At 46.9% G+C, this 115,343-nt stretch carries 112 protein-coding genes, 3 tRNA genes, 1 rRNA gene and 1 pseudogene (1 of these 117 running past the window's edge); 60 read left to right on the top strand and 57 right to left on the bottom strand.

Annotated features, from left to right (window positions below; translation table 11 throughout):
* The 6 genes from MJO46_RS07925 to cobO form a co-directional block, all read left to right on the top strand.
* A protein-coding gene (locus MJO46_RS07925) for an iron ABC transporter permease (protein WP_253988855.1) crosses the window boundary here: on the top strand, positions 1-165 show its final stretch. 984 nt of this gene lie to the left of the window's left edge; only the last 165 of its 1,149 coding nucleotides appear in the window; its start codon lies off the left edge, out of view; it ends in the stop codon at positions 163-165.
* 78 nt (positions 166-243) lie between these two features.
* The gene (gene cobT, locus MJO46_RS07920) at positions 244-1,296 is read left to right on the top strand and encodes a nicotinate-nucleotide--dimethylbenzimidazole phosphoribosyltransferase (RefSeq protein WP_253988854.1); all 1,053 of its coding nucleotides are present in this window, start codon (positions 244-246) and stop codon (positions 1,294-1,296) included.
* 121 nt (positions 1,297-1,417) lie between these two features.
* Complete coding sequence (locus MJO46_RS07915; RefSeq protein ID WP_253988853.1) at positions 1,418-2,206, top strand: adenosylcobinamide-GDP ribazoletransferase; 789 nt, start codon at positions 1,418-1,420, stop codon at positions 2,204-2,206.
* Positions 2,203-2,811 carry a bifunctional adenosylcobinamide kinase/adenosylcobinamide-phosphate guanylyltransferase gene (cobU, locus tag MJO46_RS07910; RefSeq protein ID WP_253988852.1) on the top strand — a complete coding sequence of 203 codons (609 nt, stop codon included), beginning with the start codon at positions 2,203-2,205 and terminating at the stop codon, positions 2,809-2,811. The genes MJO46_RS07915 and cobU overlap by 4 nt, the downstream gene beginning before the upstream one ends.
* Positions 2,812-2,902: 91 nt before the next feature.
* The gene (locus MJO46_RS07905) at positions 2,903-4,531 is read left to right on the top strand and encodes a cobyric acid synthase (protein ID WP_253988851.1); all 1,629 of its coding nucleotides are present in this window, start codon (positions 2,903-2,905) and stop codon (positions 4,529-4,531) included.
* 15 nt (positions 4,532-4,546) lie between these two features.
* Positions 4,547-5,170 carry a cob(I)yrinic acid a,c-diamide adenosyltransferase gene (cobO, locus tag MJO46_RS07900; protein ID WP_253988850.1) on the top strand — a complete coding sequence of 208 codons (624 nt, stop codon included), beginning with the start codon at positions 4,547-4,549 and terminating at the stop codon, positions 5,168-5,170.
* Positions 5,171-5,341: 171 nt separating this feature from the next.
* Here the strand turns inward: cobO and MJO46_RS19880 are convergent, their stop codons facing one another.
* Positions 5,342-5,467 carry a hypothetical protein gene (locus MJO46_RS19880; protein ID WP_301541918.1) on the bottom strand — a complete coding sequence of 42 codons (126 nt, stop codon included), beginning with the start codon at positions 5,465-5,467 and terminating at the stop codon, positions 5,342-5,344.
* A 183-nt stretch (positions 5,468-5,650) separates the two neighbouring features.
* Between MJO46_RS19880 and MJO46_RS07895 the strand changes: the two genes are divergently transcribed.
* The 6 genes from MJO46_RS07895 (at position 5,651) to MJO46_RS07870 (ending at position 11,270) form a co-directional block, all read left to right on the top strand.
* Entirely contained in the window at positions 5,651-6,655 is a 1,005-nt protein-coding gene (locus MJO46_RS07895; protein ID WP_253988849.1) for a hypothetical protein, read from the top strand.
* Positions 6,656-7,130: 475 nt separating this feature from the next.
* On the top strand, positions 7,131-8,168 hold the full coding sequence (locus tag MJO46_RS07890) for a DUF2235 domain-containing protein (RefSeq protein WP_253988848.1): 1,038 nt from the start codon (positions 7,131-7,133) through the stop codon (positions 8,166-8,168).
* A 16-nt stretch (positions 8,169-8,184) separates the two neighbouring features.
* A complete protein-coding gene (locus MJO46_RS07885) occupies positions 8,185-9,012 on the top strand; it encodes a cobalamin-binding protein (protein WP_253988847.1) in 828 nt (275 codons plus the stop codon).
* Between the two features lie 70 nt (positions 9,013-9,082).
* Positions 9,083-9,466: an MAPEG family protein gene (locus tag MJO46_RS07880; RefSeq protein WP_253988846.1), complete on the top strand. Its 384-nt coding sequence runs from the start codon at positions 9,083-9,085 to the stop codon at positions 9,464-9,466.
* 222 nt (positions 9,467-9,688) lie between these two features.
* Positions 9,689-10,648, top strand: coding sequence for a glucosaminidase domain-containing protein (locus tag MJO46_RS07875; protein ID WP_253988845.1), 960 nt, complete (start codon positions 9,689-9,691; stop codon positions 10,646-10,648).
* Between the two features lie 400 nt (positions 10,649-11,048).
* Positions 11,049-11,270, top strand: a complete 222-nt coding sequence (locus MJO46_RS07870; protein ID WP_007645213.1) for a hypothetical protein — start codon at positions 11,049-11,051, stop codon at positions 11,268-11,270.
* 232 nt (positions 11,271-11,502) lie between these two features.
* Here the strand turns inward: MJO46_RS07870 and MJO46_RS07865 are convergent, their stop codons facing one another.
* The 6 genes from MJO46_RS07865 to pyrC form a co-directional block, all read right to left on the bottom strand.
* Positions 11,503-12,012: a hypothetical protein gene (locus MJO46_RS07865; protein WP_253988844.1), complete on the bottom strand. Its 510-nt coding sequence runs from the start codon at positions 12,010-12,012 to the stop codon at positions 11,503-11,505.
* 332 nt (positions 12,013-12,344) lie between these two features.
* A complete protein-coding gene (locus MJO46_RS19875) occupies positions 12,345-12,476 on the bottom strand; it encodes a hypothetical protein (protein WP_301541917.1) in 132 nt (43 codons plus the stop codon).
* Between the two features lie 244 nt (positions 12,477-12,720).
* Entirely contained in the window at positions 12,721-13,533 is an 813-nt protein-coding gene (murI, locus tag MJO46_RS07860; protein WP_253988843.1) for a glutamate racemase, read from the bottom strand.
* A gap of 525 nt (positions 13,534-14,058) precedes the next feature.
* Positions 14,059-14,352, bottom strand: a complete 294-nt coding sequence (locus tag MJO46_RS07855; RefSeq protein WP_253988842.1) for a DUF3144 domain-containing protein — start codon at positions 14,350-14,352, stop codon at positions 14,059-14,061.
* Between the two features lie 451 nt (positions 14,353-14,803).
* On the bottom strand, positions 14,804-15,850 hold the full coding sequence (locus MJO46_RS07850) for a hypothetical protein (protein WP_253988841.1): 1,047 nt from the start codon (positions 15,848-15,850) through the stop codon (positions 14,804-14,806).
* 137 nt (positions 15,851-15,987) lie between these two features.
* The gene (gene pyrC, locus MJO46_RS07845; RefSeq protein WP_253988840.1) at positions 15,988-17,019 is read right to left on the bottom strand and encodes a dihydroorotase; all 1,032 of its coding nucleotides are present in this window, start codon (positions 17,017-17,019) and stop codon (positions 15,988-15,990) included.
* 334 nt (positions 17,020-17,353) lie between these two features.
* On the opposite strand from pyrC, the gene MJO46_RS07840 reads away from it, so the two are divergent.
* From MJO46_RS07840 to MJO46_RS07795, 10 genes are all read left to right on the top strand, one after another.
* A complete protein-coding gene (locus MJO46_RS07840; RefSeq protein WP_253988839.1) occupies positions 17,354-18,616 on the top strand; it encodes an efflux RND transporter periplasmic adaptor subunit in 1,263 nt (420 codons plus the stop codon).
* Between the two features lie 69 nt (positions 18,617-18,685).
* A complete protein-coding gene (locus MJO46_RS07835; RefSeq protein ID WP_198782480.1) occupies positions 18,686-18,949 on the top strand; it encodes a hypothetical protein in 264 nt (87 codons plus the stop codon).
* A 76-nt stretch (positions 18,950-19,025) separates the two neighbouring features.
* Complete coding sequence (locus MJO46_RS07830) at positions 19,026-19,766, top strand: ABC transporter ATP-binding protein (protein WP_253988838.1); 741 nt, start codon at positions 19,026-19,028, stop codon at positions 19,764-19,766.
* An 11-nt stretch (positions 19,767-19,777) separates the two neighbouring features.
* Positions 19,778-21,088: an ABC transporter permease gene (locus MJO46_RS07825; RefSeq protein ID WP_253988837.1), complete on the top strand. Its 1,311-nt coding sequence runs from the start codon at positions 19,778-19,780 to the stop codon at positions 21,086-21,088.
* Positions 21,089-21,098: 10 nt separating this feature from the next.
* Complete coding sequence (locus MJO46_RS07820; RefSeq protein WP_253988836.1) at positions 21,099-22,298, top strand: FtsX-like permease family protein; 1,200 nt, start codon at positions 21,099-21,101, stop codon at positions 22,296-22,298.
* Positions 22,299-22,422: 124 nt separating this feature from the next.
* On the top strand, positions 22,423-23,904 hold the full coding sequence (locus MJO46_RS07815; RefSeq protein ID WP_253988835.1) for a sigma-54 dependent transcriptional regulator: 1,482 nt from the start codon (positions 22,423-22,425) through the stop codon (positions 23,902-23,904).
* A gap of 51 nt (positions 23,905-23,955) precedes the next feature.
* Entirely contained in the window at positions 23,956-25,644 is a 1,689-nt protein-coding gene (locus tag MJO46_RS07810) for an ATP-binding protein (RefSeq protein ID WP_253988834.1), read from the top strand.
* Positions 25,645-25,903: 259 nt separating this feature from the next.
* Positions 25,904-26,314 carry a curli production assembly/transport protein CsgE gene (locus MJO46_RS07805; protein WP_253988833.1) on the top strand — a complete coding sequence of 137 codons (411 nt, stop codon included), beginning with the start codon at positions 25,904-25,906 and terminating at the stop codon, positions 26,312-26,314.
* Between the two features lie 10 nt (positions 26,315-26,324).
* Positions 26,325-26,720, top strand: a complete 396-nt coding sequence (locus tag MJO46_RS07800; RefSeq protein ID WP_253988832.1) for a curli assembly protein CsgF — start codon at positions 26,325-26,327, stop codon at positions 26,718-26,720.
* Positions 26,720-27,526, top strand: coding sequence for a CsgG/HfaB family protein (locus tag MJO46_RS07795; RefSeq protein WP_253988831.1), 807 nt, complete (start codon positions 26,720-26,722; stop codon positions 27,524-27,526). Before MJO46_RS07800 ends, MJO46_RS07795 begins: the two co-directional genes overlap by 1 nt.
* Before the next feature lie 152 nt (positions 27,527-27,678).
* Here MJO46_RS07795 and MJO46_RS07790 read toward each other — a convergent pair whose 3' ends face one another.
* Together MJO46_RS07790 and MJO46_RS07785 are read right to left on the bottom strand one after the other, a co-directional pair.
* Positions 27,679-28,287, bottom strand: a complete 609-nt coding sequence (locus tag MJO46_RS07790; RefSeq protein ID WP_253988830.1) for a TetR/AcrR family transcriptional regulator — start codon at positions 28,285-28,287, stop codon at positions 27,679-27,681.
* Between the two features lie 200 nt (positions 28,288-28,487).
* Positions 28,488-29,912 (bottom strand): coniferyl aldehyde dehydrogenase, encoded by a 1,425-nt coding sequence (locus MJO46_RS07785; RefSeq protein ID WP_253988829.1) that lies wholly within the window; start codon positions 29,910-29,912, stop codon positions 28,488-28,490.
* Between the two features lie 212 nt (positions 29,913-30,124).
* On the opposite strand from MJO46_RS07785, the gene MJO46_RS07780 reads away from it, so the two are divergent.
* The 3 genes from MJO46_RS07780 (at position 30,125) to MJO46_RS07770 (ending at position 31,690) form a co-directional block, all read left to right on the top strand.
* A complete protein-coding gene (locus MJO46_RS07780) occupies positions 30,125-30,508 on the top strand; it encodes an STAS/SEC14 domain-containing protein (protein WP_198782492.1) in 384 nt (127 codons plus the stop codon).
* Positions 30,509-30,608: 100 nt separating this feature from the next.
* On the top strand, positions 30,609-31,040 hold the full coding sequence (locus MJO46_RS07775) for a universal stress protein (protein ID WP_198782493.1): 432 nt from the start codon (positions 30,609-30,611) through the stop codon (positions 31,038-31,040).
* Between the two features lie 212 nt (positions 31,041-31,252).
* On the top strand, positions 31,253-31,690 hold the full coding sequence (locus MJO46_RS07770; RefSeq protein ID WP_198782494.1) for a universal stress protein: 438 nt from the start codon (positions 31,253-31,255) through the stop codon (positions 31,688-31,690).
* 15 nt (positions 31,691-31,705) lie between these two features.
* Here the strand turns inward: MJO46_RS07770 and MJO46_RS07765 are convergent, their stop codons facing one another.
* Both MJO46_RS07765 and MJO46_RS07760 read right to left on the bottom strand, forming a co-directional pair.
* Positions 31,706-32,557 (bottom strand): ABC transporter substrate-binding protein, encoded by an 852-nt coding sequence (locus tag MJO46_RS07765; RefSeq protein ID WP_253988828.1) that lies wholly within the window; start codon positions 32,555-32,557, stop codon positions 31,706-31,708.
* Positions 32,558-32,685: 128 nt separating this feature from the next.
* Positions 32,686-33,237 carry a DUF924 family protein gene (locus tag MJO46_RS07760; protein ID WP_253988827.1) on the bottom strand — a complete coding sequence of 184 codons (552 nt, stop codon included), beginning with the start codon at positions 33,235-33,237 and terminating at the stop codon, positions 32,686-32,688.
* 311 nt (positions 33,238-33,548) lie between these two features.
* Here MJO46_RS07760 and MJO46_RS07755 point away from each other — a divergent pair, with 311 nt between their 5' ends.
* The gene (locus tag MJO46_RS07755; protein ID WP_253988826.1) at positions 33,549-33,872 is read left to right on the top strand and encodes a winged helix-turn-helix domain-containing protein; all 324 of its coding nucleotides are present in this window, start codon (positions 33,549-33,551) and stop codon (positions 33,870-33,872) included.
* A gap of 80 nt (positions 33,873-33,952) precedes the next feature.
* Here MJO46_RS07755 and MJO46_RS07750 read toward each other — a convergent pair whose 3' ends face one another.
* The 7 genes from MJO46_RS07750 to MJO46_RS07720 all read right to left on the bottom strand — a co-directional run bounded on the left by MJO46_RS07750 (position 33,953) and on the right by MJO46_RS07720 (position 39,405).
* Positions 33,953-34,315, bottom strand: coding sequence for a DUF2956 domain-containing protein (locus MJO46_RS07750; RefSeq protein ID WP_253988825.1), 363 nt, complete (start codon positions 34,313-34,315; stop codon positions 33,953-33,955).
* A gap of 94 nt (positions 34,316-34,409) precedes the next feature.
* Entirely contained in the window at positions 34,410-35,231 is an 822-nt protein-coding gene (locus MJO46_RS07745) for a heme ABC transporter ATP-binding protein (RefSeq protein WP_253988824.1), read from the bottom strand.
* A gap of 10 nt (positions 35,232-35,241) precedes the next feature.
* Positions 35,242-36,258: an iron ABC transporter permease gene (locus MJO46_RS07740; RefSeq protein WP_253988823.1), complete on the bottom strand. Its 1,017-nt coding sequence runs from the start codon at positions 36,256-36,258 to the stop codon at positions 35,242-35,244.
* Positions 36,259-36,314: 56 nt separating this feature from the next.
* Positions 36,315-37,274, bottom strand: a complete 960-nt coding sequence (locus MJO46_RS07735) for an ABC transporter substrate-binding protein (protein WP_253988822.1) — start codon at positions 37,272-37,274, stop codon at positions 36,315-36,317.
* A gap of 10 nt (positions 37,275-37,284) precedes the next feature.
* Complete coding sequence (locus MJO46_RS07730) at positions 37,285-37,722, bottom strand: biopolymer transporter ExbD (protein ID WP_253988821.1); 438 nt, start codon at positions 37,720-37,722, stop codon at positions 37,285-37,287.
* Positions 37,719-38,468, bottom strand: coding sequence for a MotA/TolQ/ExbB proton channel family protein (locus MJO46_RS07725; RefSeq protein ID WP_253988820.1), 750 nt, complete (start codon positions 38,466-38,468; stop codon positions 37,719-37,721). The genes MJO46_RS07730 and MJO46_RS07725 overlap by 4 nt, the downstream gene beginning before the upstream one ends.
* A 73-nt stretch (positions 38,469-38,541) precedes the next feature.
* Positions 38,542-39,405 carry an energy transducer TonB gene (locus tag MJO46_RS07720; RefSeq protein ID WP_253988819.1) on the bottom strand — a complete coding sequence of 288 codons (864 nt, stop codon included), beginning with the start codon at positions 39,403-39,405 and terminating at the stop codon, positions 38,542-38,544.
* A gap of 269 nt (positions 39,406-39,674) precedes the next feature.
* Here MJO46_RS07720 and MJO46_RS07715 point away from each other — a divergent pair, with 269 nt between their 5' ends.
* The 4 genes from MJO46_RS07715 (at position 39,675) to MJO46_RS07700 (ending at position 45,034) form a co-directional block, all read left to right on the top strand.
* Complete coding sequence (locus MJO46_RS07715) at positions 39,675-41,774, top strand: TonB-dependent hemoglobin/transferrin/lactoferrin family receptor (protein WP_253988818.1); 2,100 nt, start codon at positions 39,675-39,677, stop codon at positions 41,772-41,774.
* A gap of 23 nt (positions 41,775-41,797) precedes the next feature.
* The gene (hutX, locus tag MJO46_RS07710) at positions 41,798-42,376 is read left to right on the top strand and encodes a heme utilization cystosolic carrier protein HutX (RefSeq protein ID WP_253988817.1); all 579 of its coding nucleotides are present in this window, start codon (positions 41,798-41,800) and stop codon (positions 42,374-42,376) included.
* A gap of 51 nt (positions 42,377-42,427) precedes the next feature.
* Entirely contained in the window at positions 42,428-42,985 is a 558-nt protein-coding gene (gene hutZ, locus MJO46_RS07705; RefSeq protein ID WP_253988816.1) for a heme utilization protein HutZ, read from the top strand.
* Positions 42,986-43,165: 180 nt separating this feature from the next.
* Positions 43,166-45,034 carry an ABC transporter transmembrane domain-containing protein gene (locus MJO46_RS07700; RefSeq protein WP_253988815.1) on the top strand — a complete coding sequence of 623 codons (1,869 nt, stop codon included), beginning with the start codon at positions 43,166-43,168 and terminating at the stop codon, positions 45,032-45,034.
* A gap of 71 nt (positions 45,035-45,105) precedes the next feature.
* Here the strand turns inward: MJO46_RS07700 and MJO46_RS07695 are convergent, their stop codons facing one another.
* The 4 genes and pseudogenes from MJO46_RS07695 to MJO46_RS07680 all read right to left on the bottom strand — a co-directional run bounded on the left by MJO46_RS07695 (position 45,106) and on the right by MJO46_RS07680 (position 51,162).
* The gene (locus MJO46_RS07695; RefSeq protein WP_253988814.1) at positions 45,106-46,701 is read right to left on the bottom strand and encodes an AMP-binding protein; all 1,596 of its coding nucleotides are present in this window, start codon (positions 46,699-46,701) and stop codon (positions 45,106-45,108) included.
* Between the two features lie 392 nt (positions 46,702-47,093).
* Positions 47,094-48,542: a cytochrome c oxidase accessory protein CcoG gene (gene ccoG, locus MJO46_RS07690; RefSeq protein WP_253988813.1), complete on the bottom strand. Its 1,449-nt coding sequence runs from the start codon at positions 48,540-48,542 to the stop codon at positions 47,094-47,096.
* 159 nt (positions 48,543-48,701) lie between these two features.
* On the bottom strand, positions 48,702-50,168 hold the full coding sequence (locus tag MJO46_RS07685; protein WP_253988812.1) for a sigma-54-dependent Fis family transcriptional regulator: 1,467 nt from the start codon (positions 50,166-50,168) through the stop codon (positions 48,702-48,704).
* 448 nt (positions 50,169-50,616) lie between these two features.
* A pseudogene (locus MJO46_RS07680) lies at positions 50,617-51,162 on the bottom strand (thioredoxin family protein).
* Positions 51,163-51,510: 348 nt separating this feature from the next.
* Here MJO46_RS07680 and MJO46_RS07675 point away from each other — a divergent pair.
* Positions 51,511-52,125, top strand: a complete 615-nt coding sequence (locus MJO46_RS07675) for a LysE family translocator (protein ID WP_253988811.1) — start codon at positions 51,511-51,513, stop codon at positions 52,123-52,125.
* 117 nt (positions 52,126-52,242) lie between these two features.
* Here the strand turns inward: MJO46_RS07675 and MJO46_RS07670 are convergent, their stop codons facing one another.
* Both MJO46_RS07670 and MJO46_RS07665 read right to left on the bottom strand, forming a co-directional pair.
* Positions 52,243-52,566 carry a DUF3144 domain-containing protein gene (locus MJO46_RS07670; protein ID WP_253988810.1) on the bottom strand — a complete coding sequence of 108 codons (324 nt, stop codon included), beginning with the start codon at positions 52,564-52,566 and terminating at the stop codon, positions 52,243-52,245.
* Between the two features lie 75 nt (positions 52,567-52,641).
* Entirely contained in the window at positions 52,642-53,196 is a 555-nt protein-coding gene (locus MJO46_RS07665) for a type II secretion system protein (RefSeq protein WP_253988809.1), read from the bottom strand.
* A gap of 170 nt (positions 53,197-53,366) precedes the next feature.
* Here MJO46_RS07665 and ung point away from each other — a divergent pair, with 170 nt between their 5' ends.
* Complete coding sequence (gene ung, locus MJO46_RS07660; protein ID WP_253988808.1) at positions 53,367-54,032, top strand: uracil-DNA glycosylase; 666 nt, start codon at positions 53,367-53,369, stop codon at positions 54,030-54,032.
* A 74-nt stretch (positions 54,033-54,106) separates the two neighbouring features.
* Here the strand turns inward: ung and ispB are convergent, their stop codons facing one another.
* Complete coding sequence (ispB, locus tag MJO46_RS07655) at positions 54,107-55,078, bottom strand: octaprenyl diphosphate synthase (protein WP_253988893.1); 972 nt, start codon at positions 55,076-55,078, stop codon at positions 54,107-54,109.
* Positions 55,079-55,352: 274 nt separating this feature from the next.
* Here ispB and rplU point away from each other — a divergent pair, with 274 nt between their 5' ends.
* From rplU to MJO46_RS07620, 7 genes are all read left to right on the top strand, one after another.
* Complete coding sequence (gene rplU / locus MJO46_RS07650; protein ID WP_007650348.1) at positions 55,353-55,664, top strand: 50S ribosomal protein L21; 312 nt, start codon at positions 55,353-55,355, stop codon at positions 55,662-55,664.
* 14 nt (positions 55,665-55,678) lie between these two features.
* Positions 55,679-55,933 carry a 50S ribosomal protein L27 gene (gene rpmA / locus MJO46_RS07645; RefSeq protein WP_007650346.1) on the top strand — a complete coding sequence of 85 codons (255 nt, stop codon included), beginning with the start codon at positions 55,679-55,681 and terminating at the stop codon, positions 55,931-55,933.
* Between the two features lie 215 nt (positions 55,934-56,148).
* Positions 56,149-57,315: an Obg family GTPase CgtA gene (gene cgtA / locus MJO46_RS07640; protein WP_198782518.1), complete on the top strand. Its 1,167-nt coding sequence runs from the start codon at positions 56,149-56,151 to the stop codon at positions 57,313-57,315.
* Positions 57,316-57,342: 27 nt separating this feature from the next.
* Positions 57,343-58,104 carry a threonine/serine exporter family protein gene (locus MJO46_RS07635; RefSeq protein WP_253988807.1) on the top strand — a complete coding sequence of 254 codons (762 nt, stop codon included), beginning with the start codon at positions 57,343-57,345 and terminating at the stop codon, positions 58,102-58,104.
* Positions 58,101-58,574, top strand: a complete 474-nt coding sequence (locus tag MJO46_RS07630; RefSeq protein ID WP_007650333.1) for a threonine/serine exporter family protein — start codon at positions 58,101-58,103, stop codon at positions 58,572-58,574. The genes MJO46_RS07635 and MJO46_RS07630 overlap by 4 nt, the downstream gene beginning before the upstream one ends.
* Positions 58,575-58,604: 30 nt before the next feature.
* Positions 58,605-59,087 carry a type 3 dihydrofolate reductase gene (gene folA / locus MJO46_RS07625; RefSeq protein WP_253988806.1) on the top strand — a complete coding sequence of 161 codons (483 nt, stop codon included), beginning with the start codon at positions 58,605-58,607 and terminating at the stop codon, positions 59,085-59,087.
* Between the two features lie 222 nt (positions 59,088-59,309).
* Positions 59,310-59,726: a DUF3718 domain-containing protein gene (locus tag MJO46_RS07620; protein WP_253988805.1), complete on the top strand. Its 417-nt coding sequence runs from the start codon at positions 59,310-59,312 to the stop codon at positions 59,724-59,726.
* Between the two features lie 217 nt (positions 59,727-59,943).
* Here MJO46_RS07620 and MJO46_RS07615 read toward each other — a convergent pair whose 3' ends face one another.
* The 7 genes from MJO46_RS07615 to lptD form a co-directional block, all read right to left on the bottom strand.
* Positions 59,944-61,965: a methyl-accepting chemotaxis protein gene (locus MJO46_RS07615; RefSeq protein ID WP_253988804.1), complete on the bottom strand. Its 2,022-nt coding sequence runs from the start codon at positions 61,963-61,965 to the stop codon at positions 59,944-59,946.
* 97 nt (positions 61,966-62,062) lie between these two features.
* Positions 62,063-62,887, bottom strand: coding sequence for a symmetrical bis(5'-nucleosyl)-tetraphosphatase (locus MJO46_RS07610; RefSeq protein WP_253988803.1), 825 nt, complete (start codon positions 62,885-62,887; stop codon positions 62,063-62,065).
* Positions 62,888-62,908: 21 nt separating this feature from the next.
* Positions 62,909-63,289 (bottom strand): Co2+/Mg2+ efflux protein ApaG, encoded by a 381-nt coding sequence (apaG, locus tag MJO46_RS07605; RefSeq protein ID WP_253988802.1) that lies wholly within the window; start codon positions 63,287-63,289, stop codon positions 62,909-62,911.
* A 55-nt stretch (positions 63,290-63,344) separates the two neighbouring features.
* Entirely contained in the window at positions 63,345-64,151 is an 807-nt protein-coding gene (rsmA, locus tag MJO46_RS07600; protein WP_007650321.1) for a 16S rRNA (adenine(1518)-N(6)/adenine(1519)-N(6))-dimethyltransferase RsmA, read from the bottom strand.
* Between the two features lie 15 nt (positions 64,152-64,166).
* Entirely contained in the window at positions 64,167-65,153 is a 987-nt protein-coding gene (gene pdxA / locus MJO46_RS07595; RefSeq protein ID WP_253988801.1) for a 4-hydroxythreonine-4-phosphate dehydrogenase PdxA, read from the bottom strand.
* 6 nt (positions 65,154-65,159) lie between these two features.
* Entirely contained in the window at positions 65,160-66,464 is a 1,305-nt protein-coding gene (gene surA / locus MJO46_RS07590; protein WP_253988800.1) for a peptidylprolyl isomerase SurA, read from the bottom strand.
* 242 nt (positions 66,465-66,706) lie between these two features.
* Entirely contained in the window at positions 66,707-69,001 is a 2,295-nt protein-coding gene (lptD, locus tag MJO46_RS07585; protein ID WP_253988799.1) for an LPS assembly protein LptD, read from the bottom strand.
* 116 nt (positions 69,002-69,117) lie between these two features.
* On the opposite strand from lptD, the gene MJO46_RS07580 reads away from it, so the two are divergent.
* From MJO46_RS07580 to MJO46_RS07560, 5 genes are all read left to right on the top strand, one after another.
* Positions 69,118-70,200: an aminoglycoside phosphotransferase family protein gene (locus tag MJO46_RS07580; RefSeq protein WP_253988798.1), complete on the top strand. Its 1,083-nt coding sequence runs from the start codon at positions 69,118-69,120 to the stop codon at positions 70,198-70,200.
* On the top strand, positions 70,197-70,874 hold the full coding sequence (murU, locus tag MJO46_RS07575) for an N-acetylmuramate alpha-1-phosphate uridylyltransferase MurU (RefSeq protein ID WP_253988797.1): 678 nt from the start codon (positions 70,197-70,199) through the stop codon (positions 70,872-70,874). The genes MJO46_RS07580 and murU overlap by 4 nt, the downstream gene beginning before the upstream one ends.
* Before the next feature lie 70 nt (positions 70,875-70,944).
* Entirely contained in the window at positions 70,945-71,733 is a 789-nt protein-coding gene (gene djlA, locus MJO46_RS07570; RefSeq protein WP_253988796.1) for a co-chaperone DjlA, read from the top strand.
* Between the two features lie 56 nt (positions 71,734-71,789).
* The gene (locus tag MJO46_RS07565) at positions 71,790-72,443 is read left to right on the top strand and encodes an outer membrane beta-barrel protein (protein ID WP_253988795.1); all 654 of its coding nucleotides are present in this window, start codon (positions 71,790-71,792) and stop codon (positions 72,441-72,443) included.
* Between the two features lie 45 nt (positions 72,444-72,488).
* Positions 72,489-73,442: a D-2-hydroxyacid dehydrogenase gene (locus MJO46_RS07560; RefSeq protein WP_253988794.1), complete on the top strand. Its 954-nt coding sequence runs from the start codon at positions 72,489-72,491 to the stop codon at positions 73,440-73,442.
* Between the two features lie 474 nt (positions 73,443-73,916).
* Here the strand turns inward: MJO46_RS07560 and MJO46_RS07555 are convergent, their stop codons facing one another.
* Entirely contained in the window at positions 73,917-74,891 is a 975-nt protein-coding gene (locus MJO46_RS07555; protein ID WP_088212992.1) for a YiiX/YebB-like N1pC/P60 family cysteine hydrolase, read from the bottom strand.
* A 368-nt stretch (positions 74,892-75,259) separates the two neighbouring features.
* On the opposite strand from MJO46_RS07555, the gene MJO46_RS07550 reads away from it, so the two are divergent.
* A complete protein-coding gene (locus MJO46_RS07550) occupies positions 75,260-75,454 on the top strand; it encodes a hypothetical protein (RefSeq protein ID WP_253988793.1) in 195 nt (64 codons plus the stop codon).
* 110 nt (positions 75,455-75,564) lie between these two features.
* Complete coding sequence (locus MJO46_RS07545; protein WP_253988792.1) at positions 75,565-75,873, top strand: hypothetical protein; 309 nt, start codon at positions 75,565-75,567, stop codon at positions 75,871-75,873.
* 182 nt (positions 75,874-76,055) lie between these two features.
* On the opposite strand, the gene MJO46_RS07540 is transcribed toward MJO46_RS07545, so the two are convergent.
* The 4 genes from MJO46_RS07540 to purT all read right to left on the bottom strand — a co-directional run bounded on the left by MJO46_RS07540 (position 76,056) and on the right by purT (position 83,068).
* Positions 76,056-78,335, bottom strand: a complete 2,280-nt coding sequence (locus tag MJO46_RS07540; RefSeq protein ID WP_253988791.1) for a hypothetical protein — start codon at positions 78,333-78,335, stop codon at positions 76,056-76,058.
* Positions 78,325-79,758 (bottom strand): DUF3142 domain-containing protein, encoded by a 1,434-nt coding sequence (locus tag MJO46_RS07535; RefSeq protein ID WP_253988790.1) that lies wholly within the window; start codon positions 79,756-79,758, stop codon positions 78,325-78,327. Before MJO46_RS07535 ends, MJO46_RS07540 begins: the two co-directional genes overlap by 11 nt.
* A 143-nt stretch (positions 79,759-79,901) precedes the next feature.
* Entirely contained in the window at positions 79,902-81,626 is a 1,725-nt protein-coding gene (locus MJO46_RS07530) for a pseudouridine synthase (RefSeq protein ID WP_253988789.1), read from the bottom strand.
* Between the two features lie 266 nt (positions 81,627-81,892).
* Positions 81,893-83,068 carry a formate-dependent phosphoribosylglycinamide formyltransferase gene (gene purT / locus MJO46_RS07525; protein ID WP_253988788.1) on the bottom strand — a complete coding sequence of 392 codons (1,176 nt, stop codon included), beginning with the start codon at positions 83,066-83,068 and terminating at the stop codon, positions 81,893-81,895.
* 272 nt (positions 83,069-83,340) lie between these two features.
* Between purT and MJO46_RS07520 the strand changes: the two genes are divergently transcribed.
* From MJO46_RS07520 to MJO46_RS07505, 4 genes are all read left to right on the top strand, one after another.
* Positions 83,341-83,721, top strand: a complete 381-nt coding sequence (locus MJO46_RS07520; protein WP_253988787.1) for a DUF3302 domain-containing protein — start codon at positions 83,341-83,343, stop codon at positions 83,719-83,721.
* A gap of 1 nt (position 83,722) precedes the next feature.
* Positions 83,723-84,868, top strand: coding sequence for an HlyD family secretion protein (locus tag MJO46_RS07515; protein ID WP_253988786.1), 1,146 nt, complete (start codon positions 83,723-83,725; stop codon positions 84,866-84,868).
* Between the two features lie 107 nt (positions 84,869-84,975).
* Entirely contained in the window at positions 84,976-86,481 is a 1,506-nt protein-coding gene (locus tag MJO46_RS07510; protein ID WP_253988785.1) for an AAA family ATPase, read from the top strand.
* Between the two features lie 135 nt (positions 86,482-86,616).
* Positions 86,617-87,252 carry a DUF2625 family protein gene (locus MJO46_RS07505; RefSeq protein ID WP_253988784.1) on the top strand — a complete coding sequence of 212 codons (636 nt, stop codon included), beginning with the start codon at positions 86,617-86,619 and terminating at the stop codon, positions 87,250-87,252.
* A 350-nt stretch (positions 87,253-87,602) separates the two neighbouring features.
* Here the strand turns inward: MJO46_RS07505 and MJO46_RS07500 are convergent, their stop codons facing one another.
* The 4 genes from MJO46_RS07500 to cysP form a co-directional block, all read right to left on the bottom strand.
* On the bottom strand, positions 87,603-88,733 hold the full coding sequence (locus tag MJO46_RS07500) for a sulfate/molybdate ABC transporter ATP-binding protein (protein ID WP_131523841.1): 1,131 nt from the start codon (positions 88,731-88,733) through the stop codon (positions 87,603-87,605).
* A complete protein-coding gene (gene cysW, locus MJO46_RS07495) occupies positions 88,730-89,596 on the bottom strand; it encodes a sulfate ABC transporter permease subunit CysW (protein ID WP_253988783.1) in 867 nt (288 codons plus the stop codon). Before cysW ends, MJO46_RS07500 begins: the two co-directional genes overlap by 4 nt.
* A 9-nt stretch (positions 89,597-89,605) precedes the next feature.
* Positions 89,606-90,451: a sulfate/thiosulfate ABC transporter permease CysT gene (gene cysT / locus MJO46_RS07490; protein WP_253988782.1), complete on the bottom strand. Its 846-nt coding sequence runs from the start codon at positions 90,449-90,451 to the stop codon at positions 89,606-89,608.
* Between the two features lie 187 nt (positions 90,452-90,638).
* Complete coding sequence (gene cysP / locus MJO46_RS07485; protein ID WP_253988781.1) at positions 90,639-91,646, bottom strand: thiosulfate ABC transporter substrate-binding protein CysP; 1,008 nt, start codon at positions 91,644-91,646, stop codon at positions 90,639-90,641.
* A gap of 212 nt (positions 91,647-91,858) precedes the next feature.
* Here cysP and cysM point away from each other — a divergent pair, with 212 nt between their 5' ends.
* Entirely contained in the window at positions 91,859-92,737 is an 879-nt protein-coding gene (cysM, locus tag MJO46_RS07480; protein WP_253988780.1) for a cysteine synthase CysM, read from the top strand.
* Positions 92,738-92,834: 97 nt separating this feature from the next.
* On the opposite strand, the gene MJO46_RS07475 is transcribed toward cysM, so the two are convergent.
* Positions 92,835-93,371 (bottom strand): DUF4136 domain-containing protein, encoded by a 537-nt coding sequence (locus MJO46_RS07475; RefSeq protein ID WP_253988779.1) that lies wholly within the window; start codon positions 93,369-93,371, stop codon positions 92,835-92,837.
* Between the two features lie 164 nt (positions 93,372-93,535).
* Between MJO46_RS07475 and MJO46_RS07470 the strand changes: the two genes are divergently transcribed.
* Positions 93,536-93,841: a DUF1289 domain-containing protein gene (locus tag MJO46_RS07470; protein ID WP_253988778.1), complete on the top strand. Its 306-nt coding sequence runs from the start codon at positions 93,536-93,538 to the stop codon at positions 93,839-93,841.
* Between the two features lie 100 nt (positions 93,842-93,941).
* On the opposite strand, the gene MJO46_RS07465 is transcribed toward MJO46_RS07470, so the two are convergent.
* From MJO46_RS07465 to MJO46_RS07445, 5 genes are all read right to left on the bottom strand, one after another.
* Entirely contained in the window at positions 93,942-95,210 is a 1,269-nt protein-coding gene (locus MJO46_RS07465; protein ID WP_253988777.1) for an ATP-binding protein, read from the bottom strand.
* Positions 95,211-95,219: 9 nt separating this feature from the next.
* Complete coding sequence (locus tag MJO46_RS07460) at positions 95,220-95,933, bottom strand: response regulator (protein WP_198782553.1); 714 nt, start codon at positions 95,931-95,933, stop codon at positions 95,220-95,222.
* Complete coding sequence (locus MJO46_RS07455; protein WP_253988776.1) at positions 95,933-96,346, bottom strand: DUF3019 domain-containing protein; 414 nt, start codon at positions 96,344-96,346, stop codon at positions 95,933-95,935. The genes MJO46_RS07460 and MJO46_RS07455 overlap by 1 nt, the downstream gene beginning before the upstream one ends.
* Positions 96,347-96,351: 5 nt before the next feature.
* On the bottom strand, positions 96,352-97,212 hold the full coding sequence (locus tag MJO46_RS07450) for a MipA/OmpV family protein (RefSeq protein WP_253988775.1): 861 nt from the start codon (positions 97,210-97,212) through the stop codon (positions 96,352-96,354).
* A 377-nt stretch (positions 97,213-97,589) separates the two neighbouring features.
* Positions 97,590-97,826 carry a hypothetical protein gene (locus tag MJO46_RS07445; protein WP_253988774.1) on the bottom strand — a complete coding sequence of 79 codons (237 nt, stop codon included), beginning with the start codon at positions 97,824-97,826 and terminating at the stop codon, positions 97,590-97,592.
* 722 nt (positions 97,827-98,548) lie between these two features.
* On the opposite strand from MJO46_RS07445, the gene MJO46_RS07440 reads away from it, so the two are divergent.
* Positions 98,549-99,112 carry an acetate uptake transporter gene (locus MJO46_RS07440; protein WP_253988773.1) on the top strand — a complete coding sequence of 188 codons (564 nt, stop codon included), beginning with the start codon at positions 98,549-98,551 and terminating at the stop codon, positions 99,110-99,112.
* A 127-nt stretch (positions 99,113-99,239) separates the two neighbouring features.
* Here the strand turns inward: MJO46_RS07440 and MJO46_RS07435 are convergent, their stop codons facing one another.
* From MJO46_RS07435 to MJO46_RS07425, 3 genes are all read right to left on the bottom strand, one after another.
* The gene (locus MJO46_RS07435; RefSeq protein ID WP_253988772.1) at positions 99,240-99,734 is read right to left on the bottom strand and encodes a YcxB family protein; all 495 of its coding nucleotides are present in this window, start codon (positions 99,732-99,734) and stop codon (positions 99,240-99,242) included.
* Between the two features lie 68 nt (positions 99,735-99,802).
* Positions 99,803-100,219 (bottom strand): VOC family protein, encoded by a 417-nt coding sequence (locus MJO46_RS07430; RefSeq protein WP_253988771.1) that lies wholly within the window; start codon positions 100,217-100,219, stop codon positions 99,803-99,805.
* A 52-nt stretch (positions 100,220-100,271) separates the two neighbouring features.
* Positions 100,272-100,886, bottom strand: coding sequence for an NADPH-dependent FMN reductase (locus MJO46_RS07425; protein WP_253988770.1), 615 nt, complete (start codon positions 100,884-100,886; stop codon positions 100,272-100,274).
* 146 nt (positions 100,887-101,032) lie between these two features.
* Here MJO46_RS07425 and MJO46_RS07420 point away from each other — a divergent pair, with 146 nt between their 5' ends.
* The gene (locus MJO46_RS07420) at positions 101,033-101,656 is read left to right on the top strand and encodes a metalloregulator ArsR/SmtB family transcription factor (protein ID WP_253988769.1); all 624 of its coding nucleotides are present in this window, start codon (positions 101,033-101,035) and stop codon (positions 101,654-101,656) included.
* A 61-nt stretch (positions 101,657-101,717) separates the two neighbouring features.
* Positions 101,718-102,434 carry a pseudouridine synthase gene (locus MJO46_RS07415; RefSeq protein ID WP_253988768.1) on the top strand — a complete coding sequence of 239 codons (717 nt, stop codon included), beginning with the start codon at positions 101,718-101,720 and terminating at the stop codon, positions 102,432-102,434.
* Between the two features lie 108 nt (positions 102,435-102,542).
* Here the strand turns inward: MJO46_RS07415 and hmpA are convergent, their stop codons facing one another.
* The 6 genes from hmpA to MJO46_RS07385 form a co-directional block, all read right to left on the bottom strand.
* Positions 102,543-103,736: an NO-inducible flavohemoprotein gene (gene hmpA, locus MJO46_RS07410; RefSeq protein ID WP_253988767.1), complete on the bottom strand. Its 1,194-nt coding sequence runs from the start codon at positions 103,734-103,736 to the stop codon at positions 102,543-102,545.
* Positions 103,737-103,948: 212 nt separating this feature from the next.
* The gene (locus MJO46_RS07405; RefSeq protein ID WP_253988766.1) at positions 103,949-105,574 is read right to left on the bottom strand and encodes a methyl-accepting chemotaxis protein; all 1,626 of its coding nucleotides are present in this window, start codon (positions 105,572-105,574) and stop codon (positions 103,949-103,951) included.
* 163 nt (positions 105,575-105,737) lie between these two features.
* Positions 105,738-105,824: transfer RNA gene (locus MJO46_RS07400), tRNA-Leu, on the bottom strand.
* A 44-nt stretch (positions 105,825-105,868) separates the two neighbouring features.
* A tRNA-Leu gene (locus MJO46_RS07395) sits at positions 105,869-105,955 on the bottom strand.
* A gap of 54 nt (positions 105,956-106,009) precedes the next feature.
* A tRNA-Phe gene (locus MJO46_RS07390) sits at positions 106,010-106,085 on the bottom strand.
* A gap of 229 nt (positions 106,086-106,314) precedes the next feature.
* A complete protein-coding gene (locus MJO46_RS07385) occupies positions 106,315-107,076 on the bottom strand; it encodes an outer membrane protein assembly factor BamD (protein ID WP_198782565.1) in 762 nt (253 codons plus the stop codon).
* A 122-nt stretch (positions 107,077-107,198) separates the two neighbouring features.
* On the opposite strand from MJO46_RS07385, the gene rluD reads away from it, so the two are divergent.
* From rluD to clpB, 3 genes are all read left to right on the top strand, one after another.
* Positions 107,199-108,173 (top strand): 23S rRNA pseudouridine(1911/1915/1917) synthase RluD, encoded by a 975-nt coding sequence (rluD, locus tag MJO46_RS07380; RefSeq protein ID WP_253988765.1) that lies wholly within the window; start codon positions 107,199-107,201, stop codon positions 108,171-108,173.
* Positions 108,174-108,908 carry a peptidoglycan editing factor PgeF gene (gene pgeF, locus MJO46_RS07375; RefSeq protein ID WP_253988764.1) on the top strand — a complete coding sequence of 245 codons (735 nt, stop codon included), beginning with the start codon at positions 108,174-108,176 and terminating at the stop codon, positions 108,906-108,908.
* A 198-nt stretch (positions 108,909-109,106) separates the two neighbouring features.
* On the top strand, positions 109,107-111,680 hold the full coding sequence (clpB, locus tag MJO46_RS07370) for an ATP-dependent chaperone ClpB (RefSeq protein WP_253988763.1): 2,574 nt from the start codon (positions 109,107-109,109) through the stop codon (positions 111,678-111,680).
* A 119-nt stretch (positions 111,681-111,799) separates the two neighbouring features.
* On the opposite strand, the gene MJO46_RS07365 is transcribed toward clpB, so the two are convergent.
* Entirely contained in the window at positions 111,800-112,258 is a 459-nt protein-coding gene (locus MJO46_RS07365; protein WP_253988892.1) for a DUF4124 domain-containing protein, read from the bottom strand.
* A 101-nt stretch (positions 112,259-112,359) separates the two neighbouring features.
* On the opposite strand from MJO46_RS07365, the gene pssA reads away from it, so the two are divergent.
* Both pssA and MJO46_RS07355 read left to right on the top strand, forming a co-directional pair.
* Positions 112,360-113,196, top strand: a complete 837-nt coding sequence (gene pssA, locus MJO46_RS07360; RefSeq protein ID WP_253988762.1) for a CDP-diacylglycerol--serine O-phosphatidyltransferase — start codon at positions 112,360-112,362, stop codon at positions 113,194-113,196.
* A gap of 617 nt (positions 113,197-113,813) precedes the next feature.
* Positions 113,814-115,039: ribosomal RNA gene (locus tag MJO46_RS07355) — 16S ribosomal RNA — on the top strand.
* Positions 115,040-115,343: the final 304 nt, after the last annotated feature.

Raw genomic sequence — 115,343 nt, 5'->3', positions numbered from 1 at the left:
CCCATAGTGTTAACCGCCTTGGTGGGGGGATTATTTATGGTGTGGATAGATGTACTCGCCCGTTGTGTGCTCGGTAATCAAGAGTTACCCGTGGGCATTATCACCGCCGCGATAGGCAGTTTTTTCTTTTTGCTTATTCTGCGTCGGCGAAAAGTGACCAGCTAATTTAATGCTTAAGACGTATGGAAAATCGGCGTGGGATGCGTCGTAGTGATTCAATTTGGATTGGCAAGTGGAGTGTGAATGTCTCAATCAGCCGTTTCGTTTCAAATAAGCCCTGTGAGCAAAGTACAAGATCAGATAATTCAACAGAAAATAGACCTTAAGACTAAGCCGCCCGGCGCCCTCGGCCAGCTCGAATCCTTAGCATTGCAAATTGCCCGCATACAAGGGCCGCAGCAATTGCAGATAGTAAAACCGACCATGTTGGTATTTGCGGGCGATCATGGTATTGCCGCAGAAGGGGTGTCGATTGCGCCTAGCGAAGTGACCCGCCAAATGGTGCAAAACTTTGCCCACGGCGGCGCGGCGATCAATGTGTTCTGCCGTCAGCTGGGGTTTAAGCTCGAAGTGATTGACTGCGGTATTTTAACGCCGCTTGAAGGGGTTGAAGGCATTATCGATCAACGGCTTGGCGCTGGTACTGGCGCTATTCATTTAGAACCTGCTATGGCGCTTGAAACCGTCGATAAAGGGTTTGCCATGGCGCGGGATCTTATTGAACGCCACCATCAAGGGGGCTGTAATTTGGTCGCCTTTGGTGAAATGGGTATAGGTAACACTTCTGCCGCCTCTGCCATTATGGCGGCGATGATGCAACTCGATGTGGCGGAATGCGTTGGCCGTGGCACGGGCATTAACAGCGAAACCCTAGAACGTAAGCTGATGTTAATTGAGTTAGCCCTGTTACTGCATCAAAGCGCTTTAACGGGTCCAAGGGCGGTGTTAGCCTGCCTCGGCGGATTTGAAATAGTGCAGATGACCGGGGCCATGCTGGCTGCAGCCGAGCGTAATATGCTGGTGGTCGTGGACGGTTTTATCGCCACAGCCGCAGCATTAGTCGCAGTGCAAATCGCCCCTAATGTGCGTGATTATTTGATATTTGCCCATCAGTCCGAGGAGCAAGGGCACCAGCGTATGTTGGCCCATCTACAGGCTAAGCCCTTGTTGTCCCTTGGCTTGAGATTAGGTGAGGGGACTGGGGCCGCCTTGGCATTGCCGTTAATTCAAGCCGCAGTAAATTTTTACAATCAAATGGCGAGTTTTAGTGATGCAGGTATTGAGGCTGTTGTATGATGTGTGCCAGCTAAGTCGCTTATTTAATCTATTTAACTTGTTTAAAATAATAACAATAACTTTTAGCTAACTGTTTTAACCTTAAACCTTGCAGCAAGTGTTAACTCACTAAGGATGCTTTATGTCAGAACGCGAAAGCTGGCACAAAGAGATAGATTTATTTTTAGTTGCCATGGGCTATTTTACCCGCATTCCTATGCCCAAATGGGTGGAGGTCGATGCGGATAAATTAAACAAGGCGAGCCGTTATTTTGGTCTAGTCGGTTTGTTGGTCGGCCTGTTAAGCGCCATTGTATTTTGGCTGACGCAGAACTGGCTGCCTGCAGGGGTGTCTGTGCTCCTGGCTATGGTGACCGGCGTCTTGCTCACCGGCGGATTCCACGAGGATGGCTTAGCCGATACCTTCGATGGTTTCGGTGGCGGCTGGACGGCCGAAGACAAGCTACGCATTATGAAAGACTCGCGCCTTGGTAGCTATGGCGCTCTGGCCTTGATGTTGGTGTTGCTGCTGAAATGGCAGTTATTGGTCGAGTTGGCGCTGTATGATCCTGTGGTTGCGGGATCGGCATTGATAGTGGCGCATACCGTGAGCCGCGTGGTCGCCGCCAGTATTATCTTTACCGAAAAGTATGTGCGTGACGATGAGACCAGCAAGTCTAAGCCATTATCGCAGCACCAAGGCGTTAATGAGCTATTTATCCTAATTGCCAGTGGTGTGTTAGTGCTGCTTTTCCTCAAGGGCCTAGCCGCACTGTCCCTGTTATTAGTGATGATAGGGTTACGGCGATTATTTGTGGTTATTTTTAGGCGTCAGATTGGCGGTTATACCGGTGACACCCTAGGCGCCGCGCAGCAAATATCTGAAATAGTGTGTTATTTCGTGCTGCTGGTCGTAGGTAGCATACTGTGATCCATTTAGTGCTAGGCGGTGCCCGTAGCGGTAAGAGCCGCTACGGCGAAGCCTTAGTACGCCAATATACGGCCTTAGGATTCGATGCCTGCTATGTGGCGACCGCGCAGGCGCTCGATGCCGAAATGACCAGCCGCATTCGTTTACATCAGGATGGGCGTGCCAAGGATGATATCGACTGGCAGTTGATTGAAGAGCCCTTGGCATTAACCGCCCAGCTAACAGGTTTAGCTAAACCGGGGCGCGTGATTCTGGTGGATTGCTTAACACTTTGGTTAACCAATCAATTACTTGCAGCGAGTCCCGAGGATGAACCAGCTTCGACCGAATCGGATTTTGCCGTCGATTTTGCGGCATCAGCCTCAAAACGCGATGCCTTAGCCCATTGGCGCCAGGAAAAAAACGCCTTTGTCGATGGATTAAATACCCTTGAAGGTGTGGTGATTTTAATCAGCAATGAAGTTGGTTCTGGCATTGTGCCCTTAGGGGAACTCAGTCGCCAATTTGTGGATGAAGCGGGTTGGTTAAATCAAGCCGTTGCGGCGGTCGCGGACAATGTGACCTTAGTGGTGGCGGGTTTACCGCTGGTGCTTAAATCGAGTTAGTGGATTTTATCCTGTGCCGCTTTAGCGTTTAGTTCGTATTAAAAGATGATCCGTTTATCGTATTTTCCTCTATTGAGCGATGTTCTTGCCCATGCATTCAAATAAAGCGCCCGCTCCCACGGCAACCGATAAAGCGTCAACGTCGACCTTGCCTCAAAGGCAGCCCCAAGGCGCCAAGGTCTTAATGGTGCAGGGGACAACCTCGGATGCGGGTAAAAGCACGCTGGTGGCGGGGATTTGTCGTCTGCTCGCCCGTCAGGGTGTCAAGGTCGCGCCTTTTAAACCGCAGAATATGGCACTCAATAGCGCAGTCACAATCGATGGTGGTGAGATTGGCCGTGCACAGGCATTGCAAGCCGCGGCTTGCTATCTTGAGCCCCATACGGATTTTAACCCTATTCTGCTTAAGCCCAGCTCAGATACGGGCGCACAAATTATTGTGCAGGGTAAAGCGTTAACAACGCTCGAAGCCTCGGCGTTTTTTGGCCCTAAATCTAAAGATTACAAAGCCATGGCACTCGGCGCTGTACTGGACTCCTTCGAGCGATTGACGGCCGAGTATCAAACTATAGTGGTCGAAGGGGCGGGCAGCCCGGCTGAAATTAATCTGCGTGAGGGGGATATCGCTAATATGGGCTTTGCCGAAGCGGTGGATTGCCCTGTGATCATCATTGCCGATATCGATAAAGGCGGCGTATTTGCCCATTTGGTGGGCACCTTAGCGCTGTTATCTGAGTCGGAACAGGCGCGGGTAAAGGGCTTTGTGATCAATCGTTTTCGGGGCGATATTAGTCTGTTGCAATCTGGGCTCGATTGGCTCGAAGCCTATACCCAAAAGCCCGTGTTAGGCGTGCTGCCCTACCTGCATGATCTGCATTTAGACGCCGAAGATGCGCTGATAGATTCGCCCACAAAGCAGGCTAAGAATCGTTTTAAAGTACGGGTATTAGTATATCCGCGCACCAGTAATCACACGGATTTTGATCCGCTTAGGCTGCATCCCGATATCGATTTTGACTATGTGTCACTGCAAACCCAAGCCGCGGAGCAGGTTACTCATTTGCCTGCCGCCGATTTATTGATCCTGCCCGGCAGTAAAAATGTACGAGCCGATCTCGCCTTTTTGCGCGAACAGGGCTGGGATCAGCAGCTTGCCAAGCATTTGCGCTATGGCGGTAAAGTGCTGGGGATTTGCGGTGGTTATCAAATGCTGGGTGAAAGCATTGCCGATCCTATGGGGATTGAAGACGCCTTAGGCACTAGCCAAGGGCTGGGTTATTTACCCATAAACACCGAATTTAAGGTTGAAAAACAGCTACGTAGGGTCACAGGCCATTTAACACTGCAAGGGCAGAATGTTGAGGTAAAAGGCTATGAGATCCACTGCGGTGAGTCCCAATATCTAGGCTCAAGTATTGCCGATAAACCAGCCCCATTATGGCTGAAAAATGAGAACGGCCTTGACCAACAGCTGGATAACTCCTTTGCCGATGGCTGTTTAAGTGACGATGGACAAATTTTGGGGACCTATTTGCATGGACTATTCGATAGCCCTGATGCCTGTCAGTTGCTTCTGCGCTGGGCGGGATTAGAAGATGCCCAAGCAATTGATATCAATCAGATACGAGAACAACAACTGGATCGTTTGGCCGATGTATTAGCCGAACACTTAGACTTACCACAATTACAAACAATCTTAACCGCATCAGTTAAGCCGTAGGATGAACATCAGACCATGACAACAGCAAACGATAATGACCAAGCGCAATTAAAGGCCGAACGCCACAGGGCGCGTCAACAAAAACTCAAAGCGGGAGTCGATGCCAAAGTTGCTGCTGCCCAGGATGAAAAAGGCATTCTGTTAGTCTTAACGGGCAATGGCAAAGGTAAGTCGACCTCTGGTTTTGGTACTGTCGCCCGCGCGGTAGGGCACGGTAAAAAAGCCGCGGTGGTGCAATTTATTAAGGGCACTTGGGAATGTGGTGAGCGTAATTTGCTTGAAGGTGCAGGGGTTGAATTTCATGTGATGGGCACCGGATTTACTTGGGAAACCCAAGATAAAGAAAAAGATACCGCCGCCGCCGAGCTCGCATGGGAAGCCGCGGAAGCGCTGCTTCAAGACGAGAGCATCGATTGCCTTATGCTCGATGAGCTGACCTATATGGTGAGTTATCACTATCTTGATGTGGAACGGGTACTTAGTGCACTTAAAAATCGCCCGCCCATGCAACATGTGATTATCACGGGCCGTGCTTGCCATCGCGCCATTATCGAATTGGCCGATACCGTCAGTGAAGTGCAACCGATAAAACATGCCTTTGAGGCTGGCATAAAAGCACAGCAAGGATTTGATTATTAAGGTAAGTGTTTTTGTCGTTATAACCATAAGTGACATGATTACCCATATCCATATGAGGCTGATATAAAAGGGCGGCTATGCCGCCCTGTTGCAACAATGCCAATCTTAACTACTCCTCTAGCTGCTCGTTCAGCTAAAAATTTATTGCCCCAAAGCAAGATAACTTTATCGTCAGTTTGCAGCATTAATTGTCATTGTTTCCCCTGTGACTCGCCATAAACTCGTCCCTGAGGGCTCGACGACGGCATCCATGCCGCCAACGGTCACAGTTGTAACAATGCCAATCTTAACTAACACTTCTGCTGTTCGTTTAGCTAAAAAGCTATTTGCCCCAAAGAGATTTTAAGTCTTTCATGTTTAGGTCGGGTAATTCGTCCCTGTTGACCAAACTTTAGTAATGATACAAAGTGCTTACGGCATCGGTGGCGATTCACTAACATAATGTTAAGAGGCAAGAAATAGGTGCGACAATCGCAGATCATGGAAGATAAAGTTATATCAGCAGTGAGGGAGTTTGCTAACTCGATAAATTCGGGAAGTAAAGTCATAGCTGATATGTCAGTACTTATTGATGTGACTTCTCAGTTATCTCTCACTAGTTTTGACCATTGGGAGAGTTTAATTCGGTCAGAATTTTCCTTGGCGCTAAGGGAGTCAACTCCACCCAGGTGGAAAATTTGGTCTAAACCTACCGAATTGCTGACTTGGCTAGATGTAATAAGTTGGGATGGCTATAAGCGTGAAAAGACTTTGCGTACACTATCTGGTGCAGCACCAAACATTTTCTTCTTTTCACTTATCGTTCGAAGGCTCAATGATTGGGTACCTCAAGTTCGAGAGGCCGCAAGGGAAAAGCTACTAGAGATTGCAAAAGCGACAAACCCTGAAGTTGTTGTTGAAGCTCTTTGCATCGCACTTTCCAACTGGAATTCTTGGGGGAGGATTGAGGAAGCAGATAAAAAGGTTCTTTTGCAGATCATATGCGAAGAGCAGATAGCAGATTTACTTAGGTCTAAGTTAATTTTATCGACATCAGGGCCTATGCCATCTCTCTTTTCTCAGCTTGGACGCACACCGATTCTTGATGGAAAGATTAAAGAGATTGCAGGCCTCTCCATCCAGCCCACCGTTCGAGCCAAGGCTTTCCGAAGCTTATTCGAAGGTCGAATAGCATGGATAGAAGGTCGGAAGTGGGAATGGACTGACGTCCGATATTGTAAGGGAAGGATAAAGCCGATCATTTCCGAGCGAAAAGTAAATGTTCAAACTCCATTGCTCGACTTGTTAAAAATGTCTGCTGATGATCGTTCGCCTATCGTTCGGCGAGTTTCAGTAGAATTTCTAATTCAGGAGTTAGAAAATCTTGGAGTTGTTGCAAGGGAATTCGCTGAAAAATTTGCATCGGATAGGTCTGAAGCAGTAGCCGAACGTGGTCGTTTTGCAGTAAAAAAACTGGAGGAAGTGGAGCGTGTCAATGCGCCTTAAACAATGTGGCTTAGGACTGCAGGGCTCGCAACTAGTTGCTCGAAGTTTAGGCGGGAGTTACCCATAGAAGTTTTAATCCGAAACTGACAAGTTAGAGCAAAGGAGCTATCACGCTTTTGTCCAAAAGCGTGATAGCTCCTTTAAACCGACAGGCTACACTAGTGCCAAAAAGGTGAACCATGGGGATTGGCGAGACGACCGTCCGCCCCATGGTCGCTCTTTGGCGTCCATGTCATCGCGGCATTTGTGAATCCTTTCACATCAGATGGGGCGGTCGAGCATCTAGGGAGGGACTTGCTGCGTGTCGGTGAGCGAACACCATGGCACGCCGATAAGTCGGTGCTTGGTAGTGTTCAAATTTTTGTGTCATTTCTTTAAGCTATACCAAAAAGAGATTATTTATAAAATCCGTTAGCGTCTATATTGGCAGCTTTTTACCATCGAGATTGGGCATAGGTGCCTCAAGGATGATGCGATGAATAAACGTATTGTGATCTGTGCCGATGGCACTTGGAATCGGCCCGAGAAAGACCTTAAGGTCGATTTCCCTACCAATGTGCTGCGCCTTGCGAGGGCCATTAGTCCGATTGCGGCCGATGGTAAACCACAGCAAGTGTTTTACGACTGGGGTGTCGGCTCCTATTACGATGAAGTGATTGGCGGCGCGACGGGGCGGGGGCTGCATAAAAACATTATGGATGGTTACCGCTACTTAGTGCAAAACTACTCTCCGGGAGATGAGATTTATCTGTTTGGTTTTAGCCGCGGCGCCTACACTGTGCGCTGTCTGTGTGGCCTTATCAATAACTGCGGTATACTTAAACGCCCCGATGCTCGGCTTATCCAGCAAGCCTTTGACCATTATAAAAAAAGCAGCGCGCCATTTGCTCCAAGCGGCGATAAATCCCTTGAATTTAGGCAAAAGCATAGCCATGAATCGCGGGAGATAAAGTTTGTTGGCGTGTGGGACACGGTTGGTGCCATGGGGATCCCGATTTCCTTCCTCGGGTTATTCGAAGATAAAGATGAGTTTTACGACACCAAAATCGGCCGCAATGTGCGCGTTGCCCGCCATGCCTTAGCGATAGACGAGCATCGCAGCGACTTTGAACCGACCATCTGGCAAGTGCGCGACAATATGGATATGCAACAGGTGTGGTTTGCGGGCGCCCATAGCAATATTGGCGGTAGCTATAAGCCGGATAAGGATGACTCTTTATTGTCGGATAACGCGCTTATGTGGATGATCAATGAGGCGCAGCAATTCAACTTAAGTCTTGAGCCCCATTTACAGGAGAGTTTGCGACCCAATCCTTTGGCGACCTTACATGATTCACGGCGTAATTTTTATCGAATAAAGCAGGCCTATTTACGCCCACTCGACCCCAGTAAAGCGCCAATATTATTGCATCGCTCGGTCAAAGAACGTTGGGAGCGGGACCCTCAATATCGGCCCAAAAATCTGCAAGCTTACCTAGAAAGCTATGGCTGGCCGACTGAGCTAATCAATTAACTACTTAAGGAATAATATGTACAAACAAGGTGTTATAGGGCTGTTTTTCGGGCTGTGTTTTTTGTGTTCGACTACTGTGTTGGCCCAGCCTGCTAAACGCATTATCGCCCTTTCGCCCCATGCGGTTGAAATGCTCTACGCTATAGGCGCAGGGGAGGCGATAGTCGCTACGACCGATTTTGCCGATTATCCCGAGGCTGCTAAGAACATTCCCCGCATTGGTGGTTATTACGGCATTCAAATGGAGCGCGTGTTAGAGCTTAATCCCGATCTGATCGTCGTGTGGGACTCTGGAAATAAGGCCGAAGATATTCAGCAGTTGAAGACGCTGGGCTTTACGCTTTATGGGAGCGATCCTAAAACCTTAGAAGGAGTTGCGAAAGAGCTTGAGGAGTTAGGCCAATTAACGGGACATATGGAAGAGGCGCGTAAAGCCGCTGCAGCATATCGCGCACAGCTTATGGAATTACGCCTTGAAAACGCTAAAAAAACCGAGCCTAAAGTGTTTTACCAACTCTGGTCGACGCCTTTGATGACAGTCTCTAAAAACAGTTGGATCCAGCAGATTATCGATGTGTGCCATGGGCAAAATGTGTTTTATGCTGCCGATAGTGATTACCCACAGGTGAGCCTAGAAAATGTGTTACTGACAATGCCCGAGGTGATTTTGCAAAGCCAAGAGGAAGGCAATGTGAAGGGAATTGATTGGAGCCAATGGCCCGAGATCCCTGCGGTTAAAAAACAACAGATCTTTCAAATTAATGCCGATCTATTGCACCGCGCGACCCCCAGAGCCTTACTCGGTGTTCAAGCCCTATGTGATGCTTTGGATAAGGCGCGTTAATCTATCTTTACTTTTGACATAACCGCCGAGAGGATAGATAACTCACAATGCATAAAAACAAGGAAGCCTAATGAATACCCTATTAATCTGTTTGTTTATCGCCATGTTATTACCCTATCTTGCCAAAGGCCCCGTCGCTTGGGCAATGGCGAAGGCGGGCGGTTATGACAATAACCACCCTCGCACTCAACAGGCGCAGTTAACCGGGTTTGGTGCTCGCGCCTTAGCGGGACATCAAAATGCCTTCGAGTCGCTGTTGGTGTTCGGCATTGCGGTATTGGTGGTTATCGCGACGGGCAAAGTGGATCCCACCGCCGAGTGGCTTGCGATCACCCATGTAGTGGCTCGTTTTGTGTATCACATTTTGTACCTTGCCAATAAAGGCACCTTAAGATCCCTTTCATGGTTTGTCGCCATCTTCAGCGCCTTTGGGATTTTCTTCCGGGCATTTTAATGCCATTCCCTACGCATAGAGGCTGCCAACTAGAATGGTTGCTTTGCGTTATCAATCCTAACCTTATCGACCTTAACCTCATCCAGCCAATACAAAATGACCTTAGTTTAGGTCATTTTATATATCGATTAAGCAAACCGTCAGCTTGTTATTGTTACCTTACGCACCCTATGTATTGGCTAATCCCACTATTTACCGTTTTGCCTCAGTTAGAGATATACCATGTTCATAAAGCTTAAGCCTTTTTTAGCGCTGCCCGTATTCCTTACTTTGTCTACTCTATTCCCTGTGGCATATGCGCAAGAGGTTCAGGTTAACGAGCTGATTTCAAATGACATATTATGCGATATGGCCGAGTCTAAGCCCTTGAGTCTGAATATCAGTTCTCTTGATGAACTCATGCTTCTATTTGAATCACTCGATTACACGCCTGAAAATTTCCATCGAGGCAATAAATCGATACCTAGATTGACCTTTGATGCCGTGGGAGAAAGCTGGAGTTCAGTGTCTAGGCAGATCCCTGTGAAGCAAAAGAAAATGGTGTTTTTTAGATTGATGACGCCCTTAGTGCTGTTGGCGAATGAGAAAATTCTGCAAGAAAGGCAAGTCATTATGTCGGCCTCCCTTGATAATATTGAATTAGTCGCCTTGGGGATAAAGTACAAGGTCTTAAGCCGTACCGATAAGTCGCTGTCAGAATCCCAAAGACAAATGCTGCTTGAAAGAGTGGATATACTACCGCCATCGTTAGTGCTAGCCCAGGCGGCAAAGGAGAGTGGTTGGGGTACATCTCGTTTTACCCTTGAAGGTAATGCATTATTTGGCCAATGGGATTTTAACGGAAATGGCATGGAACCTAAGCAAAAACGACCCGGTTTAGGTCGTTATGGTCTAGCGCGATTCGAGACACCTTTGGCATCCGTTGAAGGATATTTGTTTAATTTAAATACCCATAATGCTTATCAAAAGTTGCGCACACTGCGTGCCCAATCAAGGCAAGCCAAGCAAGCAGTGACAGGTGCAGCGCTCGCTGGCACGTTAGACCGCTATTCGGAGCGAGGATATGCCTATGTTGAGGCGATTCGGCAGATGATCCGTACCAATAAGCTGTATTTGGCGGATGAAGTTTATTTAAATGATGGCGCACCATTGCATTTATTAACACGCCCTAGTCAAATCTAAAGAGGAGGGCTTTAGCGTAAAAGCCGTTATGTAGCACTTTTCAGTTATGACTTAATCACTATTAGTACAAGTGTTGACTGGAGTGTTAATTGTGTTTGATGCTGAGGCGATTTTTTCGCCAGTATTCTGGCGTTACTTAAGCTATGCATGATTTATTGGCGCCCATTAAACTCCGTCAAATAAGGTTGCTTTTAACGTCTTTAGTATTGATTTTTGGCGTCTTGAATACGGATTCGTTTTGAAATAGCTAAAGTGATGATGCATAAGGATTTTACTTTCTTATATCCTATTGAAATTAGTTAGTTATTTGACGATTTCAAGCCAGTAAATTGACAGTTTTCTTTACTAAAAACCTCGGCTATAGTCACGTGGTTGATACACTTGTTGAGGTTTAGAAATCATGTTACGTCCGCTGATCTTCGGTTTAGTTGCTTCTGCATCTTGGTTTATTTACCAAGATGTTTCTGCTTACTTTGGCGTTGAAACCATTGATAAGTCATTTATTGCAACCGTGCAGCATAAGGTTGAAGAGCGAAAAGCTAAGGCTGCCCGTGAGCAGTATGCCCAGCAAGCAAAGATAAATGTGGTTGATTGCAGTATCACAAAGACATGTACTAACTGAGTTGTATCGCTCGCCCATCTTTAAGAGACTGAGTTATTTAAATAAACTAAGTGATTTTAAGAAACTAAGTGATTTCGTGGTCGCTTTTTAGGTGCATTAGGAGGAGCCGGAGCTTTAGAACGGTGGCACACTTAGGTTGCTTTTGTTTAAAAAGCACAGCGTTTAAAAAGGCATAGGTCAGTCGACCTTAAGGAAACCTATGCCCAATTCCATGGGAACAATAATGGCCGTATTATTGAACCGTATAGCCTTTGCCAGTTAAGCAGGCGGCGTTGGCTTTTTCAAATTCGGCGGCTGATGCCGTTGGGGCGGCGGCAGGCGCTGGTGCAGTTTGTGGTTGTTGTGCTTCGGTCTCTGCCGCATTTCTCTCGGCGCGACGATTGCTCGATCTTTGTCCTACCAGTCCAACAACGGCCCCCGCAGCGGCGGCATCACTTTTATCATTATCCGTAATTGCCGCGACACCAGATGCGATGGCGGCTCCCTTAAGCGCGCCCCCCCTTTGTTTTTCTGTTCCTGCTGTTGATTCTGCGGCTACGGGTGCTGGGGTTGCTTGCACCGCCGCTGTCGCCGCAGTTGGATTGTACCCTGTTTGTGCGGTTGCCCATGCAATACAAGCTTCTTCATCTGCTTTTTGTGTTTCTGGCGTTTGCCCTTGTGCGGGAAAAACGTACTGAGCACTGTAGCAGATTGGGCTGAGAGTGACTGCAGCGATAACAGCGAAGGATAAAATGTGTTTCATTGTGCGCTCCTGAGTATTAAAGGCTGACTATAAAAGCGAAATTAAGCCATTCGACGGATCTAAATATCAAACTCGTGCAATCAGTTTAGTCGTTTCGAGCAAGGTCGGTGGAAATTTGGTGAGCCAAGAAGTAAAGCGTTTAAGACCAGCCACGTCACGGGCGATCGCTTCCATGATTGTGCTTCATTGGGTTAATCCCTGTGTACATCTGATAGCCATTCTTACTAAAATTTATGGCTGTCCGCTCTTTTGGCTCTTTTGCTTTTTGCGCCGAGCGCATCGCCGTCGGACATTTCACTCCACACTCGATTGTCTTTTTAGTGGAAATTAAGTCATTGGTCATTCGGTAAATCGACAGTGGGATGGGCGGGTTTGACCACAGCGTTTGCCGCAGGAATAACCGTTAAAGAGGATAACAACACTATGCCCGCTGCAGTGAATAAACTGTGAATCGAAAGTTCCATTTAACTACACCTTTTACACCGATAACTTGCGCCTCATGCGCACCAGTAAACGGGCCGAATTTTATGCCAAGACAAGCACTTCAGGACGGGACAGTTGATACAAAAAAGGCCGCAATAGCAGCCTATTAAGATCCAACAGTTAACAATCAGAGATGGTATGTAGCATATATTTTGCGGGTGTCTTTTAGGGTAATCATTTAGATTTCTTTGAAAATGGGTTTTAAAAGAAAATGAGCTAAAAATATTACAATAACAACTGCTTAAATCTAATGGAACACTGAAGCAGTGCTTCAATTTTGCTTTGTTTCGCTTGTTCTGAATCTACATTCCCAGTGGTATAAAACGTTATTTCTGGATCGAGTATCGGGCTACACGTTTGGTGTTCGATTTTCAACAATGAGTGCGTTCGATTAGCAATGGCTAATCCAGAATCGATGACGGTAACGTGGTGGGGAAGGGCATTTTTGATTTCTGCATTAATAAGTGGAAAGTGAGTACAAGCCAGCACTAACACATCGGTATTAAACGCATCGGGTTTGTTAAAAATACGCTGAATTTCCTGGGTTACAGTGTCGGGATCAAACCCATTGCCGAGAAGTTTTTGCTCTGAGGCGAGAACAAGCACTTCAGAGTCTTCTACTAAAACCTTACATTCTGTAGCGAAATTCGTGATCAGCATCTTCACATAAGCTGAGTTCACCGTGGTGTGAGTGCCAAGTACCATCACGACCTTTGATTTTGATAACGAAGCGGCAGGTTTTATCGCAGGGACAACGCCGACAATAGGTAGATTGAGTTCAGTACGAAGTAAGTCTAGCGCAATGGTACTCGCTGTATTGCAGGCGATAACGATGATATCGGGTTGAGTCAGTGAGCTTGCTTTGGATATAACGTCTAAAATTCGCTTTTTTAGTATATCGTGCGGCTTTTTTCCGTAAGGGAAAAAGCCAGCGTCAGAGACGTAACTCAGCCGTATGTTGGGGATTCTCTTTTTTATTTCGGCCGCGACGGTAAGTCCACCTGAACCTGAATCAAAAACTAATATTGAGCTATCCATTGCACCTACCTTCACATAATCAACACATTTAACTTTGCCATAGACACTGGAGCGTTAGTCGAATTGGCATACGGCTTCAAAAGGCGCATTTTGCTCTTTCAGCTTATTTTGATCAATGAGGATATGTTTGGTTAAGACTTTTTCGTAAACAAAAAATATTTTGGTGAGTTAATGCAATCTACCGCAGGGTGAGATCATGAATACTCAGTTTTGTCCGCAGTTTAGTTTGGATGCCAACTTAATCCTTCGTGCGTTTGTAAATATTGGTGGAGCTTTAATTCCGCATATCCATTAAGCACTAATTACTCTTAAAGAGGGGGATTGCTGTTAATTGCCTCTTGGTCGATTCTTGATTAACAAATCAGGGATGAAGTTCCACGACGTTGGTCTGCTAGGCTTAATAGTTATAAGTCTATTACCTAGGCAGCCAATACCAAAGCTAACCTAATACAGTTTGGATAATGAAGGCTTAGATTTGAAATCAAACACTCCGAGAATCAAAGATTCTCGGAGTGGGGGAAGTCATTACTTCTGCGTTGCGCGGTAGTGGTCGAAGTTCTCGATATAATCTTCCAGATTGGCGTCGAGCATCTCTTTATAGCGCTCCATATAATAGTCCATCATTTCTTGCTTTTTGGCCTGCATTTGCTCTTTGCTTTCAAAGCTGGTGGAGCCAAACCAAGCGTTGTAGCGGGCGACGGCCCACATAAAGGAGGCGCTGACCTCACCGGTTTGGATCTCAGTGTTCTGATTCTGCTGGTTCGCGAGCTTAATCAACTCAGAGGCGCGGGCGTAAAAGGCTTGTTCGTTATCAGACATTAGCAATTCCTGTTGTTGGGCAAAGTGGCTAAAGAAAGGGCGTGTGGTGTGTTTTCACCCTTTTGGTTATTGCTACTTACCCTAAGATATTTTACGGTTAAGGGACAGTCGCAGATCTCACAGAATGCGTTGATATCACACTAACATAATGTGCCTAAACTCAATTTGAGATAGGCGTAACACTTTTCAGTTGGTTGCAAAATTCCACATGGCTTGAATAGGCCAACATTAACCTTAAACACCAGGATCACTTCAAGCCGTTTATCCTTACTGAAATAAATTAGCTCAAAATGCATTGGGCGGGAGGGGAAAGAGTGCTTGCCGCTGCGTAACTCTCATCACGCTAACTATCATCGGTCATTGCGCTACTCTCATCTCGCTAACTCTCATCGCACTCACTATCATCGCCATGACAGCTTGCTTGCCCTCTGGTATTTTTCAGTTAAGTACGCTATTCCAATAGCTTAAGCTGTGTTTGTCCCCATTGGGTGGCATAGGGCATGGCCTCCTGCGGACTGAGGATAAACTCATTTTCACAGCCATCACCACGGGGTGTTTCCCAGAATTTGATGCCCTTTGGTTCAAGGGTAAGTTGGTAATATCCCGAGCCGTCTGATGTGGGGCATTCTGCGTCCGGTGCTTTGCCAGCAAACAATTTGTCCCTTAATGCTGGGGGTAAAGGATGACTCATATCCTCGAGCATGTTTTGTGGTTGAGTCTCGGCGAGAAACCATTGCCACGGATGGAAAGGTTTACCGTCGGTAAGGGAGAAGCTCACAAACTCTTGGCTGATCCCATTGGCGCCATAACCCGCCGCCCAGCGATATAGGTGCACACTGAGCCAATGCTGATTAATAAAAATCGGCTCGGCAAAGGTTTCGTCAGTCACAAAACTGCCCATTTGTGCCAGCATTCTGCGGCGAGTATCAAAGGTTTGTGCTAATTGGACTTCATCGGTGAGCTTCTTTTCAAGCCATTGATTAATTGCCAAAATACCCGTTTGTGGGCCTTTAAATTCGATACCCACATCTGTACCAAACGTCAGCGGGCGATACTCAATATTTTCGTAGCTTTGCCATTTACCTCGGCTGAGTTTTGGCGTGGTTTCTAGCGGTAGATTGTACGCATCGGCGCCACAATCCTCGACCTTATCTGGGCTGATTTCTCGCTCAAGTTGCACGGGTAACGATTTACTCGCGGTATCTTTAAACCAATGGCCGCTCAGTTTTTGTGGCGTGACACTATCAAACTGCCAGTTGCCCGTATTGCCTTCTTCTTTCCACAGTTCATCTTGCAGCTCGAGTCTTATCGGCGTTAAGTAGCGTTGATAGTAATAACTGCCTGTTCCATATTGATTAAAGCAGACTCTGACCTTGCTTTTACCTAACTGTCCTTGCCAGATCCCTGTGAGTTCATTGGCCGCAAAGGTCGGCAAAGAGAGCGTGGCGCTCAGCAACAGGCTTGAAGATAAAACGGAGAATAACATCCTTGTGGGCATACTGGTTTTCTCTTAAAAGGTGGTAAGTGAGGGCTGTATTCTAAAGGCAAAGACACTAGCCGATTATGGATTGAAAATCAAAATGAACGAAGGGGGAAAAGTCGCCCGCAGGCGACTTGACTTTAAAGACTTAAGGCTTATTTAACTTGCCAATCAATGGTTTCGCCAGCACGAATCGGCACTACGCTCGTGTCGCCCAGCGGGTAAGTCGCGGGGACATTCCATGGGGTTTTCACTAGCGTGATGGTATCGGTATTGCGTGGCAGATTGTAAAAATCTGGGCCGTTAAAGCTTGCGAATGCTTCGAGTTTATCCAGCGCATTCACCGACTCAAACGCTTCGGCATAAAGCTCAATGGCGGCGTGGGCCGTGTAGGAACCCGCGCAGCCACAGGCGGCTTCTTTTTTATCTTTAGCGTGGGGCGCCGAATCTGTACCGAGGAAAAACTTCTTGCTACCGCTTGCTGCGGCGGCTAATAACGCTTGCTGATGGGTGTTGCGTTTTAAAATCGGCAGGCAGTAAAAATGTGGCCGAATGCCGCCAGCCAACATATGGTTGCGGTTATACAGCAAATGGTGGGCTGTAATAGTTGCTGCCACATTATCAGAGGCTTGCGTGACAAAATCGACCGCATCTTTAGTGGTGATATGTTCAAGCACGATTTTAAGCTTTGGGAAATCGGCGACGATTTTGCTTAAGATATTTTCGATAAAGACGCGCTCGCGGTCAAAAATATCAATCGCTGAATCAGTGACTTCACCGTGCACTAAAAACAGCATGCCGACTTCTTGCATAGCTTCGAGGGCAGGGTAGATGTTTTTCAAATCGGTTACGCCGGAATCCGAGTTGGTCGTCGCCCCCGCAGGGTAGAGTTTAGCGGCGACAATTTTACCCGAGGCTTTGGCCTTGCGGATTTCATCAGGGCTCGTTTTGTCGGTTAAATACAACACCATCAAAGGTTCGAACTGTGAGCCCGCTGGCACCTGCGCTTTAATGCGGTCGTAATAGGCCAGTGCGGTTTCGGTATCGATAGCGGGTGGCACTAAGTTTGGCATCACGATAGCGCGGCCCATATAGCGGCTGATATCGCGCACTGTATCTTTAAGCTGGGCGACATCCCTTAAATGAATATGCCAGTCGTCTGGGCGAGTGATTGTGATTGTAGTCATAGGGCTTTTCTTTTGATCGTTTTGGCTGCGAGGGTGGCGGGATCTTATGTGGCAGGGATTTTACTGTAAAGGGAAACTCGACGGTTTGGCGAATAAATCTAGATCTAAGAACCGCTTTCCTCCATCGGACACTTTTTAGTAAACAGCAGCGGACACTTTTGAGGTTAAGTCTCTGTGTCCGCGGACACTTTGTCGTTTTAAATCTATTAATTTAATTAAAAACAAATAGTTAATTGGTTTGGCATAGGCTTTGCTATTTCATCCCATAGATTTCCAATAGTGTCCGCTTAATCTTGCTGGCACTGATGATCCAGACAGGGAAGCGAGTAACAGTATGATTAAAGATACCAGCGGCCAAGATACCCTCCTTGTGCCATCGACCACTAAACGTCTCAAAACACCCATGATTATTGCGGGCTGCACTTTATTGGTGAGTGCCTTAGTGTGGGCAAGTTTTGGTACAGATAACGTGAGTAAATCCTTAAATCGTCGAGATATCACTACCGCCACTCTCTATGTGGGGACCCTCACCCGTGATGTGGCGACCACAGGTAAAATTGTGGCCGCCAATGCGCCGATTTTGTATAGCACAGAGGAAGGCACTGTGACGCTACTGAGTAATCCTGGCGACACAGTCAATAAAGGCGATGTGGTGGCCAAACTCGATAGTCCAAGACTTTCGAACCAGTTAGAGCAGGCTAAATCAGTATTAGCCAGCATGGAAAGTGCATTAGAGCGCGCTAAGTTGGATGCCAGACGTGACCAGTTGCAGGCATATCAAACCTTAGATATGGCAACGGTCGACCTTGAGGCTGCCGATAGGGAGAGTCGCCGCGGTGAGTTGCTTATTCAAAGCCAGCTAATTGGTCAGATTGATTATGAGAAGGGCAAAGATGATTTACACAAGGCAAAGCTTAAGTTTGCCCATGCCCAGCAGGAAGTCGCACTCACCAAAGACACGCTCACCTTTGAAATCAAAAACAAAGCGTTAGAAGTCGAACGTCAAAGTCTTGCGGTGCAAGAACTCGAGCGTCAGGTCGACGCCTTGAATATCAAGGCCCCCGTTGCTGGCATTATCGGCAACTGGCTTACCGAACAAAAAACGCGTTTGAGCGCTAACCAACCAATTTTAACCGTCGTCGATTTAAGCGCCTATGAGGCCGAGCTTGCCGTGCCAGAGTCCTACGCCGACGATTTGGGTTTAGGCATGGAAGTCGAGCTGAGTTTCGGCAGCGTGAAGCTAATGGGTAAGTTATCGTCCATTTCCCCCGAAGTGCGTAATCGTGAAGTGACCGCCAGAGTGCAGTTTGATCAAAGCGACAGCTTAAAATTGCGTCAGAACCAACGTATCTCGGCCCGGGTATTGTTAGAGCACAGACCCAATGTGTTAATGGTCAAACGTGGTGACTTTATGACCAGCGGCGGTGGCAATGAGGTTTACCAAATAGTGGGTGACTTAGCCAGTCGCCGCACTATCAAACTTGGCAGCACTAGCCTGAGCCAAGTCGAAGTGCTCGATGGCGGCAAAGCCGGCGATGAGTGGGTCATTTCAAGCACTAACCCCTTTAATAATGCCGAACAGGTCAGAATCCATTGATCACTGGCCCAGCCAACACCCAATTAAAGGATTTAACAGCAATACTGCGATAGGAAATAGGAGCTAAATATGCGCAATCAAGACTTTGATATTCGTGAGTTGATGTCATCAAAAATGTGCGGCGTGTTGGCCTTAGTGTTACTCGTGATAGCGGTTGAACTCGGTATCGGTGAGGCCAATAGCTGGTTTTTCCTTGGACTCAATTTGTTGGAATGGACCAATCCTTTAGATGAGGTTCACCAAGTGGGTGAGGTTTCACTCGAGAGCGCCGACCTGATATTGGGAGCTTTTGTATGGCTTTTAGAGTCTGTTGTTGAGCCATTTTTTGGCTGATCCTGCGGCTAGGTATCGCGCCTTTAGTGGCAGAGTCAGGGCGTAAAATTGATTTGATTATTTTAAGGAAATTAGCATGTTATCTATGAAGAGTGTGAACAAGGTTTTTAAAACGGATTTAGTCGAAACCCACGCCCTGCGCGATTTTAACCTCGAAGTGAATGAAGGCGAGTTTGTCGCGGTAACGGGTCCTTCTGGCTCTGGTAAAACGACGTTTTTAAATATCGCCGGTTTGCTCGAAGGCTTTACCCACGGCGAGTATTTTCTCGATGGCATCAATGTCTCTAACCTAAGCGATAACAAGAGCGCCGCTATCCGTAACGAGAAAATTGGCTTTATCTTCCAAGGTTTTAATTTAATTCCCGATCTTAACTTAGCGGAAAATATTGAAGTGCCGCTGCGCTACCGTGGTTTTAATGCCAAGGAACGCCAACGCCGCGTACAGCAGGCATTAGAACAAGTGGGCTTGGCCTCACGCCTCAAGCATTTTCCGACTCAGCTTTCGGGTGGACAGCAGCAAAGGGTGGCGATTGCCCGTGCATTGGCGGGTGAGCCACGCTTCCTGCTCGCCGACGAACCGACCGGGAACCTCGACAGCTTAATGGCGCGTCAAGTGATGGAATTACTTGAAAATATCAACCAAGCGGGCACGACCATCATCATGGTGACCCATGATCCGGAACTCGCTCGCCGCGCCCAGCGCAATATTCAAATTGTCGACGGCCAAGTGTGTGACTTTACTATGTATCAGCCCCGTGGCAGCGCGCAAATTGCGACGACAGAACCACTAGACAAACTTGTCGCGAACGCTGACTAAGGATACGCATTATGTTTTTTTATTATGTTGATTTAGCCTGGCGCAGCATTAAGAAAACCCCAGTGCTGTCGCTGTTGATGGTGTTGGCGATTTCGATTGGTATTGGTATCACTATCACTACGTTAAACGTGTACAAGATGATGGCGTTTAACCCTGCGGGTGAGCGTTCTGACGAGCTCAATGCGGTGCAGCTTTGGAGCCAAGGGCCCGATTCTTGGGATGAGTTTCACTCGTTAGTGACTTACCAAGACGCGATGAATTTACGCAAAAATACCTTACCTAAACGCCAAGCTGTAATGTTTCGTTCTGGAATGGCGGTACAAACGGATGATGTTAATTTCGCCCCTATTTTAGAAAGCATTCGGGTGACGGACAGCGACTTTTTCAAGATGTTTGATGTGCCATTTTTATACGGCAACGTCTGGGATAAATCCGTCGATACTGAGCCTGCTTATCAAGTGGTGATTAACGATAATCTCAATCAAAAGCTGTTTGCGGGGCAAAACAGTGTCGGCAAGGTTATCTATCTTAATCGTAAGCCTTATCAAGTGGTTGGGGTGATAAAAAACTGGGATCCTAAACCTAAATACTACGATCCCACCAATGGTGCCTTTAACGATACTGAACAAATTTTTGTACCATTTTCGCTAACGCCTATCGAAGAGTTTGATGTGTGGGGTAACACCTCGGGTTGGAAGTTTGAATCGGCCAATAGTTACAGCGAGCGGCTTAACTCTGAAAAAGTGTGGTTGTTGTATTGGGTTGATTTGCAAAATAAAGAGGCTGTAGCCAGCTACCGTACTTGGCTGAGCAATTATGTGGCTGAACAAAAAGCCCTGGGGCGTTTTACCGATAATAAATCCGCCGCCGACTCAGTCAAAGTCTCCGATGTGGCGACCTGGCTTGAATACAATCATGTGGTGCCCGAAGACAATAAAATCTTGGTTGGTTTGAGTGTGCTGTTTTTAAGTGTTTGTTTAGTCAATATTTTAGGTTTGATGCTGACTAAGTTTCTCAAGCGCGCACCCGAAGTGGGAGTACGCCGCGCCATTGGTGCTAGCCGCGGCCAAATCTTCGCTCAATATATGGTAGAAGTGGGCATGATTGGCTTATTAGGTGGCTTGCTGGGACTGGTTTGGGCCTACGCCTCTCTTTACGGCTTATCGGCTCAGTTTAATGTTGCCAAGGGCTTAACCCATTTAGCGCCAAGTATGTGGATTATCACCCCGAGTATTGCGGTTGGCACAGCGTTGTTGGCTGGACTATATCCAGCATGGGTAGTGTGTCGTACTAAACCTAGCGTTTATCTAAAAAGCCAGTAAGGGACTCATTATGTTGCATATTAAACCTATTTTTAGCAGTTTATTGCGTAGTAAAAGCGGCCCAATCCTACTGCTTATTCAGATTATTTTATCCGTGGCGATAGTGGCGAATGCGAGTTTTATTATCCAAGAGCGTTTAGCCCTGATGCAGCGTGATTCGGGGATTAAAGAGTCAGAAGTCTTAACCCTTAGCTTATACAATTTCGATTCTTCGATTGATAAAACCGCGCAAAATAAAATTGATCAGCAAATTTTACGGGGTTTACCCAATGTGATTGCTGCGACCTCAACCAATATGTTGCCCTTGAGTGGTGGTGGCTGGTCGAGCACTTTAAACCTAGGCCCCGATCCGGATAGCGCAAAATCGACACCGCAATTTGCCATGTATTTAGGGACAGATCACACCCTTGAGACCTTAGGCCTTAAGTTGATTGAGGGACGTAACTTTTATCCCCATGAACTTAAAGATAATCTCGATAGTCCGAGTCGATTAGCGATTATCTCCAGCGCGTTAGCTAAGGCCGTTTGGCCCGATGAATCGGCACTGGGCAAAGTGTTGTACGAGGGTAAGGATGCGCAGATCACTGTGATTGGTGTAGTCGATAAACTGCAAGGCGCGTGGATTGACAGTGCTGAGCTTGAAAACAGCATGATCCAAAATGTGGATTATGGTGGTAGTTCGTATATGGTGCGCGCTAAACCTGAGCACCATGCGGAGCTGAAAACGGCGATAACGGCGGCGTTACTGGCTGAAAATCCTAATCGAGTGCTCGACCGATTTAAGACAATTGAGGACTTAAAGGAGAGTTCCTACCGCGACCATCAACTGATGATCACAGTATTGACTATGATGGTGGTGTTGCTGCTGCTTATCACCTCCCTCGGCTTAACGGGTATGGTGATGTTTAATATTCAGCGCCGTACTAAGCAAATAGGCACCCGCCGGGCACTCGGTGCCAAAAAGCGCGATATTATCAGTTACTTCCTCGTTGAGAATTATCTGATTTGCTTAGCGGGAGGCGTGCTTGGCGGCTTGTTAGCTATACAGTTAGGCCAGCAGTTAATGAAAATTTATAGCTTACCTATGTTGGACTTAAGTTATCCAATATTGACTGTGGCAGGCTTATTTGTGGTGACCACGCTGGCGGTTTACTTACCGGCGCGTAAGGCAGCAAATATTTCGCCTGCGACCGCAACTCGCAGCGTATAGCGGCAGATTGGGTGTTACTCAAACTAGGATGAAAGTAGGATAAAAGTGCGATAACAATAGGATGTTATTGCACTTTTTGTTACTTTACGGTTAACGGATTTTACTTAGGATAGAACGCATACTTATGGATACCATCCTTATCGTCGATGACAATCATGCCATCTGCCAAGCCTTAGCTTTGATGCTAGAGCTTAATGATTATCGGGTGTTGACTTGCCATAGTCCAGAAGATGCCCTTGGATTATTGGCGACTCAAGATGTGGATTTAGTGATCCAAGATATGAACTTTACTCGGGATACCACTTCGGGTGAGGAAGGTCGGCAGCTGTTTTACGCCCTGCGTGAACGCCAAGGGAATTTACCGATCATTTTGATGACGGCTTGGACCCAACTCGAAACGGCGGTTGAATTAGTCAAAGCGGGCGCCGCCGATTATATGGGTAAACCTTGGGATGACGCTAAGCTGCTCAATAGCATCAAAAATCTAATTTCACTCTATAAACTCTCCCGTGCTAACCACCGTTTAGAGCGGGTTAATCATCAACGCCAAGTGGCGATCGCCGATGCGGATCTCTGCGGGATTGTCTTTGGTAGCGGCGCTATGCAGCGTTGTATTGATTTAGCCTTGCAACTGGCGCGCTCCGATGTGTCGGTGTTGATCACCGGCCCCAATGGTGCGGGCAAAGATAAACTTGCCGATATTCTTCACGCCAATTCGCCCTTAAAAAACAAACCCTTTATCAAGGTCAATGTCGGTGCCTTGCCGATGGATTTGTTAGAGGCCGAGTTGTTTGGGGCCGAGGCGGGGGCTTTTACCGGCGCGACTAAGGCGCGTATTGGCCGCTTCGAAGCGGCCGACGGTGGCACACTGTTTTTGGATGAAATCGGCAATTTACCCCTATCTGGCCAAGTGAAATTATTGCGAGTGCTACAAACCGGCGAATTTGAGCGCTTAGGTAGCCATAAAACTCAGAAAGTGAAAGTGCGGGTGATCAGTGCGACCAATGCGGACTTAGCCCAAGATATTGCCGAAGGGCGTTTTCGTGAGGATTTATTCTACCGCTTAAATGTGATTGAGCTGGCATTGCCGCCGCTCAATCAACGCACCGATGATATCTTGCCCTTAGTGCAACATTTTGTTGGGGCTAAGTTTAGCCTGAGTAAACCCGCACAGCAGGCGCTGTTGCAGCACCGTTGGCCGGGCAATGTGCGCGAGCTTGAAAACGCCTGTAAGCGAGCCGTATTGTTGGCGCAAAGCCATGTGTTGACTGAAACTGACTTTGGTTTGGCAGCGGTTGTGAACGGGGCTAGAGCGGCAACGTCCCATATTGCGGCCGCATCTGAGCCGCGACGTTTCGAACAAGAACAGTTTGCTCCTCAGCCCGTTTATGCATCGGCTTCGACTCCCGCTAATGCCGTATTTTCTGGTGACGCTGCCCGTGACCAAGGGCTATCCACCCATGAGGCACTAGAGGTGAGCCGCGAAGATATCGAAGCTGCGCTCAAACAGCACCATGGCGTGATTGCCAGAGTCGCAAAAGCGCTGGGACTTAGCCGTCAGGCCTTATATCGACGCATGGATAAGTTTGGGTTAGATAAGTCATAGGCTAAGCGCTGGTGCTAGGTATAAGTAAGGGCTATCGATTAAGGAATGAGAGTGTTAATTCGAACTAAACTTATCGTTTATTCAATGGCTTGCTGCGCCTGTGGTGTATTGCTTAGCTTTGCCTTGGTGAAATATTTCTCACCCGAGGCATCGGTTGCCTCTACGCCTCGCGTGATTGAAATCCCTGATGTTCAAGTGCAGCTTGATTTTGCTGAGCTGGAAAATACCGCAGCTTCCATTGAGCTTGCCCTTAAAAATACCGAACAACTGCAGTTAGCGGCGGCGATGCAAGCGCGCCAGAGGGCCGAGCAAATTAAGGCTGAACTGCAAAAGCTTGAACAACTTAAACAAGAGCAATTGCAGATAAAACTCTTCAAGTTAGAACAGCTTAAAGAAGGGCAGTTTAATTCTATCCCTCATATTATTGAGCCTTTACGTGTCGAGCCGCTATCCATTTTACCGCCTAAAGCCCCCGTATCTGCTGTGGCGCCCGCCGAGATCCCACAGGACAAGCGTGTCTCGAGTTTGACCTTAGGGGAAGGTGTGATTGTGTTACTGCTCGCCTGCGGTGTTTGTGGTCTCAGTATCGCTTGGTTAACGCGACATATTGGTCGCAGTTTGGATTCTCTCGAAATAGGTCTGCTGAACTTTAGCGATAATGATTTTAGCGTGAGTATTCCAGAGCATGGTGAAGGTCAGCTCCACACCTTAGCTCAGTTATTTAATCGTTCTGCGGCAAAATTGCGCCAGGAAAGGCAATACATTTACCAGCGGGAGTTATTGCTCGATAAAGTTATCCAAAGCTCCCCCAATGTGATGTTATTACTCAACGATCATCAAAAACTGATTTACGCTAACGATGCCGCGCGTCATCTATTTCATATTAAAGGAAAAATGGAGGGGCTAAGTTTAGACGAGTTGCTGGTGGGGTTACCCGAGGAACTTGCCCTAGCCCTTAAGCATGAAAAGAGTGGCCTCTTTGCCATGGGTGAGGATGAAGTCGATACTTGGTATCTGAGTCGTGGTCAATTTTTATTGAATAACCAACAGCATAACTTGATTTTACTCAAACAGATGACTCGAGAACTCAATCGCCAAGAGGTGGCCGTGTGGAAGAAAGTGATCCGCATTATTAGCCATGAACTCAATAATTCGGTGGCGCCCATCGCTTCTATGGTCAACTCGGGGCGCCTGCTCACCAAAGAGATGGACAATCCTAAGCTAAAGTTGATTTTCGATACGATTGAGAATCGCACCAATCATTTAAGTCAGTTTATTTTCAACTATGCGCGCTTCGCTAAGCTGCCATTACCCCAACGCAGCCGTGTGAATTGGGCGCAATTTACCAGCCAATTAACCCAGCATTATCCCTTTAAACTCACCCATGACTTACCCGAAGAGGATGGTTATTTCGACCGGGGACAGTTGGAGCAAGTGCTGTTAAATCTGCTGAAAAATGCCCATGAATCGGGTTCAAACCCCGAAGACGTCAGCCTGTCGATTCGGCTGCAAACCTTAACCGATGCTGCAGGCTTTAGCATTAAGATTGAGGATCGTGGTGCTGGTATGTCCGGTGAAGTGTTAGAGCAAGCACTATTGCCATTTTACTCGACAAAACAATCGGGTACTGGATTAGGCTTACCCTTGTGCCGGGAGATTATCGAGGCCCACGATGGCAGTATTAGCATGCATAATCGCAGTGGCGGCGGGCTGTCAGTGCAGTTATGGCTACCGCAATAATCCGGCCGCAATATCCGAGTGTCTATTTATCCATTCGTTAAGGCATAACAGCCTAGCGAACGTCCCCTAGCGTATTACCCAAATGGGCTATTTTGGCCTTTTTATCTTAGCTCTTTGGGCTAATTTGCCCCTAGGCATAATGACTAAGGATCTTTAACCCTGTTAACCTGCGTTATCGAAAATGTGTGTAGGGATTGAGCCGTTTCACCTCGCCTTCATTTTCAAATCAGGATGACCCAGAGGTTAAAGGGAGGGGCAAGTGAAATCCTTAAAACAGTGTTTACTGATCTGCATTTTATGCCCATTCCTGCTGTTGGCCTCTCCTAGCTCTTTTGCCGATAACGACATTGAAATTAGTGGTTTAGTAATAGATCGAACCTTGACTCGATTCGGTAAAGACTTTGGTTTTTATTACTCGAGTTATTGGCGTGATTTACCTTTTACCCAGGGCTTTAACGTGACCTTGTATGAGACTGTGTTTCCACAGGCGGGGACGGTTTTAACCTTGGAAGTGAATGGGACTCGGATTTACAGCACTCATTTTGGCCGCCGTGCAAACCCGATAAAAGAGAGTGCGGAGCAGGCGATTCTGCTGACGATTGATTATTTAGCTCAAGTGCGAGCCAATGCAATAACAGGTGATTTTTCAGGAACATCGGACGAATTTTAGGATAATAATAATGACTTACAGGACGTTACTTACCCTTGCCACACTCTGTGTGGTAGGCAGTGGCCAAGCCACTGAGTTGATTTACACCCCAGTGAATCCCAGCTTTGGCGGTAATCCATTGAATGGCGCCTTCCAACTGAATAAAGCTCAAGCACAGAATGACAATCAAGCCAGCTCGACCGAGAAGGACTTTGTGACTCGTTTTAAAGAATCCCTAGAGCGTAACATTATCAACTCAATCACCCGCGGGGTTGCCGATGGTGAAATTACCGATGGGGTTTATGACACAGGTGATTTTCGCATCGAAGTTGCCTCGACGGGTAATGGTGTGATGCTGACGATCACGAACATCGAAACTGGGGAAGTCACAGTGATAGAAATGCCGACATTTGGGGGGGGGAACTAATGGCGCGCTTAGTGTTGATTGCCTCGCTGCTGTTAAGCATGTCGGCATGTAGCTTGATCCCCAAGCCCGATCTCAATATCACCACCGCCGAGGTCAATCCGGTGAGCGAGGTCATGCGTGGGCTGCAAACCCAGCCTGGCCCTAAGTTCCCTATTCCCGTGGCCGTGTATTCCTTTCGCGATCAAACTGGTCAATATAAGCCACAGGCGAATGTGAGCTCATTCTCCACCGCAGTGACTCAGGGGGCGACGTCTATGCTGATCCAGACGTTGCTCGATTCAAAATGGTTTACCCCAGTCGAGCGTGAAGGGTTACAGAATCTACTCACAGAGCGCAAGATAAGTAACAAGCAGAACGGGAGTAAGGTAGATGAAGTGCCCGTGTTATCTACCGCGAGATTATTGCTTGAAGGTGGGATTATCAGTTATGAGACTAACACGAGTACGGGCGGCGCAGGCGTTGAATACTACGGTATTAGCGCATCGGAAATGTACCGCGAGGATCTAGTGACTATTTACCTGCGGGCCGTGGATGTGCACACAGGGAAAGTGATGATGTCAGTTTCAACCAGTAAGCGGGTCCTATCCCAGGAAATGCGTGCAGGATTATTCCGTTTCACCAGTTTAAACCGACTCGCCGAGGCCGAAGTGGGCTTCACGACAAATGAACCTGTGCAGTTTTGTGTATTGCAAGCCATTGAATTAGCAGTTGCTGAGCTGATTGATAAGGGCATTAAGCAAGGCTACTGGAGCCCAACCCAAATGGCGCAGCCAGCCGAAAAAGCGCTGGAATTAAGCCAGAGCTAGCGTGCAAGGGTTTAGTCGGTTTTAGCGTTAAGATTAATGATAAATATCAATAGTATAAAACCGAGCCAGTTAATTGGCTCGGTTTTTTTATGGGACAATTTTGGTCGCAGGGCTATCTATTGCAGTGCTATCGATTGCAGGATATGGCGGTTTTAATCCGCTCCCATCGCTTTCCAGAAGAGTTCAAAACTGGCATCGCGGTAGGTTTTATTCGTGCCTAGGTGCGGATTATCGATAAAAAAGCGCGTTGCCGCTAGGTATTGACCATGGCAATTTTCCAGCATTAATTCAATGGGATAATAGGCGATTAAGCCCATCAATTGCCCCTGCTTTATCAGTTCGCGAATAAAGCCAAGGATGCTATTCATCGCCTGATCGCGCACCTTAGCGGCAATCATGGGCGACATAGAATATTGTTGAAAAAACAGCTGTTTGACAGGGTTCTCCAGCGACCAATCAATGGCGCTTTGCCATAGCTGATGGGCATTGTGTTTTAGATCTTTGCTTGTGGGTGTGTTTAACAGCAAAGCATCGGCAAACTCTTGTTTGATCGCCAGGAATAGACATTCCATTAGGGCTTCTTTGGTGGGGAAGTGATGGAACAGGGTTCCCGTTGCCACTCCCGCCAGTTTAGCGATGGATGCGGTCGATGTACCATGAAACCCTTGGCTGACAAAGAGTGTTAAGGCGGTATCGAGTATCGCCTGTCGCTTGTCCGTTATGGGTTTATTTATTTTTACTTTTAATGGGTTATCCTGCATTGGCTTTCTCTATATCGGCGGGTATTTATTCTTAAATAGCCGTTTCGAATTGTGGGTAACTTTATAGGTCGAGCAAGGTATCGCTAAGCTGGCCCTCTGCGCCATGGATGGCGCGGTGGAACCCTCTGGGAAGAGTTCATGGCGTGCCTGCGTGCGATACCCTGCGATATAGCATACTTAGGATCTGTTATTTAGGTGGACTAACGCAGGAACATTTTCATCAGCATACGTTGGATAACAGTGCCATAGGGTGGATGCACAAATTTACCCGTGTTGAAGCGCCCACGGCTGAGCACAGTTTTAGCGTGGCTAAAGGTTAAGAAACCTTCCTTACCGTGGTAATGCCCCATGCCCGATGGGCCAATGCCGCCAAAGGGCGCGTCATCCGCCGCCACATGGAACACAGTTTCGTTAATGCAAACGCCGCCAGAATGGGTTTGCTGGAGGATTTTTTGCTGGCTTGGCACATCGAAACTCATCACATAGAGTGCTAAGGGTCTTGCCCTTTGGTTGATATATTCAATCGCCTCATCTAGCGAGTCATAACCGATAATGGGCAATAATGGGCCGAATATTTCCTCTCGCATCAATAGCATATCTTCGCTGGTGTTGATGATTAACTGGGTAGCGAGCTTGCGATTAGTACTGTCTATGGTTTCATCCGTCGCCGAGATAATACTGGCTCCCTTGGCCTTTGCATCCTCTAGCACTGTCATAAGGCGGTCAAACTGACGTGCATTAATAATGCTGCCGTAGTCCTTGTTGTGGTTAATTGCACCGTACATGGCATTAAATTTAGCTTTGTAGGCGGCGATAAACTCATGCACTTTGGCTTTAGGGCATAGAACATAATCTGGGGCTACACAGATTTGTCCTGCATTCAAACACTTGCCATAAATCATTCGTTCAACTGCTATCTCAAGCGGCATATCGGGGGCGATAATGACTGGGGATTTTCCACCGAGTTCGAGTGTCACTGGGGTGAGATTATTGGCTGCGGCGCGCATCACATGGCGGCCGACAGTGGTGGAGCCAGTAAAGAGTAAATGATCGAAGGGCAGGGCTGAAAATTGCGCGGCGACATCGGCTTCACCTTCGACCACAGCCACATGGGATGTTTCAAACACTTCGGCCAGTAATTGCGTTATCACTTTATTGGTTGCCGGGGTAAATTCGGACAATTTAAGCATGGCACGGTTGCCCGCAGCGATGGCGGTGACGAGCGGGCCAATTGACAGCATAACGGGAAAGTTCCACGGCACAATAATACCGATAACCCCCAGTGGCTGATAGTGCACTGTTACTCTCGCTGGGGCGAGCAAGATCCCCGCATGGCGCGCACTAGGTTTGAGCCATTTTTTGAGGTTTTTCAAATTGTAATTGATGTTGTTGATCACAGGCATAATATCTGAGATCAGGCTGTCATCTTGGGATCTATGGCCGTAGTCTTGGCTCAATGCCGTCACTAGAGGGACTTGATATTTTAGTACCGCCGCTTTCAGTCGAGTTAATTGCCCACGGCGGGTGTCATAATCGGGATTGGGGGTCGCGAGGTAACTTAGGCGTTGATGCTGGAGTAATGCTGTGAGCGGCGAAACATTAGTAGAGTTGCTGGCCATATTCATTGTGGTTGCTCCAGATATCGGGGTGATCGGCAAATAATATGCACAATTTAAGTGTGTACCGGCTCAATAGATAAACCGACTGATTAGTCGGTTTATCCTAGCTGGCTTAGTGAGTCAGTGCAAGCTATCTGGTGCATTTATGAACAAGATCACAACTTTTCAGGGGCTTAGCTTCTACACTTATGGAGTAATTTGTTAGACAAGGAGTATCTATGACATTGTTAAAACACGGAATTTCTATCGGTATCGAACGATATGGTGATGATGATTTTTTTGTTGCCTTTAAGGCCGTCGGAAAGTTAACCCATCAAGATTACGAGATGATGGTGCCAGTGCTAGAGTCCGCACTGGAAGGTGTGAAAGACCCTGATATTTATGCCCTAGTGGATGTGACTGAGCTCGATGGCTGGGAATTACAGGCCGCTTGGGATGATCTAAAATTAGGAGTAAAGCACGTTCGTCATTTTGAGAAAATTGCCATAGTCGGTAAGACAACCCTGCAGGAAGTCATGGCGAAATTGGCAAATTGGTTTACGCCCGCCGAGGTGAAGTTTTTTGTGGATAAAGGTGATGCGGTTGCTTGGTTAAAAGACTAGCGAGTCTCTTTAATTGAGCCTCTTTACAGGGGCCTTTAACTGAGTCCCTTAACTGCAAATAACTCGGCATTCCATTAGCGCCATAGAAGGAGTCAAGATTATGCGTACAGGTCAAATACTCTGGCCCACAGATTTCTCTGAAACTGCGGCCCATGCTCTGCGATATGCTATTGAAATGGCAAATCTATATCACGTAGGGCTAAAAATTTTACACGTGGTCGAACAGCCTATGGGTGATGAAAACTTTATGATTTTATCTATCACCCCAGAGGAACTTGCTAAGAGTATGGAAGAGGCGGCTGCGACTAAGATGCAGGCGTTACTCGCGGGGCTGAAAACTGAACTGCCAATTACCACCTTGATCCGTCGGGGCGATCCCGTCGAGCAAATTTTGGAGGAGGCGAAGGGCAAAGATGTTGGCATGGTGGTGATTGCAAGCCACGGCCGTACCGGGCTTTCCCACTTTCTACACACTAACGTTGCCGAAGCGGTGGCAAATAGTGCGGCTTGCCCCGTGCTCGTTGTTAAATAAAAACGAGTTTGTAGCGGATAACTTTTGTAGTGGATATCGATAGTATAAGGGCGCTAAAGCGCCCTTTGTTTTTGATTACTAAAGAATAACTAATCGATGCGTCCGAGTGAGAAACCTAGCTTACTGCTATAAAAGAGTGCTATTTTGTGCAAAATAGACAGGTTCTATCCCTAGGATTGGCCAACTTAACAACTCACCTGATGGATATGATTATGCGTACTCAAGAAGTGTTATGCCCTACGGACTTTTCAGCAACCGCTGCCCATGCACTTAAATATGCTGTTGAAATGGCTAACTTTTATCAAGTGAATATTCGATTGTTACATGTGACTAGCCCGTCTCGAAGTGCGCATTTTTACGGAGTTGCTGTGGAGACGCCAGCCTCACTAGAAGAGGCTTTGGCGACCTTTGTTGAGGCTAAAATGCAGACATTACAACAGGAAATGCAACGGGATTTAGCCGCAGGACTAAGCATTAAAACCGTTATTCGCCATGGTGATGTGAGCGAGGAAATTTTGGCTGAATCCGCCGATGTGGGTATGGTTGTGATTGCTAGTCATGGTTGTAGTGGGTTAGCCGATTTTCTTAAGCCCCATGTGAGTCAAGACATAGTCAAATTGGCCAAATGCCCGGTTCTGGTTGTTAAATAAATGATTTACTAGCCCTTAGAGTGGGTCATTTTTAAGGATGGCATGATCCACTACCGTGCTTGACGCCTCATTGTCTAGGGACAGTAGGCGTTGATACTTTGCCTGCAGCGCGGCTAACGTACCATCCTCCGTTATTTGTTTGAGACCCAGATTAAAATCATCCCGAATATGGGCATCTAAAAAGGCGAAACGGTATTCAGTTGGCGGGAATATTTTATTGCATACAGCAACTTGCTTCATTTCCTTTTCGGTCAGTTTTCCTTGAAGGTAGGCCTGTTTTAAATAGTATTTGAAAATATTTTTATCCATCACAACCACATCGGCCCTATGTTTCATTAACATATATACCTGTTGTATTTGCCGTGCCTGTTCTTGATAACTGCTATTGGCCTTAGCCATGCGGGAAAATTCTTCACCGAGCATAAATGAAGCTCGCTGGAAGGCGACCACTTTTAGGGTATGTAAATCATCTATGCTATTAATATTAAAGTTTTTATTTTCAAGGGCGATGGCACAGTTTTGGTAGGTGATGGCTACATCCGAGTAAAAGACCTTATCTATCATGCCCTCTTTTATATTGATAATTCCATCGAGTTTTCCTTCCTTTAATTCATGGAAAGTGCGGGCAAGAGGGAGATATTGAATTGAAGCGTTATGCCCCTTGACGGCAAGTGCTTGATGGAGCAGTTCGAGTTCGAGTCCACTGTTAGTCTCTTGGATCACATAGGGAGGAATGGAGAGACTCACTCCAATTTTAAGTTCGGCCGCTTGGCTAATGTGATAATTGAATAGGGCGAGTAACCCTAGCAATTTGTAATAATTAGGGGAAATATTTGAGCGATTGGAGATAATTTTATTATGGAACATAAATGACTAACACCTCCACGGGGCTCAGAAGCTGCTGTATTTGAGACTCGCTACGCCTTTCCTTGGCTCACTTGGATAAGTGTAGCGTGCTAGGCTTGCCTCAACTTAATTTATTCAAATATTCAGCATTAAAAGGATGAGCCTGGTTCAGTTAAAAAGGCTAGTTCAGCGGCAGTCGACTCTCTGCCTAGAATGCTATTCCTGTGGGGGTAACGACCAAACCTATCGATAATGGCCTTATGGCGAAGTTCAAACTCGAGGTTAGCCTGCGCCGCTTCGCGATTAAAAAGTTTTACCGCCACTTGGTGAATGGCCGCCGATTCACTGTGCATATAAGGCATAAAGAGAAAGGGAACCTGCTTTGGCTTGAGGGCCAAATCGGCCTGCTGGGCGACGGCTTCTTGGGCGAGCACTAAGGCGATAGCATCGGCTTCAAAGGCGGCAGGGGTATCGCGGTAAATATTACGTGAGAATTGATCTAGCACGATAATCTCGGCTAATCGCCCCTGTGGTGTTATACGCCAATGCGCGAGTTCGCCCCGTTTGGCTTGTTGCAGAACGCCCTCGAAACGCGCTTTGATCTGTGCATCAAAGTCGGCGTCTTTTATCCACCAATATTTGGCTGGGATTTCCTCAAACCAAAAGCTAAGCACGTGATCTGCTGTGATGATCTGGTTCATGTTAGCACTCTTTCTACGCGGGAGACTTGCCCTATGAATAACAGCGATTGGGGGGATAATACAAGTTTTTGCTGAAATTTCCCCTCAGAGTAATAGACCGTTTTATTGGACAAGCGAAGCTTTGCTAAGCGGACTCCCTGTACTTAGGGTGAGTATCGCAAACTGCTAAGTTGTATGGATTTGCTCTAGATATGAATTGTACGTATCAACTATGGGAAAAAGGGCAACAATTTAATGCTGGCTATTGCCTTATTGACTGAATATCAAGTAGTTTTAATGCTAGTTCCCTTGGTTTTTTAATGAGTTATCTTATGCCACTTTCTCAGCCAGTTTCACCGCAGGTTTCAAAGCAACATAAGGCGTTTTTGCGTAAGCTCTATTTAGCGCATTTAATGGATGATGACCGCCATAATCTATTATCACTCAATAAGTTAACTGGTATGCCGCGGCGTACATTACAGGATGCCATTGCGGCGTTTGAGGATATAGGTATCAGTGTCGAATTTGTGCAGGAGGGGAGTCGTAATAATGCGGGCTACTACCGAGTGGTAACTTGGGGGCCGATCAGCAGTGCCTGGGTTGACACCCATATGGCACAGATTGCTGATCTTATTGGAATAACCGCCGATAACTAATCGTTAGGGAAGAGTTAATGGCGTGCCTGCGTGCGATACCCTGCGATGTAGCATAATTAGGAATAGTTATAGAGGCTTGGCTAGCTGCCCGTGGCGGGGGTTGCCATCCAGTAATATGCTGCAAAGCCAATCCAACTTAAGAGTAAGAGTGCGATGGCAACCCAAGTAGCGCGGGTAAACTGGCCTTGGGGAGCAAGATATTCGGTAAAAGTATCCCCATCTTCGTCTTCAACTGCGGGGCGCGATTTTGCTTTTAACTGTTGTTTACGGAACTTATCCCGTTCGCGGGCTTTGGCTTTTTGCAGTTTCTTGTATTCGGCTATGCCCTTTTCAATTCCTTGGGCGATGAGTTTAGTTTGCTCTTTAGTTTGCCCCGGTTTTTGGGTGGCCCTGGCTGCGGCTAAGGCCTCTTGCTGAGTTTCGCTTGAGATATTGGGTTTCATCTACTTTCTACTTGGGCGCTAAGGGCTAAATGTCTACTCGCGCCGATTATACCTGTATTCTGAGATAAAACTCAGGGCCAATATCTTCATTTCACTAAAAAATCAGCGGATGTCCCCCCTTCGGAGCTGGAACATACACAGGTTCATAATCCCAAACTTGGCGTATGGTGTTAACCGATAAGGCCTCACTAGGCTTGCCTTCACTCACTATTTGCCCTTGTTTTAACACTAGGATTTGATCGCTATAACGGGCGGCTTGATTAAGGTCGTGCAGCACTAAGACCACAGTATAAGCCTGTTCATGGGCTAACCGCTGGGCCAATTCCAGCACTCTGTGCTGCTGGGCAAGATCCAATGCCGAGGTTGGCTCATCCAGTAGCAGTATGGGGGGAAAGGGCGATTGGCTAAGTTGAGTTAATACCCTCGCTAGCTGCACCCTTTGTTTCTCACCGCCGGATAGGGTTGGGTAACTGCGCTTAGCAAGATGAGTTAAGCCCACTTTTGCGAGTTGCTCGGCAACGAGAGTTTCACCATCTTGGTGATTGAGGGTTAAGGGATACAAACCCATGGACACCACTTCGGACACAGTAAAAGGGAAGGTCAGGCTGGCGTGCTGCGGCAGTACTGCCAAGGATTTTGCCAGCGCCGCCCTTGGCCAATCACTTAAGGGAATATCACCCAGTTTTATACTCGAAGAGGGCGCTTTTATCTCTTGGCACAATGCCTTAAGTAGAGTGGACTTTCCTGCACCATTAGGGCCAAGCAAGGCAGTGACAGCCCCAGATTGAAATTGAATATTAATATCCCTAAGCACATTTTTTTGCCCAATAGAAATATTAAGACCGCAGACATTGAGCTTAAGGCCGTGTTCTGGATTGATGGCTGAATGTGCCCGACTTGAATGGGTGGTTATCATAAATAGAGACTCAGACTAACTTGCTACGTTGTTGTAGCAGTAAATAAATAAAGAAAGGTGCACCAAGGAGTGCGGTTACAAGTCCGACGGGTAACTCAGCAGGGGGCAAAAAGGCGCGGGCGCCGATATCGGCCAGCGCTAAGAGGGCTGCGCCTAAAAGTGCACTGGTAGGTAAGAGTCGTTTATGATCTGGCCCTAACATCATGCGCACTAAATGCGGCACAACTAAGCCAATAAAGCCGATAATCCCGGTAGCGGCCACACTCACCCCCACGCCTAAGGCGCAGAGTAAAATCAGCCTTAGCTTAAGTCTGTCCACATCTATCCCTAGGTGTCTGGCCTCGGCCTCACCAAGGAGTAAGGCATTGAGCGCCGTGGCATCTTGGCGAAAGCGCCAACTAATCAGGGCTAAGGTGACTAAAGATAGGCAGACATAGATCCATTGTGCCCCTGCAATTGTCCCCATCTGCCAAAGGGTTAAATCACGCAGCGCTATATCGTTGGCAAGATAGGTTAAAACCCCTATGCCTGCACCAGCCAGTGCCGCTATGGCTACCCCTGACAATAATAGCAATACGACCGATGTACCCGTTGGGCTGCTGGCGAGGCGATAGACGACCAGAGTCGTGATTAACCCTAAGGCAAAGGCGCTCATGGGGATCATCAATGGGCTGGCATTGGGCAGCAACACAATACAAAGGGCGGCACCCAGTGCCGCGCCGGATGACACGCCTATAATGCCGGGATCGGCCAAGGGATTGCGAAAAAGCCCCTGCATTACAGCGCCACACTGGGCGAGCGTGGCTCCGACCGCCATTGCCAAGAGTGTTCTAGGTAAACGAACATTGTTGATCACTAGCTGTTCATGGGGGGCAATATTGCCAACATTTTGTTGGGTGGCCCAGTTAAACACCGCACTTAAGGCGTCGATTAGGCTAATGCTCACAGGGCCAGTACTGACCGAGAGCAGGCAACTTAAGCCAAGCAGTGCAAGGAGACTGGGCCAGAGCCAGCGATTGAGCAACATCTTAGTTATCCTTTCCCATGGGGCGAATGGTTTTGTACTGTCATTACCAGCATAAATTACTGGTCTTGGCTGAGCAGACTGTTGGCAAGGGTATCGGCGGCGTTAATGGCGCTGATCCCTAAACCACCGAGTAAGGCTTGCGGTGTCAAGGTTTGAATATGACCATTTTTACCCGCAGGGGTGTGGGCGAGCAGTGGCATTTCCTTCAGCAGTTCTTGGGCGATTTGTTGGCTGCTTTGCTCGTCCGGTTTATCGCTGCGCTTTGACAGTAAAATAAGATCGGGTTGCAAAGACAAAATGCCTTCCTGGGATAAGGTTTTATAGCCATCAAAATCGGCGATATTGCTTGCCCCAGAAAGCGCAATAATGGCGTCCGCGGCGGTGCCTTTGCCCCCGACCCGCGCACCTCGGCCCTCTTGCAGGAGCATAAAGAGGATTTTGGGTTGATGGTTGGAACCACTGATTTGTTGTTTTTTCAGCGCTAAATTCTGTAACTGCCCCTGAAGATCTTGCTTTAGCTTAATGGCGTTTTGCTGGCGCTGGAGTAGGTCGCCTAAGGTATCGATATTGCTCAGCAGTTGGGCTTCATCCTTAGTCGCGGGTAATTGCACTACTGGGATTTGTGCCTGCTGTAGCACCTTGAGGGTGGTTTCTGGCCCCATTACATCCGAACCAATCACCAGCGTTGGCGAGAGGGCGATAATCCCTTCGGCGGAGAGCATTCTATGGTAACCAAGTTTGGCAATGTGGCCCAAGTTTTCGGGGACAAGGCTGGTGGAGTCTATGGCGACTAGTTGACTGCCAGCATCGAGGGCCAGCACTAGCTCTGTCACCCCAGCGCCTGCGCTAACGAGTCTGGTATTAGATTCTGCACTAAAGGCATTAGCCGAAACACACGCTGCGATAACAGCTATGGTTAATTTCCATTTTTTCAATGGATTAATATTAGTTATAGACATACCCCCAAGACTACTCAAGGCTCTGTTTAAGGGTAAGCGGGTCGCTTGAAACAACATGGTTAAACTCCTAATGCTCCATTAAAATTTGAGTCTGGCCTATGGCCTGTGTCTGCAATAGGGCAAGCAATTGCATCAAGGGCTCCACGGGCGCGGCTTTATCGGCGGCAATAATGATGCTGGCCTCTGGCATGGATTTGAAACGCTGCTCAAATGCGGCGCCAAAGCTGGCTAAGTCACTAAAGGGTTCACCATCAATCGCCCAATGGGGCGAGGTCGCCATGATATTGATGGCAATAGAAGGCTTGTTCTCAAGGGCCGTGATAGCGGCACTCGAACTCTGGGGCACATCAACGGGCAGACTCAGTAATTGGCTGTTTGCCGTTAGGAGTAGAAACACTAATACGATAAAAATAATGTCGATTAATGCGGTTAAATCGATACTCGGTAATGACTCTGCCGGAGTTATGCCCGCCTGAGAAAAGGAGGATTTATCGATGCTTATCATGCCTGTGACCCTACATTGGTCTTAAGCGCTGCGGGTCGCCCTGTGCCTGCCTTGTCAATGCGAGCGAAGGCTTGATAATGATTTGCATCGATTGCAACCTCTTCCACACCCGCTAACCAAAGATTGAGCTGATTAAGTACATGGGCGGCGCGTTGGCATTGACCTTGGGCCCAGATCCCAAATAGATGGGCTGCGGTAATCGCGGGAACGGCAATAATCAGTCCTGCCGCTGTGGTGTTCATAGCCAGTCCTAGCCCGGCGCTCAGTTGCGCTGGGGTCACAGGGCCTTGAGATTGTCCAAGCTCGGCAAACATATCTATCAGTCCTAATACTGTGCCGAGCAGGCCCAGTAATGGGCTAATAATGCCAATCACCTGCAACAGCTTTAAACCAGCTTGTAAGTCCCGCTGTTGTTTGTTAAGCCACAGGCTCAGTAATTCTTCCCGCAATATTTTGGGCTGGTGGACTTGTTTCAGTAACAGGGTGGCGCCGCGGGCGAGTAGATCCTGCTGGACACTGGTTTGCGCTATCAAAGCGTTGACGCTGTCGGTGTTAGGTTGTGAGGTTGAACTGCGTAGATTTTTTACCCAAGCCTGTTTTTTCGGCAGGATAACAAGCGCGCTTTGGTGCAAGAAAAGGGCACTTCGCTCGAGGCAGATCATGAGTGCTAGAAATGCACATAGCAATAGTGGCCAAGTCAGTACGCCAAGTTGTGAATGTAAAGAAGAAAAATCTGTCATGGGCATTAAGCCTCTCCAATCATGGGTTATTTCAGTTTGATAACTCGTTTTAAGGGCAAAAAAGTACTGTTAAGTCAGGCTAGTTGAGTGCAAAACGAATGGGGACTCTGACTTTGTAATGGCTTGCTAGCCTTGGAACTGGCGCTTCAAATTGCCAGGTTTCTACCGCATCGAGCGCCGCTTGATCGAGCAGGCTAAAACCCGAGCTTTTCACTAACTTGAGTGCCAGTTGCTCACCGAGTTCATTGAACATCACCTCAATCGTTGCCGTGCCCTCTAATCCTTTCTTGCGTGCTATCCGTGGGTAAGTGGGTTGGGGAGGTGGTGAAGTAAACACTGGCTTAGCCAACTCCACTACTTGGTTTTTTAGACTCTGGGCTTGGGCACTGCTGACTGAGATCTGGCGAATTTGGGGAGTCTCCGTTGTCTCTGTTATCTCTGTTGTTACAGTCTCTGCTGCCACAGTGCTTGGGATTAACTCCTTATCTGCGGCAGGATTGTTAGTCTCAGCGATATCAGCTGTTTGAGTCATTGCCGCCGCGCTTAATTTTTTAGGCGGTTTTATACCGCTATTCGCTGCGTTATCGACAGGCTTAGGTTCGGGCTTATGTTCTGGCTTAGGTGCAGGTTTGGCCTCAGGTTTAAGTACAGCTTTTGCCTCGGCGTGGGAGATAGCTGTCATTTGCGGCTTAGTTTGCGCTATGGGAGTCACACTGGCTTGAGGTGTGGCCTGTTTGGCTGCGGCGGCAAAATTAACGCTAACGCGGTTGACGCCAGTGTCCTGTAACGTCGCCCTCTGTGATGTCACCTTCTGTAACGTCACTTTCTGTAACATCATTGCCGAGTCATACATTAACAGCGTTGTCGCAGGCTGAGAGGCGATAACCCCAGTTTGGATGGCAATCGTTAATGCGCCAAAGGCCAGATATCGTTTCGGTGTCACGGCAATCTCTTCTCCTGAAAATCGGCCAATCGACGCTTAAAGCCATTTTGCTAATTAAGATACTGCAATATAAATAAGATCGCAAATGATAATGATTTCTATTTGATCTATTTAATTGTCTCAGGTAGAGTGCCTTCAATTGCTCGAATGGGCGCTTAAAAAAACAGCAAAGTCATTCAGTCGCATTACTTTGAGAGCTTGATACCTAGGCAAAGTGGTGCGCAATTGAATTGGCTTAAGCTTACAAATTATCACTTGAGGATGAAGAGATGAGAAAAAAGCCGTTAGTGATCGCGATGGCACTGAGTGGTACGGCGCTAAGTTTTACGGCGTTAAGTTTTACGTTAGCGGCAGAGGCGAGTGTTTCACCTATTATTCAACAGGATGCGGGTAACAAAACCGTGGCAACCGAGTTTGACGAAGTGTTAGTCAGCGCAACTAGGATAAGCGAAAAAGCCTCGGAAACCAGTCGCAGCGTTGCCGTCGTCGGCGAAGAACAGCTCACCGTTGCTCAAGCCGCATCCGTGGCTGATGCCCTTAAAAATGAGGCCAATATCAATGTCACTAATGGACCTAGGGCATCATCCCAGGGGGTTGAGATCCGTGGTTTAAGCGGTGATAGAGTCCTCCAAACGATTGATGGTGCGAGACAAAATACCAGTTCAGGCCACAGAGGTTCCTATTTTATGGATCCTGAATTACTCAAGTCTATCGAAGTGTTGCGTGGCCCTGCCAGTAGCTTGTGGGGCAGCGGTGCCCTTGGGGGCGTTGTCGCCCAGAATACTAAGTCGGCGCAGGATTTTTTAGCTCCAGAGGAAACCTTCGGCGGTTATCTTAAGCAAGGTTATGAAACTAATGGCGATCGTACTAAAACCAGTGGCGCCATTTACGGTCAGCAAGCCACTATCGACTGGCTGCTTAATGGTTCCTACTACGACTCCAACGACATCAACACCGGCAATGACGAAACCCTCAATAACAGCGCGTCCCAAGGCAGCAGTGGTTTAGCCAAGTTTGGTTGGCAGGCCGATAAGGCTTCACGCTTGGAATTATCGGCAAGGGTCAACAAGTCTAATGAATTAGTGCCCAGTAATCCCTCGGCAGCCGTGAGTAGCTCTGTGCCCTTAGTGCGTCGTAAGACTGACGATCAAAACGTGACTCTCAACTACAGTTTGCATCCTGCCAACAATCCGTATCTAGATACTAAGGTGCAAGTGTACTGGAACAGCACCGACTACGATGAAGACAGAGTCACTAAAAATCAATTAGATAGTACCGAATATCACACCGTTGGCGTTAACTTAAATAACAGCTCGCAGTTAGGGAATATTAAGCTGACCTACGGTGTTGATGGCTACCGCGATACTATCAAAACCGTTCGTGACGACAATGGGCAGGAGGGTCAGCGTCCGGGGAATATCGATGGTGAGACTCAGGTTTGGGGCGCTTTTACCCGGGCCGATATCGCGCTGACTAAGACCTTGAGCCTCGATGGAGCATTGCGTTACGACAGCTTTAAGACTGACAGTAATAATTTGAACTTATCCTCCGATGACAATGAGTTATCCCCGTCACTTGGACTGATTTGGCAGACCCAAGCTTGGTTGACCCTAAGCGCGCGTTACGATCAAGCCTTTAGAGCACCAACGGTGGAAGAAATGTTTTCCAGCGGCACCCATTATTGTATTCCACCCATTCCCGGATTTTTACCCCAGGGTCTGTGTAACACCTTTGCGACCAATCCAGATCTAAAGTCTGAAACCGCACGGAATAAAGAAATTAAAGCGGATCTGCGTTTCAGTGATCTCGCCGGCGACGATGAGTTGGCGTTAACGTTCAATATCTTCCGCAACGATGTGGACGATTTTATCGTGCAGCAAGTGTCTAATCCTTGGCATGGTATTCCAGGGTTTGAGCAAACAACTTCGTGGAATAATGTCGAAGATGCGCAGCTAACGGGCTTTGAAGTGAGCGGGCGTTACCGTATAGGCCAGACTCGCCTAGCGATGAACTATGGCCAAACCCATGGTGAAGACCGCCAAACGGGCGATGCTATCGAAGGCATACCTGCCAATAAATTTAATGTCGATTTATCCCAGGGCATTATGGATGGCGATATGAAACTGGGCACACGGGTGACCTATGTGGCAACGCAGTCTAACACCCCCGATGGCCATAGCGTGGCAGAGTACGGTGATTACACCCTCTGGGATGTCTACCTTGCATGGGAACCCACAATGGGTGTGATGCCCGGCGTGAGAGTCGATTTTGCCATTGAAAATATTGGTGATGAGCAATATCAGCAGGCCTGGCAAACCTTGTATCAACCGGGCCGTAATATGAAATTATCGGCGCGTTATATGTTCTAGGCTAAGCCATCAGGAGAAAATGAATGCAGACGATACAAGATACTGGGGCAGATCCCGAACTCAGTGCGCCGAAAAATCCCAATGTACCCCCAGCGCAGCTTGAAAAACAGGCAGAGCTGAGGCAAAGGTTTGAGTTACAAGCCGATTTAATGCCAGCGCAGCTTGCCAGCGAGCTAGGGCTCCCTGAGATGGAAGTGGTTGCCGCATTGCCGCCGGGGCAAGTAGTGTTTGTGCCTTTAACTCAGCTAGATACATTACTGCAAGCCTTACCCGAGTGGGGGACGCTTACCACAATAGTCATGCTCTCGGGCAGTGTATTTGAATTTAAAGGGGATTTTCCTAAGGGGAAATATGCCCACGGTTATTACAACCTCTACAGCAAGGGAGATGGGCTGCATGGCCACCTCAAACTAGAGGGGATGCGTGGTATCGCCTTAATCAGCCGCCCATTTAGGGGAAGCGAGAGCCATTCGATCAACTTCTTTGGCAGCGAAGGTGAGGTGGTGTTCAAAGTGTATTTGGGCCGTGATAAGCAAAGAGCGCTGTTCCCTGAACAGGTTAGCCAATTTAAGGCCCTTGCAACCACCTTTGCCACGGTATAAGCCGCTCTCTAAATTGAAACATTAACATATTGTATTTAAGGAATATAACCAATGAAGCCTGAAATCACCGAACAGGAACAGCGCCTAAAGGACAAGTTGCTACCCGAAATTGAAGACTTTAAACAGCAGCGCGAAACCCTGCAACTGGCCACAATTGGTACAGATGGTCAACCCAATGCGAGTTATGCGCCATTTGCACTGGCCGATGATGGTTTTTACATTTTGGTGAGCGATCTTGCCCGCCATGGCCATAACTTAAAGCACTCATCTAAGGTCTCTGTGATGTTAGTCGAAGATGAAGCCGCAGCAAAAACAGTATTTGCGCGTAAGCGCTTGACCTTTGATGCCGTGGCCGAAGCGATTCCCCGCGGTACGCCAGCCTTTAGTAAGGGCGTCAATGTGCTATCGGCGCGCTTTGGGGAAATGTCGGACAACCTTGCGGCATTGACCGATTTTAACCTCTACAAACTGGCACCACACAAGGGGCTTTATGTTAAGGGGTTTGGTCAAGCATTTAGCTTAACTGGCGCCGAATTGCTGGATGTAAATTGGCAGCGAGATGGTCACCATGGCACACCCAAAACCCCAGAAAATGTGCAAGTCGCTTAAGTTTTTCACTTAAGTTTCTCATTTAAGCGAGCTAAATAAACCCGCACAGGCTGCGGGTTTGTTTTATCCTTCTTCTGTAACATCCCGCATGAGCCCTTGAATTTAACCGCAGCAGGTCGCATGTTAACCATAAAGCGGCATAGTTAGCGGCTTTACGATTACCCCCTAAAGGATGTCACCTTGGCCGATCCAACAGTAAAATCACCCGAACCCATCAAAATGCCGCCATCACAGGCGGATAACCCCTCGTCTAGCGCTTTGCCTGAGGGTCTGGCTATCTCGGCGCGGCAAAGAGCCGTGCTACCTTGGATTGCAGGCTTTCTTAAACCCTATAAATGGAAAGTCGCCGCGGCAGTGCTATTCCTATTGATTGGTTCACTTGCTTGGTTGTCCCTAGGGCAAGGTGTGCGTTTGATGGTCGATGAGGGCTTTGTGCGGGATAACGCGCAGCGGCTTAATGAAATTATCCTCCTAGTGCTGGTCATTACCGCCGTCAGTGGCACAGCCGTGTTTTGCCGCTTTTATTTGATGACTTGGTTGGGCGAGCGGGTCAGCGCCGATATTCGGCTGACTGTTTATAATCAACTCCTTAAACTCTCTCCTGCCTTTTATGCCAAAGTGCGCACAGGGGAAGTGATCTCCCGCTTTACCGCTGACTCAACACTATTACAAACCGTGGTGGGGTCTAGCCTTTCCATGGCGCTGCGTTCGGGGGTGACAGTCATAGGGGGCCTAGTGATGATGGGCATAACCAGCGTTAAGATGACATTGCTGGTGTTGTTGGCTGTGCCCTTAGTGCTGGGGCCAGTGATCTTTTTCGGTCGCAAGGTACGTGTGTTAGCACGGGAAAGCCAAGATAGAGTTGCGGATCTCGGTGCCTATGTCGATGAAACACTCCATGAAATCCATACGGTACAAGCCTATGGCCATGAAGATAAAGACCGTAGCTTATTCAATACCCGCGTCGAAGATGTGATGTCCGCGGCGAGTGGTCGCATCCGTTACCGTGCTTTGCTGATTTCATCCGTGATGTTTTTAAGTATCGCCGCGATTGCTATGGTGACTTGGGTCGGTGCCCACGATGTGATGGCGGGTAAAATGACGGGCGGTGAATTATCGGCCTTTATGTTTTACGCTGTGATGGTCGCGGGCGCCGTAGCGACCATTAGTGAAGTCATAGGTGAGATCCAGCGGGCTTCTGGCGCCGCGGAGCGTTTAATCGAATTGGCGGAAACCCCTGTGGATATTCCCCTTGCGGCACATCCTGTGACTTTACCCGCCAAGGTGAGTGGTGAATTAGTCATTGAAGGACTCAATTTTGCCTATCCAGAGCAGGATGCCTTAGTGCTAAAACAGCTCAATATGGCCATTGCTGCGGGGGAACGGGTTGCCTTAGTGGGTCCAAGTGGCGCGGGTAAGAGTACTTTGTTCCAGCTGTTGCAGCGCTTTTATGTGCCTAGCGCTGGTAGTATTCGATTAGAAGGAATCGATATTGCGAACTTAACTCCGCAGGACCTAAGGGCGCAATTTGCCTTAGTGCCGCAGGATTCAGTGATCTTTGCGACCAGCGTACTTGAAAACGTGCGTTATGGCCGCGTCGATGCGACCGAGCAGGAGGTGATAGATGCCTGTGTTGCGGCCCGTGCCCATGAGTTTATTAGCGAATTTACTGAGGGTTATCAAACCTATTTAGGCGAGCGTGGCGTGCGACTTTCTGGTGGGCAAAAACAGCGGATTGCCATTGCACGGGCGATTTTAGCCGACAGACCCATCTTATTACTCGACGAGGCGACCAGCGCCTTAGATGCCCTGAGCGAGCAAAAAGTGAAGCAAGCGCTGGATGTCTTGATGGCGGGTAAAACCACCTTGATTATTGCCCATCGCCTATCGACGGTAATTAATGCCGATAGGATTTTTGTCTTCGACAAGGGTGAGATTGTTGCCTGCGGTCGCCACCAAGCGTTGATGCAAACCAATGCGTTATACCGTGAGTTTGCCAATTTACAGCTACTGACCGAAGAGGCCACAGGCAGCGTTTTGAATGCTTGAGCGTAAGTGAAACCCAGTAAGCTAGGGTTCTGAGTTAACTCAAATGAACCGCTTACTGGGTACGAGTGCCATTAGTCTTTAAGTTCGCGGCGTAGAATTTTACCGACAGTACTCTTAGGTAATTGGGCCATAAACTCGATTATTTTAGGTATCTTGTAACCCGTTAATTGCTCGCGACAATAGGCCAAAATGGCCTCCTTAGCTTGTTGCTGATCTTGGTTATTATCCTTGAGTACGATAAAGGCTTTGACCGCTTCGCCCGAGTGTTCGTCTTTAACTCCCACCACAGCGCATTCGATCACATTTGGGTGGCTAGCGAGGACATTTTCCACTTCGTTGGGATAGACGTTAAAGCCTGAGACGATAATCATATCCTTTTTACGATCAACAATTTGATGGAAACCTTCAGCGGTTGCAATGGCAATATCCCCGGTTTTAAAGAAACCGTCGGCGGTCATGACATTGGCGGTTTCCTGCGGATTATTCCAGTATCCCAGCATCACCTGAGGGCCGCGGGCGGCGAGTTCCCCTGCCGTACCTAAGGGCACTTCAACGTCGTTTTCATCTAAGAGTTTAACCTCTGTGCCAATCACAGGTTTACCAATAGTGCCCAGCTTCTGATAACCGGGAGCATTGAGTGAAATGACCGGTGAGGTTTCAGACAATCCATAACCTTCGCTGATCATATTGCCCGTGGTTTGTTGCCAAATATTGGCCGCTGCGGCCGTGAGTGCAGTGCCGCCAGAGATAGTGATTTTTAAGTGGCTAAAGTCCAATGCCTTAAATTCGGGTTGGTGGCATAGGGCGACAAACAGGGTATTGAGGCCTGCAAATCCAGTGAAGGGATATTTGGCAAGGGTTTTAACTAGGCCGCCAATGTCTCGCGGATTTGGAATTAACACCGAGCAACCGCCACACTCGAAATACAGCACTAAATTCACCATAAAAGCGTAAATATGGTAAATCGGCAGCGGGGCTACAAAGATATCCTCACCTTCGGTGATCACACTGCCAATGCGGGATTTCACCTGCGCGGCATTGGCAAGCATATTACCATGGGTCAACATGGCACCCTTGGATAACCCAGTTGTGCCCCCTGTGTATTGCAGGGCTGAGAGGTCATCGAGCTTAGGGGTTAAACGGGTGAAGGGCAGTTCGGCCCCTTGTTTTAAGATCTGACAAAATTCCACATTCTTAAGGCCCGTTTTAGGTTGTACATGTGGATCGATCAAATCCAGCGGGTGGGTTGAGATAACGAGCTCTATAGTTGTGCTGTCGATGACCTTAGCGAGGGTGGGTAATAGATCGGATAACACGACTAAGGCTTTAGCCCCAGAATCATTGAATTGATGGATAAGCTCACGCTCTGTATAGAGTGGGTTAGTGTTAACTAGGATAAGGCCCGCCCTGAGTGCGCCGTAGGCCGCGATGACAAATTGGGTGATATTGGGCAATTGAATGGCAATACGATCCCCGGGTTTTAGGTTGGTTTTATTCTGTAAATAGGCAGCAAAGTAACGCGAATCGCGTTCTATCTCATTAAAGCTGCTGGATTTACCAAGGCAGGCATAGGCGGGTTTATCGCCATAACGCAGACTGGTTTTCTCGATCAGATCGACGAGTGATGAGTAGTTGAGTTTGAGTTGGGAGTCTTGATCGTATGCCATGCTGAACTACCTCAAAATGATGTTTATTAATTGTTATTATTTTGGAATTAAACAGATGTTTAGATTAGAGGCTGTTGGGACTAGAGGTCAATGTTTATCGTGAAAAAATTCACTATGCCAATAATGGTATCTTTTTGTAACAAATAGCCTTTTTACTCTAAAGCTCTGGGCTTAACTATAGCTTAAGTTTGAGCTTTTTGATGTGTTGTTAAGTGGGATTCGCCGCGGTTTTACGGGGGGGGTTTATAGGAACAGTGCAGATACTAAGTTAATGCTGAGTTAAATTAACACTTGAGTTTATGAAGCTTGAGTTTATAGAGCTTAGGTTTACGGCGCTTGGGTTTATTCCCTAAGCGCCGATTAAGGTTAATGTGGATTGTTTGGAGCTAGTACTAGGGGCTAAAAAATCCTGTTTCTTGGCTAACCTGTTGCTTTGGTTCCTGAATATCCGTCACTGAAAATTGGATTATTTTCCGCCCAGAGGGAACCGCCGCCTTATCCGCCAATACTGTTACTGGATACTCAGACTGCTCGCCCGCGGCCAAGGTAATAATAGGTTCGGCAATAAGGCTAAAGGGCATTTCACTCAGCACTGCGACTTGATACTGCTTGGTTTGCTGCGTCTTATTACGAATTTTTAGTTGATAGGTATTTTCGACTTTATTATCCGCCGTTTCGCGATAGAGACTCTGGCGATCACGAATAACGTTAAGTTGAATTTCACTGCGGTTCGTTAAGTCTAAGCCTATAACAACCAGCATTATGATCACGGCTGAACCATAACCGATAAAACGCGGTGAACGCCAATAGGAATGGAAAACCCCCTTTAGCTCGTTTTCGCTGATATAACCAATCAGATTTTGTGGGTAATCGAACTTCAACATAGTTTCATTGCAGGCATCGACACAGGCACCGCAGTTGATGCACTCATATTGCAAGCCATTGCGAATATCTATGCCTGTTGGGCAAACTTCCACACATAAATTGCAGTCAACACAATCACCTAGCCCATGCTCACTGGGATGAGTTTCTTGTTTACGTTTACGGGGGCCACGGGTCTCACCGCGCTGTGCATCATAGGTGACGGTTTTAGTATTGGCATCGAACATCACGGCTTGAAAACGTGAATATGGGCAGCAGTGTAAGCACATTTGCTCACGCATCCAACCCGCATTGAGGTAAGTGCAAAGGGCGAAAAACCACACCCAAGCCGTGACCCAGAAACTGGCATTGCCGGTGAATATCTCCAGATAGAGTTCGCGGGCAGGAATAAAATAACTAATAAAACCACAGCCCGTGAGCAGGGCGGCGAGCCCCCAGAGTAAGTGCTTTGCACTGCGTTTGCCGATTTTACTGCCAGACCAAGGTGCTTTGTCGAGTTGTTTTCTCTTATTGCTGTTGCCTTCGATACGGGCCTCTATCCACACAAAAATAAAGGTCCATGCGGTTTGCGGGCAAAGGTATCCGCACCAGACTCGGCCCCAGAATACTGTGATAAAGAACAGGCCGAAGGCGGCAGCAATAAAAATCCACGCTAGCAGGGTAAAGTCCTGTGGCCAGAGTGTGATCCCAAAAAAGAAGAATTGCTGTTTGTCCACATCTAAGAGTATCGCTTGGCGGCCATCGATGGATATAAATGGCAATGCAAAAAATAGCAGCACTAACAGGCTGTTCATTGTGGTTCTAAGGCGTTGAAAATAACCCTTCTGTTCACGGAAATGGATCTGGCCACTGTTTTTCGGTGCTGGCATATCACCAGCCTGGATATTTTTAACGGGGATAAATTGTTCGGCAGAGGGGCGTTTTGCGTTCTCACTCTGTAGGGGGTCACTCTTGGGCATATGCTGTCCTAACGGCTTAAATAAGATTAGGCTCCCTATAGCAAGCGTTAGGCCAAGATGAACATCATTTAAAATATTGATATTTAATGATTAAATCTAACTTTGATTTAGTTGTTGTCGCGATATATCGCTAATTGGCGATATATCGCGTTTTTGAGACTATTCATCATTAGTGGTTTGACGTGTAATCCCTAGCTTCTTCATCCGCGATCTGAGCGTACTTGGGGGGACGCCGAGTACATTGGCCGCACCATTGGAGCCAGAAATACGCCAGTTCAGCTGCTTTAATGTTTGTTCAATATGCTGCGCTTCAGCCTCGGCCAAGGTTTGTAATGGTGAGGCGGTGCTTTGAGTCTGTAGGTGATTTGTGGGCATGGCATGGATTTGTAAAATATCCGTTTGGGATAAAATGGCCTCTCGCTCGAGGATATTTTGTAGTTCGCGCACATTGCCCGGCCAACTGTAAGCCATCAGTTTTTGCAGGCCTTTTTGACTCACGCCGCGGAGCTTTTTGCCCAGCTTGCGATTAAGGGAGTGCAGTATATGGCTGACGAGTTCGGGGATATCATCGAGCCTAGAGCGTAGCGGCGGCACTTGAATTGGGAATACATTCAAGCGGTAGTAGAGATCCATTCGAAATAATCCCTGTTCGACCCGCTTGAGCAGATCATGGTGGCTAGCGGCGACTAAGCGAATATCCACTTGGATGGTTTCGCTGCCTCCGAGGCGTTCGAAGGATTGTTCTTGGATGACTCGAAGCAACTTAGATTGCGCCTCCAAACGTAATTCGGCCACTTCATCGAGGAACAAGGTGCCTTGGTGGGCCAGCTCGAAGCGACCTTTGCGGCGACTGGTGGCGCCGGTAAATGCCCCTTTCTCATGGCCAAAGAGCTCGCTTTCCAGTAAGGATGCCGAAAATGCGGCGCAGTTAACACTGATCATCGGCTTATCTTTACGGCGACTCAGTTGATGTAAGTTTCTGGCTACTAACTCTTTTCCTGTGCCATTTTCGCCACAAATCAATACAGTACTGTCGGTGTTGGCCACCATATGTAACTGCTGGATCATATGGCGAATGACGGCACTATTGCCTGAAATATCCACATCACCCGTTTTGTCTGCCAACTCTGCTTGTAGATAATGATTCTCAGAGGCGAGTCGCTCTGAGAGTGCCTGTACTTGGGCTAGAGCTTGACGTAGTGACTGCTCGGTTTGTTTTTGAATGCTAATGTCACGAAATATCGCGACTACGCCAATGAGTTTATTATCACGATAAACTGGGGTTGAACTGTAATGTACGGGAAAACTGCTGCCATCTTTACGCCAAAACACATCATGGGTAATTTCACGGGTGATGCCATCCTTCAAGGTGTTGTAAATCGGACAATCCTCTTGGGGATAATGGCTGCCATCGGCATGGCTATGGTGGTGGCAGTTGTGAATGTTTTTACCCAGTAACTCCTCATTTTTCCAGCCTGTCATGCGCTCGGCTGCCGGATTGATAAAGACTGCATTTCCATTTAAATCAAAACCATAAATACCTTCACCTACGGCGTTGAGCAGTAATTGGTTCTCTGGCAGAAAATGTTTATCCAGTGATGTTTCAGCTAATGTGCTCTTAGTCATTCATCTGGCCTTGAATGCGAATGAATAGCTAAAGTATAACGTGTTTAAAAGTGTCGCGATATATCGCGAATGGCATTGTAGGCTGGCAATTTGACTGTTTATAGAAAACTACTGATACCAATTTAATTTATTGATAATAAAGGGTTTGTATTTTTTACCTTTGAAAGTTGTATTTAGTGCTGGCTAATAGTATTAAATTGTTATAAAAATGTTTCATAGATGCTTCTGCTAAGTTGAAATTAACAATAACACCTGTTCTTAAATGGGGGCGATGAAGTAAAGAGGTGTTTATGATAAATAACATGTTGCTTATTAAAGTTTTTTAAGAGCTATGGGGTTTGATTTGTATAAGAGTATAAAGTGATTTCTGCCCACCTTTCCTGAATATCGCTTTCTACTGATTTGAAGTGTGCAAAAAAGGCTGCCCTGCAGCCTTTTTTATTGCAAGTTAGCCAACTTTTGCCGCAGCGATGGCATTGAGCACGTCGGCAATGGTGAGTTTGGCGGGGAGCACTATGCCATTGGGGGCTGCCGGGCCATAAACTTTATTGTAGGGTGTGCCAGGGATACCCTCATGGCGCATATAGTTCTCTATCGTTTTGTTGGCCTCACTCCAGTTGCCTTGCATCAGGATAATGTTGTCGGCCATCAAGGCATTGACAATTTGTTCCCTGTGGGTCACTTCAGCTTTATTGGTTTGACAAATAGTGCACCAATCAGAGGTGATATCGACAAACACTGTATAGCCTTGGGCAACCAGGGGGGCGATTTTCTCCGGCGCTAGGCTGTGCTATTTTAGTTTTTGATAGGCTTGATAATCCTCGCCTTTATTTACAAATCCAATGATAGCGCCGAACCCTAGGGCAAAAAATCCCAACACAAACACCACGGCTAGGGGAATGGCTTTGCCTTTTTGTCGCTGCCATAGCAGTAATAGAATTGCGCCCAGTAATAAGCAGAGAATAACCAGACTGATAAGAGTGATAGTGCCCATAAATGTCCATAGAATTGCCATAGCCTAAGCGCTATCTTAGTCGCTAACAGCTTAAATCTGCGTGAATTTATCTGACTATTCGCAGATGAGCGCCCATCAGTCCTTTGACTCTTTCAGTTGCAATTGTGTTTTTACGCCTATCGCGCACTCTTTGTAAGCTTGGGTAGGTACAGCGTGAAAATAAAGAACTCCGGATTTTTATCATCCACAATAGCGCTATTGACCACAGGCTGCGCCGATTAGAGTTAACGCTTCGATGGGGCGATGTTAGAATAGCAACCTAGTTTAAGGCCCAGTGGAGGGCCTTTTTATTCCTTAAAGGCACTTTTATTTCTTAAAGGCATATGGATGAGTTTTAGTACTTGGTTAGGGTTATTGGCTATTTGTTGTCTGGGGGCTATGTCACCCGGACCGAGTTTAGCTATGGTAGTGCGCCATACCTTAGGTGGTGGGCGGGGCAAGGGCATAGTCTGCGCTTGGGCCCATTCGATAGGTATTGGGATTTATGCGCTGGTGACATTACTAGGCTTGGCCGTAGTTCTTAAAAAGGCGCCCTTAGTCTTTAATGGCATCGCTATTCTCGGCGCTTTATATCTGGCGTGGATGGGGATCCAAGCCCTGCGCTCAAACGGTGGAATGCAGGCAAAACTTGCCGCAGGAGAAGCCTCGGATACGCTGACAGCCGCCCGTGATGGCATTGCTATTTCGCTGTTTAATCCGAAGATTATGCTGTTCTTTTTAGCCTTATTTAGCCAGTTTGTGATGGTGGCAGATAGTTTTACTGGACAAGCACTTATAGTGTTAACGCCCCTAGTAGTCGATGGGCTTTGGTATACCTTAATAGCGTTAGTTTTATCCCACTCGAGTGTATTGCCTAAATTGCGGGAAAAAGCGGGGCTTATCGATAAACTCTCTGGTGTGGTACTGATCCTGCTCGCAATACGAGTGGTGTATACCCTCTAAGTTATTGCCAATATCCCATAAAAAACGCCATCAGAGGATGGCGTTTTTTATGGGATATTGGCAGGCGTTGATTGGCCTTTAGCGCAGGTTCTGCCTTTAAGGGCAAGTCTTTAACGATCAACCCTTAAACATTTGTACTGAATCATCGTTGACTGCATTAGCCGATGTATCCTGCATCACGGGTGGGTTGGCGATATGGTCTTCCAGATTATCATTGAGCATTTCGCGGTATTCACCGCTAAACCATTCTAGGGCACTGTCTTTTTCTGCGCCTAAATCTGCAGATTTGATTGCCGCCTCGAAGGCATTAAAACGCGCCGCCGCAAAACGCAGTGCAGTGCCGACTTTACCCACATCTCCTTCCTGCTGGCTTAGTTGGTTGGCTAAGGCAATAAATTGATCGGCAAGTTCAAAAATGGTGGTGTTGCTCGCGTCTGTCATAGTGCTCACTCTGAAAATTAATACATGCTGATGGACGATTCTATCTTAATTAACCTAAGAAGGAATCGTTAAGTATCAACTATTGGGATCTAGGTCGGTTGTTACAGTGCCCGTTCTAGAGTCGTAATAGACTGACAGTTTGTCATTGGCCCGGTAAAAGTAAGTGCATTGATTTGGGCTGATATAGCTGGCTTTGTAGTCGGTTTCTGCGACATCCTCATTAAGGCGTGAGACGCTGGGCTGGGCGTTTTGGAATAGCACTTCCCATACTGAGATGCAATCTTCTACATTGTCCAAAGCGGGTGAGGCTTCATTCCCGTGAATATAATGCTGTGCAGGCCAGCCAAAACTGTTGAAATCGACTTGTTCGGATTGCGCTGTGCCAAATACGGGTAAATCTTCTTTAGGGCCAGAGCCGACTTTTACAGCCCAGACTGAGTGTGCCAAATTTATTCCCGATTTAAAGCTGCCACCTGTGGCTTTTACTGTCGAGATTTGAGCATCCTGCTGCACATTGATAAATTTAGGTAAAGCAACAACGGCCAAAATGCCGAGGACTATGATCACCACTACGAGTTCAATTAAGGTGAAACCCGATTGATACTGCTGGCTCAATTTTTGAGTGGACATACGATACAAATTGACAATATAGAGTTGGCGGCACTATAGCACTTAATCTTGTTGTTTTTAAATCAAAATCATCTCTTATTGATTGAGAACGCACACTAAAATAACGCTTGGCTTGTCATTGTCGCCACTGACTTTTAAGCTAGGCACATTGTAATTTGAGGATGATAACTGTGACTCTTTCGACTTGGCATGATTTTATTGAAAATCAACGCGCACAACCCTATTACCAGCAGCTTATTGCATTTGTAAATCAAGAGCGGCAATTGGGTAAAGTGATCTACCCTCCCAAGGAAGATGTGTTTAATGCATTTAAAACAACACCCTTAGAAAATGTGCGAGTGGTGCTGATTGGTCAAGACCCTTACCACGGCCCTAATCAAGCCCACGGTCTGTGTTTCTCGGTGAAACGAGGCATTAAACCGCCACCGTCACTCGCTAATATGTACAAAGAATTGGCCAATGATATTCCCGGGTTTCACATTCCCAACCATGGTGATTTAACCCAATGGGCACAGCAGGGGATCTTAATGCTCAATACGGTATTAACCGTTGAGCAGGGCCAAGCCCATTCCCATGCCAATGCGGGCTGGGAAATTTTTACGACTGAAGCGTTAAAGCTGCTTAATGCGCAGGAACGGCCGATTATTTTCGTGCTCTGGGGAAGTCATGCGATAAAAAAAGGCAAAGTGATCACTGCGCCTCAGCACCAACTGTTATCGGGGCCGCACCCATCACCATTATCCGCCTACCGTGGCTTTTTTGGCTGTGGCCATTTTTCTAAAGTGAATCAGTTGCTGGCTGCCAGGGGAGAAGCGCCCATTGAGTGGCAAGTTTAAACGCCAAAAAACAAGCTAATAAAAAGGCCTTGCTCAGCAAGGCCTTTTTATGTGACTAAGCTAAAGCGTGTTGATTAATGATTACGATCAACCGATATCTTGGCGAGGGAAACTAACGCCTCTTTGAAATCAGTGTCCGGTAATACGGCGAGTGCCGCAATGGCCTTTTCAGATTCTTCAATGGCTTTTTGCTGAGTATAAGTTAATGCGCCGCAGTGATGTAATGCAGCCACAATTTTATCTATCGCTTGGGTACCATCACCCTGCTCGATAGCGTGGCGGATAAGCTGTTTCTCTTCGTCTGTACCATGGGCAATAGCATAGATAAGTGGCAGCGTTGGCTTACCTTCGGCCAGATCGTCGCCAATATTTTTACCTAGCTCTTCACTATCGGCGGTGTAATCGAGTAAATCATCGGTTAGCTGGAAGGCGGTCCCTAAATATTTACCGTAGTCGCCTAAGGCGGTTTCTTGCTCTGGTGTTGCACCCGCCAACACGCCCGCAAGCAGAGTGGCCGCTTCAAATAACTTGGCCGTTTTGCAGTAAATCACCCGCATATAGCTAGCTTCAGTGGTGTCAGGATCGTTGCAATTCATTAACTGCAACACTTCACCTTCCGCCAGTACGTTGGTGGTATCGGCTAATACCCGCAGTACTCGCATGCTATCGAGTTCGGTCATCATCTGGAATGAACGGGTATACAGGAAGTCGCCAACCAAAACGCTGGCGCTATTGCCAAATAAGGCATTGGCGGTTTCACGGCCACGTCTTAGGGTTGATTCATCGACCACATCATCATGTAATAAAGATGCAGTGTGAATAAACTCAATAATGGCAGCGAGTTTTAAATGCGCTTCGCCTTCGTAATTCACTGCGCGGGCAGCGAGTACCGACAGCAGAGGACGAAGACGCTTACCACCACCATTGATAATGTAAAAACCTAGCTGGTTAATCAGGGCGACATCTGATTCAAGCTGTTTATAGATCAGCTGATTGACTGCTTGCATATCAGTGTCAGCCAGTTGACGAATAGCGTTTAAATCCATAATAGACTCTGGTTGTGGGGCCATTACGTACCCGGCCTCTATTTTAGGCTCACGTGTTATATAGAATGAATTTTACCTAAAATTCCGACATATGACAGCACTAGCACTACTAATGTGCGAGTTATTCCGGCCTTTTTTTATTCTTTCCTAATTAGGGCTTGCCAGAAATAGATTCTTCGCGTAAACTCCGCGCCCATTGTCAATAAAGTTTTTGTAGCGCCCTGCCTCCCCAAAGTGCGAGCCAGCGTGTTAGGAATATCGGAGTAAAATAGCTATGTACGCTGTTTTTCAAAGTGGTGGTAAACAACACCGTGTAGCCCCAGGCCACACAGTTCGTTTAGAGAAATTAGAAGTTGCAACTGGTTCAACTGTTGAATTCGATCAAGTTTTATTGATCGCTGACGGTGAAACTGTGCACGTTGGTGCTCCTTTAGTAGCTGGCGGTAAAGTCGTTGCTGAAGTAGTAAGTCATGGTCGTGGCGAGAAAGTAACTATCGTTAAGTTCCGTCGTCGTAAGCACCACGACAAGAAGATGGGCCACCGTCAGTGGTTCACTGAAGTTAAAATTACTGCTATCAACGCATAATAGGAGTCTAACTCATGGCACATAAAAAAGCTGGCGGTTCTACTCGTAACGGCCGCGATTCAGAAAGTAAACGTCTAGGTGTTAAGCGCTTTGGCGGTGAATCAGTTCTAGCTGGTAACATTATCGTTCGTCAACGTGGTACTAAATTCCACGCTGGTGTAAACGTGGGTATTGGTCGTGACCACACTCTGTTTGCTCTGACCGACGGTAAAGTGAAATTCGAAGTTAAAGGTCCTAATAACCGTAAGTTTATTAGCATCGAAGCTTAATTTTCGAACCTAGCTTATACTGTTAAAGCCCCGCCATTGGTGGGGCTTTCTGTTTTTTATGCTTCTATTTACACTGCATCAATGGTGAATTTGGTAAATCATTACCGGATTGAGGGTGTTGGCAGGTAAGATTGGGAGCAAAGTATCTCGAGTTTTTTGGCGACCGATGAAGTTAGACGGTATAATTCCCTCATTCAGCGATGCCAGGAGTAAGTATGAAGTTTGTCGATGAGGCAGTAATTAGGGTCGAAGCGGGCGACGGCGGTAGCGGTTGCGTGAGTTTTCGACGCGAAAAATATGTACCTGATGGTGGTCCTGATGGTGGTGATGGTGGTGATGGCGGCAGTGTTTATCTGCAGGCCGATGAAAACTTCAACACCTTAATCGAATTCCGCTTCGAGCGTTTTCACATGGCTGAGCGCGGTGAAAATGGTCGAGGCCGTGATTGTACTGGTCACAGCGGTAAAGATTTGATCTTAAAAGTCCCTGTGGGAACCCGTGCCATTGACCATGATACTGAGGAAGTGCTCGGTGATTTGACCACCCATGGCCAAAAACTCTTAGTGGCTAAGGGCGGTTTCCATGGTTTAGGTAATACTCGTTTTAAGAGCAGTACCAACCGTGCCCCGCGGCAAAAGACCTTAGGTACACCCGGTGAAGTCCGTAGCTTGAAGCTTGAGCTATTACTGCTCGCCGATGTGGGCTTGCTCGGTATGCCTAATGCGGGTAAATCGACCTTTATTCGTGCAGTGTCCCGTGCTACGCCTAAAGTTGCCGATTATCCCTTCACGACTTTGGTCCCCAATTTAGGTGTGGTTAACCCTCGCCCTGGTCAAAGCTTTGTGATCGCCGATATTCCTGGTTTGATCGAAGGTGCAGCCGAAGGTGCGGGTTTAGGTATTCGCTTCTTAAAGCATCTTGAGCGTTGCCGCATTTTACTGCATATCATTGATATCGAACCCATCGATGGAACCGATCCGGTTGAATCGGCGCGTGCCATTGTGGGTGAGCTTGAAAAGTACTCCCCTAAATTGGCGAGTAAACCGCGTTGGTTGGTCTTTAACAAAACCGATCTGCTGCTCGAAGAAGAGCTGCAAGAGAAGGTTGAGCGCATCGTTAAAGAGCTAGAGTGGGAAGGCGATGTTTATACTATCTCCGCCTATAACCGCGAAGGCACCAAAGAGCTAGCCTTGAAGTTACTGGATTATATTATGAGTCTTCCACCTGAAGACAATGAAGTTAATCCTGATGATGAAGTCGAGTTCAAGTGGGATAATTATCATCAAGCCAATCTTGATTCCATTAATGAAGATTATGATGATGATTTCGATGACGACTTTGATGATGACGACTACGATGTAGAAGTGATCTACCAAAGATAATACTCATGTCTTAGTTTTGAGAACGCCGTGTACGCTGATACTCAAAATGATATTACTCGGCAGGTTGTGCGCGTAGCACAACTGTTACTGGCCTACGGTGCAGAATCTGATTTAGTTGAAGAAATCAGTCAGCGCCTAGGTCAGGCTTTGGGCCTTGCCAGCGTTGAGCTTTCCATTTCTTCAAATTCCCTTGTGTTGACCAGTTTAGTTCACGGTCGTTGCATCACGACAACCCGGCGTATTCGTGAGCATGGCATTAACATGACCATAGTCTGTGAATTGCAACGCATCTGCTTATTGGCCGAGAAGGGCTTATATGGGCCGAATGAAGTCCGTAAGCGTCTTGCACGCATTGAGCCTAAAACCTATCCTCCTGCTTTAGTTGTGTTAATGATAGGCCTGTCGTGCGCCAGTTTTTGCCATCTCTTTAATGGTGACTTAGCGGCGTGTGTGATCACTTTTTTTGCTTCTGCGGTAGGCATGTCGGTTCGTTTAGCGATTGCTAAACGTCACTTTAATTTACTCGTTAATTTTGCGGTTACCGCTTTTGTGACAAGCTTAATCGCCCAAACTGGGTATATGTTTTCCCTAAGCGAAACTCCGCAGTCCGCCATGGCCGCCAGTGTGTTGATGCTAGTGCCGGGTTTTCCGATGATTAATGCGATTTCGGATATGGTGAAAGGGCATATGAATGTAGGCATCTCCCGCTGGGGGCACGCGACCTTGCTGACGGTTTCATCCGTGATTGGCATTACCATTGCGATGCAACTTGGCGGGATTTTTCTATGATGGAATTGTTGACGATACTGCTCCATGACGCTTTCTTTTCCGCTATTCCGGCCGTGGGTTTTGCCATGGTTTTTAATGTGCCCAAGCGTTTTTTACCTTACTGCGCCTTAGCCGGAGCAATAGGCCACAGCTCGCGTACCTTAATGCTGCAATTTGGTCTTCCTATCGAGTGGGCAACCTTTGCGGCAGCGGCGCTTGTGGGCACTATCACAATTGGATTTGCAAAGCGTCACCTTGCCCCCCCTCTGATGTACGCTGTGGCGGCCATTATTCCAATGATCCCTGGTACTTACGCCTTTAATACTGTGATTGCCTTAGTGCAGTTGACGGCCCAATCGCAGGTGAGTCAAGAATTGACGGGGCAAGTGATCAGTAATGGTTTAAAAACTGTCTTTATTTTGGGGGCTTTATCGGTTGGGCTCGCGTTGCCGAGTTTGCTGTATTTTAGGACCCGTCCCGTTATTCAATAATTCTAATATCCCCACAATACAGGAGTGAGCATGCGCATTGCTATGATAGCCGCGATGGCAAACAATCGAGTCATTGGAAAAAACAATAAAATGCCATGGCATCTTCCAGAAGATTTGCGCCACTTTAAAGCAATGACCTTAGGCAAACCCGTGGTGATGGGACGAAAAACCTTTGAATCTATAGGTAGACCCCTTCCTGGACGACATAACATAGTGATTTCGCGTCAAGTTGACCTCGTGATTGAAGGGGTCACCTGTGTGACGTCCTTCGAGGCGGCAAAGCAAGCCGCAGGTGATTGTGAAGAATTAGTTGTGATCGGCGGTGGACAGCTCTATGCCGAAGTGTTACCCCAAGCGGATATCCTCTACTTAACCCAAATTGACTTAAAGGTTGAAGGTGATACTTATTTCCCTGAATGGAATGGGGATGATTGGCAGGAAACGGAATCCTTATCGAGTATAAATGCCGATGGGCTGGAATATCGCTTTATCAATTTGACAAAAAAATGTTAAATTAGCTGCTCTGTTGTGTACCCTGTGCGTATGGATTGTCAATATGTCTAAGGTATTAGATGTTGTTGGGCGCTGAGTGTCGCTAAAACCGGAATAACTGAACTGGGTTATCGAGGTTAAGCGCCAACTGCTAACACTAAAGAAGCTAATATCCGTTAGATATCTATGTAGACCATACAAAATTGATAACAAAATTATAAGAAAGTATTTAAGGAGTATCGGATGCGTCTTATGCCTGTAGCCTTGGCTGCACTCATCGGTTTTAGCTATGTTTCTGTTCCAGCAACGGCAAAAGCCGCTGAAGCTGATCCCTTAGTTGCCAGTATCTGCGACTATGTAAAAGCGAACGATAAAAACCGTTTACGTAAAAAGTTAAAAGAAAGCCGCGTAAAATTACGTCAGATTTATAGCGGTATCAGCTGTGATGGTCAGAGTCTGTTGCGTACAGCCTATGGCGCGAATGCAAACGATGCCGGTGAGTTTGTGGCGAAGCGTCTGTCGGTTACTGAACTGAGTGTTCCTGAAGCGGACGGTATGACGATTCAAGCCTGGGCAGAGGGTAATGGCCATGGTGCTAGCCCAATCACTGCGGCTATTAAAGAACGTTCAGGTGCCGCTGCGGGTGGCGAAGAAGAATAATCGCTATCCCTGCGAATAGGCAAGCCATCGATATCTATACCCGGTTATTGGCCTGTTAAAACCATCTTAATTAAATGCCGAATCTTTATTCGGCATTTTTATGTCTGAAAAACACACAAAGGTCTGGTGTTCGGTAATGCGAGTGGCTAAAAAAAGAAGGGCCGCATGGCGGCCCTTCATTGATAGCAGTGGTTAGACTCTAAACTCACCGACCTAGCTAGACTCTAAACTCACCGACTGAGGCTTGTAGCTCTTCGGCTAATTTGGCGACCTGATGACTCGATTGAGCCGTTTGGTCGGCACCTATGGCGGTTTCTTCAGAAATGGCTGCAATATGCTCCAGTTTCTCGGATACCTGCTGACTCACAAGGTTTTGTTCCTGCGCTGCATGGGCAATATGGGTGCCCGAATCATAGGCCTTATGCACAGACTGACTGATGGTTTCCAGGGCTAAGTTGGCCTGCTCAGTTTTTTCCACACAGGCGTTTGCTTGGGCGCGTCCCATATCCATGGCGGCTACGGCTTGCTCTGCCCCCTGTTGCAGCACTTCAATCATTTGCTGGATTTCACGGGTAGAGACTTGGGTGCGAGAGGCAAGGCTTCGTACTTCATCTGCCACCACGGCAAAGCCGCGTCCTTGTTCACCCGCACGTGCCGCTTCAATCGCCGCATTGAGTGCTAGCAGATTCGTCTGCTCGGCAATGCCGCGGATCACATCGAGAATCGAGCCTATGGAGGCACTGTCGGATTGTACTTTGTTGATCACTAGGCCCGCTTTTGCTACTTCGTCGGCGAGGGCCAAGATAGTGCGTTTGTTCTCTTCGGCGATGGCACGCATATGCTGGGTTTCTTGATCGGCTTGCTTGATCTGTTCCAGCGCCTGATCGGCACTCAATGAAACCTGTTGTGCACTCGAACTTAGCTCTGTGGTTGCCGTAGCGACTTGGTCAACTTGGCTTTTTTGTTCCTGAATGCCAGAGGTGGTTTGCGCTGTGATGGCTGAGGTTTGTTCTGCTGCCGCGGCCAGTTGGTTCGAACGATCTAGGATGCCAATAATCAACCCACGCAGGCTATCTACCAGGCGATTACAGTTTTTAGCGAGCTCTGCAAATTCATCGTGGCCAGAGTCGTCTAGCTTGTGGGTTAAATTACCGGAGGCTAAGACATTAAGCGCATTATTCACTTGATTTAGCGAGCGTTTTAATGGGTTAACCACAGCGATACTGATGATAATGGCAGCGACTATCGCGATCAACACAACGATAATGGTTCTAAAACTTGCCGTATCAATTTTAGCTATGGTTTCTTGGCTCATATTGGCCGCAACCGATTCGATGTTATCACTAACATCTTCCATATTACGGTTGATGGTTTTTACATCTTTTTCAATGATGCTCAGTTGATTGTTCGATGTTTGAGTGTGCTTTAATTGGCTTGATTTCAGTAGCAGCACCGAGTTTGGCCCTTCGAAGAGGGCCAGTACTTTACCTATATCTTGGTTAATAGATTCTAAGGTCTCGGTATCAACGATACCCTCAGCATGGCGATTAACATATTCGAGCCTATTTTTAGTTTCGCCTAGGGTGTATTCGAGTTCTTTTGAAATCAGCTCATGCTTACTTATTTCATCGTTGCTGACTAAATCGGCAATTGTGGTAATGAGATTACCAAGGCTAGTGTCCATCGCACTTGCCGATGCAGCAAGGCTCTGGGCATCCGGATTTTGACTGGTTTCAAGATCAATCACATCGAGGAGAACCGAGGAGGCATCATCTGCGGCATTTTCGAGTTTTTTCTTCAAGCCAACTAATTGCTCTTGCTTGCTCAGGGCCGCTTCGCGTTCGGTGAACATCGCTAGGCTATCGCGCTCGAACGCGGAGAAGTTGTCACTCAATTGCGAGATAAGTGAAGGTAAATTTGTTTGGCTTTTGACCAATTGGGTGAGAGTGACGATCTCGTTCTTGAATTGGCTGCTATGGTCATCGAACACTCGGCGAATATCGGGAATATTAGCCGCTTTGGGCGCGTGATAGGCGATAAGAACCTGACGCTGTTGCTCACTTAAACTCTCGGTGAGATGGTTAGTCGCCTTAAGCGCTGGCAAGCTTAATTCTTGCATCATTGCCGAACTATCTTTGAGGCTTATATTGGTTAGATAGGAAGTAAATCCTAACAACACAAGTAAAAGCGTAACAATGCTAAACCCGCCAATAACTCTGGTGGCTACATTAACTTTCATAGGATACTCCGGTTATTATTATATTTTTCCAAATGAAAAGATCATAAAATTCAGGACTTAGGCGCACAGTCGTTTATCGACCAAAGCCGGCTTTAGTTTAACTCTTTTTTAACCTTTTTTGGGTAATTTTTTGGTCTTTTTCAAGATGCCATAGGGTGAGATGTTCACCCCAGCAGCACCCCGTATCTAACGCTTTTAATTGGGGATCGTTAACTTTCCCCATTAGGGCAGCCCAATGGCCAAAGACGAATGTGTGGCTTTGACGTAGTGGTGATGTAAATTCAAACCAAGGGCGTAACTGTGGATTCGTGCAATTTTCAGGGGGTTGTTTACAGGCAAAATCTAAGTGGCCATCCACATGGAGATAACGCATTCGAGTCAGAGCATTAATACAAAAACGTAATCGAGCTATGCCTAATGCCGTTGGTTCCCAACGCTCTGAGGTATCCGTATACATCTGACTGATTAATGCATCAAGGTAGTCATCTTGCTTGAGTGCATGACTAACAAGTGCTGATTCTTGTCTAAGTGTTTCTAATGACCACTGCGGAGGCACGCCCGCATGGGTCATAATAACTCGCTGTTCGGGTAATTCCCGCATGAGCGGTTGTTGTCTCAGCCAATCCACTAAACCATCAATATCGGGTGCATTGAGCAGTGATGTGAGGTTATCGCTGGGTTTATCCCGTTTTAATTTGCCATGGAGGGCGAGCAGATGCAGATCATGGTTGCCCAATACGGTTTTGGCCGAGTCGCCGAGGGATTGGAAATAGCGCAGTGTGGCTAAAGAATCCGGGCCGCGCGCCACAAGATCACCCACAGCCCAGAGTTCATCTCGGGATGGGTTAAAGTCGACTTTTGCGAGTAATCTCTGTAATTCGACGAAACAGCCTTGAATATCACCAACAAAATAATGGGCCACAATATCCTTTCTACCGCTAAATCAATGTAACAGACCAGGTGTTGCTAAACGGAAGGGTTTAATGATCGCTTTAAAGCGTTCACCCGATTCGCTGACCATACCATAAGTGCCGTGCATGATGCCAAGGGGCGTATCCAGCACTGTGCCACTGGTATATTGATAGGCAGTATTCGGGGGGATTGTTGGGGTTTCACCCACAACGCCTGCGCCTTGAACTTCACTGATATTGCCATTGGCGTCGGTGATAATCCAATGGCGGGTTTCAAGTTTTGCCGCTTGATCGCCGAGGTTGATAATGGTGATGGTGTAACTGAAGAGGTACTTTTCATCCTTGGGGGAGGATTGCTGCTCAATATACTCAGTTTTGACTTCGACTCGAATAGAGGTATCCAATGCGCTCATTTTCATTCCTGCAATGAGGTTGGGCGCTCAGTTGTGCCCAACATTCTTAGCCTAATTAAGCTTTTTTATCACATACCATGTTTGCCATCGCCACATATTGCTCGACGCTGATCTGCTCTGGTCGCTGGCTTTGATCTATGCCTAGTTGCTCAAATTCTGCATCACTGAGCATATGTTTGAGGTTATTGCGCAATGTCTTGCGGCGCATGTTAAATGCAGTAGTGCAAAGCTGGCGCAGCACGTTCACATCTTTACATGGGAAAGGCTTTTCTGCATAGGGTAAAAGGCGCACAACCGCAGAGTCCACCTTAGGGGCCGGCGTAAAGCTGTGGGGCGGGACTTCCAGTACGGGCACGACTTGGCAAAAGTACTGCGCCATAACAGTTAAACGGCCGTAGGCTTTGCAACCTGGGCTTGCCGATAAACGTAGGACGACTTCCTTTTGCAGCATAAAGTGCATGGTTTCAATCTGCTCGGCAAATTCGAACAGGTGAAACATCAGAGGTGTTGAGATGTTATAGGGCAAGTTACCAAAAACTTTGAGTTTTTTACCAGGAACGCTGAGCTGACTAAAATCAAACTGCAGGGCATCACCTTGGTGAATGGTCAACTTATCCTTAAGAACAGGATGTTGGTGCAAGCGTTCAACCAGATCGCGGTCTAATTCCACTACGGTTAAATTATCGACTGCGAGTGCGACGGGCTCAGTTAAGGCGCCAAGGCCCGGGCCGATTTCTACCATCACATGGTCATTATCGGGGGCGATAGCACCCACAATGCGGTTGATCACATTGCCGTCGGTTAAAAAGTTTTGTCCAAAACGCTTTCTGGCCGTGTGGCCTAAATGTACTTTGTTGCTCATTAATAATGTAATCGTTTAGTTTTTTGAGGATAACTCAATGGCTTTATTCAGAGCACAGACAAAACTACCGATATCGGCCTTGCCTGTACCCGCGAGATCGAGCGCCGTACCATGGTCAACCGAGGTACGGATATAGGGTAAACCTAAGGTGATGTTTACCGATTTGCCAAATCCCTGTGACTTGAGAACGGGGAGCCCTTGGTCATGGTACATGGCCAAAACGACATCGGCGTCCTGTAGATATTTGGGTTGGAATAGGGTATCGGCCGGTAATGGGCCGACAATATTCATTTGATACTCTTCCCTTAATTCATTCAGTGCAGGGATGATCACATCGATTTCTTCCCGCCCTAAATGTCCGTCTTCACCCGCATGGGGATTTAAACCACAGACATAGATTTTAGGTGAGCTAATGCCAAATTTACTGATAAGGTCGGCATGTAAGATCTTGATAATATGATGTAACCTTTGGCGTGTAATCGCCTTTGCCACATAGGCAAGCGGAATATGGGTGGTGACTAGCGCTACCTGCAATCCCGGTGTTGCTAGCATCATGACCACATCGGGGCAATTTGCTTGGTGAGCAAAAAACTCCGTATGGCCGCTAAAGGAAATGCCCGCTTGATTAATAATCCCTTTATGTACTGGGCCAGTGACGACGGCATCAAACTCGCCACTCATATTTTTTTCACCGGCATAGCGAAGGGTTTCAACTACATAGGCACTGTTCTGTTCATCGAGTTGACCACATACGGCCTGGCTGACTAATTTGAATGGCGCTATGGTTAAGGTGCCGGCCTCTTGGGGTCTTGGCGCTTGATCTGGCAGATAGGGACGAAAAGCCACTGGCAGACCGAGTCGTTTTGCACGACTTGCCAATAATTCGGGATCCGCACAAACGACTAACTCAGCGGGCCAAGCCCGCTGAGCCAGTTGTACGACTAAATCGGGACCGATACCCGCAGGTTCACCCGGGGTAACGGCAATACGTTTAGTGGTCAATTCTACTTAACCTCGGTTGGTCTCAGGCGCAAAGATTTCAATGTATGCGTCAGAACGCATTTCGTCTAGCCAGTTTTGCAGTTCTTCATTAAATTTGCGACGGAAGATCAATTGGTGCGCACGGTTACTGTTGAACTGATCCGTGGCATCGGTTTTTCTGCGCTCTTCTAATTGGGTGATGTGCCAGCCGTGGGTGGTACGGAAGGGTTCACTGATCTGATCTGGGCTTAAGCTATTGAGCGTTTGCGCAAATTCAGGCACATAAATGCTTGGCTCTGCCCAGCCCAGTTCGCCACCTTTGGTCGCAGAACCTGGATCTTCTGAGTATTGACGGGCTAAGTCTTCAAACTTGGCTTCACCCGAACGGATTTGTTTTAGGAACTGTTCCAGCATGGCTTTAGCGCGGTCTTCAGACAGAATTGGGGATGGCTTGAGCAGAATATGACGGGCTCTGACTTCCTCAATCTCTTTGGTTTGTAAGCCACGTGCATCCATGATCCTGATGATATGGAAACCCGCACCACTCTTGATTGGGCCAATAATGTCGCCAGTTTTAGCGCCGTTGATCACTTCAGCGAACAGGGTTGGCATTTCGTTGATATTCATATAATCCCAAATACCGCCTTCCAGTGCCTTAGGGCCAGAGGAAGATGCAATAGCGGTACGGCGGAAATCTTCACCTGCCTTTAAACGCTCCAAGACGATATTGGCACGTTTGCTTGAGGCTTCCAGTTGTTCACTGGTTGGATTGCTTGGCACGTCAATCAGAATGTGGCCGATTTGGTATTCCACATCCTTCATACCTTGTTCTTGGATAAGTTTGACTAGGCTAGTAATTTCCTGTGGTGAAACTTGAATACGGCGTTGAACTTGAATGCGTTGAATTTCACCTAGGGTGATTTCCTCGCGCAGTTGCTCGCGGTATTGGCTAAAGCTTAAGCCTTCACTTTCGATCTTTTGCTGCATTTGTGCCACGGACATTTTTTGTTCGCGGGCAATATTTTCAATGGCTTGGTCTAATTGTAGATCACCAATATGCAGACCGATACGATCCGCCATTTGCAGTTGTAGGCGGGTTAAGATCAAGCGCTCAATAACTTGGGTACGTAAAGCGCTGTCGGACGGTAGCGACTGGTTTGCCGCTTTGGCATTGGCTTTAACTGTGTCAATCATGTTAGTGATTTCACTTTCGAGCACAATACCGTCATTAATTTGGACCGCAACATGGTCGAGTTGCTGTGGCGCGGCCAATGTAGGTTGGCTGATGGCGAGTGCAAATAAAGCAAAAATCAGATGTTTACTGGGTTTCATCCACAAAATCCTTGGCACATTCTAAGGTCAGGTTCGACGGCTTATTTAAGTTAACTTTACCATTTATATCGAAATTACAGCGAGTTGCCTCAGTGTTATTTTGCTGGCGACTCAATAAAGAGTGCGACCTCGGCGGTTGAACTTGGCCTTGTTCCCTATTGGCTAGGGCGTCGCACTGCTTTCATTAACCTGTTTGGACTCTCAGTCCTGGTTGAGGTTCAGCAATCTATCACAATTCTTTGCTAATTCCTCAGATAAAGCGGTTTTCTGTAGTTAAATAGGCCGTCATTGAGCATATCTGTCACGCCTAATGGGCCTGAGCCACCGAGTCCTTTGATAACGAGGTTTAAGTAGACACCGCTTTCAAACTGTTCTCTGTCATCAATGGTGGCCGAGCCTATGTTGTCATCGTAATTGGTTTTGATCCGGTAGTGATAGCTGAGTCGAAGAGCATAGCAGCAGGATTCGTATTGGAAGCCAGTATAGGTTTCGACACTGCGGCTTTCATTGAGATCATAATACCAGTTGCCGACAAAATAGAGGTTGTCGGTCACAGGCCATGCACCGCGAATACCCGCTTGGGAAATATTCACTAAATCATTGGTATTTGAGTTCAATAAATCGGGCACATAACGATAGCTCAGTTGCAGTAACTTATTGGCTTCTGGGCGGAAGTCTAAGGTGACTTCGGTCTTCTTGTTATCGCTGGTGTTGGTATCGTACTGGATGGCAGCGCCTAAGTACCAGTCATGGCTCAGACGGGTATCTAACTCGGCCGCGAGTACAGATGTTGATTGATTTTGCTCGAAAATATTATCTTCGTAACCTAGCTTACTGTCTTGAAGATAAAAAATCTGCCCTAGGCTGAATTTAGTCACTTCTTGGCTATGATCGTCTAATAGGCGAGTCGTCACACCTAGGGTGACTTGGTTGGTATCGGCTATGCGATCAAGGCCAGAGAAACGGTTTTCACGGAACAGACCAAAGTAGTCGTCCTGCAATTGGGCGGTATCATAGATGCCAATGCCACGCTGATCTTCATAACCTACATAAAGGTATTGGAACTGTGGTTCGAGTGTTTGACGGTAGTTTTGCTCAAACAGTTCTGTAAAACGTTCGAAGTTGATCTGGCCGTTGAGTCGTAGCTGCGGAATAGTGCGGCTGACCGATTCATCTAACTCTTCGGTTGGGTCGTTATTCTGTTGCCAATAATTTGTTTGCATCAGTTTCACTTGGCTAGTGAACGAACCGGAAGGGCCATGGATAGGCAGGGTCACGCTCGGTGCCATGTGCATACGCGTCGCGGTGTTGACGTCGCTATCCTGATGGGAAAAGTTAGTCAGCTCTGAATTAAAGCCAAAGTCGAGATTTTTCCAGAAGTCGGCTGCCCGGTAATTAAAATTCACCTGTGGCATGACTTGGTAAGGCTTTTCATCTTCGCCGAGGACTTTAATATCCTGTACTCGGGTGCTGATATCCCAATTACGCTCAAAGTAACTTACCTCACCAATTCGGGATAATTGGTTGTCTGTGGCGCGGTTAACGTCGGACTTTAAGTCATTGAAGTAGTTGTTATCTGAAACTTCAGTAAAGTTGGCTTGCACGCGCCAGTTTTTATCTATCGCGCCTTGATGCTGCCAGTTATACAGATAGCGATTCGGGCTGCCATCGATAAGTTCATCATTACCCAGGTATTCAAAATTCAATCGACCTTTCTGGGCTTCACCTGTGAGATAACGAAACTCGGTTTTTGTAAATAAACCCCTGTTTGTCATGTAGTTAGGTGTAAAGGTTAAATCATACTCAGGGGCGATGTTCCAGTAATAGGGCGCCGAGACTTCAAAGCCATTGGTGGTGCTAGTGCTAAAGCTTGGGTAGAGGAAGCCGGACTTACGCTTATCGGATACAGGGACCGTCATATAGGGGATATAAAATACTGGAACGCCGCCGACCCTCAGCTTTGCATTCCAAATCTCCCCCCATTCTTCTTCACTATTAATCTTGATTTTCTCGGCTTCGAGCAACCAAGACACATTGTCCGGTGGACAGGTAGTGAAGTTAGTATTTGTGAGGATCAAATTGTTATTCATGGTAATTTGCAGTTTGTCGGCATCGCCGTGAACCTGCTGACCATGGAGCCAATATTGGGCACCTTTAAGGGTGGCGCGATTAGAGCGCATTTGCGCCTGTAATGACTCTGCGGTAACTGTGAAGTTACTGTCTTGGAATACTAAATTGCCATTGGCATCGAATTGTTCAGTGGCTTGATCGAGAATCGCCTCATCGGCAGCTATGTGTCTGTCGCCTTGGCTAAACACGACATCACCCGTAAAAATGGCCTGCTTACCCATTTCAGCATTAGATCTATCGGAAACAATCCGAATTTTATCTAGGTCAGCCGCGTCCATCCCGGGTTGAGATACGATTCGGGGTACTGGCGGTTCGATTATGCATTGGGATGCGGTTGCGGTTGGAGATTCGTCTGCCAGGACTAATTGCGGTAACAGGCTCAGGGCCAGAAGGTAACGGATCTGCATCTTAGGTCAATGATTATGATTTCTTAGTCTGGACAAGTATCGACGGGGAAAGTTGCAATATACAAGTGCAACATCGCTAAATAAATCTCTCAATTTCTTAGCTGTTTCCAAATTATATGCCAGCTATAATAAAGCAATTTTTCTTTAAGAGCCATGAAATGACTTTATCCGATCCGAGATTTATTTCCCTAAACCTGTGGCTGAACCGTTATTTTTCCTGCGATGTGACTCCTGTGTTGATTTCAGGTGACGCGAGTTTTAGACGTTACTTTCGGATAATCACGGCGGATGCAAGCTACATTGCTGCCGATTCCCCGCCCAAGCTTGTGCCTATCGCCCCTTTTATCGCCTTATCTCATGCCTATGAGAGCGCAGGGCTGACTGTGCCCCAAGTCATCGCCTCCGATGCCGAGCAAGGTTTTATGTTGCTCAGCGATCTCGGTGATACCCAGCTGTTATCTGTGCTAACGCCGTTGAATGTCGGTGATTATTATCGCCGCGCCTTAGCATTATTGCCGCAAATTGCCGCTGTGGTTGATAGCACAAACCCAGAGACTGGGATGGCTCAGGCCCTGCCACTATACGATGAGGCCTTTGTGCGCCGTGAATTAGGTATTTTTACCGAATGGCTGCTAGGGCAGCATTTGCAGCTTGAATTAAGCTTAAGCGAACAGGATTTACTTAGCCAAAGCTTTGATATTTTGGTGGATAATGCCCTGTCTCAGCCTAAGGTTGGAATGCACCGCGATTTTCACAGTCGTAACCTTATGCTGCAGAATGACCAGCTGTGTGTGATCGATTTCCAAGATGCGGTCATTGGCCCTGTAACCTACGATGCAGTGTCCCTGCTGCGGGATTGTTATGTCCGCTGGCCGCAGGCAATGGTTGCGGACTTAATGGCACAACATTATCGGCAAGCCCTAGAACATGGGTTTATCCCGCAGGATGTGAGTTTCGAGCAGTATCAGCGTTGGTTTGACTTGATGGGACTACAGCGTCATATCAAGGCGGCGGGGATCTTTGCCCGTTTGCATTATCGAGACAATAAACCCGCTTATATGGCCGATATCCCGCTGACCTTAACTTACATTGTCGATATCGCGCAGACTTATAGCGAATTAGCCCCGCTGGCGGCATGGCTGCAGGCAAAGGTATTGCAGGTATTTAATGCTGCCAGAGGCGAAGGGGAAAATCGATGAAAGCCATGATCCTTGCGGCGGGAAGGGGTGAGCGTTTAAGGCCGTTGACCGATACTGTGCCTAAGCCTTTAGTGCCGGTATTAGGCAAGCCCCTCATTATTTATCATATTGAAAAGCTTGCGGCTTTAGGTATTGTCGATATAGTAATTAATCATGCTTGGCTAGGGCATACACTCCTTGAAACCCTAGGCGATGGCAGTGCCTTTGGGGTGAATATTCGTTACAGTGCCGAAGACACGGCATTGGAAACCGGTGGTGGAATTAAACGGGCATTACCCCTGTTGTGTGAAGGTGGAAATGATGCTCCTTTTTTAGTGATCAATGGCGATGTTTTTATCGATGCTTTGCCGCCATTATTACCACTGGCCGATGATGCCTTAGCTCATCTTTGGCTCGTGCCTAACCCTGAGCAGCACCCCAATGGGGATTTTGCCTTAGTGGACAATCGAGTGTATGAGCAGGGCGACACTAAGTACACCTTCTCAGGGATGGGAATTTATCATCCTAGGTTGTTCAACGACACGCCCGAGGGCGCGTTTGCTTTAGGCCCACTGCTGAGGGCTCAAATGGCTCAGGGGCGAGTCAGCGGCGCGATGTTTAGGGGGCTTTGGTGTGATGTTGGCACGCTTCCACGCCTGCAAGCGCTCGAATCCCACTTGCAAAATAATGGGTAAATCGAGCGATTAGCTTATCCCAGCATATTGGGTAGATATATTAAATACATTATTAAAATCAGGAAATAAGATGCGGCTTTGGGGTAAGTTTTTTGGCTTTGTAATTGGCTTTATGTTCGGCCGTTTCTTTGGTGCCTTGTTAGGTTTATGGCTTGGGCATCTTTACGACAAGCGTGGCAGTGGCGGTGGGAGTTTCAAACACATTCTTGGACAGGCGAAAAATCGCCAGAGTATTTTCTTTAACACTACCTTTGCGGTGATGGGCCATGTTGCTAAGGCATCCGGGCATATCACAGAAACCGATATTCGTATTGCGACGCTGTTAATGGATCAATTGCGCCTTACCGGTGATGCCCGTAAAGAAGCTCAGCAGGCTTTTCGGCAGGGGAAGGCAAGCGACTTTGATTTACGTAGCAGCCTACAGGCATTTCGCGCCGTGACCATGGGGCGAAAAGAGCTGGTGCAGATGTTTATTGAGATCCAGATCCAAACGGCACTGTCCGATGGTGAGCTTGATCCAGCGGAGCAAGCTATCCTAATGACTGTGGCTCAAGAACTCGGCTATGGTCGTGAACAGCTAGATGAATTGCTCAAGCGTTGGCAGGCGGAGTATCGTTTCCATCAGACTTCAAACGGTAATAAAACCTCTATTACCGACGCCTATGACTTACTGGGGATCACTCTAGATGCGAGCGATCAAGAGGTAAAACGGGCCTATCGCAAGTTGATGAATGAACACCATCCCGATAAGTTAATCGCCAAAGGTTTGCCGCCGGAGATGATGGAGCTGGCCAATCGTAAGGCTCAGGATATTCAGGCCGCGTATGACAGGGTTAAATCGGAACGTGGAATGCGTTAGCCATCTGGTTAGCTTTTGTCGACGTAAGGAATAGTTAATAATCATAAGGATTTAAGATGAAATACGCTAACCGATTGTTCGTTATTGCAAGTTTACTTCCTGCCACGCTCGCCTTGCCGTTAGAGGCGAAGACCGAGAAGACCGACATGTTTATTGCTCCCTTCGGTGGCTACAGTTTTGGCGGTGGCCAGTTTGAAATCAATCAACTCGATGACAATAACCAAGAGACTGACAATACACAGGAAATCGGGGTCGAAGAGTCGAGCCATTATGGCTTCATACTGGGGATTAACACTAATGATCCTGGCAATATGTATCTGCTCTATAGCCGTCAATCCTCAGAGCTGAAGAGTGGCGGGCTATTTACTCCGGATTTTTTAACCTCATTAGACTTAGATTACATTCACTTAGGTGGAACTTTATATTTCCCTAGTGGTGATTTACTGCCCTATATCACCGCCAGTGCGGGGGTCACTCGCATGATGCCTGATGAGTGGTCAACCGAAACGCGTTTTTCCATGGGGATAGGTGGAGGTGTCGAATATAACCTCGCCTCGAATTTTGCGCTGTTCGCTGATATCCGGGGTTATGCTACTTTTATCAACAGTGACAATACGCTTTTTTGTAATGAAAACGAATGCCTATGGCATGTCACGTCGGATTTAATGTGGCAGGCGCAGGCCAATCTTGGGCTGAAAATCAGCTTTTAGATGAGCGCGTTATTGTATAAGTTGTCCTAAAGGAGGAGTCACGGCATGAAGATAGTCGTTCTCGATGGTGAAACCTTAAATCCCGGTGATTTGAGTTGGCATGACCTCAGTGAATTGGGGGATTTTGCCTGTTTTCCTCGCACCGCCAACCACGAGATTATCCCTAGGGCAGGGGACGCCGAGGTTATCTTTACCAATAAGACGCCGCTTAATGCCGACACGTTAGCTCAATTGCCACGGCTGAAATACATAGGCGTGTTGGCAACGGGCACAAATGTGGTGGATTTAGCGGCCGCAAAGGTGCGCGGTATTGTTGTCACTAATGTGCCTGCCTACGGTCCCGATGCTGTTGCTCAAATGGTATTTGCCCATATTTTACACCACACTCAAGCCGTTGCCGCCCACCATCAAGCCGTTGTCGATGGCCAGTGGGCGAATGGCAAGGATTTTTGTTTTACCCTAACGCCGCTGCAATCGCTTAAGGGGAAGACATTAGGCCTCATTGGTTATGGCGATATAGGTCAGCAGGTCGCAAAAATTGCCCTTGCATTTGGTATGCAGGTGTTAGTGAATACGCGTACGGAACCCGCCCACTTACCCCAAGGCGTCAGCTGGACATCGCGGGATAAGGTCTTCAAAGAGTCTGATATTTTATCGCTCCACTGCCCATTAACCCCAGAGACAACCGAGCTGATTAACGCTCAAACCCTCGAATTAATGAAGCCGAAGGCATTACTTATCAATACCGCCCGCGGTGGCTTAATTGATGAGGCAGCGCTGGCGGCGGCATTAGCGCAGGGCAAAGTCTTTGCCGGCGTCGATGTGTTATCGACCGAGCCTCCGAGCGCGGATAACCCGCTGTTACATGTACCCAATATTAGTATCAGCCCGCACAATGCCTGGGCGACTAAGGAAGCGCGGCAAAACTTACTTAATATCGCGACGGCAAATCTCAGCGCTTATTTCGCTGGCGAGCGAGTTAATTGGGTGAATCCCTAAGGCTTGTGGGTTAGCTTGTTCCTGTTGAATACGCTTTTATTCCAAAGAAACTCAGTTGGAACTGAAGAGCGTTAAAAATGTGTTGGATAGTTCCGTTAACGGCATAAAACTTGGTTCAGATGATATTTAGCGCTGTGTTATAGGTAAGCCATGGTATTCGCTCTCCGACACGCAGCAAGTCCATCCTTGGATGCTCGACCGCCCCATCTGATGTGAAAGGATTCACAAATGCCGCGATGGCATGGACGCCAAAGAGCGGCCATGGGGCGGACGATCGTCTCGCTAATCACCATGGCTAGCCTTTTTAGCATTAGCGTAATCTGTAAGTTTTAAAGAAATACACAGCACGTTTTGGGACATTTCTAAGTTAAACTTTTAGCTCGAATTAGTAAGTTTCGAATTAAAATTTCTATGGGTAATGCCCAATTAAGGTGTGAGCCACGCTACCACGACACTCAACGTGAGGAATCACTCTTAAATTGTTTGTGAGGCCTTAGCTTGAGAATAATCCCAAAACTTATAGTTAAGCGAACTCTCAGTTGTATTTATTGCACTAATTATTCTATCAGCCTCTTCTTTCGAGATTTCTCCCGCTTTCATGCGTTTAATAGTATTCTTCTTCGTCTCAGCGCGCTCTTTAAACCTTTGACGGTTTAGATCGATACCTTGGATATACGTTTTAGCTATAAACCTTAAAAGATCAGCGTGGGCAACGCAAAATTCAATATACGGTTTAATACTAGCGGTAACATCTTCCCAGCACTGACTGCCATCTGCGAGTTGATCAAAATCGCAAGGCTTAATAATTCTATTTTGGGGTATGCTGGATTTTTCCACACCTGATTCAACGTAGATTTTTCTGGCCAACTCAGAGCAGTAAGAATATTTTTTAGCTGGTTTTTTACTTGGAAAAATAAGGTAAGGTTGCTCGAGGTAATATGCACATGTCTTCATTATATTTTGATGATGTTTATCAGTCACTTCTTTACAACGAATAACCTGCCAATCGGCCTCTACACCATTCAATAAATCTGGGATAACTCTTGGTGAAACTCCAATTTTAGGCACAGCATCAACACAAATAAAATCCATTTGAGATACTATTACATGACTGGACCTTGCTTTCGAATACACACGCTTCTGAGCTTTTAATAACGCCTTTGATGTTCCCGCAGTTCCTAGAACAAGAATGATATCGCCGGGTTGCAAGGTATCAGTAAATGCATTCAACCCATCAACAAATGCATTTTTTTCTCCTCTCACCATTTTTCTATAGATAGGTAAATGTTCTTTTGTAATACCAGCATATAATCCAACCATATCCAACTGCCTATCAGACATTTGTTTAAACTGATTGATTGCATCAAGCTGCTTACTTTCGCTGCCACCCATTTCTCTGAATACTTGTGCTGTTGCTGTTCTTGATATTGCTTTTTGAATACTACCCAATTACATGCCTCCCTTATTCTATGTGGATACAAAAGGCCTAACGTCTTAGTATTTATGCGCTGCGCTGTTTGCAGGGCATAAATCGCTTGTTGGACTTGGCCATTGCCACATCCATGTCAATTGGTATAAATGATGCTATAGGAATTTGCTTTTTTGCGGTAGCGGTTTTTATACCGCTGAAGCTAATCACTTAATATTGTTTCATATTTCTCATTATTTTACGCTCACGTCTAGCTCATTATTGAGTTTGATTGACAGCGTTCAGACTGATACTCGCACCACATTTTCTTATTGGTTAACGTAATTGCGGTTGGAGAACTGATAAGGCAAGAGCTCTGTAGTATTACTAAAATTGGGTCAATGTTTTGATGTTGGAGTTAGCTAGAGGTCATTTTGCTAACGAAGAATGGGGCAATAGCTTTTTAGCTAAACGAACAGCAGAAGTGTTAGTTAAGATTGGCATTGTTGCACCAGTGACCGTTGGCGACATGGATGTCGCCGTCGAGCCTATATGGATATATTCACGGCGAGTCACTGGGGAAGCAATGACAATTAATGCGTAATGCGCGTAGCTCAACTGTCTTGCTTTGGGGCAATATCTTTTTAGCTGAACGAACAGCGAAAGGGTTAGTTAGGATTGGCATTGTTGCAACAGTGACCGTTGGCGGCATGGTTGCTCATTCACATCCATGTGATCGCAACATTCGTAAATCCATATACAGCAGATGCCGCCGTCGAGCCCTCAGGGATGAGTTTATGGCGTGTCACTGGGGAAACAGTGACAATCCTCCTCAATGCCCCTGATAACAAAATTATATGGCTTTGGATCAATATCTTTTTAGCTGAACGAACATTTAGAGGGATAGTTAAGATTGGCATTGTTGCAACAGTGGCCGTTGGTGGCATGGCCGCTCTTTCACATCTGACCCATAGGGATATGGGAAATGCCACTATGATGTCGGGAACATCATCGGCCATGTGAACGCGGCATTTGCACTTCCATGTGTTACATATGTCGCCGTCGAGCTTATAGGGACAACTCTTGTTAAATAAAGGGGCGGCGTGTCACTGGGGAAACAATGGCAATTCCCCCTGTACACCAGCAATTCATCATCTCAGCTTTAGCGCTTTTCTTTGGGTATAAAAGAAAGGCGCTTCGCATCATTACTGTTTACGCTTTCTTCTGCGCCAAACGTAAGCCCCGAGTAAGGCGGCGATAACGGCAAGGCTTAAGGCTACAGGTTTTTTCAGTTTATGGTATATCGCATTCCACTCGGCAATTTGGTTGGCCTTTTCCCTTGCGACTGCGCGGTCAAAATCCGGCGTTTCACACTGTAAGCCAAAGTTTTCAGCCCAAGGAACAAAGGGGCCGTTGGCGACGTATTTTTTGTAGTAGCGGCGGGCGAGTTCATCATCGCGATATAACACCCAACCTGTGGCTTGACACAACAGCGCCGCATAGGCTTGGCTGTTGTGTGGCACGAGATCGGCCGCCTTACTTGCCAGTTCTGCGGCTTGGTAGCGATAGTGGAAACGTTTATCCGGAATCGCTTGGCTGGCACTAATGCGTTGCTTCTCTTTATCGTTGAGTTTATCCGCAGTATACCAATCACTTAAGTCGAACATCCCGGCGTAAATCGAATAATCCGGCGCTAATTCAAAGCCTAAGATTTCCATACCTTGATGACGTGCGAGTTCTGCGGCAGACCAATAGGCTTGGGCGCTCTCAATGCCTTTGTTACTCTTGGCCTTGGTCAATGCCTTGCCATAATCTTGCACGTTGGCATTGAGTGTGGGATTGCTGAAATAAGCAGGAGCTTCGGCAATCGCGCCTTCACGCAGTAAGCGACGACCAAGTAAGTAGCGTAAGCGATTGTTAATAGGCTCAACACTATCGTACCAATCGCTGTCCTTGGGATATTCGAAATTCACCACCGGCACATGCTCGTCGATAAACAGCTTAAGCTCGGCCGTGGTCAGTACGCGCTCGGCCACATAGGCTATGTCTTGCCAGTATTCATCGCCACTGGCGAGTAACTGATGTAGGGCATCGATATATTCACCGCGCTCAAGGGATAATACCCCTTGTTCGGCTCGAATACGGCAATAGGTTGCTTGTTCGGTATCGGCTTGAATTGCCTGCTGCTGGGTTTGGTTGGCATCACCCCTAGGCTTACTGGTGTCGGCTTGCTCGGGAAAGTGACGAACCGCCTCTGCGTAGGCCTTAGCCGCTTCAGCCTGATCGCCCTTTTGTAGCATCAATTTTGCCCTAAGCCACCAGGTGAGGCCGCTCGGCTGAGCGAGTGCTAAGAGGCGTTCTGCACTGGCATAATCCCCGAGTTGGTAATAGATAGCCGCCAAGGTATCACCCTGGGTGAGCACTACGCCATCGGTTGGAAATACCTTGAGGATCTCGGCAACCTTTAAGCCCATATCCGACAGTTGGCCGTCAAAGGCAAATTCATTAGTGCTGCTTTGCCAGTAGGCAATCAATAACTGCTGCACACTTGCCTGTTGTAACAGGATTTTTAGCTCGGTAATGTCTTTAGCCATTAAGCTGCGACTTAACATTAAAAGCGAATCATAGCCACCACTGTCACCCTGTGCAGCTTGGGTGGCATAGAGTTCAATGACCTTATCTAAGTTGGCAGGGCTTAATGCAACCTCAACCTTGGGCGGTTCATATTCAGCAGGGGAAACTTGGGTTAAAGGCTGGCCTTGGTGCAGCAAAATATAGGCCTGCTCCCCAAGGCTCGCTAGGCTTAAACGTAGTGGATCGGCACTGCCTCGAGCGACTTCAGTTTGCAGTTGGGTCAGGTAGGCCGTGGCGCGATTAGCATGCTCGGGATCCGTTGACGTTTGACTTAAGATTAGCTCAATACGAGAGAGTGAATAGAGCGCCCACAGGCTGCGTCCGGCACGCTCTTGTTCTGGTAATTCAATCACTTTACTAAAATAGCGGCTCGCTCTGTCGTAGTCTTTTGCATCGAAAGCGACCGCCCCTAAGGTGTACCATATTAGAGCCTGTGGAAGGTCATCATTTAGCTCAGCGGCGATTTGCTCGGCTGCAACCGGGCTAGGGGCATCACGCAGGGCATTGACTAAGGCCAAATGGGCCTCATTCAGTTCAGTATGCTCAAAGGCGCGGGTTTGGGATAAGTAACGACTATGCACTTCATCCCATAGATATTCCTGTGCGGCTGGCGCATCTTGGAATTGCCAAGGTAAAGGTTTTGCGAGGGACATTAACTGCTGGCTAAAGGCCGTTTGCGGTAAATAACTGAGATGACTCTGTCTGTCTTGGGTCAATTGCAAAGGGAAATCGGGGCCGCAGGCGAGGAGCATAGGGGAAAATAGGCTGAGGCAGATGAGCGTGGTCTTTTTAAGCATAAAAGCCCGATTGGATGCTGCGATTGTGGACGATGATTTTGGCTTATTGCGCATAAATTCCCTGTAAAGATAATGACTCACAACGGGCCCAGCCTATCACTCTTTGGCCACCGGGGTTGAGTTTAGTCGTTGTTTTTGAAGCTGGATTAGCCGCCGATGGCGCAAAAGGCTCTGGGGTTTGAGCCCTTAATTGCCACTCTAATAGTCCTGGCTTTGGCGTGACTCGGTAACCATTTTGCGCATCATACCCGCTGCAAGCCTTTGCTGCTAGAGACACAGTACTGGGCAGATCGCCTGCAATATTGCCTTTGTTTACTAAGGCGAGCCGAAAGAGTTGCGGCTGTGTATTCAAACTGAGCTGTGGTGGATTGGCTGTTGCAATGTCACCTTGGGCCGCGATTTTATTATCGTCCAGAATAGCTAATTCTATGCTGGCACTGAGTTTTTCACCCTTGGCCACCGCGATTAGCGTGTTGAGTGGCCAAACGCGCTTATCACCTTCAAGGGGCAGCCTAAACCAAATAATACCTCTAAGCCTATCATCTGTGGCAGTCTCTAGGCGCTGCACAAAAGCGTACAAAATCTCTGGATTGGCTTGCAGTTCTTGCACTGTATCTGGAGAGCGAGTCTGATCCCGCAGCGGCGTTTCACTCTCCACTTTATAACCTGAAGGTGTGCTGATCACCGCCGAGCCATAGGTGGGGAGTGCAATAAGATAGGGCACAGTGCTGATATTTGAGAGTTGCTGCACCCATTGCCAGCCAAGATTTGCATCGAACAGTCCGAGGCGCGGGTCACTCACACTGTGAATTTGCAGCACCAGTTCATCGATAGTGCTGAGTAATGGCGGAAAATCGGCACTACTCAGCCAGGCGGGCAGGGCGGTAATGCTGAGTTTAAGCTCTGCTGGTAGCTGGGTTTTAAGCTTTTTTAGAAAATCCCGATAGGCGGGGAGTTTACTGCTGGCGCTGTCGTGATCGATTTCAACACCAGCGATGTGGGTGCCTTTTTTCCGCCAACTATTAAGTACTTGGCTGATTTTATTGATCACATCTTCATCATTTAAATGGCTAAGCTGGCCATCTAAGCGGATCACGGCGACTTTAGGTCTAGGATCAGCCTGTAGCCAAGCATGATTGACTGAGACCTCAAACCAAATGTCCGCGCCATAGGGTTTAGGGTGGGCCTGCAGGGTTAAAATGCGCAATCCTTGGAATGCCCCTTGGCTTTGCTCTAAGGCCGTTTGATTGGCGGGGCGCCATTGTCGCTGCCAGATATAGACTTCCTGCGAAAGTGGAGCACGAATAGCTGCGGATTCTGAAACGGCTTTTGTTGGATAATTGGCATTTGGGTTTGCCGTGAGTTCACTCGGTTCCGATGCGGGCTGACAGGCGCTCATCAATACGGCGGCGCTCAACAAAGCGCATAATAACCCTTGATTTCGGCTAATGTTTTTAACCAGATTGCCTATGCCCATACTACTGCTATCGATTCCGTTTTGAGTGAGGCATTACTATGCCCGAAAAAGCCCGCTTTTACACCGCGGTCAAACTTCTGATAATGCCCACTAAGCTTGGTTTTCCTTTTGGTGTCTTGTTAATCAATATTAGAACTCAGATCTCAAAAATCAGGATCGACTTGAAAGTGCATCCGTTCACGGGTAACGGGATGCTGCAGCATCAATAAATCCGCATGCAAATGCAGGCGATTGGCGCGAGTGCCGTAGAGGTCGTCACCGACAATCGGGGTATTGAGCCCCTCTGAGTGGGCGCAGTGAACTCTGAGTTGGTGGGTTCGGCCCGTTTTTGGGTACAGATATACGCGGGCTGTACGGGCCATTTCATCAATTTGGCTCAATTCCCAATGGGTTTCGGCTGCTTTGCCAAATTCATGACAAACGAGTTGTCTCGGTCTATCGTCTAAATCGCCACGTAGGGGCAAAGATATTTGGCCTGTTGCCTTTTTGTCCGCCATGACGGTAGGAATACCGTCTAACAGTGCCACATAGCGTTTAGTGACAGTGCGCTGGATAAACTGTTTTTGTAGCTGTTTATGGGCATCTTTTGTCAGCGCTATCACCATTAATCCCGAGGTCGACATATCGAGCCTGTGGACGATAAGCGGCCCAGTCGCATGGGGAAAGGCTTGGCGCATCCGCGCATACACTGAGTCTTCAATTTCTTTGCCGGGCACAGATAAAAACTCGGCGGGTTTATTCACAATCGCCATAGCATCGTCTTGGTAGAGGATGCTTAAGGTTTTGCCTTCGGCGGGGTTCATCAGCAGCGGATTATCATCGACAACGAGCCCTTCGAGCATATGTCCTAGAATTGGTTGGCATTTTCGCAGGCAGGCGGGATAAAACTGTTTGTGTTGGCGGATTTCCGATTTTGGCGGCGCGCCCCACCAAAATTCGGCAATCGCCAATGGCTTAAGGCCATGTTTAAAGGCGTAATGTAGCAGCTTGGGCGCGGCACATTCCCCCGATCCCGCGGGTGGCGTTAGCTCAACTGTGCCTTTAAATATGCCGTTAAGGCTCTTTTCTGTGCCGAGAATATTCAAAAAACGATACTGCTCAAACAGCTTTTGCTGCAGCGCGGCCGAGAGCTGTTTGCGCTCTTGTCTTAAGACGTCGCGCTTATCTGTGAGTTGGCTTAGCGCTTGGCTAACGGCATTAATCTGCTGATCCCAATAGTGTTTTATATCCCTTAACTGATTTTTTTCATTGATGCTTTCTTGGCTGAGTTTAGCTTCGATGGCTGCGTTTTCATGCTGTTTTTCATCGCTGGGGACACTTGTCAGTTGGTTTGCGAGCTGGCTACGCTGCGTTTTACGGGACTTACGGCCAGCTATCATCAATTGTCTGTGGGCGGCGAGTTGGGTTTCGGCTTGGGTTTGCTTAGTCACCAGTTCCTCGTTAAGGCGAGGAATATCGGGGTGAGTTTCTAAAGCCGCTAATTGCTGATTGAGTTTATTGATTTGCAGGTTTTCGGCGTGGAAAAAGTTATCCTTCGCCAGCATATCAAACACGGGCGGCACAAAGCGTGGCCAATGGTTTTGCTCGGCTAACTTACCCGAAAATGCCGACAAATAGCCCACTTCACCCTGCGGATTTTGCACCAGCAACACCCCAAACATCTTGCCTATGGCGCCCGTTAGTTCACCCGTGAGACCAAAGTTATGTTGCCAATCCTGTTGAGACTCAAGGTGCTGTTGCAATTCTGCGGCGGCGATAACGCACAGTGGATGTGGTTCGTAATAGAAAGGAAAGGTAAAACGCTGCGGCAGGGCATAGGCATCAATGGCTTGTGTGAAAGAGGTAAAGCAAGAAGGCTGAAGATGCATATTAGGTTTTACTTATCAGAGTTAAGCCACGACTTAGGGGTTAAATGCAGCATGGCAATGGGGTTAAGTACAGCGTGGGCAAATACAGTGTGCAACAGTGCCGTGCAGCAAAGGCGCTAGTTTACTCCGTCGGTTTGGGTGGGTCACTTTTTATTGGTAAAGGTTCTTGATGCTGTACTGTGTTGAAAAAGGGAAATGGCGTTGCAGCCCATTTCCCTTTGATGTGTAGTTTGTGCTTGAGGTCAATGTAAAACGGCTAAGCCCGCTTAAAAGATGACTTTTACCTTGCTGGCGCTATCGAGTGCTTTATTCACGGCGCTGTCGATATCGATATCACGGGCAAGCGCAACCCCTAAACGGCGGCGGCCATCAATATCGGGTTTGGCGAATAATCTCAGTTGAGTGTTGACCGCCTCTAATGCCGCACCAATCCCTTGGTAGCGGATATTGCTTGAGGTGCCTTCGGCCAAAATCACCGCCGAGGCGCTTGGGCCATGCTGATGGATATTGGGGATGGGTAGACCCAGAATCGCTCTCACATGCAGGGCAAATTCCGATAAATCTTGGCTGATAAGTGTGACTAAGCCTGTGTCATGTGGCCTTGGTGAGACCTCGGAGAAATACACATCATTGCCTTTAACAAATAGTTCTACGCCAAATAATCCATAACCGCCAAGGGCTTCAACGACTTTACTAGCAATCGCTTGGGATTTTGCGAGCACTTCATCTGACATAGCCTGTGGCTGCCATGACTCACGGTAATCACCATCTTCTTGCCTGTGGCCAATGGGCGCACAAAAATGAATACCATTGACTGCGCTCACGGTTAATAGAGTGATTTCATAATCGAAGGGAATAAAACCTTCGACTATTACGCGTCCACCGCCGGCGCGGCCACCTTCTTGGGCGTATTGCCATGCTTTATGGCTTAGGGTGATATCGCGAATAACGCTCTGGCCTTTGCCCGAAGAGCTCATCACTGGCTTGACCACACAGGGCACACCTATCTTGCTAATAGCTTGATTAAACTCGGTTTCAGTATCACAGAAAAAATAGGGTGACGTCGGTAAACCTAAGGTTTCAGCGGCGAGGCGACGAATACCTTCTCTGTCCATAGTGAGCTTAGTTGCCCGAGCGGTTGGGATAATATTTACCCCTTCGGCTTCCATGTCCACTAAGGTTTGGGTGGCGATGGCTTCAATCTCTGGGATGACTAAGTGTGGTTGTTCTAATTCGATAATAGCCCGCAGCGCTTTAGCATCGAGCATATTGATCACATGGGAGCGATGGGCAACTTGCATTGCGGGGGCGTTGGGGTAACGGTCAACACCAATCACTTCAACGCCTAAGCGTTGCAGTTCAATGGCGACTTCTTTGCCAAGTTCACCGCAGCCGAGCAACATGGCGCGTCGTGCGCCCTCAGTGTAGGGAGTGCCTATCATGTGTGGGTACCTTTGAGATTGTAGGGATTTTTAGTTTTATATTTGCGCTCTAGGTCGCGCTCTAGATCGCAATCGTGGCGCTAGTTTAGCTTGAACATACCCTATGATCATGGCGTAAATTGACAAATGTGTGCCAGATCTAAATAAAAAAGCAATATTCATCTGGTCCTATGACACTAAACTTCGTGGTTATTCATTTACCTATAGCGAGTTTGTGCGTCATCCACTAATCTTGTGGAGTGGAGTCAATATTATTAGTACAAGGAGCCTTTATGTTCTTAGATTATTTTGCGTTAGGTGTTCTTTTGTTTGTCATTATTATCATGTTTTATGGTGTGATTGCCATTCATGATATTCCCTATGAAATTGCAAAAAAGCGTAATCATCCCCAGCAGGATGCACTCCATATTGCAGGCTGGGTGAGTTTATTTACCTTGCATGCCATTTGGCCATTTTTATGGATCTGGGCCACTTTATACCGGGAAGATCGTGGATGGGGGTTTAATACAGTTATGAAGCGTGAACAAGTATTAGAGGATGATGTTGCTGAGTTAAGGCAAACAGTGACAGAGTTGCAGTCCCGCCTGCAAAAATTAGAATCGACACCTTCGTCGGTCGATGATGCTAAACTTAGCAATAAAGTAGAGGTATAACATGGATTTATTACTTATACTTACCTATGCCGCCATTTGTATTGTTATCTTTAAAGTCTTTAAAATCCCACTGAATAAATGGACTGTCCCTACGGCGGTGTTGGGGGGCGTCTTCATTATTGGCGCTTTGCTGCTGCTGATGAATTATAACCACCCTTATTCTCGTTTCTCCCGTGAGTATTTTGCCACCATTCCTATTACACCTGCAGTTAAAGGATTGGTCACTTCGGTCGAAGTCAAACCTAATATGCCTGTAAAACAGGGCGATGTGCTATTTCGTCTCGATCCTATTCCCTTTGAAGCCACAGTAAAACGTAAACGTGCCGCTTTGATGGAAGCCGAGCTCGAAGTGCCACAACTCGCCGCCGCCTGGGAATCGGCTAAGGCAAATGTCGAGCGTGCGAGGGCCGATAAAGACCGTAATAAATCTGCCTTCGAGCGTTATGAGCTAGGCCGTAAGAAGGGCGGCGCAAATTCGCCATTTACTGAACTGGAACTCGATAATAGACGTCAATTGTATTTAGCCTCCGAGGCACAACTGACTGTCGCAAATGCCGAAGAGCTGCGAGTTAGATTAGCCTATCAATCTAATATTGATGGTGTTAATACTAAAGTGGCAGGCTTACAAGCGGATTTAGACAGCGCCCTTTATGACTTAGCTCAGTCTGTGGTGCGTGCGCCAGCCGATGGCATGGTCACCCAAATGGCATTGCGTGTGGGTGCTATGGCCGTGCCTTTACCTTTACGCCCAGTGATGAGCTTTATTCCCGACGAGGAGCGGTATTTTGCTGGGGCGTTTTGGCAGAATTCCTTGCTGCGTTTACAGGAAGGTGATGAGGCCGAGGTCATTTTGGATGCCGCGCCAGGACAGATCTTTAAGGGGAAAGTAGCAAAAATATTACCCGCCATGGCTGAAGGTGAAATTCAAATGAGCGGTGCACTGCAATCGTCGGATCGACTTTTTCAAAATGGTCGGGTGATTGTGCTGATTGATATTGAAGATGATGCGATACGCAAACAATTCCCCGCGGGGGTTTCTGGTCAGGTCGCTATTTATACTGAACATTTCCATCATGTTGCTGTGATGCGTAAAGTATTACTGAGGATGCAAGGTTGGCTGAATTACTTGTTTTTTGATGGACATTAGTGCATTAAATTACTGAGTTAATTCGGTTACATTATTTTGTAAAGTCCAGTTCGCTGGACTTTTTTATATAAAAATTCCGTTTAATCACAGTTAATGGATATACAAGCATGCAAGATATTCGCGATTTAACCTCAGTGCTGCGCTCTAATACACCAATCGTAGTGATTGAAACCTATGAAGAATATCGCGTAGTCGAGCTGCTTAAACGGATCGCCAGTGTACTCTATCAACCCGTATTTACTTGGAGCATTACCCAAGGCTTAGCCCGGGTCGATAAACCTATGGCGGCGCAAAAGTTTAATAGCGAACCCACAGATCTGCTCGGACAAATTAAATCAACGCCACAGAAGGGAATTTATGTGCTGTGCGACTTTCATCCCTTTGTGATTGATGCACCTAAGAATATCCGTTTACTCAAAGAAATCGCCCTCGAGTACGAGACGCGGCAGCACACCTTAGTGCTGGTGAGTCATGCCTTTGATATCCCGCCCGAAATCAAACGTTATTGCGCCTATTTTCAATTAACTTTGCCAAGTACAGTGCAATTGCAAAACCTGATTTACCTTGAGGTCGATAATATTCGTAACCAAGGTATGCCATTACAGGTTGATGATGTCGCCGTAACAAAACTGGCGGAGAATCTGCGGGGCGTGACCTTAGACGATGCACGCCGTTTGGTGCGCAAAGCCATAGTCGATGATGGCGCTATTAGCTCGTCGGATATCGATGCCCTTAATAAAGCCAAATTTCAGCTACTCGATCTTAATGGCGTACTGCAATTTGAATACGATACCAGTGATTTTTCGGAGATCGCCGGGCTACATAATCTCAAAAAATGGCTTAAGCAGCGCTCGCCCATTGCGGCAGTCAAGCATGATACTGGGATAACAAATACTAACGATGTACCCACAGTGTTGGATATGCCAAAGGGAATATTACTGCTTGGCGTTCAGGGCAGTGGTAAGAGCTTAGCGGCTAAGGCGGTTGCGGGTGTCTGGCAAAGGCCCTTGCTCAGGCTCGATATGGCAGCCTTATATAACAAATACATAGGCGAAACCGAGAGGAACCTGCGCAACGCACTGGATCTGGCTGACATGATGTCGCCCTGTGTGCTTTGGATAGATGAAATTGAAAAAGGTTTAAGCGGTAGTAGCAGCGATGAGGGCACATCGACGCGAATACTCGGCACTTTACTCACTTGGATGGCGGAGCGTAAATCTGAAGTCTTTGTGGTCGCTACTGCCAATGATATTCAAGCTTTGCCGCCAGAGTTGATGCGCAAGGGCAGGATGGATGAAATCTTCTTTGTCGATTTACCCGACGAAGCCATACGCAAAGCTATCTTCTTAATCCACTGTCAGCGCCGTGGAATCGATGTGGCGAGCTTAGATCTCGCCCAGTTATCGGCCCGCAGCCAAGGATTTTCCGGCGCTGAAATCGAACAAGCCGTTATCGCTGCCATGTATACCGCAAGAAGTGTCGAGCGCGGTGTCGAACAGGCGTTATTACTCGAAGAGCTCAGCAAAACGCGGCCTTTATCTGTGGTGATGAGTGATAAAATTAATGCGCTTAGGCAATGGGCAGCAGGCCGAACCGTGAATGCCCATGAGTAAGATTTTTGCTTGGTACCATAAGTGCTAACTAGCATTTTTAAACGCTATATTGGCTTAGTTATTTTCGACATTCCCAAGGTACCGTTATGAATGATGAGTCGTTTTGCTGGATATTAGTGATACAAGGATAAGAGATTGAAAAGTATATATGAACTGATTGATATCGAAGACTCTGGCATAAAAGTAGTCAATGAAATGGTTGCTGGTGCTGAGCATTATGTAGAGATTCTGCCGCCTTCAAAGGATCGGGTTGAAGTACTTGAATCCCTTCAGGTATCGACTCGTTCGGTATTAGGGGCTATTGCCTACGAAACCGGTGGGATTTTGATCGACAATGGATGGATTCGATTTTTCGGCTCTGGACATGAAAGATTGTCTAGAAACCTTACTGATTGGAATAGAAATGCACATTATCTTTTAGTGGCGAATGACGTAGTTGGTGGATTTTTTGCTATCAATGGCGGCGGTTTAGGCGCAGATGTTGGGAATATATACTATTGGTCGCCAGACTCAATTCATTGGGAAGGGTTAGAAATCGGGTTCACAGATTTTTTTCAATGGTCAGCTACTAAGAGAATCAATGAGTTTTATGCGAGTTTAGGTAAAGATCGCTTTCAAAAAACCTATTCACAGATAGCTACAGATAAATGCCTGAGCTTTTATCCATTTTTATGGACGAAAGAAGGTTCTATTGAAATAAGCAGCGTGAAAGTGGTGTCAGTTGATGAAATGTATAGGCTGAAACTGGAATTATTAACCTCATTTAGCTAATTCGTTTACCCGCTGATTTTATGAGTACTTCTGCAACAATTATTTGTTATAAACATCTAATGTGTTGATTACTAGATGTTTGATTCAATATGGATGGGCTGTATATGCCATCCATTATTAACTTCGGAGGGGACAGCGCCAAGATCTAGCTGATGTTTTTGGCGGTATCTTGGGTTTTCTCGTTACTGCTTGCATCAAAAATCAAAGCTGTCGCTATCACAAAAGTTGTCGCGGCAATGCCTAATGGGTGCTTTAGTGTTTGGCGTGACAATATCTCTCTAAATGGTTTGAATCTTAGCGGTATCACTGCCCAGTGATACCGCCAATGTTGCTGATTTCAATCTTGATGATTAGATGTCAAAGGCGAGACTGCCCGGAGTCAGGAATGGCCAACTTAGACGCGTTGGTGAACTCTCACCCTGCGCACCAAAGAAGTAAGCTGTTCTTGGGGTGGCGTAAACTACACTGCCCTTTTGCAACCCGAGTTCCTGCAGATTATGGTGGGTGAATTTGGCTTCCCACAGTTCTTCGCTATGCCAGCCGTGTGGGGCTAATTCCAGTCTTACTTCGGCGCCAATGGGGGTCATGGCGACAATATTGAACGGCAAATTGGCCTGACTATTGGGCTTATTTGACAGCGCTAATTCGTGGCTGCGTACATAGAGAACACCATCTTGCTGCAGTGTTTGTTGTTCTGGAGGCGTTAAAAATGCTTGGCCATTTTCCCAACGCTTTTGTTGCCAACTGGCCTCAAAGACATTAACGTTACCAAGAAAATCAAACACAAAGCGACTATTGGGGTGTGAGTATAGCTCAGCAGGGGTATTAATCTGTTCTATATGACCATTGCTCATTACTACCACTCTATCTGAGAGCTCAAGTGCCTCATCCTGATCGTGGGTCACAAACACGCTGGTGAATTTCAATTCATCATGCAGGCTGCGTAGCCAGCGGCGTAGTTCTTTACGCACTTTAGCATCCAAGGCGCCAAAGGGTTCATCCAGTAGCAAGACTTCTGGTTGGGTTGCGAGTGCACGGGCCAAGGCAATGCGCTGTTTTTGTCCTCCCGAGAGTTGTTCCGGATAGCGCTGTGCGAGGTGGCCTAGTTGTACTGTTTCTAGCAGTTGTGTCACTCGCTTATGAATTTCTGCCGCCGAAGGCCTTTGTTTTTTCGGCATGACTTCGAGTCCAAAAGCGACGTTATCGGCGACCGTCATATGGCGAAACAGCGCATAGTTTTGAAACACAAAACCCACGCGTCTTTCACGCACATGCACTTGGGTGACATCTCGGTTGCCGAATTGAATTTGGCCGCTATCGGCGCCTTCAAGACCAGCAATAATCCGCAGCAGTGTGGTTTTGCCTGAACCCGATGGCCCCAGCAGACCAATCATTTCCCCTTCTTGAATATCGAGATTAAGGGGGGAAAGCGCCTGAAATTGGCCAAATTTCTTGGAAATATTAGTAAGACGAATACTCATAGTTGGCTCTGCTCTTTATTGTCATTGGCGGTTAAACTGCGTTGTTGCCGCCATTCCACTACGGCTTTTAGCATTAGGGTAAATAGGGCGATCAGGGCCAGTAATGACGCGCTCGCGAAGGCGGCTTCGGCCTGATAATCTTCGTACAGTAATTGCACATGTAAAGGTAAGGTATTGGTTTCGCCGCGAATGTTGCCAGACACGACAGCAACGGCACCAAATTCTCCTACGGCTCTGGCATTGGTGAGGATCACACCGTAAATCAGTGCCCATTTGATGTTGGGTAGGGTCACGCGGCGAAAGAGTTGCCACCATGACGCACCGAGGATCACCGCGGCTTCTTCTTCCGATGCGCCCTGTTGTTGCATCAAGGGGATCAGTTCTCTGGCTACAAAGGGGCAAGTGACAAAAATGGTGACTAATAGTATTCCCGGCCAAGCAAACATGATCTGCAGATCGTGCTCATATAGCCATTCGCCCAGCCAGCCACTGTTGCCATAGAGCAGTAAATAGAGCAAACCTGCGACGACCGGGGAGACCGCAAATGGAATATCAATTAGCGTGATCAATAACTTGCGACCGGGGAATTCAAAGCGAGTCACGCTCCACGCCAGCATGATCCCGAACACTAAATTGATGGGGACAGTGAGCGCCGCAACCATTAGCGTCAAACCAATCGCATGCAGCGAATCCGGTTGAGTTAGGTGCCCAATATAACGCTCCCAACCTCCGATAAACGCTTGCTGAAAAATACTCACTAGCGGCAATAGTAACAAGAGCAAGCCTAAGAACACGGCGAGGGTAATAAGGCTCCATTTGATCAGGGGCGCTTCACCGACTCTTAAGGGTTTAAATGAGTTCATATTCGCTCCTTATCGCCCATGAATGCGGCGCAGATAACGCGCCTGCCATAGGTTTATCAGCAGTAATAGCAGTAGTGAGGTCATCAGCACTACTGAGGCAATGGCACTGGCCCCTGCAAAATCAAATTCTTGTAGGCGCACAAAGATCATTAACGAAGTGATTTCACTGATATAGGGCATATTGCCCGCGATAAAGATCACTGCACCAAACTCACCTAGACTGCGGGTAAAAGACAGTGCCGTTCCAATCATTAATGCTGGCCAAAGGGAGGGCAAAATAACCCGCCAGAATACCATGCGATCCGAGGCGCCAAGGGTCATTCCCGCTTCTTCTTCCTCGTGGGATAACTCTTCGAGAACGGGTTGTACCGTACGAACCACAAAGGGAATACTGGTGAAAATCATCGCGACCACTATGCCTAGCGGGGTGTAGGCGACTTTTATGCCCCATTCTGCTAATAGACTACCGATTTGGCCGTTTTCCGCATAAAGGGTGGCTAAGGTGATACCGGCAACGGCGGTCGGCAAGGCAAAGGGTAAATCTACCAAGGCATCTAAAATGCGCTTGCCGGGAAATTCATAACGCACGAGTACCCATGCGAGTAATAACCCGAAAAGGCAGTTAAATAATGATGCCGCGAGCGCCGATAGTATAGTGACTCGATAACTGGCAACCACTCTGGGATCGGCAATCACGCCCCAGTATTCGGACCAGCTCATTGAACTGGTCTGCATGATTAGGCCTGTGGTCGGCAATAATAGGATTAGGCTGACAAATAGTAGTGACACACCTAAGCTGATGGTAAAACCGGGAAGAACCCGCTTATGGCGTAAACGCCCGTTATTAAAAATCACAGAATAATCACCCGATCAGGTTAATTGCGTTAAACCAATACTATTTATAAGGTTCGCTCGTTGTTGGCTCAAGCCATTTGTAGGATGCCATCTTTACGGCTAACACTGATTGATAAATGCCAATTAGCGATAAACCCGAGACTTTGCTCGGGTTCAATGTTGATATCTTACTACATTAAAGGTGATATCAGCGCTTTAATAGCTCATCGAGTTTTGCACCGTTAGCAAACTGGGTTTTCATGGCATTATCCCAACCACCGATGATTTGCTCAACGGTTAAAAGGTCAACCGTAGGGAACTGCTTAGCAAACTCAGTTTTAACCTTTTCGTTGTGTACCCGATAGTTGAATCCTGCCAGTAGGCGCTGTGCTTCTTCACTATACAGATAGCTCAAATACTCAGTTGCTAGCTCTAATGTACCGTTACGCTTAGCATTTTTCTCAACCACAGCGACGGGGAACTCTGCCAGAATCGATGTTTTTGGCACTATGACTTGGTAATCGTCCGCACCATACTGCTGGCGAATATTGTTCACTTCCGATTCAAAGGTAATCAGCACATCACCGATACCACGTTCTACAAAGGAGGTGGTCGCACCGCGGCCGCCAGTATCAAATACTGCGACATTGCCGAGGAATTTTTTCAGGAATTTATCCAGTTCAGCCTGATTATCCTTACCATAGCTTTTTTGGGCATAACCTAATGCGGCTAAATAAGTGTAGCGGGCATTACCAGAGGTTTTTGGGTTAGGAAATACCAGCTTAACGTCATCTCTCGTTAAATCGCCCCAGTCGCTGATTTGCTTTGGGTTACCCTTACGCACCAAAAATGCGATGGTGGAATAGTAAGGTGAGCTGGCGTTAGGCAGTAATTGTTGCCAATTTTCCGGGATCAATTTACCGCGATCGTGTAGCACTTGTACGTCTGTCACTTGATTAAAAGTCACCACATCTGCGGGTAATCCCTGCAGAATTGAGCGCGCCTGTGCCGATGACCCTGCATGAGATTGTTTAATCTCAACGGTTTTACCTGTTTTCTCTTGCCAATGTTTGGCAAAAACGGGGTTGTAGGCATTGAATAATTCCCGTGCGATATCATAGGAGGAATTAAGCAGGGTTTGATCTGCGGCGGTGACATTGAGCGAGGTTCCCAGAATGAGGGTTCCTAGCAGGGCCTTTATCAATTTTACGGACATTTTGAACTCCTTAATCTGGCAATTTTGTCAGCGTTATGACACCTAGAGTAATAGAACTAATTATTTATAAAAAGCCAATTGAATAGAACTAATTTGAATAACTATGAGCGATTTATTTTATGCTATAAGCAGTATTCGCCGTGTTTGTTCGGGGCAACCCACTTAGAATAGACTATCGCTTAGCTGTTTTTATCAAGTAAAGGATAATCCTAGTGTCTGACTTTCCGACAATTGAAGCCTGCATCGGGCAAACTCCGCTGGTTCGCTTGCAGCGGCTTAACTGTGGCACTTCCACTGTACTGTTAAAATTGGAAGGTAATAACCCCGCGGGTTCAGTTAAAGATCGCCCTGCACTCAATATGATCATTCAGGCCGAACTTCGCCAAGAAATAAGCCCGGGTGATACGCTTATTGAGGCAACGAGTGGCAATACCGGGATTGCACTGGCGATGGCGGCGGCAATCAAAGGATATAAGATGATCCTGATTATGCCGAACAATTCGACACAGGAGCGTAAGGATGCGATGCAAGCCTATGGCGCAGAACTTATGCTGGTGGATAATATGGAAACTGCACGGGATTTGGCGCTGCAGTTACAAAGTGAAGGCAAAGGTAAGGTACTGGATCAGTTTAATAACCAAGATAACGCTCATGCGCATTTCCTCACGACAGGCCCTGAAATTTGGCAACAGAGTCTAGGCAAAATCACTCACTTTGTGTCAAGTATGGGGACGACAGGCACCATAATGGGGGTGTCTAAATACCTTAAAAGTTGTAATCCTGACATCACAATCGTTGGTCTTCAGCCCGCCGATGGCAGTGCTATCCCTGGGATCCGGCGTTGGCCGCAGGCGTATTTGCCTGGGATTTTTGATGCTTCCAGGGTTGATTTAGTGATGGATATTGAAGAGCAAGATGCAAAAGCCATGGCGAGAACCTTAGCGCGAGAGGAGGGGATTTGTGCCGGAGTCAGCTCCGGTGGTGCCGTGTTTGCGGCGCTGGAGATTGCTAAACAATATCCGGGTTCTGTGGTCGTGGCGATTGTCTGTGACAGGGGCGATCGTTACCTTTCGTCGGGGCTTTTTTCCTGAGTTCTAGACTTTTTTTCTAAGCATACATATCGATATGAGTGCTTTATCGGTAACTAAAAATGGGCGAGATACGCCCATTTTTACCATGTAAACCTGATCATTTTTTCGGTGGGAACTGGGCTAAGATCCGGCTGACGGCTTTAGCTGTGTCTTGGGCTTTTTCATTACCGCCTGCGTCGAAGTCATATTTGTCGCTGCCTCGCCAAATTAATTTATTGGTCTTAGGGTCGATAATATCTATCTGAATCGTTTGTATTTTTGCGGTATCACTCCCCAGCGGCACGCCAACACTGGTGCCTATTCCAATTCCGCCTGAACTTCCGAAACTGCCTGTTCCTAAGCCAATAGAAAGACCTGAATCCTTAGGTTTATCTTGGGTGAGTAGGGCGTAGGCAACATTAAAATCGGGTGATACTGTGTTTTCTACAAACCCCTTTTGAGCCAATTGCTGATTAATTTCTGTTTGAATACGCTGGGCACTTAGCGGGTCGTCCGTTGACGATGGTGTGAGCTGGGTGAAGTTGTGCAATGTGCTGAAGTCGTAATTGAGGTCGTAATCGTTTTTAGGTTTACTGCTGCAAGCGCTTAATAGGGCGACTGCGAGGAGTAGGTTAATAAAGTGTCGATATCCCATGATATTGCTCCAAAAGTTGTACAAACTCTGCTCAATGTGCCTTGATTAAGCTTGTTCCTGCAAGTACTTTAGATAAGAGTGTTGAATTTTTAGCGTTAATTTAATGGCAGGTTCAATACGCTCCGATTAATGCAGATGAATTATGGCAGAGAATCTCTATCATCATGGAACAGTTAGCCTTTTTTGAGATCCCAAGCCCTTGTATCGGTGTGTGTGCAACCGATGCGCGGGGCTATTGTAAAGGTTGTTTGCGTAGCCGTGATGAACGCTTTAATTGGCTGAGTTTCACCGATGCACAAAAGTACGATGTGATCCGCCTCTGTAACCAGCGTAAGCGTCGCCGCCAACTGGCAGCGATCAAGGCGCAGCAACTGCAAATAGCACAGGAGAGGGCGGCATTAAATCCGCAATTGAATTTTGAGCCAGAGAGCTGCACAGATTTAGACTTTGGTGACTTCGAGCTAGATTGAGATGTTGGATAACGTCTAGGTTAGATAACCTGCTGAACTTGCCGTTTACATTTCCCGTTATATTTATCGCAGGCTGTTACTCGATTTATCCTCACCCTGACTAGAATTTGCGCTTCTTCGGCCACGTTAGGCTAAAGCGTGTTTGTTGCGGGTTGCTTACCACAGTCACATCCCCTTGATGACGTTGCATAATACGTTTGATAATCGCCAATCCTAATCCATGCCCTTTATTGCCATTTTGTACCGACTGACTGCGATAAAAAGGTTCAAACACTTTGGGTAAATCAACTTCTGGGATAGGTTCTCCATCATTGCTCACACTTAAGGTGACCTTCTGCTGGGTTTGGGTGACTTCAATGTTGATACCTGTGCGGGCGAAGCGTTGAGCGTTAGTGACTAAATTTTGCAGGGCGCGCTCGATTAAGGCGGGCTCACCGATAAGGGCTAAGGTACTGAACTGTGTTTGCAGTTGAATAGGGAGCGGGCTTAAGCTTTCTAGGCGTTTAATGGTTTGATTTACCAGTTGGATCAGATCGTACTCATCCAGTTGAATTCCTTCCCGCTGGGATTCTAGGCTGGCGTAGGTCAATAATTCGTGGAGCAGATCTTCCATTTCCTTAATATCGAGTTGCATCTCATTGAGAAAATCTTGGCGCTTTTGTTCGTCAGAATCCGGCTGACAATACATGGGCATAAGTGCAAGGGCGAATTTGAGCCTTGCCAGTGGCGTGCGGATCTCATGGGATACCGCATTAGAGAGGTGTTTTTGGTTCTCAATTAGGGCGCTGATATGGCGCGCCATTTCATTAAAGGTGCAGGCTAAGGGTTTGACTTGGGAGCGATTCGACAGGGTTATACGCGTATCCCATTTTGCTTCACCAAATTCCTTTGTGGCCTTACGCAGTATGCTTAAGTCCCGAGAAAGGGGGCCTACCCAAATTAGCGCGACTAGGGCAAGTGACAGATAAAAGAATAAAGTGAATAAGTTACGTAGGTTAGCCCTAGGATCTATATCTAAAGGTCCCGCCATCAATACTTGATCGCCAACCATGATAAATTGAAACTGCTCGGCATCGTTCGTGGTGGTGGTCACCACACGATTTGGACTGAGTTGTTGATCCTTGGCTAAGGCAACTTGGTCGGCATCGAGCAGGTTTAAAGGCAGTTCAGGATTACCCGGCAGCGCCTCAAGATACGCTTTACGAGTATCCTGAGGTAGCTGTGCCAAGAGCTGCGCGAGTGCAACGAATGGCGCATCGAGTGCATTGTTATCATCGACATTTTTCTGCCATAGGCTGTCGAGTGTCCACCCTATGCCAAGAAAGCTGAGGCTAAGTAACAAATATAAGCTGATAAAGAGACGTTTCACTGTTGTGGCTTAGTTATTCCAGGCCTCAGGAGCAAAGAGATAGCCTTGGCCCCAAACGGTTTTAATTCTAAATGGCGTCTCTATATTATCGTTGAGTTTTTTACGAAGTCTTGAGATGCGCACATCAATTTTTCGATCTTTCCCATCAAAATCAATATTAAGCAGCAATTGGTAGATATATTGACGGCTTAGCACTTGTCCCGCTTGCGAGGCCAGTAGCCACAGCAACTCGAACTCATGGCTGGTTAAATCGACTTCTTTATCATCGAGTCTAATCGCATGGGTGTGAGGATCTATGCTCAGTTTTCCAAAGGTTAAACAATGGGATTCGGCTTGAGGAGGTTGGTTTTGGCGACGCAGTAAGTTGTTGATCCGTGCGACTAAAAGTGCGGGATCTACGGGTTTTACTACATAGTCGTCGGCGCCGAGTTCTAACCCTTTGATTTGATCTTCACTCGAACCTAGTGCGCTCATTAGTAAGATAGGGCCGGCAAAGTAGTCGGGTAACTTTTCACATAGGCTAAGGCCATCCATGCCTGGCAGCATGATGTCTAACAAGATGATATCGGGTTTGTAGTTGAGTAAGCGTGTTAATACTGTATCGCCTCGGCGTTCCACTTCAACGTGCATGCCGTGGGATTTCAAGTAATCAACAATTAAATTCGCAAGACGGACATCGTCTTCAACCAATAACACTCTGTGGGGTGATTGTGGATTCGTCATTAAAATAAACTCCAAGGGTTACGGTAACGTCTGCGCACCTGAGGCTGCGAGGTTGACGTGATTTTTAGTTTTGCACCTGCCAAGGTTTGATTGCTTTCCTTGCTCACCAAGACGAAATGGATATCGGTCAAGGTGCTCACATTTAAGCTGATGCTTTGTTGTTCTGGTGTATCACTACACCACTTAGGGTAGTCGGCATTATCTGACAAGATACAAATCAGTTCGTTGTGGGGGGATTCCCAACGTAATTCGACTCGGATCTCACAGGCTTGTTCATCGGCGCCTGTGATGCATATTTCGGGTGTTAACTTAAGACTGGAAACATCACTCGAGGCGGCTTGTGCAACATTAAGGCCCATCAAGCCGAGGCTTAGACCTAATCCGCAAAGTAAGCTAATACGAGGATGAGCCACTAATGTTAAAACCTATAGGCTGCGCCAATAAAATAGGTGCTGCTATAGTCTTCATCGAGCAAGGGACTGGCGGCAATTTCATCGGCAATTTGAGTGTAGCGAACTGCCAATAGCAGATCCCAGTTGTCTGTTAATATATAGCGTGCCGTGACTTCTGCACCTTGGTTCCAACCCGAATCAGCTTGGTACTGTTCACTCCAGTAGGCATTTTCACTTGGGCGAACACCGTAGTAATAGTCCACAACCTTTTCACTCTTCCAATCAAACACCAGCGACAGGTCGATAATCCAGCGATCAGGATGCCAGACATAGGTCCACTTTATTTGCGCTTCAGAGCCGTTATGCACATTAAACATATCATGGGTGTATGCCAATCGAATTGTACCTAACTGACTGTAGATAAAGGCTTCGGCACCACCAAGTAGGGTGAAGTTCCGCGACTCCAGCGAATTAAATTCGGGATCAGGTTCACTGCTCAAAGAGTTAGCGGTTTTAAAGTTAGCCTGCTCCTGTGTGCTACGGGCAAGAAAGATATTGGAGGGATCCCAACGGTAAAAATAGGCCCTATCTAAGCTATAGCTTGTCACTAAGTTGAGGCTAAAATAATTTTGTTCGGTCAAGTTATAACCGACATTGCCATTATCGAAAAACCAATGTTCGCCATAGTAAGCCACTGAGGGAATAAAAAAGACGGGAATATCGTCGAAATCCCTTAATGGGTTAGTTTTTTGTCCCCAACCAACGGCAACGCCTAAATCCCAATTTCGCATCTCTATACATTCATCTTTTGTCGCGCAGGAGTCCTTCGCCATTCCAATAGAAGGCAAACAGAGGCTGGTCAATAAGATAACTAAAATACGATACATGATTTAGCGTTTGGGATAGAGGTTGTTATCAGAGGGAAACAGATTAGCATTTTATGCTGAATTCGACAGTGCTTTCACCTGAAGGGATGCAAAATGATACAGATATCATATAAATAGCTGTAATGTAGATGCTGTAATGTAGATGCTGTAATTATTTGAAAGATAACTTGAAATGCACCAAATGCTTTATTTGCAGGTTGCTGTGCGGTTAATGCAGGTGTTAATTCTATGTATTGTTTTATGGTGAGATGCAGCTAAAAAGATGTGAAAAGTGAGGGTTTTTGAAATGAGTAATGCCATTCGATAGGTGAATGGCGTTACAAAAAGCGCTGAAAACCGAGGAAGGAGACTACGCTAAAGGAATGGGGTGAATAGCCTTAATTGAGTTCTTTTACGGTTTGATAACCCATTTCAGTTAATTGGTCATTCACACAATCGAGCACGTATTGCTTTAATTCGGCATTTTCTACTTGATCTTCAGATGCCATCTGTTGGCAAACCTCAGTCAGTTGAGCTATGTCGCTTGCAGGCGCGGGGGGAAGGGTCGATTCATCGGCCAGGGTTGCAAAACTGATTAAGGCCGACAGAGTGATAATAGTAGATAACGTCTTCATTTTATTTCCTTTAGTTATTGATTGTTAACATCAGACTAAGATTTGTGTTCTCAATTTTACTGCGTCAACAGCAGCAATTTATCACTGCTATTATTTTTTGGATATAAATAATTGCGAGTGAGTTTGCTAAGTATTATTCCCTATAGCGGGCAAGGAGTTATCCCTCTTGCCTCCGCCCTTTAATCCCTGCTCGCTTAGCCTAATTCAAGCGTTGATGCTGATATATGTCCCAAGGTCGCTGTGGACCTTCTCTCTGAGATTACTTGCTATGGGGGATGTCGCAGAACTAAGGGATATAGATGAAAATTTGTTTAAAGTAGGATTTATCTCACTCTTCTATCAATATTGTGATGAAGCTAATAATTTACGCTGTTTTTATGGCGCTTTAGTCTTAGCTTATTTATGTGCAAATGATTGAACTTTGAACTGGTGCAAATTTGCCTGCTAAAGCTTGATGCGACTCACTCTTTGGTGGGGGTTTTTATAGTTTATTGAATCTTAAAAGATTAATTTTATGGCGAATTTAAATCATGCCAATTTTTAAAAGTTAATTAATTTATGTTACTGAATTTATTGTATTTAAATCTTGATTTTTAACTTTTTATGTTTTCATTGCTAATAGTTTAACTGTTCAATAGAATGCGTCACTTTCGTTAATTTATTGTATCAGTGCACTTTGTAATGTATTGATATTTTGGTTAAAAATCTCTCGGAGATCTCTCGTGTCGACAAAATTGGCAAATCCTGCACCATTAGGTCTAATGGGCTTTGGTATGACGACCATTCTGCTAAATATCCATAATGCTGGATATTTTCCCATCGATTCCATGATATTGGCGATGGGTATTTTTTACGGCGGTCTTGGCCAAGTCATTGTAGGTATTATGTGTTTTATGCGTGGCGATACCTTTGGAACAACGGCTTTTACGTCCTATGGTTTATTTTGGTTGACCTTAGTCGGGTTAATTTTGATGCCAAATGCAGGTATTGCCGCGAGCCCAACCTATTTTATGGGATGGTATTTAACGCTTTGGGGGATCTTTACTGCGTTTATGTTTGTAGGATCATTGCGTTACCCAAGGGCTAAACAATTTGTGTTTGCTTCATTGACCCTGCTATTTTTCTTGCTGGCTGCCCGTGATTTTACTGGCAGTGCTTTGATCGGCACGATAGCGGGCTTTGAAGGGATCATTTGTGGTGCGAGTGCGATTTATTTTGCGATGGCGCAAGTGTTGAATAACGAATATGGCCGCACCATTTTACCCGTTGGTGAATTGAAAAAATAACCTCAAGATGATTGAGGATTGGGCAAGTTGATAGACAAAAGGCTGATACTTATCAGCCTTTTTTGTGGGTGAGATGTGGGGAGCACTGCTTTACTAAGTTTATCCAGCCTAATTTAGTTCATAACGGTTAAATTGAGTTGGTAACTGAATCTTGGTTTTTTGACCTCATATAGGCAATGGTGGCTGCATCTAGGCAACTTGAAGAGACATAACTCGTACCCGCTTTGTGGGTGAGTAAGAATCCCTTTGGGGTTTCTCTTATCTTATTTATGTCTGTCCAACGAATTTGGCTATTCACATATCGAGAGTGGGTACGAATACCTTGCTCATCAATGGTCAATGTGACTTCATTGCTTGCGGCTTTGCTCATCATCTGACGCATCAGCCACCACGCCTTGTGGTACTTCACATTGAGGGCTTCGATAACGCCTAACCCAACGAAGAAGTAAGCTAAATACAGGGTAATGTCGGTGAAGATAAGCGCGGTGCCGATGAGTACCAGTCCAATCCCTTTGTAATAGGGTTTAAGTGTGGGATCTGGGATAACGGACTGGGTATAACATTCATCAAAATGCGCTTTATCTAGGATATAAGTCGTGGAATAGGAATAAGGCGTAGGCATAGTGTCATCTAATTAGTAACTCGCTTTGTGACGGCTAGTGTAGCCATTTCCGTTTTTAAAGTAACGCATCAATAACGATTGCGTTCTGTGGGAATATCACTCAAATACTCCACAAACTCCACTTCGAAGCCATGGGCGTCGAAGAAGTAAATATTGCGGCGATAGGGATCGTCCATACCTTCTTTGGCAATCGGAAAGCCTGCTTGAGTTAATCTGGCGATCACGGCATCTAAGTTGTCGGTCACAAAGGCAAAATGCGCTAGGCCTATTTGGTGGCCCGTTAAATCTCGGTTTTCGCCTTCGCCATTGTCACTAAAAGCAATGTATTGATAACCATCGCCAAAATGGATCCAATTACGGGGCTTGCCGTACCAAGTGCCTTTATCGCCGCCGCGTACGCGCCAGTGGGGAAATGCCGCTTGATAAAAGCGTAGTGCTGCGGGGATGTCATCTACCACTAAGTTAATATGCTCTAAATGGATCATAATGCGTTCCTTGTCATGGGGTTTGTCGTTGGTGGTTTAAATTGCAAGCCGCTCACATACCGTAGCAATATTCCTGCTGCTTGGGGTACGCCTGCGTTGCGTGTCGCTCACGAATGGGGGCCAGTGCTTGGGCGTATTGATGCAGCATATGTAAACTATATTGCACTCTTTCCCTGAGCGCGATATCACGTTCACCCTCGGGAATGGCATTGAGTACATTGCTGACATTTCGAATAATCAAATGATCGGGAATAGGGACTAATTTATTGTTTTTGAGTGCATTCATCTTTACTTCAACTATAGGATAGGTGCCGCTAATTCCTGTCGATACTGAAATTAACAGTGCCGGTTTATGGGCAGTTTCTTGGCGAGTACACATTAATAAGAAATTCTTCAGTAATGGCGATGCCATGCCACCCCATTCTGGGGTGATTAGCACTAGCGCGTCGGCTTCATCGACTCTTTGCTCTATTTCGGACCAGTGTTCGCCCTTGTTGTCTTCCTCGCCATCCCAAAAGGGCAGGTTAAATTGGCATAACTCTAAGTGATGTATGCTGTCGTAACCCATATCGTGGGGCGATGAGAAACTGCTTTCGGCGATATAACGACCGACTTTAGCGCTCTGGGAGTCGGATCTTTGGCTGGTGCTGATGATGAGTAATTTCATTAAGTAAACCTATTTGTTTATAAATTATTTATAAGGTAATTGCTTTATTTAATCTTGTAAAGGATAAAGTAAATAAAAAAGTTTATTTAATCTGTTAAAAAGCGGGCGATTGGGGGATAATCCGTTGGGAAGACTGGAGATCTCAAATGAAAACCACTGATAAGATTATTCAATTGCTCAAGTTGCATGGCCCGCTCACCGCTAAAACCTTAGCGGAGGAATTGGCGTTAACGACTATGGGCGTGCGTCAACATCTGCAAGCTTTGGAAGAGGCTGGCGATGTGGATATTGAAGATAGAGTCGAAGGCCGTGGTCGACCAACGCGTTACTGGGGCTTGACCGAGCAAAGCCGAACCCACTTTGCCGATCGCCATGGAGAGTTGACGGTACAACTGATTGATTCTGTTAAAATGATTTTTGGTGATAGAGGTTTAGATCAGCTTATCGACCATAGGGAACAAAGTGCGTTGCTCCAATATAGTGCCGCTATGCTGGGGGCGACAGATATCCCGACACGTTTAGCGATACTCGCACAATTGCGCTCAAACGAAGGTTATATGGCGACGATAGAGCAAATCGATGGGGTGTATTTTTTACTTGAAAATCACTGTCCTATCTGCGCTGCAGCAACTCATTGCTTAAACTTTTGCCGCTCTGAATTGCAACTTTTTCAGCAGTTATTCGCCGATATCGCCCTAGTGAGCCGTGAAGAACATATCATCGAAGGCGCGCGCCGTTGTGCTTATCGAATGCATCCCCTCGGCCAGTGATTGAGGTCGATATTGGAAGCCACTTTTTATGGATTATTTAGGGTAAATATGTCGAGGTGTTATGCAATCTAAACGTGGTCGGCTCGATAGATTTCTGGGAGCAAAGCTGCAAATTCCCCGCAAATTAGTGCGAGATGTATTGCTCGCTGGCCGTGTGCGGGTTGACGGCCAGATTATGAAAGAGATGGATAGACAAGTGGATGAGTTTTCCCATATCCAGCTCGATGGGCAAATTTTACAGGCTAACAGCCCCATCTATATTATGTTGCATAAACCCATAGGTGTGGTGAGTGCCACTAAAGATGATCAGCATAAAACCGTCATCGAGCTACTCAACTGCGAGCAACGTGAGGAGCTGCACATTGCGGGTCGATTAGACTTAAATTCTTCAGGATTATTATTGCTGACTAATGACAGTCGCTGGTCAGAGGCGCTGATGTCGCCCACGCAGAAGGTTGAAAAAGTATATCGGGTCACGCTCGCTAATCCCCTAACGGAGGATTACATTGCCGCATTTGCTGAGGGGATGTATTTCGGATTTGAGGATATTAGGACGCAAGCTGCTAAGCTTACGATCCTCGGTGACCATGTGGCTGAGGTGACGCTGAGGGAAGGTAAGTACCATCAAATTAAACGCATGTTTGGCCGATTTCGTAATCCAGTGGTTGGTCTGCATAGAGTATCAATAGGCGATATTGTGCTAGATCAACAACTGGCACCGGGTGAGAGCCGCTCGCTTACCATCGCTGAAGTGGCCTCTATCCGGAAACATGGATAAAACCCAGAGGGCACGTCCGCTAATCCCATCATTTTTGTCGCTAGCGTTGGCCATGTTAAGCATAAAAACGGGCTTGAGAGTCTATTCCCCCAAGCCCGTGATAAGCCACTAGAGATCGGCGTGTGGACCGAACACCTCATAGTGCATGTTTTCAACTGCGACACCTAAAGTTAGCAATTGTTGCTTGATCGCTGACATAAATCCGATAGGTCCGCAGAAATAGTAACGAGCATGGGGAGACAGTTGATCTGCGACTTTGTTTAATTCCATTTGTCCTTCAAAATCATAATCTTCGCCAAATATATCGTTCGAGCTAGGCTCGCGATACCAAATATGGCTTTTCAGATTACTGTGCTGCTGGCGTTTGGCGTGGAGCGCATGTTTAAAGCCGTGTACGGCGCCTTGCTCACAGGCGTGTAACCACGTAATAGGGCTAGGGTGTTTCTGTTTTAGTAGTTGATTTAACATGCTCTTCATCGGTGTTTGACCTACACCTGCGGAAATGAGCACGACCGGCGTTTGCGCTGCGACGTCGAGGGTAAAGTCCCCCGCTGGCGGCATAACCGCTATTCTGTCACCGACTTGCAGCATATCGTGTAGCAGATTCGACACTTTGCCACCTAGTTCGCGCTTAACGCTGATACGATAACTCTTGCCATTTGGCGCATCTGAGAGGGAGTATTGGCGGATTTCTTCATACTCCAAATTGGGGTGTGTTAGTTTTAAACTTAAATACTGACCTGGGGTAAAATCTTTAACAGGCTTACCATCTTCGGGGGTCAATATAAAGGAGGTGATGACTGCAGACTCAGTGTTTTTCGCACTAATAATAAACGGACGCTCACCCAACCAACCGCCATCTTGCTCTGCATGTGTTTGATAGATTTGTGCTTCTCTTTGGATAAATATGTTGGCTAAAAATCCATAGGCTTGCGCCCATGCTTCTAATACTTCTTCTGTTACCGCATCGCCACCTAATTCTTTAAGGGTTGCCAATAAATGGCTGCCGACAATTGCATACTGCTCAGGTTTAATTAAAAACCCCGTATGTTTATGGGCAATGCGTTCTACCGCTGAGCCGAGTGCGGCGAGGTTTTCAATATTTTTTGCATAGGCTGCAACGGCGTTGAACAGGGCTACTGGCTGACCACCAGAATGCTGATGTGCCAAGTTAAAGACATCCTTTAACTCAGGATTATGTTTGAACATACGTTCATAAAAGTGAGTAGTGAGGGCGGGGCCTGCTGATTCTAAAAGGGGAATAGTGCTTTTAATAACTTCAATTGTACGGCTGTCCAACATAGAAAATCCTTAACATGCAAAAATAATATTCGTTTTGCATTTTAAAGATTCATTTGATTTGGATTAATGCAATTATTCCTTAAGGTGCTAGATGGCATGCGCCATGCAAGTCTTAGGCATGGCGATTGAGCATTACACTATGGAGCCTAATTGTGCTCGTTTAATCAAATGTTCTATGGTTTGGAACAGCTATTGAGTCATGTTTTGGTCAATTAGAGCCTAAATGCACTGACTTGATTACGCATACTGCTGGCGAGTTTTGTTAGATTTATCACCGACTCACTTAACTCAGCCGCGGACGTTGTCGAGTGTTCTGCAATATCACTAATGGCAATAATACTGCGGTTAATGCTCTCTGCTACGCTACTCTGTTCTTCCGCTGCGGTCGCTATGTGGGTATTTAGCTCAGTGATGCTATCCACTGAGGTGACGATTTCCTTCAATGCTTGGCCCGCCTGATTGGCTTTATCATTGGCATCATCAACTTGATTTATCCCTAGTTCCATCGCATTAACGGCTTCTTTGACGCCGAGTTGCAGGGTGGCGATCATTGCTTCAATCTCCTGGGTGGACTTTTGAGTTCGTTGGGCGAGTGTTCTTACCTCATCGGCAACCACCGCAAAGCCACGACCCTGTTCACCGGCACGAGCCGCTTCAATGGCCGCATTTAGGGCCAATAGATTGGTTTGCTCAGCAATACTCTTAATCACATCGAGCACGCGGCCAATGTTCTGGCTTTCATTGGATAGCACGCCAATCACTTGGGCCGTTTTTTGAATTTGATCTGACAGCTGCGACATACTGTTAATGGACTGCATCACAATGTGGTTACCATTGGCGGCATAGGTATCGGCGTCTTTGGCGGAATCCGCCGCGGCGGCAGCACTTTGGGCGACTTCGGCAACCGTCGCTGTCATTTCATTCATCGCGGTTGCGGTTTGTTCGGTCTCGGCCTGCTGTTGCTGCATACGTTTATTCGTCGCTTGAGTAAAGCCACTGAGATCGTTTGCAGAGTCATTGACTGTGGTTGCTGCCTCTGCAATCGAATTTAAAATACCCCTTAAGTGCTCAATAACTTGGGTGAGACTCGTGGATATTTGGCCTAATTCATCATCGTTGAACATCTTAAACTTGACGGTCAGATCTGAGTCTTGATGAATCGTCTTGAGTTTAGTGACTATATCGCTGATGGGAGCCATAACACTGCGATTAACCCAGAGTCCAATGCCTATGCTGATCAGCATGGCAAACCCTGCCAAGACCGCGAAGATAGAGATGGAAGATTGATACATTTCATTGACGGCATCCTTCTCTTGTCCTGCTATTTGGATTTGCAGTGCAATTAATTCTGAGATTTTTCCGCTGATGGGATCGACCGCTTGGTAGAGGGGTAAGATATCGGCGTTGAGTTGGTGGGCAATATTTCCATTGACTAGCCGTAAGCGCGAGATAAGTTGTTCAATCTGTTGGTTTGCAGGTGAAAATAAGTGTTCAGCCTGTTGCGCCAGTTGTGATTCTTCTCTGGTTAATTCCGTGGCGAGGTATTTTTGCCAGTGTTGATTAACCATAGATCTTGCACTTTCAAGTGCATCGATAGTCTGGGAGGCACTAAATCCACCGGCATTGGCTTTATTCACAGCATCAATGACATCGACTGCGTATTTATCGGCAATGACTTTTAAATCATCCAGTGGCACCACTCTGTCGTTATAGATACGTTCAACACCCGACTCGATTTTTCCCATCATATTAATAGCGATAAAACCGATAACCAGTAGCATTAAAAGTGGTACCAGAATGCCGATAAACATTTTTTGTTTGATCTGTAGGCCGTTCATATGGATTGCCTCGGTAGAACTAAGAGAGTCCTTTAGGCAGAGCTCGAGCTATCCCTATGATGAGCCTGTAAGATTAGTTATAGCAAAGTTGGGGAAATTAGGGGAAAGTGGAAAATATTTTATTGCAGAAACAAAAAAACCTCGCTAAGCGAGGTTTAAATGTTGGTACAGATGAGAGGACTTGAACCTCCACGCCCTTGCGAGCACCAGCACCTGAAGCTGGCGTGTCTACCAATTCCACCACATCTGCATTGGTATTCGGCCTTTAACCGAATCAAAACTTGAATTGCAATTTGGTACAGGTGAGAGGACTTGAACCTCCACGCCCTTGCGAGCACCAGCACCTGAAGCTGGCGTGTCTACCAATTCCACCACACCTGCACTGTACCTATTGCAATTCTTTAACTCTGGTCGCATCGGCAACCAAATTAAAGATGGTGCCCGAACCCGGAATCGAACCAGGGACACGAGGATTTTCAATCCTCTGCTCTACCGACTGAGCTATTCGGGCGACGGGCGCAATTTAAAGGCTTTTCGGCTTTTGAGTCAATAGATTTTTACTAAATCGAGTAAAAATCGGTGTGGTTGCATAAGTTTTACTCGAATAGGGTACACAACAGTAGATTAGGGGAATACTCGGGGGCAAATCATCAATAAAGGCATAGGGCTAGCGGTAGTAGAATAATCAAAATGTTTAGCGTAGAGCTAAAAAAATGCCCCTTTAAAAGGGGCATTCTTGGCTAGTTCGATAAGATTTCATTGTTTGGGAAGTTAGCTTGCATTACCATTAGCACGTTTTGCTTCAGTTGGTTCTGACCTAATTCGCCATAAGCTTCTATCATTATCTCTAATGCCCGTTCGGTTGAAGGGGTGCCTGGGTATGTTTCTAGCACTGATTGAGCTCGGATTGCCGCGGCGCTCCAAGCATTCATCTTGAGATAATACTCGGCAACTTGAATTGAATATTTTGCCAAGCGATTCTTCAGCGATAACATGCGCTTTTGTGCATCGGCGGCATATTTGCTGTTAGGGTAGGTTTTAATTAAACGTTCAAAATCCTTGAAAGCATCTTGAGCATTTTTAGGATCGCGGTCAGTTCGGTCGATATTTAACATATCGTGGAACATGTAGCTGTCCGCTTGCATATTGACGAGTCCACGCATGTAGTAGACGTAATCAATATCGGGATGGGTTGGGTTTAGACGGATAAATCTGTCTATATTGGCAATGCCTGAAGCGACATCATCCATTTTGTAGTACGCATAAATCAAATCTAATTGGACTTGAGTTTTATGGGGGCCGAAGGGGAAGCGAGAGTCTAATGCTTCCAAAGAACGGACCGCTTTTGAGTAATTGCCAAGCTCCATTGAGGTTCTTGCCTGAGAATAAAGTACGTCAGGTGAGGTTTTTGCGGCAATGTCGTTATCTTCAGGACTGCTACTACAGGCTGATAACGCTAGTGAAAATAGGACTAAGGTTACGCCTTTGGAAAATTTATACATACTTGAATTCAATTCTTTTTAAGTTGTAGTTAAGAATTTTTCCATTTCACTATAAAATAGAAAACATCCGATTGTAACAGATAGCACACATTTTTTGACCCCTAAATGGGGATACGGTTCCTATGACACAAGAGATTAATCTAAAAAGCGAGATTTCGGCAACACAAACTGGCCTGAGATTAGATCAGGCTCTGGCTGAGTTGTTCCCAGATTACTCGCGCACGCGCATCAAGGAATGGATCCTATCTGATGCAGTTTATGTTGACGGCGTGGTTGTTAATAAGCCTCGCGAGAAAGTATTTGAGCTACAACAGATCGAAATTGCAGCCACACTTGAAGAAGAAGTGCATGCGGCGGCGCAGGCCATTGAGCTGAATATTGTCTACGAAGATGACCATATTTTGGTTATCAACAAACAAGCTGGCTTAGTTGTCCATCCAGGTGCGGGTAATGCTGATGGTACGCTGATGAATGCACTTTTGCACCATTGCCCCGATATTGAGCATGTGCCGCGCGCAGGTATTGTGCACCGTCTCGATAAAGATACTACCGGTTTGATGGTCGTAGCAAAAACTGTTGAGGCACAAACTCACCTAGTCGCTGCATTGCAAGCCCGTGAAATCACCCGTGAATACGAAGCGATTGTGATGGGCACTATGACAGGTGGCGGTACTGTGGATGAGCCGATTGGCCGTCATCCCACTAAACGTACTCACATGGCGGTGCACCATTCAGGTAAACCTGCGGTGACGCATTACCGTGTGGCGGAGAAATTCCGTAACCACACTCGTCTAAGATTGCGCCTTGAATCTGGCCGTACTCACCAAATCCGTGTGCATATGGAATACATTGGCCACGTATTGGTAGGCGATCCTGTTTATGGTGGCCGTCCAAAACCACCAAAGGCCGCGAGCCCAGAGTTTTTTGAGATTTTGAAAAACTTTAAACGCCAAGCATTGCATGCTGTGCGTCTCGAGTTAGCGCATCCTGTGAGCTGTGAAATCATGAGCTGGCAGGCGCCAATTCCTGAGGATATGGTGATTTTGACCAAAGCACTGCGTCAAGACACACTCGAGCATCCGATCGAGTATTTGTAAGTGTTTAATCACGATTGGCCCGTTCCCGCTAATGTTGGCATCGCTATGACAAATCGTCATGGTGGTGTGAGCGAGCATCCCTATGGCAGTCTGAATCTTGGGCTGCATGTCGGTGATACACCTGAGCGGGTGATGGCTAATCGTGAGTTACTCTGCAAACAATTAGCGTTAATTGCCGAGCCTATTTGGCTCGAACAAGTACATGGCACTCATGTGCTCAATCTAGACACGCTTAACCTAGGTTATGCTGCGAATACTCCGATTGCCGATGCCAGTTACAGCCGAACCACTGGACGAGTTTGCGTTGTGATGACGGCAGATTGTTTACCTGTGTTGCTGTGCAATCATGCAGGCACTGAGGTTGCGGCGGCCCATGCGGGATGGCGCGGCCTGTGTGATGGTGTGATAGAGGCCACTGCGGCGCAGTTTAGTTCACCTATGGGTGAGTTGATTGCCTACCTTGGCCCGGCTATTGGTCCGCAAAAATTTGAAGTCGGCGCCGAAGTAAAGCAGGCATTCTGTAGTTTGCATCCCCAGGCGGCAGGGTGTTTTATTCCAAGTGGTGATAAGTTTCTTGCCGATATCATTGGTTTGGCCAAATTGCGCTTGAGTTTACTTGGAGTAAACCATATTTATAGTGCCGATATTTGTACTGTCTCTAGCCCAGATTATTTCTCCTATCGCCGCGATAAAGTGACGGGACGCATGGCTTCATTGATCTGGCTTAAGTCTTAAGCAAATTCCCCTACTATTTGTATTTAATTCCCTTCCCGTTGCTTGAAATTGGCTAAATAGTCCCCATCTTTTAACTAACGAAATGTAATACCAATCCTATTTTGAACTCTCCATCTGACACGCTGCTTCAAAGCCGTTCATTTGGTAAGGTATCTGGTGGATTGGCATATATCTAATATGTGAGTTTTAGGAGGCTGTATGCGACTCGATCGTATGACCAATAAATTCCAGCTTGCCATCTCAGATGCCCAGTCGCTCGCACTTGGGCGTGATCATCAGTTTATCGAACCGCTACATTTGATGATGGCACTGCTTAACCAAGATTCTGGTTCTATCCATCCCTTATTGACCCAGGCTGGTATTCGGGTGAGTGCGCTGCGCTCGCTACTTAGCCAAGAATTAGAACGCTTACCCCAAGTCGAAGGCTCTGGCGGCGATGTGCAATTATCTCAAGGGTTAATTCGTTTATTAAACCTGTGCGATAAGTTAGCGCAAAAGCGTAAAGACAAATATATCTCCAGTGAATTGTTTGTGCTGGCGGCATTAGAAGGCAGTGATGCCTTGGCTCAATGTTTGAAAAAGTCCGGTGCGACCAAAGAGCTCATGGAGCAAACCATTGAACAAGTACGCGGCGGCCAAAAAGTGGATGATCCTAATGCCGAAGATCAACGCCAAGCGCTGAAGAAATTTACTATCGATCTGACCGAGCGTGCCGAGCAGGGCAAGTTAGATCCTGTGATTGGTCGTGACGATGAAATTCGCCGCACCATTCAAGTTCTGCAACGTCGCAGTAAAAACAATCCAGTCCTTATCGGTGAACCGGGTGTGGGTAAAACGGCGATTGTTGAAGGACTTGCCCAGCGTATTGTTAATGGTGAAGTCCCCGAGGGGATTAAAAATAAACGGGTTTTATCCCTCGATATGGGCTCATTGATAGCGGGTGCTAAATATCGCGGTGAGTTTGAAGAGCGCTTAAAAGCCGTGCTTAACGAGTTGGCGCAGGAAGAAGGTCAAGTGATCCTCTTTATCGACGAACTGCACACTATGGTCGGTGCTGGTAAAGGTGAGGGCGCAATGGATGCGGGTAATATGCTTAAACCTGCATTGGCACGTGGTGATTTACACTGTGTGGGCGCGACCACGCTCGATGAGTATCGTCAGTATATTGAAAAAGATGCGGCCCTTGAACGACGTTTCCAAAAAGTGCTGGTGGATGAGCCCAGCGTTGAAGACACCATCGCCATTTTGCGTGGACTGAAAGAACGCTACGAGCTGCATCACCATGTGGAAATTACCGATCCGGCGATTGTGGCGGCGGCGACCATGTCGCACCGTTATGTGTCGGACCGTAAATTGCCGGATAAGGCGATCGATTTGATCGACGAAGCGGCATCCAGCATCCGCATGCAGATGGACTCAAAGCCAGAGTCACTCGACAGGCTCGAACGTCGTGCAATCCAGCTCAAACTGGAGGAGCAAGCGTTAGCCAAAGAGAATGACGAGGCGAGCCGCCGTAGACTCGATCATCTTCGAGTTGAATTGCACGAAGTTGAAGCTAAGGCATCTGAACTTAACGAAATTTGGCGTACTGAAAAAGCCGCATTGGCAGGAACTCAGCACATTAAAGCCGATCTCGAACAGGCTCGGATGGACTTAGAAGTGGCTCGCCGCGCGGGTGATTTAACTCGGATGTCTGAGCTGCAATATGGCCGTATTCCTGAGCTTGAGAAACAGCTCGATTTGGCGTCACAGGCCGAAATGCAGGATATGACCTTGTTACGTAACAAAGTCACTGAGCTTGAAATTGCCGAAGTGCTATCGAAAGCAACGGGAATTCCTGTCTCGAAAATGCTTGAAGGTGAGCGCGAAAAATTACTGCAAATGGAAGTGGCGCTACACGAGCGGGTTATCGGCCAAAACGAAGCCGTTGATGCTGTGGCAAACGCGATTCGTCGTAGCCGTGCGGGTCTTGCGGATCCGAACCGTCCGATTGGCTCTTTCCTGTTCTTAGGCCCAACGGGCGTCGGTAAAACTGAGCTGTGTAAATCACTGGCGAAGTTTTTATTCGATACCGAATCGGCTTTAGTGCGCATCGATATGTCTGAGTTTATGGAAAAACACTCAGTATCGCGTTTAGTGGGCGCCCCTCCAGGATACGTAGGTTATGAGGAGGGCGGTTACTTAACGGAAGCCGTGCGCCGTAAACCTTACTCGGTGATATTGCTCGACGAAGTTGAGAAAGCGCACCCCGATGTGTTTAACATCTTACTACAAGTGCTTGATGATGGACGCTTAACCGATGGTCAAGGTCGCACTGTTGATTTTAGAAACACAGTGATCATTATGACCTCGAACTTAGGCTCCGACATTATCCAAGAAGGATTTGGCCATGTGACCTATGCAGAGATGAAAGCGTCGGTAATGAATGTGGTGACTCACAGTTTCAGACCCGAGTTTTTAAACCGTATCGATGAATCTGTGGTGTTCCATCCATTGGATGCTGCCAATATCAAACGTATTGCTTCGATACAGATTGCTTCCTTACGCCAACGTTTGGCGGAAAAGGACTATACATTGGAGATCACCGACGACGCATTATCACTGATTGCGGAAATTGGTTTCGATCCTGTGTATGGCGCAAGACCCTTGAAACGGGCATTGCAGCAAGAAGTCGAAAACCCGCTGGCGCAGAAATTACTGCGTGGCGACTTGTTACCGGGTAAACCGATCAAGGTCAGCTGTGCGGGTGGCGAGCTAGCGTTCGAGCAGTAAGAGTTAGCGATTAAGCAGTAAGAAGTCGATTGATGGCTTAGTGCGAGAATGGCTAAATCAAGAGTTATCTCTTAAATAGTAAAAGAGCCGAGTATTGACTCGGCTCTTTTATATGGGGACTATTTTTTTTCACAGAAAAGTTTAATTCTCTCCTGCTGCTGTGCAATAGCGGCTTGCCTTTCTTCTTCGGTCATAGCCTCAGGCTCCTTGGTTGGATCTTCACTCTGGCGAATAAGCTGGTTGTGTGTCGTCAGTACATCCAAATTATGTTTGGCATTTTCACAGATCGACTGAGCTTGTTTAGCATCTTTTTCTTTAATGAGTGCCGCCGATTTTTCCAGTTCACTCACTTCTTGTGGTTGTTCTTTTTTGGTCGGTGCTACATAACCTACTTTGGCCGGTTCAATATCTTCACTATAGAGTTGATTGGCTTTCTGTTGTTCTTGTTCTGGTGGTTGTTGGCTGTAATGCGTGACACCCTGTTCATCAACCCAAGTGTAAATCACACCTGCAATTACGGGTTGTCCTAACAAACAGAGCCCAACTATGTAAAATAGCGGCGCCGTTAATCTAGTCATCTTTAACATGGGTATCATCCCTCATTGTCGCTCATCGACATGCTAGTAAAATATGCTATCTTGAAGCTTACTTTCTCTCCAGCTTATAACTTAATAAGTGTATGCAAAATTCTTCGAATCAAACAGTAAAGAATAAAGGTATCTATTTACTGCCCAATCTATTTACCACAGCAGGGTTATTTTCGGGTTTTTATGCTGTGATTGCCTCGATGAATGCCAATTTTGAAGCCGCGGCGATTGCGATATTTGTCGCAATGATCTGCGATGGTCTCGATGGCCGAGTCGCAAGACTCACGAATACCCAAAGTGATTTTGGCGCAGAGTATGACAGTATGGCAGACATGGTGTCCTTTGGCATGGCGCCCGCATTACTTGCCTATAATTGGGCGTTAGCCGATTTAGGTAAAATAGGTTGGCTAGCGGCGTTTATTTATTGCGCCGGTGCCGCCCTAAGGCTTGCGCGTTTTAATACGCAAGTTGGCGTAGCTGATAAGCGCTATTTCCAAGGACTTGCCAGTCCAGCCGCAGCTGCCGTAATCGCCAGCAGTATTTGGCTAGGAAATCAGTACAGCTTAGATGGCAAAAATATCAGCTGGATTGCGGGTCTTGTGACTGCGGCAACAGGCTTATTGATGGTGAGTAATTTCCGTTATCACTCTTTTAAAGAGATTGATTGGCGCGGTAAGGTGAACTTCATTGCCATCTTACTGGTTGTGGGCGTATTTGTGGTGGTATCGGTTCAACCTGCGCTGATCCTGTGTATCGGTTTCTACCTCTATGCGATATCGGGCCCTGTCATTACGATTAGAACAGTAAGAAAATTAAAGGTTGCCCATGTAGTTGGTGATAATGAACCAAGCGAAATTGACACTGATATAGCGACTGCCGCTGATATAGAAGCCGAACCCCAAAATAGACATGAAGAAGGTAAGCCTTAACGGGATATTTCACTTTCTCACTCCAGATATATGTTAGGTACACTTGCCTTGATAGATTGAACATAAGAATGTCATTCAAATCAGCTAACCACGGGAATGTTGGCTGATTTGGCTGATATAGCTAAAAGCTTCCACCACTAACTGTTTATGTACATTTGGTCTATTAAATTCTCTACACTCCTAAAATTCCTATGCCAAACTTACCAACCCAAGGGGAATATCCCTTTTAGTGTGCGTTTTGCTGGTTATTTGTTCGTTTGGCGTTAATTGTTAAAAAAGCCCTTGCACAAAATCTTCTGCTCCCTATAATGCGCATCCACTGACACGGCAGACAGCGAAAGCAAGCTGACGAGTGAGGTTGAATTGAGCAGCTTTTAAGCACTTAATTCAAGCGCAGCAAGAAGTTGAAAATACTCCTTGACGCGAAACGGGAAATGCGTAAAATACGCAGCCCTAGCCAACTGGAAGCGTTCGGCGCTCAGTATGGTACTTACCCTCTCTTATGAGGTTGAGTTGCTCTCTAACAAGATAAAACAAGAAATCTGTGTGGACACTCACAGGTGTTGAGTTAATCGAAACTGCTTAGCCTTAGGGTTGGCAGTCAAAGAATTAAATCAATGTAATAATGAGTGTTCATAGCAATATGTCGAGCGGCAGCACAAGGGAGTTTACAATGGGGGAAACCCTGATGCAGCCATGCCGCGTGTGTGAAGAAGGCCTTCGGGTTGTAAAGCACTTTCAGTAGGGAGGAAAGGTTGCAGTTTAATAAACTGTAGCTGTGACGTTACCTACAGAAGAAGGACCGGCTAACTCCGTGCCAGCAGCCGCGGTAATACGGAGGGTCCGAGCGTTAATCGGAATTACTGGGCGTAAAGCGTGCGCAGGCGGTTTGTTAAGCGAGATGTGAAAGCCCTGGGCTCAACCTAGGAATAGCATTTCGAACTGGCGAACTAGAGTCTTGTAGAGGGGGGTAGAATTCCAGGTGTAGCGGTGAAATGCGTAGAGATCTGGAGGAATACCGGTGGCGAAGGCGGCCCCCTGGACAAAGACTGACGCTCATGCACGAAAGCGTGGGGAGCAAACAGGATTAGATACCCTGGTAGTCCACGCCGTAAACGATGTCTACTCGGAGTTTGGTGTCTTGAACACTGGGCTCTCAAGCTAACGCATTAAGTAGACCGCCTGGGGAGTACGGCCGCAAGGTTAAAACTCAAATGAATTGACGGGGGCCCGCACAAGCGGTGGAGCATGTGGTTTAATTCGATGCAACGCGAAGAACCTTACCTACTCTTGACATCCAGAGAATTCGCTAGAGATAGCTTAGTGCCTTCGGGAACTCTGAGACAGGTGCTGCATGGCTGTCGTCAGCTCGTGTTGTGAAATGTTGGGTTAAGTCCCGCAACGAGCGCAACCCCTATCCTTATTTGCCAGCACGTAATGGTGGGAACTCTAGGGAGACTGCCGGTGATAAACCGGAGGAAGGTGGGGACGACGTCAAGTCATCATGGCCCTTACGAGTAGGGCTACACACGTGCTACAATGGCGAGTACAGAGGGTTGCAAAGCCGCGAGGTAGAGCTAATCTCACAAAGCTCGTCGTAGTCCGGATTGGAGTCTGCAACTCGACTCCATGAAGTCGGAATCGCTAGTAATCGTGGATCAGAATGCCACGGTGAATACGTTCCCGGGCCTTGTACACACCGCCCGTCACACCATGGGAGTGGGCTGCAAAAGAAGTGGGTAGCTTAACCTTCGGGGGGGCGCTCACCACTTTGTGGTTCATGACTGGGGTGAAGTCGTAACAAGGTAGCCCTAGGGGAACCTGGGGCTGGATCACCTCCTTACCTATACGACTAACTCGATGTTTGCTGAGTGTTCACACAGATAACTTGTTCTTGTAGAGCGAGTGGCACGTCTTAACGGCGATGCTTGTTCTTTAACAATTTGGAAAGCTGATAGTATTAAACACAATGATGTCTGTCGTTGTGTTGATACGAAAAAGGTTTAATGCGAGAGCATTGAACATTGAGTTCTCAAACACTTTATTAAGTGTCTTGAATATTCAAGTCTAAGGCGAGTCCATCTTCTTGGTCGAAGATGAGACAAGTAAAACCAGCTGGTCGCAACAATTCAAGTGGCTCACGCAAG

Source organism: Shewanella sp. KJ2020 (assembly GCF_024197625.1).
Lineage (GTDB): Bacteria > Pseudomonadota > Gammaproteobacteria > Enterobacterales > Shewanellaceae > Shewanella.
The sequence above is the reverse complement of the archived record's forward strand: the minus strand, read 5'-3'. Positions and strand labels throughout refer to the sequence as shown.

What these genes read in the sequence shown, in the direction of transcription:
- rluD (WP_253988765.1), top strand. Translation starts at nt 107,199, where the DNA reads ATGACACAAGAGATTAATCTAAAAAGCGAGATTTCGGCAACACAAACT.
- MJO46_RS07765 (WP_253988828.1), bottom strand. Translation starts at nt 32,557, where the DNA reads ATGTTCCATAATAAAATTATCTCCAATCGCTCAAATATTTCCCCTAAT.
- murI (WP_253988843.1), bottom strand. Translation starts at nt 13,533, where the DNA reads ATGGATAGCTCAATATTAGTTTTTGATTCAGGTTCAGGTGGACTTACC.
- ispB (WP_253988893.1), bottom strand. Translation starts at nt 55,078, where the DNA reads ATGGATTTAAACGCTATTCGTCAACTGGCTGACACTGATATGCAAGCA.
- hutZ (WP_253988816.1), top strand. Translation starts at nt 42,428, where the DNA reads ATGAAGCCTGAAATCACCGAACAGGAACAGCGCCTAAAGGACAAGTTG.
- pyrC (WP_253988840.1), bottom strand. Translation starts at nt 17,019, where the DNA reads ATGACTACAATCACAATCACTCGCCCAGACGACTGGCATATTCATTTA.
- MJO46_RS07755 (WP_253988826.1), top strand. Translation starts at nt 33,549, where the DNA reads ATGCCACTTTCTCAGCCAGTTTCACCGCAGGTTTCAAAGCAACATAAG.
- MJO46_RS07580 (WP_253988798.1), top strand. Translation starts at nt 69,118, where the DNA reads ATGCCAGCTATAATAAAGCAATTTTTCTTTAAGAGCCATGAAATGACT.
- MJO46_RS07730 (WP_253988821.1), bottom strand. Translation starts at nt 37,722, where the DNA reads ATGATAAGCATCGATAAATCCTCCTTTTCTCAGGCGGGCATAACTCCG.
- hutX (WP_253988817.1), top strand. Translation starts at nt 41,798, where the DNA reads ATGCAGACGATACAAGATACTGGGGCAGATCCCGAACTCAGTGCGCCG.
- pssA (WP_253988762.1), top strand. Translation starts at nt 112,360, where the DNA reads ATGCAAAATTCTTCGAATCAAACAGTAAAGAATAAAGGTATCTATTTA.
- MJO46_RS07750 (WP_253988825.1), bottom strand. Translation starts at nt 34,315, where the DNA reads ATGAAACCCAATATCTCAAGCGAAACTCAGCAAGAGGCCTTAGCCGCA.
- MJO46_RS07565 (WP_253988795.1), top strand. Translation starts at nt 71,790, where the DNA reads ATGAAATACGCTAACCGATTGTTCGTTATTGCAAGTTTACTTCCTGCC.
- MJO46_RS07875 (WP_253988845.1), top strand. Translation starts at nt 9,689, where the DNA reads ATGTTCATAAAGCTTAAGCCTTTTTTAGCGCTGCCCGTATTCCTTACT.
- MJO46_RS07880 (WP_253988846.1), top strand. Translation starts at nt 9,083, where the DNA reads ATGAATACCCTATTAATCTGTTTGTTTATCGCCATGTTATTACCCTAT.
- cgtA (WP_198782518.1), top strand. Translation starts at nt 56,149, where the DNA reads ATGAAGTTTGTCGATGAGGCAGTAATTAGGGTCGAAGCGGGCGACGGC.
- MJO46_RS07760 (WP_253988827.1), bottom strand. Translation starts at nt 33,237, where the DNA reads ATGAACCAGATCATCACAGCAGATCACGTGCTTAGCTTTTGGTTTGAG.
- MJO46_RS07520 (WP_253988787.1), top strand. Translation starts at nt 83,341, where the DNA reads ATGTTCTTAGATTATTTTGCGTTAGGTGTTCTTTTGTTTGTCATTATT.
- MJO46_RS07450 (WP_253988775.1), bottom strand. Translation starts at nt 97,212, where the DNA reads ATGTATCGTATTTTAGTTATCTTATTGACCAGCCTCTGTTTGCCTTCT.
- MJO46_RS07825 (WP_253988837.1), top strand. Translation starts at nt 19,778, where the DNA reads ATGTTTTTTTATTATGTTGATTTAGCCTGGCGCAGCATTAAGAAAACC.
- MJO46_RS07850 (WP_253988841.1), bottom strand. Translation starts at nt 15,850, where the DNA reads ATGCCCACAAGGATGTTATTCTCCGTTTTATCTTCAAGCCTGTTGCTG.
- cobO (WP_253988850.1), top strand. Translation starts at nt 4,547, where the DNA reads ATGACAACAGCAAACGATAATGACCAAGCGCAATTAAAGGCCGAACGC.
- MJO46_RS07510 (WP_253988785.1), top strand. Translation starts at nt 84,976, where the DNA reads ATGCAAGATATTCGCGATTTAACCTCAGTGCTGCGCTCTAATACACCA.
- hmpA (WP_253988767.1), bottom strand. Translation starts at nt 103,736, where the DNA reads ATGTTGGACAGCCGTACAATTGAAGTTATTAAAAGCACTATTCCCCTT.
- MJO46_RS07835 (WP_198782480.1), top strand. Translation starts at nt 18,686, where the DNA reads ATGCGCAATCAAGACTTTGATATTCGTGAGTTGATGTCATCAAAAATG.
- MJO46_RS07800 (WP_253988832.1), top strand. Translation starts at nt 26,325, where the DNA reads ATGACTTACAGGACGTTACTTACCCTTGCCACACTCTGTGTGGTAGGC.
- MJO46_RS07885 (WP_253988847.1), top strand. Translation starts at nt 8,185, where the DNA reads ATGTACAAACAAGGTGTTATAGGGCTGTTTTTCGGGCTGTGTTTTTTG.
- MJO46_RS07785 (WP_253988829.1), bottom strand. Translation starts at nt 29,912, where the DNA reads ATGAATATGGCCAGCAACTCTACTAATGTTTCGCCGCTCACAGCATTA.
- MJO46_RS19875 (WP_301541917.1), bottom strand. Translation starts at nt 12,476, where the DNA reads ATGGAACTTTCGATTCACAGTTTATTCACTGCAGCGGGCATAGTGTTG.
- folA (WP_253988806.1), top strand. Translation starts at nt 58,605, where the DNA reads ATGCGCATTGCTATGATAGCCGCGATGGCAAACAATCGAGTCATTGGA.
- MJO46_RS07790 (WP_253988830.1), bottom strand. Translation starts at nt 28,287, where the DNA reads ATGCAGGATAACCCATTAAAAGTAAAAATAAATAAACCCATAACGGAC.
- MJO46_RS07385 (WP_198782565.1), bottom strand. Translation starts at nt 107,076, where the DNA reads ATGTATAAATTTTCCAAAGGCGTAACCTTAGTCCTATTTTCACTAGCG.
- MJO46_RS07905 (WP_253988851.1), top strand. Translation starts at nt 2,903, where the DNA reads ATGCATTCAAATAAAGCGCCCGCTCCCACGGCAACCGATAAAGCGTCA.
- MJO46_RS07405 (WP_253988766.1), bottom strand. Translation starts at nt 105,574, where the DNA reads ATGAACGGCCTACAGATCAAACAAAAAATGTTTATCGGCATTCTGGTA.
- MJO46_RS07445 (WP_253988774.1), bottom strand. Translation starts at nt 97,826, where the DNA reads ATGAAGACGTTATCTACTATTATCACTCTGTCGGCCTTAATCAGTTTT.
- apaG (WP_253988802.1), bottom strand. Translation starts at nt 63,289, where the DNA reads ATGAGCGCATTGGATACCTCTATTCGAGTCGAAGTCAAAACTGAGTAT.
- MJO46_RS07865 (WP_253988844.1), bottom strand. Translation starts at nt 12,012, where the DNA reads ATGAAACACATTTTATCCTTCGCTGTTATCGCTGCAGTCACTCTCAGC.
- MJO46_RS07795 (WP_253988831.1), top strand. Translation starts at nt 26,720, where the DNA reads ATGGCGCGCTTAGTGTTGATTGCCTCGCTGCTGTTAAGCATGTCGGCA.
- MJO46_RS07420 (WP_253988769.1), top strand. Translation starts at nt 101,033, where the DNA reads ATGAAAACCACTGATAAGATTATTCAATTGCTCAAGTTGCATGGCCCG.
- rsmA (WP_007650321.1), bottom strand. Translation starts at nt 64,151, where the DNA reads ATGAGCAACAAAGTACATTTAGGCCACACGGCCAGAAAGCGTTTTGGA.
- MJO46_RS07540 (WP_253988791.1), bottom strand. Translation starts at nt 78,335, where the DNA reads ATGCGCAATAAGCCAAAATCATCGTCCACAATCGCAGCATCCAATCGG.
- MJO46_RS07685 (WP_253988812.1), bottom strand. Translation starts at nt 50,168, where the DNA reads ATGACTAAGAGCACATTAGCTGAAACATCACTGGATAAACATTTTCTG.
- MJO46_RS07430 (WP_253988771.1), bottom strand. Translation starts at nt 100,219, where the DNA reads ATGATCCATTTAGAGCATATTAACTTAGTGGTAGATGACATCCCCGCA.
- MJO46_RS07820 (WP_253988836.1), top strand. Translation starts at nt 21,099, where the DNA reads ATGTTGCATATTAAACCTATTTTTAGCAGTTTATTGCGTAGTAAAAGC.
- MJO46_RS07670 (WP_253988810.1), bottom strand. Translation starts at nt 52,566, where the DNA reads ATGACAGACGCGAGCAACACCACCATTTTTGAACTTGCCGATCAATTT.
- surA (WP_253988800.1), bottom strand. Translation starts at nt 66,464, where the DNA reads ATGAAACCCAGTAAACATCTGATTTTTGCTTTATTTGCACTCGCCATC.
- purT (WP_253988788.1), bottom strand. Translation starts at nt 83,068, where the DNA reads ATGATAGGCACTCCCTACACTGAGGGCGCACGACGCGCCATGTTGCTC.
- MJO46_RS07895 (WP_253988849.1), top strand. Translation starts at nt 5,651, where the DNA reads ATGGAAGATAAAGTTATATCAGCAGTGAGGGAGTTTGCTAACTCGATA.
- MJO46_RS07735 (WP_253988822.1), bottom strand. Translation starts at nt 37,274, where the DNA reads ATGTTGTTTCAAGCGACCCGCTTACCCTTAAACAGAGCCTTGAGTAGT.
- MJO46_RS07870 (WP_007645213.1), top strand. Translation starts at nt 11,049, where the DNA reads ATGTTACGTCCGCTGATCTTCGGTTTAGTTGCTTCTGCATCTTGGTTT.
- MJO46_RS07665 (WP_253988809.1), bottom strand. Translation starts at nt 53,196, where the DNA reads ATGTCCACTCAAAAATTGAGCCAGCAGTATCAATCGGGTTTCACCTTA.
- MJO46_RS07890 (WP_253988848.1), top strand. Translation starts at nt 7,131, where the DNA reads ATGAATAAACGTATTGTGATCTGTGCCGATGGCACTTGGAATCGGCCC.
- MJO46_RS07460 (WP_198782553.1), bottom strand. Translation starts at nt 95,933, where the DNA reads ATGACGAATCCACAATCACCCCACAGAGTGTTATTGGTTGAAGACGAT.
- clpB (WP_253988763.1), top strand. Translation starts at nt 109,107, where the DNA reads ATGCGACTCGATCGTATGACCAATAAATTCCAGCTTGCCATCTCAGAT.
- MJO46_RS07780 (WP_198782492.1), top strand. Translation starts at nt 30,125, where the DNA reads ATGACATTGTTAAAACACGGAATTTCTATCGGTATCGAACGATATGGT.
- MJO46_RS07425 (WP_253988770.1), bottom strand. Translation starts at nt 100,886, where the DNA reads ATGAAATTACTCATCATCAGCACCAGCCAAAGATCCGACTCCCAGAGC.
- MJO46_RS07475 (WP_253988779.1), bottom strand. Translation starts at nt 93,371, where the DNA reads ATGGGATATCGACACTTTATTAACCTACTCCTCGCAGTCGCCCTATTA.
- MJO46_RS07470 (WP_253988778.1), top strand. Translation starts at nt 93,536, where the DNA reads ATGGAACAGTTAGCCTTTTTTGAGATCCCAAGCCCTTGTATCGGTGTG.
- ccoG (WP_253988813.1), bottom strand. Translation starts at nt 48,542, where the DNA reads ATGCCCAAGAGTGACCCCCTACAGAGTGAGAACGCAAAACGCCCCTCT.
- MJO46_RS07550 (WP_253988793.1), top strand. Translation starts at nt 75,260, where the DNA reads ATGTTGGAGTTAGCTAGAGGTCATTTTGCTAACGAAGAATGGGGCAAT.
- MJO46_RS07415 (WP_253988768.1), top strand. Translation starts at nt 101,718, where the DNA reads ATGCAATCTAAACGTGGTCGGCTCGATAGATTTCTGGGAGCAAAGCTG.
- MJO46_RS07830 (WP_253988838.1), top strand. Translation starts at nt 19,026, where the DNA reads ATGTTATCTATGAAGAGTGTGAACAAGGTTTTTAAAACGGATTTAGTC.
- MJO46_RS07695 (WP_253988814.1), bottom strand. Translation starts at nt 46,701, where the DNA reads ATGGCATACGATCAAGACTCCCAACTCAAACTCAACTACTCATCACTC.
- MJO46_RS07715 (WP_253988818.1), top strand. Translation starts at nt 39,675, where the DNA reads ATGAGAAAAAAGCCGTTAGTGATCGCGATGGCACTGAGTGGTACGGCG.
- rpmA (WP_007650346.1), top strand. Translation starts at nt 55,679, where the DNA reads ATGGCACATAAAAAAGCTGGCGGTTCTACTCGTAACGGCCGCGATTCA.
- rplU (WP_007650348.1), top strand. Translation starts at nt 55,353, where the DNA reads ATGTACGCTGTTTTTCAAAGTGGTGGTAAACAACACCGTGTAGCCCCA.
- lptD (WP_253988799.1), bottom strand. Translation starts at nt 69,001, where the DNA reads ATGCAGATCCGTTACCTTCTGGCCCTGAGCCTGTTACCGCAATTAGTC.
- MJO46_RS07620 (WP_253988805.1), top strand. Translation starts at nt 59,310, where the DNA reads ATGCGTCTTATGCCTGTAGCCTTGGCTGCACTCATCGGTTTTAGCTAT.
- MJO46_RS07840 (WP_253988839.1), top strand. Translation starts at nt 17,354, where the DNA reads ATGATTAAAGATACCAGCGGCCAAGATACCCTCCTTGTGCCATCGACC.
- MJO46_RS07365 (WP_253988892.1), bottom strand. Translation starts at nt 112,258, where the DNA reads ATGACTAGATTAACGGCGCCGCTATTTTACATAGTTGGGCTCTGTTTG.
- MJO46_RS07615 (WP_253988804.1), bottom strand. Translation starts at nt 61,965, where the DNA reads ATGAAAGTTAATGTAGCCACCAGAGTTATTGGCGGGTTTAGCATTGTT.
- djlA (WP_253988796.1), top strand. Translation starts at nt 70,945, where the DNA reads ATGCGGCTTTGGGGTAAGTTTTTTGGCTTTGTAATTGGCTTTATGTTC.
- MJO46_RS07675 (WP_253988811.1), top strand. Translation starts at nt 51,511, where the DNA reads ATGAGTTTTAGTACTTGGTTAGGGTTATTGGCTATTTGTTGTCTGGGG.
- cobT (WP_253988854.1), top strand. Translation starts at nt 244, where the DNA reads ATGTCTCAATCAGCCGTTTCGTTTCAAATAAGCCCTGTGAGCAAAGTA.
- MJO46_RS07535 (WP_253988790.1), bottom strand. Translation starts at nt 79,758, where the DNA reads ATGGGCATAGGCAATCTGGTTAAAAACATTAGCCGAAATCAAGGGTTA.
- MJO46_RS07515 (WP_253988786.1), top strand. Translation starts at nt 83,723, where the DNA reads ATGGATTTATTACTTATACTTACCTATGCCGCCATTTGTATTGTTATC.
- MJO46_RS07745 (WP_253988824.1), bottom strand. Translation starts at nt 35,231, where the DNA reads ATGATAACCACCCATTCAAGTCGGGCACATTCAGCCATCAATCCAGAA.
- MJO46_RS07775 (WP_198782493.1), top strand. Translation starts at nt 30,609, where the DNA reads ATGCGTACAGGTCAAATACTCTGGCCCACAGATTTCTCTGAAACTGCG.
- MJO46_RS07435 (WP_253988772.1), bottom strand. Translation starts at nt 99,734, where the DNA reads ATGCCTACGCCTTATTCCTATTCCACGACTTATATCCTAGATAAAGCG.
- MJO46_RS07500 (WP_131523841.1), bottom strand. Translation starts at nt 88,733, where the DNA reads ATGAGTATTCGTCTTACTAATATTTCCAAGAAATTTGGCCAATTTCAG.
- MJO46_RS07740 (WP_253988823.1), bottom strand. Translation starts at nt 36,258, where the DNA reads ATGTTGCTCAATCGCTGGCTCTGGCCCAGTCTCCTTGCACTGCTTGGC.
- MJO46_RS07560 (WP_253988794.1), top strand. Translation starts at nt 72,489, where the DNA reads ATGAAGATAGTCGTTCTCGATGGTGAAACCTTAAATCCCGGTGATTTG.
- cysW (WP_253988783.1), bottom strand. Translation starts at nt 89,596, where the DNA reads ATGAACTCATTTAAACCCTTAAGAGTCGGTGAAGCGCCCCTGATCAAA.
- MJO46_RS07725 (WP_253988820.1), bottom strand. Translation starts at nt 38,468, where the DNA reads ATGCCCATGACAGATTTTTCTTCTTTACATTCACAACTTGGCGTACTG.
- MJO46_RS07815 (WP_253988835.1), top strand. Translation starts at nt 22,423, where the DNA reads ATGGATACCATCCTTATCGTCGATGACAATCATGCCATCTGCCAAGCC.
- MJO46_RS07530 (WP_253988789.1), bottom strand. Translation starts at nt 81,626, where the DNA reads ATGCATCTTCAGCCTTCTTGCTTTACCTCTTTCACACAAGCCATTGAT.
- cysP (WP_253988781.1), bottom strand. Translation starts at nt 91,646, where the DNA reads ATGTCCGTAAAATTGATAAAGGCCCTGCTAGGAACCCTCATTCTGGGA.
- MJO46_RS07855 (WP_253988842.1), bottom strand. Translation starts at nt 14,352, where the DNA reads ATGTCTGATAACGAACAAGCCTTTTACGCCCGCGCCTCTGAGTTGATT.
- MJO46_RS07770 (WP_198782494.1), top strand. Translation starts at nt 31,253, where the DNA reads ATGCGTACTCAAGAAGTGTTATGCCCTACGGACTTTTCAGCAACCGCT.
- murU (WP_253988797.1), top strand. Translation starts at nt 70,197, where the DNA reads ATGAAAGCCATGATCCTTGCGGCGGGAAGGGGTGAGCGTTTAAGGCCG.
- MJO46_RS07630 (WP_007650333.1), top strand. Translation starts at nt 58,101, where the DNA reads ATGATGGAATTGTTGACGATACTGCTCCATGACGCTTTCTTTTCCGCT.
- MJO46_RS07915 (WP_253988853.1), top strand. Translation starts at nt 1,418, where the DNA reads ATGTCAGAACGCGAAAGCTGGCACAAAGAGATAGATTTATTTTTAGTT.